This is a genomic window from Mucilaginibacter sp. (assembly GCF_025362475.1).
In the GTDB taxonomy this organism is placed as follows: Bacteria; Bacteroidota; Bacteroidia; order Sphingobacteriales; family Sphingobacteriaceae; genus Mucilaginibacter.
Genome location: NZ_JANYGH010000050.1, coordinates 1 through 84233 on the forward strand (window position 1 = coordinate 1; position 84233 = coordinate 84233).

Consider the following 84233-nt stretch of genomic DNA (forward strand, 5'->3'; position numbering starts at 1 on the left):
ATGGCATGTCGGCGAAACCCCTCCCTGCCATTGCGCGCATTTGCAGCCGCACCCCTCCCGTTGGGAGGGAATAAAAAAACCGTTAACAAATATTCCTTATCCCAGCAGTTTGTGTCCCCACAAATTGCTGCTACCAAATTAATCGTGCGAAGCAGTTTGTGAGGACACAAACAGCAGGAAAAGGGTTAAATCAGGCGTTCAATACCGCTGTAGATGGCATGTCGGCGAAACCCCTCCCTGCCATTGCGCGCATTTGCAGCCGCACCCCTCCCGTTGGGAGGGAATAAAAAAACCGTTAACAAATATTCCTTATCCCCACAGTTTGTGTCCCCACAAACTGCTGCTACCAAATTAATCGTGCAGGCTGTTTGTGAGGACACAAACAGCGGGAAAAGGAATTAAATCAGGCGTTCAAATACAGCTGTAGATAGCATGCCAGCGAAACCTCTCCATGCCATTGCGCGCATTGCAGCTGCCCCCCTGCCGTTGGGAGGGAATAAAAAAAGCCGTTAACAAAAAGGCCCAATCTTATCAGAAAGGGCCTGTAATATTATAAGGTTAATTTGCTTTAAACAGCTGGATCAATTGGTGTTGAATCATCATAACCGGCTACATCAAATGGTGAACGCTCTTTTTTAAATATGGCTGCACCTATAAGCGCTATAACAGCGCCTATAATTGCCGAAATGAAAACAGCGCCTACAGCGCCAAACACCGCGAAATATTTACGCGTGATGTTCATGGCAGAATCTATCTGTTCCTGCGACATGTTTTTTGCTTCCAGTTGAGCCTGTGTAGAGGAGATCATTTTTTCAACCATTTCCGGGCTCAATATGGCGTAGTACACATAGGTAAATATTGCGGTTAATACGCCGGTAAAAACGGAATATAAAAAACCCGATAAAAAGCCTTCTCCAAAGGTTAAATAACCATCCAGTTTGTCCCTATACTCCTTTTGTGTTAAAAACAGAAAGGCTATAAAAGGCAGAAAATTAAGGTATTTAACAGATGAATTAGGATCTACATTAAGAAACTGAAATGCATAAGTTATGATTATTGACGTAACCAGGCTGATTAATGCCCACTTGATTGCGGGTTGTGATGGACTTGCTTTTTTTGCTGTCATGATTTTAGGTTGTTTATTGAACTAAATTAACTAATATTTCATAAATCAGCTATATCACCAGATGTTTATTTATGTAAGCCTGTGAACAATACACACTTAAGCCATCTTTATAAAAAAAACAGGCCTTTTCTTTTCAGAAAAGGCCTGTAAGATCGAGCTGTAAAAGCTTATGTTATACCGATGGACCATCAACCAGCGGACTTTGCGCCTGTCCCTCGTTCTTATAAAAAGCGGCGAAGATGATTGATAACACAAATAAAAATATGATGCTAACAGCAAACGTCTGAATTTGCTGACCAATGGTGATGTTTCTTTCACCTTCAAATGCCTTACGCATCTCGGCTATTTTTAAATCTGCTTCTTTTGCATTTTGCGGGCTGCTTTCCTTTAATTTATTAAGTGCATTAAGCATTGCCGTTTCTGTTTTATGAACCATATTGGGCTCAATAACTTTTGCAAACAACTGGTCTTTTACGATATACACCATGAGGTACGATGCAAAAAACATAATAAAGATACCTGTAGTAGCTTGCCTTAAATTCCAAAAACCACCAACGCGCTTCTTAAGATAATTACAAAATAAAATTGATATCCCAATGGGCAGTACGTATGAAAACAATACCGAACCAATGGTTATGGAAACTGCCGATTTTGCGATCAAAATTATAAAGTAAAAATAAAGGATGCTTGTTACAGATAGTATGCCACCTAATACCAAACCATTAATAAGCCCTTGTCTTTTTATCTTTCTACCAATCTCTTCATTCATGTTACGTTAATTAATGGGTGTAAAGCTTATTGAAAATTAACCAATATCTCTAACACAGCCATATCAAAATCCTTTTCCAAAGCGTTTTCGGCTATGATAGCTTTTGCTTCGGGTGATGGATCAACGTTCTGGAAAAAGCACATCATCGGGTAAAACAGTTCCGCAAGTTCAGAATCCTCGGGTAAGCTGTTTGCTACATTAGCAATTTCTTCAACCGGGCTTTCCATCAGGATCTGGTTAGAGATAACAGGCTCGTAAATGCGGTATTCATCCTGAAACTCGTCTTCATCAACCAATAAAAACTCTTTAAGGTAATCTTCCAACTCGGGCTCAATATCTTCGTCTTCGCACTCATTCAGGTACAATAACAGGTTCAGCAGCTCGGTACCACGGTCAAGCGTTTGCTCTTCAATATCTTCCCACTCCGGGGTATCCAGGTAATCTTCTTCCAGTTTCTTTACATCGGCACTAAAGAAGTTGATCATCAATAAATCAAAAAACACTTCTCTAAGTACCTCAACCTGGGGGTTATTATCAAATACCGCATCCAAAGCATCTACCTTGGTTAAAAAATCTTCGTCTGATGAGAAAACATCACCAAAATCACCGGTTAGTCCTACAGCATCAAAGCTATTATATTTAGAAAAAGCCTCTAAGGCTGCCTGGAAGGCTGTTTCTATTTTTGGATCAATCATTTTTTTCTATTTAAGTAATTGTTGATTATTATAAGTTAACAGCACTTTCCCCTTTAAGTTCTGCCCCATAAAGGGAGAGTTTTTTGATTTTGAAAGGTTGCTTTTGCTATTATATTCCCATGTGGCATCCACATCAAAAAGCACGATGTTGGCTTTTTCTCCTTCGGCGATAACGGCTACCTCTACGCCTAAAATTTCCCGTGGATTGATGGATAGCTTCTCCACCAACAGCTCAACCGGTAATCCCGATTGCAGGGCCAGCGCTAACGTTGTCTGGAAGCCGGTGATACCATACTCGGCCACTTCAAACTCCACATCTTTAAACTCAATTTCGTGCGGGGTGTGCTGCGATACAATGGCATCAATTGTGCCATCTTTTAAGCCTTTTATAAGCGCCTTTACATCATCTTTGGTACGCAGTGGGGGCTTAACCTTATATTGACTATCGAAACCCAGCAGGGCCTCGTCAGTAAGTACCAGGTGGTGGGCGGCAACATCGCAGGTAACTTCCAATCCTTTACGTTTTGCCTCCCGGATAAGCTCGACAGAGCGAACGGTTGATATAGTGCTGAAATGTATTTTTGATACGGTGTATTCGGCCAGGTAAAGATCCCGGGCAATCATCAGTTCTTCGGCCAGCGAAGGAATGCCTTTCATACCCAGCAACGTGCTGATCTCGCCCTCGTTTACCTTTGCTTTTCCCGCAATTGCGGTATCCTCAGGGTACGAGAAAACCAAGGCGTCAAACCCTTGGGCATACAACAGGGCACGTTCCATAAGGCCGGCATCCTGTACAGGCCGGTTACCATCAGTAAATGCCTTGGCGCCGCTTAAGTACATATCATACATTTCGGCAAGATCTTTACCCTCACGTTTGTGCGATATGGTACCCAAAGGATACACATCTACCAGGTTACCCTTTGCGCGGTTAAGCAAGTATTCAATTTCGGCTTTGGAATGTACGGGAGGTACTGTATTCGGCATCATTGCCACACCGGTAAAGCCACCGGCTGCGGCAGCCTGGGTACCTGTACGCATATCCTCCTTGGTTTCCAGCCCTAATTCGCCAATATTGCAATTAAGGTCAAAAAAACCGGGCGATACATATTTACCTTCGGCCTCAACCAGCTCGGCATCGGCTTCTATGTCGTCGCCAATGCGGGTAATAACGCCGTTTTCAATTAAAATATCGGCAACTTGTTGATGAAAGGGTGATCCGGGATCAAGGATAGTGGCAGATTTGATAAGCAAATTCATTAGCACTGCTTTAAGGATTTTTGTTGATTAAACCGGTTGCTTTACAGCCTGCATATCGGGTTTAAAATACCTGATGAGCAAAATTTCGGCAGCCAGAAAAATCAATGCCAAAATTATACAAAGTTTCCATAATTGTGTACCTAAATTTGTTTCGGCAACAATACCTTTTAAAGAAGCATTACCACCTGTAATTAAGGTGGTTGCCTTTGGCACGATTTCTTTTAATACAGATGGGCTGAGGTAACTCATGTCAGATTCGCTCCTGTTATCATTAAAAGCCAGCGTAGCTACTGTGCTATCCTGCTTTTTTAAAGTGTAAATTCCGGGTTGGTGCAACTGGTCTGATACATAGATCAGCGTACTCCCCTCCTGCTGCCGCACATCGGGAATGCTGCTTTGATCGCCTTTGCTTAGTTTGAGTAATTGTTTCCCGGTGATCTGTACAGGCGCTATCTCTAAAGTTTCGTCCTTCCCCAACGTGTAAAACAGCGGCAGATCATCCCCGCTTAATAAAGCGATCCTGAACAATACAGGCACAAAAAGCGCGTGGCGTGGCAGGTTGCTAAAATCTTCATTAAGCGGCACGGCAGATAAGTAAACTTTGCCCCGGCCGCTGTTATAGCCGGCTAAAAAAGGATCACCACCGGCTAAAGTCATCAGGTTATCTGGATTGCCTTGTGCAGTACTTAACTGAAAATATTTCTTAACCGTGGGCAAATCCGGATTTGCGGGAAAGTTCTCGAACACATTTTTAAATACCCGACTTTGGCGGTTAAGGCCGGATACTTTTCCCGGTTCGGTAATAAGTTTCACGGGATATGCAGCATTCATCGCCTGCAGAAACGAGCGATAGTTTGTCAATTGGGCATCGGCCGACGGAAAAACAATCAAAATACCACCTTTGGATACATAGTTTTTTAATTGTTGCGCCAATCCGGAAGATATGGCTTTAATATCGCTTAAAACAATTAATGGGTAGCTGTTTAATGCTGCGTAATCAACATTACCGTCGGGTGTGCGCTGAGCTTTAAAAAACGGATCGGCCGCAAAAACAGCCTTAAGAAATGGATCTGGAGTTCCTCCATCTATCAGCAAAACGGGCATCTGCTGTGCAACGTTAAAACTAAAGTAAAATTTGTTATCAAATGTGATTGGGTTATCCTGCAGTTGCACTTCGCCCTGTTGCCAGCCAGCCTGCAAGCCCATAAAGGATAATGTATCGTTTTGTTTTGATCGTGCCGCAATGGTATAACTGCCTAAAGCTTTTTGTGCGCCGTTGATCAGTACTTTAAGCGGGATTTTCTGCGCCTTTTCATCGGCATAGTTATGCAACTGAATAACCAATTTCTCGCTTTCGCCGGGCCGATGTATGGCGCTTAACAACCAAACAGAATCAACAGCTACATTAGGAAGGTTACCGGCTTTAAGTTGAATTAAACTAAAGGCAATACCACTATCGGTTTTTAATGGCTTATCTGCCATGTTTTTTTGCAGATCGGAGATGATATAGGCCGATCTTGTTGCGCCGGGCTGCATTTTTAATAAACTCTGTTGCCTGCTGATGATCTGTTGAAGCGTCCGGCTTTGAGGGCTGATCTTTACCTGGTCGACGGCATCATTAAATTCATCACGACTTAGCAAGCGTTGGTGCCGCCCTTCAAAATCCTGCGTAAGCAATTGGAAACGATCATTTATATTATAGGCAGATGCTATTTCCCTGGCCTTTTGCTTGGCATCATCAAGTAAGGAGCCCTCCCGGTTGAGGGTTTGCATGGAGTATGAGTTATCTACAAAAACACTCACAGCGTTTTGCCTGCCTGCGTTTACCGAGTTTTGGGCGGGAATAAAAGGCCGGGCGAACGCGAAAACCAAAAAGGCCAATGCCAGTAACCTGGAAGCAAGGATGAGCCGCTCCTTTAAATTTCTGCGGGATGATTGCTGCTCCTGGATCTCTTTTAAAAACTGAACATTGCTGAAATTAACCTTTTGAAACTTACGAAAGTTGAATAAATGAATAATGACAGGAATGGCCAACGTAACTAATGCAAATAAAAAGGCCGGGTAGATGAAATGCATATGTGCGGATTTCAGATGTCAGATGTGCAAATATGCAGATTTCGGGAGCCAAACGTGCAAATTTCACCCATCAGATGTGCAAATTATTATAAAGGTTAAAAAACAATAGCCTCATTTTTTTAAAATGAGGCTATTGTTTTTTAGGTGGTGAGTATTTGACTACTCATGACATCTGCACATCTGTAATTTGCACATCTGCACATCTATTTCGTTTCGTTATAAACACCAAATTCTGTAATGCTTGGCGCATCATTATATGTTTGGATAGACATGCGCACTTTATCTCCCTTTACCTGGTTAAAGCGGTTAACTTTAACACGGCTAAGGTTTTCGCCCTCAAAAATTGTTTTCCAGGTAGTGCCATCAAGGTACTCCAGTTTGTATTTTTTAATGTTGGCTTTACGTTCAAAAATCACCACGGTATTAAATGGCTGCCCTGGTTTTAAGGTAACCTCATACCATGGGCTTTTTACCCTTGGGTTTGATTGCCATGATGATTCAAAATCATCGTCGTTGGCAAAATCCATAATATTTGAGTCATCGCTCCAGCTTGAATTAGCCGGTACACGTTTAGCCAGGTTATGCGATATAATAGGAGGACCTGTTTCGCCCAATTTAGCCACCGGACCTTCATTTTTCCATAACTGGCCTATTTGCTTTAAACCTGCAAGCGCATTATCATCAAATAAGCCATCACTGTTTGGCGCCACATTAAGTATAAAGTTACAGCTGGCATTATTAAGGGGGATCAATACATCATTTACCAGCTTGGTTACATCACGTATTGGGGTTGTAGGGAAATCAGTTTTCCAGAACCAATTGGCTTGAATTGGCAAACAAGCCAATGCCGGCATTTTGTTGGTTTCTTTTGATACCCGCTGACCAGCACCCATTTCATAGGTTTTAATATCTGTATAGTATAAACCTTCTGCCGGGTATTTGGCGCCATTAAGATCCATCAATAAGCAGTTTGGCTGTATTGATTTTACCAGCTTATAAATTTCCTCAAACGGCACATCATCATAAGAAATTCTTGACCATGGGGCATCCCATCCATCAATTATAAGTGCCTCTATCTGACCATAGTTGGTAAGCAACTCTGTAATTTGCTTTTTAACCATGTCAATATGCTTTGGCTGGATCATGTTTGGGCGTAAACGGTGGTGCGTATCCAAAATTGAATAATACAACATCACCTTTAAACCCTGATCCCGGAATGCTTTGGTGTATTCCTTTACCACATCCCTTTTCAGCGGACTATGCATCACGTTATAATCGGTAGTTTTGGTATCCCAGATACAAAAACCGCTATGGTGCTTAGTGGTAAGGCAACCATAAGTCATATTTGCTGACTTTGCAGCTTTTGCCCATTGTACACAATCCAGTTTTGTTGGGTTAAATAAAGATGCAGGTGTTTCCGGGTCAGGCCAATCAGCGTCCTGGTAGGTTGGAATGTTAAAATGGATAAACATTCCAAAGCGCAGGTCTACAAATTTTTGCTGCAATTCTGATAAGGGGAGCGGCGTTTTTGAAACGCTCTGTGCATTTAGGTTGGAGGCACTTAAAATTAAAGCGCACAATAAAAATGAAAGTAGCCTTTGTTTAATTGTATTAATATACATAATTAGTAAAACGTTTTATCGATTTAAATCAATTTGATAAACAGCTAAGTTTATAAAAATTTATCAACCGACATCTATTCATTTTGGCATATTATTCAATGATATTGACAAAGGCCTCCAATCAAATTATACACGTGTTAATTTTACCGGCGCGGTATGGTAGGCATTCCATTGACATACATAAACGTTTTTATCCTCATCAACACAAACATCATGACCATGCTGAAATACCGGGTTTGTAGCCTGCAAGGTGGGCTGTAAAACGCTATTTTTATATACAGGAGCTGATCCGCCGGGATTGGAAACTACTTTGTTATCCTTATCAAGCACGGTTACAAAGCCCGAATAATCAAAACGCTGCCCGGCCGCATTTTTTGACCAGCAAACACCGGCATAAATATTTTGCTCATTCATTACCGCCCGGCAAACATACATTCCCGGCATATCAATGCGTTTGATGAACTTACCATCCATGGTGAACACTTTAAAGCAGTTTTCCTCGCGGGAGGTACAGATCAGTGTGGGGTTATTCTTATCCCGGTTATCTACCGTGATGCCATGCGCGTTAACCAGGTTATGATCTTTATTGGTATTATTATGCCCACCAAAATGACGGATATACTGCCCCTTGCTATCATAATGAATGATATAATCAGATCCGTATCCATCGGCTACATAAATATCACCATTGGGTGCAACAGCCGTTTCGGTGGGTTTAAAAGGCTCATTATCCTTATAAACACCGATGGTACGCGGGTGCCCAATGGCAAAGATCAGCCTGCCATCAATCGTAGTTTTCAATACCTGGCCAGATTGCCCGTAGGAATTACCGGTTTTGTCCTGCGCCCAGCCGCAATCGGTCAGCAGCAGGAAATCTTCGCCACCTTCCTTGCTGATGGTTAAACCATGCCCGCCCGGTAAGGCCGTACCCCAGTAATCCAGCAGCTTGCCCGATTTATCAAACACCAGGATGTTGTTTTGTGTATGATCGCCCAGCATAATCAGGCGGCCCTTACTGTCCTGTACCATCTCATGGCAGTTGGCCAGGGGGTTACTATTTACGCTGATTTTAGCCCATCCCTTATCAACTTTGTAAGTAAAACCACCATGACCTATGGTTTGCACATCGGGTTGCAAATCCTTATGCAGGATTGCAAAACTGTTATTTACCGGCCCGGCAGCTACCAAAGCTGTTGCTATGGCTGATTTTTTTATAAAATCTCTTCTTGAATTTTCCATGGTTTATAATTGTACATACATAATTACAAAGTTTATATGTCTTTTACAAATCTTACAGTAATAAAGCATTTTAAAATGTAACAGATGGCTGTATAAATAATCTATATGTTTATTAAATTCTGTTTAGTGCAAATAAAATATTAGTTTTAAATTGTTTGCTTTACATATATACAAAACATCACAGGTGACACCTAATACTTTATGAGCATTACATTTGAACCACTTATAGCAATTTTAATAGCAACCCAGCTGCGCAAGAAGATAAAGGCCGAAGGCACCAGGCCCGATTTAGCCCAATATATGCTTTATGCCATGTATGCCGCCGTTGCATTGTTATGCCTTGGGTTTACTTTCCATAAAACAACATTAATTCTTTGGCTTGATCACCTCCTGATATTCGGGCTGGTAGCATTACCTTACGCAATAGATGAGTTTAAAAGTAGCCGTAACCTTAGTAATGCTATAATACCCTATGCTATAGCATCTTTTATTTCGGATGTGTTTGAAAAACTTTTCCCTAAGGTTTTTGAAAGCACTGAAGACTTTTTTCAAAGCGCCGTTGCGTTTGCTTTTTTATGGGCCTGTGCTATGTGGTTTATTAATCGTAAGCAAAATAAAGCTCTGGAAGTTGAACGCACCAAACGCCGAAATGAGGAAGAGCAAAACCGCATGATGGCCGCAATGAAAGTAAACCTGGAAAGCCAGGTTAAAGAACGCACGGCCGAGCTTACTCATCAGAAAGAAGAATTGCAGGGCGCCCTGGCCGAACTAAAAAGCACCCAGGCACAACTGGTACAACAGGAAAAGATGGCATCGCTGGGTGAGCTAACTGCCGGTATTGCCCATGAAATTCAAAATCCACTAAACTTTGTAAATAATTTTAGCGAAGTAAGTATTGAGTTACTGGAAGAACTTAAGGACGAAATATTAAGCAAATTGCCCGATGATGTTAAGCAGGAAGCGGACGACATCATGAGCGATATCACCCAAAACCTTACCAAAATAAACCAGCATGGCAAGCGTGCCGATGCCATTGTAAAAGGGATGCTGCAACACTCACGCACTACAACCGGTAAAAAAGAGCCCACGGATGTTAATGCCCTTGCCGACGAATACCTGCGCTTAAGTTACCATGGTCTGCGCGCTAAGGACAAAATGTTTAACGCCGGTATGAAAACCAGTTTCGACGAAAACCTGGGTAAAATAGAGGCTATTCCGCAAGACCTGGGCCGGGTATTGCTCAATCTTTTTAATAACTCCTTTTATTCTGTTGCCGAAAAGAAAAAGCAAAACATACCGGGTTATGAACCTACAGTAAGCGTAGTTACCAAAAAGGTTAAAAACGCGGCAGGCTTAAGCGCCGTTGAGATTACCGTAAGCGACAATGGCACCGGCATCCCTCAAAAAGTGCTGGATAAAATATATCAGCCTTTCTTTACCACCAAACCTACAGGGCAGGGAACAGGGTTAGGCCTATCAATGAGCTATGACATCATTACCAAAGGGCATGGTGGCGAGTTGAAGGTGGAAACAGCCGAAGGGGAGTTTGCCCGGTTTACGATCACCATTCCCGATATAAAAGCCAATTAATAGTATACAATTGGCAAGAATTTCATTTCTTATTAACACCCTATACAATAAACATATAATTTAACTTTGGAATAATATTTACTTATGAAAATACTTGTTGTTGACGATGAGGCCGATGTACAGCCGTTGTTTTTACAACGTTTCCGCAAAGAAATAAAAAGTGGAGAAATTGGGTTTAACTTTGCGCAATCCGGAGAAGAAGCCATGACATTCCTGGCTGTTAACCATTCGGAAGTGGTATTGATCTTATCAGACATCAACATGCCGGGCATGAGCGGTTTAGAGCTTTTGGATAGAATAAGGCATACCTACGAAAAGCCACCGCCGGTGGTGATGATGATAACTGCCTATGGCGATGATGAGAATTACAAACGATCAATGGAATTAGGCGCGAATGATTTTTTGACCAAGCCGCTTGATTTTAATAATTTAAAAGAAAAACTTAAACATATAGAACAATAATGGCCAAGATACTGGTGGTTGATGATGAATCGGATCTGGAATTTTTGATAAAACAAAAATTCAGGAAGAAGATACGCGAAAAGGTTTACGATTTTGTATTTGCCCATAATGGTTTTGAAGCATTAGTTAAACTTGCCGAGGAACCTGATATTGATGTTGTGCTAAGCGACATCAACATGCCCGAAATGGATGGCCTAACCTTGCTCACAAAACTGCCCGAGGCTAACCCTATACTAAAGGCTGTAATGGTATCTGCTTACAGCGATATGGATAATATTCGTACCGCCATGAACCGCGGCGCTTTTGATTTTGTATGTAAACCGGTAAATTTTGATGATTTGGATATCACCATCGAAAAAACCCTGCTACATGTAATTGAGCTCAAAAAAACACTACAGGCCATAAAAGAGAACAACATCCTACGCATGTATGTGGATGAGAATGTTTTAAATTTCATGACCCATAAGGAGTTTGAAGCCAGTCTGCTATCTAACGAATCCATTGATGCCACGGTTATATTTATTGATATATGCGGTTTTACGGCCATATCAGAGCATGTACCCGCCAACACTGTTGTAGGTTTGATAAATAAGCTTTTTGATTTGATGGTGAAAGAAATTATAGCGCAAACCGGCCATATTGATAAGTTTATGGGTGATGCTGTTATGGCGGTTTTCAGAGGCGAGTACCATCTTGACCGCGCTATTGATGCCGCTTTGGCCGTGAGAGAAAAAATGAACGCAGCCGAAGCCGTAATTTATGGCGATAAAACTTTTAAGCCCGAGGTTTCTATTGGTATAAATTCCGGCGAAATGATATCGGGCAATATTGGTTCAGCATCCTTAAAAAGATTGGATTATACTGTAATTGGCGATGCTGTTAACCTGGCCCAACGCCTGCAATCGGTAGCCAAAGCCAACCAGATCATTGTTACCGACGAGGTGTATGAAAAAGCAAAAGAATCGTTCGCTTTCAACAAGATTGGGGAAGTAAACCTGAAAAACAAGTTGAAACCTGTGGAGATTTATGAAGTAGTGAGTTAGTAGCAAGTAGTTAGTATCAAGATAGCTACAGGAAGTGGCCTCTTCATAAAATCTTGATACTTGATACTAACTACTTGATTCCAAAAAATCAATGTTCCCTTACTCGTTTCTTTAAAACTCCGCCGGCTGCTTCTTTAATGCTATTGGTAAATACAAAAGCCTTAGGATCAATACTGTGAACCAGATTTTTTAGTCGGCGTACCTCAAAACGGGTTATTACTGTGAAGATGATATCAACCGGCTGGTGTACATCAAAGCTCCCTTTTAAAAAACCGCGTTCGCCTTTATAAATGGTAATGCCGCGCCCCAGTTCCATTACCAGTTTTTCTTTGATGATCTCGCTTTGGCCGGATATAATGTTTACTGCAGTATATTCCTCTAAACCATCAATAACAAAGCTGATAGTGCGCGAAGCCGTGTAATAAGTTAATATAGAGTACAATGCGGTTGGAAGGCCCAATTCAAAAGCTGCTATTAAAAAGATAATGATATTGATACCTAAAATAATTTCGCTGATGGTAAAGCTGCTACGTTTTAAGGTGTAAAGAGCCAGTATCTCTATACCATCAAGGGCACAGCCACCGCGGATGGAAAGTCCTACTCCTAAGCCCATAAATACGCCGCCAAATATAGATACCAGCAACTTATCGGATGTAATGACAGGGTAAGGCACATATAGCAGGCAAATGCCCAATCCTATAACACAAATAAAGGTTTTAAGCGCGAATGCCCGGTTTACCTGGAACATCCCCATGATGATAAACGGGATATTGGCTGCGATGATGACGAAAGCTATATTAATATGATATAGCTCATGAATAAGCAGGGAAATTCCGGTTACCCCACCATCAAAAAATTGGTTGGGGACCAAAAATCCTTTTAAGGCAAAGCCGCAAAATAAGATCCCAATAACTACGGTAACTACATCCTTAATTATTTCAGGTAAACTATGCTCCGGTTTAGACATGTATATTATTTAAATTTAACGCTTCAATTATTGCTTTCAGGTGCTCTTCCTTGGCAGCCGCCCTTAAATCTACAGCCGTTTTGGTAAAGTAATGATGGCTTCTTAGAAAGCTTACCTGTTGTTTATCCCATTCCTGTTCATTTTGCAGGTGATGTGTTATTACAAGTTCCGAAAATAACCTTTTGCTGAGTATAAAAAAATCATTCCGGCCTAAATAATCCAAATCGGCATCACAAATAATTTCACCCAGTTTATTGCGTGGACTTTGCGGCAGCTTAGTCGCCATAATAATATCACAGATAGTCGCTATTTCATCAGGCGAATAATCAAATTCCGGCAAGTATTCACGCGCAATTTTACAGGAGCTATTTTCATGATCAACATGTCCATACAGAAAACCGGCATCATGAAACAAAGCGGCAGTTAATAACAAAACAGTTTCATTTTCGCTTATCCCCTCACCCAATGCAATTTGTTTTGCCGCTGTGTAAACATCTTCGGCATGTGTAACATTGTGGTAGTAAAAATTGGCAGGGAGTTCCCTTTTTATTTTATCCAGTATAAATTCCCTGGCCTTATCAATCTGCATTTTAATTAAATAGGCCGCTAATATAATAAATTGCCCTGCCAGGAACGGCTGAACGTAGAAAATTTAGGACTAATACAATAATGTATTAATAATTACAATATTAGTATATTTACATACAATAGAGGAATATGGATTTTATAAACAAAAATATTTTAGTAGTTGGCGGCAGTTCAGGTATAGGATTCTCGTTAATTAATTTACTTTCTTTGGCTGGCGCAAAAGTTTATAATGCATCAAGAAATCCAGCAAATAATTGGCCTCAGGGAATAAATCATATAGCACTCGATGTTTTAGGCGACATGAGCATGTTGGCATCTCAACTCCCTGAACAATTGCATGGATTAGTTTACTGTGTTGGCAGCATTACGTTAAAACCATTTTTACGCGTAACTACAGATGATTTTTTAAATGATTACAGGCTTAACGTTATTGGCGCTGCAGGAGTTATTCAGCAAGCGCTTAAATCTCTAAAAGCTGCACCATCATCCATTGTTTTGATAAGTACCGTTGCCGTAAAAACAGGCATGAGCTATCACACCAGTATCACGGCAGCCAAAGGCGGTGTTGAAGGTTTTGCCATATCACTTGCCGCCGAACTTGCACCACAGCTAATCCGTGTTAATGTAATTGCACCATCATTAACTGATACACGCCTTGCACAAAATTTATTAAACACGCCAGAGAAACGGGAAAGTGCAGCCAAAAGACATCCTTTGGGAAAATTTGGCCTACCGGGCGATATTGCATCTGCTATTGCGTTCTTATTATCAGACGAAAGTTCCTGGGTAACCGGACAGGTATTGGGTGTAGATGGCGGTTTGGGTAATTTAAAATAAAATGATCAATAAACTGATAGCCGATAACGCTTTTTTATCGTCGCAACGGCACGTTGGCGATGTGCCTGCCGACGAGTTCATTGCCCGCGTTTTTAATGAAGCCACGCAAAAAAAAGATCTTTACAATTGGCTAAATGAATTAAATAGCAACATGCAATTATCATTACCATCACTTTTTGCGGATGAGCAACTTGTTAAAGATACGTGCCAGCTCCCATTTTGGGCAGATAGTAAATTGATGGCCAAAGGTTCCGCCTTTTTTACCCGCCATGCTACTTTGATCATGAATTTACTTGGGCTACTATCGCTGCCCTATTGCTATGCTGCAGCGGATGGTGCAATGGTATTATATTTATCAGATAAGATACGCAATGATACAGGCAAACGCCTTTATGATACCGCTGAGTTTGTATGGACCGTTATGGCGCCCGGCGCCTTTGAACAAAATGGCAGAGCGTTTGCAGCTATATTAAAAGTAAGGTTGATGCATGCGGCCGCAAGATATTACACCTTAAAATACAATACATGGGATAGTGCGTGGGGCAGTCCAATAAATCAGGAAGATATGGCTGGAACAAATCTTGCCTTTTCATTAATAGTGATGAGGGGACTTCGTAAATTTGGTATTAATATCAGTGAAACCGACAGGCGGGCGTTTTTACACTTGTGGCAAGTTATAGGTTATAAACTGGGTATTAAAACTGAATTATTGCCTGAAAATGGTAAAGAAGCCTATGATCTTGAACAAGCTATAAGGTGGCGGCAATTTAAAGCATCTGAACAGGGTAAGACATTGACAACCTCTTTAACAGATTTTTTTTCCAAACTGAAAAACATCACTCCTCTATCCCATAAAGAAACCATACAACTTATGCGCTATCTACTTGGGGATGACGTTGCTAACCTATTGGATATACCGAAAGGAAACCTACCCGATAGTACTATCCATTTAATGCAGATCACTAATACTTTTAAAGATTTAAAACCGGTTGATAATCTTCATAATACATATCTGGACCTTTATTATCAATTTAAAAAAACAAACTTAACAGGGGCAAAATAATTGCACATTATTAATAAACAAACGTAATTGTATATTTACAAGTTAAAATAACTGCTACTTAAAATAGGCCCAATTATTGGTTTAATATGCTTATTTTAAATACCGGGTAAAATGAAGATATGAAATCGTACGAGCTGGCCCATCAAATGTTGAATTTAATAGAGGAATTTGAAAACCAAAATCCTGGGAAAGATCTTTCGCTACAGAACTTCGCCGGCTTCTTTTTGAACCATGTAACGGAAAGCGTTAAGCCTATAGATTCTTCGGATGTACGATTTGGCGATCAGGAGCCAGAGGCGCAGCAATTGGCTTTTCAAATTGATAATGCCATAGGGCGCTTGGTGGTTTACATGAGCCGGTATGCAAAATTCTACATAAAAAAAGCTTTAGATAAAACACCTTTGCAAACGGCAGAAGACTTTACCTGCCTGGCCATATTACTTACGCACGATAACCTTTTAAAGGGCGAACTCATCAGCCGCAACATTCAGGAAAAAACATCAGGAACAGAAGTAATCAGGCGCTTAATTGCCGCCGAACTGGTGGATCAAACTGATGATGAAAACGATAAACGCAGCAAGCGCATCACTATTACTCAAAAAGGCAGGGAGCTTCTGTACATAGTATTTAACGATATGAATAATGTTGGTAAGATAGTAACAGGCAACCTTAATATGCATGAAAAATTAACATTGCAATTTTTACTGCAAAAACTGGAAGACTTTCATTACGATGTTTATCAAAATAAAAACATCCACTCCAAAACCGACCTGCGAAAATTAGCGGAGGAAAATTCTTAATAGTTCAATACCATTCTAAATTTTATAATTTAATACAATATTGTATATTTGATTAATCGATCAAATATGCTGCATTTACAGGTTAGTATTGATAAAAATTCAGGTTTTTGCTTTGGCGTGATATATGCCATTGATATGGCCGAGCAGATCCTTGCCGAGAAAGATTATTTATATTGTCTTGGCGATATTGTTCATAATGATGAGGAAGTAAAGCGTTTACAGCAATTGGGCCTTATTATTATTGATCATGAAAGATTCAATGAACTACGTAACGAAGAGGTATTGATTAGGGCGCATGGTGAACCTCCTTCAACTTATCAAATCGCACTCAATAACAATTTAAAGTTAATGGATGCCTCTTGCCCGGTGGTACTCAAACTTCAAAATCGTATCAAAAAATCATATGACAGTGGTAAAGAAATATACATTTTTGGCAAAGAACGGCATGCAGAAGTTATTGGTTTGCTTGGACAAACCGGTAACCACGCAATTGTATTTGAAAAATATGACGAACTTAATGCTCATACACTCCCCGCAGAAATAACTTTATATAGCCAAACTACCAAAAGCACTACAGAATTATACCATGTAAAAAATAGGCTTGAATCAAGGGGTATAAAAGTTGATCTCAAAGATACCATCTGCCGCCAGGTTTCTAATCGTGACGAGGAATTGAGAGGTTTTGCCTCGCGTTTTAATGTAGTGCTATTTGTTTCGGGCTCTAAATCATCTAACGGAAAAATGCTGTTCACAGCTTGCAAGGAAGCTAACCCGGCTACTTATTTTGTTTCGAGCCCTGACGATATTGATAATTCATGGTTTAAAGGAAAAGAGCAGGTAGGCATTTGTGGTGCAACATCAACTCCTATGTGGCTTATGGAAAATGTGAGAGACAAATTGCTTAAAATTTAAGTCGCCATACTTTAATGTTTTGCAAACGGCTATATTAGCTACATGAATAGTTGGTTCAAGAGTTACAAGGGCATCATATTTCTTATAGCAGGCATTACGGCGGGAAGTATAGCCGGTTTGTTTTTGGGTGATAAAGTAAACACCATTAAACCCATTGGCGATATTTTTCTCAACCTACTCTTTACAGCGGTTGTTCCGCTGGTTTTCTTTGCTATATCATCTGCTATTGCCGGCCTGGATGCCTCAAATAAACTGGGCAAATTATTGGGCATTACTTCGGTGGTGTTTATATCAACCGTACTTGTAGCCGCTGTTATAACCATTATTGCCATCTGGGTATTCCCGATACATCAACATTTGGTGGCCAGCCCTATCACCGAGGCCATTATTAAAAAGCCAATCGGCGATCAATTAACCAACCTTTTTACCACCAGCGAGTTTTACCAGCTGCTATCCCGTAAAAGCATGCTGGCTATGATCATATTTTCGGTATTGATAGGCTTTGCCACCTTGCGGTCGGGCGAGAAGGGGGCTGCTTTTGGGCGCTTCCTGCATAGTGGCAACGAGGTATTTAAAAATATTTTCATCCTTATTATGAAACTTGGACCAATTGGTTTGGGCGCTTATTTTGCCTACCAGGTTGGCGTATTCGGTCCGCAGTTATTTGGTGGGTATGCCCGTTCCATGGCTTTGTATTATGGCGTGGGAGCATTTTATTTTGTGGTGATATTTAGTCTTTACGCATTTATAGCAGGTGGCGTAGGCGCCGTAAAAAGATACTGGCGCAATAACATCATTCCATCGGCAACAGCGGTTGGTACCTGCAGTAGTATAGCCACCATACCGGCCAACCTTGATGCCGCTAAAAAGATGGGCATATCTGATATTATTGCCAACGTAACCATCCCGCTGGGAGCAACGCTGCATAAAGACGGTTCAAGCATCTCCTCTATTGTAAAAATGGCTGTAGTATTTGCCTTGTTTGGTAAAAGCTTTAACAGCGCCGAAACCATCGGTATTGCCCTGGCCATGACGGTTTTGGTGAGCCTGGTAGAAGGCGGTATCCCCAACGGCGGCTATATTGGAGAATTGCTGTTCATATCGGCCTATGGCTTCCCGCCCGAGGCCCTCCCTCCTGCCATGATCATAGGTACACTGGTTGATCCTATGGCCACATTGCTAAACGCCACAGGTGATACCGTAGCTGCTATGGTGGTTTCCCGCTTTGTAAATGGGAGAAACTGGATGTCATCCATAAGCCCCGGAGAAGAGGAACAATAAATTCGGATTTTGGCCTATGTATCTTGATTAAACCTAATAACTATATTTGTTAAACAAGCCTTAATACTTCACTATGCTGCACATCTTATACATCATAGCCATTATTGCCGAAGCCATGACCGCAGCCCTATCTGCCGGGCGACGGGATATGGATTGGGTAGGCGTTTGTATTATAGCCTGGGTTACCGCATTGGGCGGTGGTACTGTACGTAATATTTTGTTTAACCATTACCCCATGAGTTGGGTGGAGCATCCCGAATACCTGTTGATAACCGCGGGTGCTGCTATACTTGCAGCTGTAATAGCCAGGCTCATGACCAAAATGAAAACACTTTTCCTATATCTTGATGCTTTGGGTCTGGTGGTATTTACCATTATAGGTTGCCAGATAGCGCAGCAAATAAACCTGCCTGCTACCATCATTTTATTAAGCGGCATGATAACAGGTTGTGCCGGCGGTGTACTGCGCGATGTATTGTGTAACGAAGTACCTCTCCTGTTCCGCAAGGAAATTTATGCCAGCGCATCAATTATTACAGGGGCCTTGTATTTGGGTATAGAATATTTGGGCGCACCTACTGGCATTGCTATTGTTATTGCCTGTGCAATTGGCCTTGCATTGCGCTTGCTATCCATCAAATACAATTGGCAAATGCCCAAGTTTGTATATCGCGAGGAATGGCATTAACTAATTTAGTTCCTTTTTATTCCTGTCATTTAAAAAGTTGCCCAGTTTCTCCACTTTATCGGTACCTATTACATCAACACCTAAGCCTATAAAGGCCTGCCATGCGGTTTTATTATCGGGCGTTTCCCAAAAGCGAATCATTTTGCCGGCATTGTGCACGCTATCAATTACGCCAAGCAATTTGGCAGTTTCAACGGTAGAAATCTTGCCTGTGCCCTTCCATTTGCTGTATTTGCGAAAATTATAACTCAACAGGCTAATCCGCTGTAATTGCTGCGTAGTAAAACCAGTTAAATGATCAACATCAAACGTTAGCCAGGTGGGGTAATTAGCTAGCTCAACAGCCGGGGGCACCCCGCCAGTTATTACTACATGCAACCTGCCGGGCAAACCATTAACTGCAGCATAATCCATTAATGGTTCCAGCTCCTTTATAATCAATGGCATCAGGATATGGTAATCCACTTTTAGGTCGATCAGAAGCCTTAACTGCCTTGCGGTATCCACCTTTAATTTTTTTACCAAAGGATCGATATACATATTTTTTAATGTACGCTGTGGTTTGATATCTTTTTCTGCGTGTGCCACCATCAATTTTCCATCAACAGCAAACACGTCTGCTTCTATTGATCCAAAACCTTTATCGTAAGCGCCGTAAAACGGATTTTTATTGGCATAATCATTATGCGCATGGGCATCGGCCACGGTATAGATTTGCTTTTTTTGCGCAGAAACAACACTGGCAACGTTAAGCAACGCCGCCAATGTGATTGTTATTTTTAGTAGTTTGTTCATTAGCCCCCTACCCCCCTAAAGGGGGAATTAATAGTTAATTATTTTATTTATTAAAAGTTAAACCCACCATAGTTCCCCCTTCAGGGGGTTAGGGGGCCTTCTATTTCTCGTTCGATAACGAATATGGAACGTCACTCTCTTTTATCCCTCTTGTTTTATTAGGTTGGGGCGCCATGTTGAAATTAATAGTAGCACCTTTTAATAACTCCTTATGGCTTAACCAGGTCAAATCATAAGGGTTTCCATTAAAATTGATGGTATTGATGTACCTGTTGGCATAGTTGTTATTTGCCGCATTTATGGTTACAGTTTTACCATTTTCCAGCTTAAGCGTAATTTTCTTAAATAATGGTGCTCCTATTACATATTGATCGCTGGCGGGAGTAACCGGGTAAAATCCCATTGCCGAGAAAACATACCATGCAGAAGTTTGCCCGTTATCCTCATCGCCGCAATAACCATCCGGGGTTGCTTTATATAATTTGTTCATTACATCGCGTACGTGCAACTGTGTCTTCCATGGTTCACCGGCGTAATTGTACAGGTAAATCATGTGTTGAATCGGCTGGTTACCATGCGCGTACTGCCCCATGTTCACAATCTGCATTTCGCGGATCTCATGAATAGTTTCTCCGTAATAACTGTCGTCAAAAATTGGCGGCAGGGTAAATACAGAATCCAACTTGGTTATAAATTGCTTTTTACCCCCCATCAGGTTAATCAAGCCCTGGATGTCATGAAAAACACTCCAGCTATAGTGCCAGCTATTACCCTCCGTAAAGGCATCGCCCCATTTAAACGGACTAAACGGTGTTTCAAATGAGCCATCTTTATTTTTACCACGCATTAACCCGGTTGATGGGTCAAAAAGATTGCGGTAGTTCATACTGCGTTTTTTGTAAACATCTGTTTCGGAAGCCGGCTTGCCTAAGGCTTTGCCCAATTTATAAATGGTAAAATCGTCATAAGCATACTCCAAAGTACGGGCTGCATTTTCATTGATCTTTACATCATAAGGTACATAACCCAGTGTGTTATAATATTCAACACCCTCTCTGCCCGTAGCTGCAGGCCCCTTGTTATTGGCGCCATGAACCAGTGCCTCATACAGTTTATTAATATCGTACCCCTTACCGCCTTTTAAATAGGCTTCAGAAACTACCGAGGCGGAGTTATTACCAATCATTACAGCAGAATATCCGGGGCTCGACCACTCAGGCAACCAACCTCCTTCTTTGTAATCATTGATCAACCCTTCCTGCATCTCTTTGTTGATAGAAGGATAAACCAGGTTCAGGAATGGATATAATGCCCTGAAGGTGTCCCAAAAGCCAGTACCCGCAAATTTGTAACCCGGAAACACTTTACCTGTTGATGCACTGTAATGCACAATTTTATTATCGGCATCTATCTCATATAATTTATTAGGGAAGAAAACCATGCGGTAAAGGCAGGAGTAAAAAGTACGCGTTTGATCAATAGTACCACCTTCAACAGTTAAGCGATTAAGCGTTTTGTTCCAAACATCTTTTGCTTTTTGTTTGGTAACATCAAAACTATCATTACCTACTTCTCTTTTTAAGTTTAGTTCGGCTTGTTCTATACTGATAAATGATGATGCCACTCTTAAATGCACCTTTTCGCCATGAGCGGTTTTAAAACCTATCAATGCGCTTGCATGTTCGGCTTTCAATTCAAGACCATCGCTTAATGTAGTATCACTGTAGGTTTGTGCAAGGGTTATGGCCTTATCTACATAAATAACAAAATAGTTTTTGAAGTTTTTTAACGGCCCGCGGGCGTATTTGGTAGAGTAACCTACAATCTTTTTCTCTCCGGGGATGATCTTTACATATGAACCTTTATTCAGTGCATCGATCACTATAAATGAGCTATCGGTTTTAGGATAGGTGAACCTGAACTGGGCTGCTCTTTCTGTGGGTGTAATTTCGGTTGTTACATCATGATCGGCAAGATATACGCTGTAGTAATATGGCTTGGCTATCTCGGCTTTGTGCGAAAACCAGCTTGCACGGCTGTTTTGAGAAACTTTTAGATGTTTGGTAACCGGCATAATTGCAAACTGCCCGTAATCATTCATCCAGGGTGATGGCTGGTGCGTTTGCTTAAAGCCGCGTATTTTATGCGCATCATAAGTATAAGCCCATCCATCGCCCATTACACCGGTTTGCGGGGTCCAAAAGTTCATGCCCCATGGTAAGGCTATCGCCGGGTAAGTATTTCCGTTCGATAAATCGTAATGCGAATCGGTTCCCATCAAGGGGTTAATGTATTCAACAGGATCGGTAACCTTATTTACCTGCTGGGCAAATGAACTTGCAGCGGCAAAAAGGGAGGCAATAAGTACCAGGGCTTTCTTCATGCTTTTAAAATGATCTTTTTGGTAAAACGTTTAACCAGCCGTAAATATAAAAAGACTGGCACGTAAATGCCAGTCTTTTACAATCTTATTCACTAAATTTAATTACCAACCGGTATTTTGGGTTAACTTACTGTTTGTGCTTATTTCGCGCTGCGGAATAGGCCATAAGTAATACTGGGCTTTCATGGTAACATTTTGCTCATTTTTAGTAGCAGTAGCATCACCAAATGTATTATTGATCACATCATAAACCTGGTGTGTACGCTGAATATCAAAATAAGCTTTGTTTTCATAAGCCAGCTCATGATAGCGTTCTTTCCAAACCTCTTTACGGAAGGCATCCTGGGTTAAAGCGCCAATTGGGGCCAACTGTGCACGTGCTCTTATCTTGTTGAGCTGGGCAATAGCGACGGTATTAGGCGCACCTTCTGCTTCGTTGCTAGCTTCGGCGTAAATCAACATAGCTTCGGGCAGGCGTAAAAAAGTCCAGTTTTCATCACTCTGACCGTTACCCGTTGCACTCTCTACGTGAAAATACTTATAAAGGGCGTGTTCGCCAAAGTTTATTATTGAACCATCTTTAAATGAAGGATAGCTTGAAAAATAAAACTGCCTTTCTTTGGTGCGTAAATCTCCGGCCTCGTAGCTGGCTACAAAAGCGTTGGTAGGAATCATTGCCCCAAGGTGATCGCCATATGAGCCAACCAATAGGTTAAATGGTACGGTTAATTGAGGAATTGCATTGGTAGCCACACCCACTAAGTAGTTGGATTGAAATATCAATTCGCCCTGATTTTTGTGTGCATTGTCATGCAGGTAATCGTACTTATCAAACAAAGTGTACGCGGTGCCATTTATAACTGGCAAAATTTCCGCAGCAGCTAAAGCATAATTTGCTGTCTTTTTAAGCGGGAAGCCTGCAGTAGTTAAATAAACGCTGGCTAACAAGGTACGTACAGCACCTAAAGAAACCTTACCTGTATTATCAGACTCTGGCAAGCCAGATACTTCAGCGGCTTTTAGATCGCTGATGATTTGATCATATACAGCAGATGCAGCTGTACGTGCAGGATAAAGATTAGGGCTGCTGAGGGTTACCGGAGTAGTGAGCAATGGCACATCACCGTATAACCTTACCAGGTGATAGTAGAAGAATGCCCTTAAAAAATAGGTCTCGCCCAATAAGGCCTTTTTATCAGCATCAGGCATTGGCGATATGGGAGGGATGTTGGCGAGTGCTAAATTAGCATTTGATATAGCTGCATAGCTATTTTGCCATACATCCTCAAAACCCGGGTTAACCGCATCTGTACGGTTATTGATAACGTTATTGTTGTTAACGCTTTGGCCTAATGACGTAGCGTGGCCTGCAAAAAGCTCGATGGTGATAAACGGGCTTTCGCCATATGCATCACCGTTTTGAAACAGGTAAAGCTTTTGATAAATACCATTAACAAATATACGCGCCTGGTTTGCACTGCTAAAATAATTGCTTTTTACAAAACCACCTTTGTTTTTTTCAACAAGTTCGTTTTTGCAACTGCTAACCAATATAGTGAGAATCAGTAATGAATAACCAATTCGGTATTTTTTTAAGTTAAACTTCATAATTGTATGTTTTAACGTTGAAATTAGAAACTAACATTTAAGCCAAGCAGGAAAGTTCTTGGTTTTGGATAATCATAAAACTGGATGCCTTGATTAAAGTTGCTGTTATTGTTAGGATTCTTAGGATCGTAACCGTAAGTAGAAACTTCAGGATCATAGCCAGTATACTTGGTTATCACAAACAAATTTTGCGCCTGCGCATAAACCCTTAGCCTGCTTAATTTTATTTTAGATATCGTAGCAGTTGGGAAAGTGTAACCAAGTGTCACAGATCTGCCACGGATGAAATTACCGCTTTCTACTTTTGTAGAGTAGATCTCTGTTTGGTAATATACATAAGCTGGCCTGTCTTCGGCGATGCTGGTATTTTGATTGGTTGGTGTCCATGCATTCAAAACTGTGGCATAGCTGTTAGCCTGGCCTGTACGATCCTGACCTGAGTGACGGGTTAGGTTCATGATCTGGTTGCCCCAGTTAAATTGCAAATCGACGCCTAAATCGATGTTTTTATAACGGAAGGTGTTACTTAACGTTCCGTAACCATCTGGTATTGATTTACCAAGGATAACTTTATCATCAGCCGTGATTTTGCCATCATGGTTGGTATCCTGAACTTTCAGGTCACCAGGCAATTTGTTAAATACAGCAGCTTGAGATGCCTCTGCAGTACCCCATGTACCTAACACTTGGTAACCATAAAAGCTACCAGCAGGTAAACCTACACGCATCAGGTTAAATTGTGAAAGGAACGTTGGCGATAGGAATATATCATCGTTTGATGCTCCTAAGCTTAGTATCTTATTCTTTAAAAACGAGATATTGAATGAGGTGTTCCAGCTAAAATCTTTGGTTTTAATGTTCTGTGTATTGATGGTTAACTCCAAACCTTTGTTTTGTAAACGGCCAATGTTTTTGTAAACACTGTTTACACCACTTGTTTCTGGTAATGGTGCATTAAGGAGTAAACTTTGTGTTTTCTTCAAATAAGCATCCGCCTCAATGTTAATGCGGTTATTGAATAATCCTACTGAGAACCCAAGGTCATATTCAGCTGTTTTTTCCCATGATAAATCCTCGTTACCAATTGAACCTAATTGCGTACCAATAGCCTGGGCACCATTAAATACGTAGTTAACTGTACCAATTCTTGCCTGCGACTGGTATTCACCAATTTCGGAGTTACCGGTTAAACCATAGCTCAACCTAAATTTAAGGTCAGATATTGTTTTATTGTCCTTCAGGAAATCTTCTTGTGAAGCGCGCCATGCAAAAGCTGCAGACGGGAAGAAACCATTTTTAACGTTTGCACCAAAACGCGATGAACCATCCCTACGCCCGGTTACTGTTAGCAGATATTTTTCTTCGTAGTTATAATTTAAACGACCAAAGTATGAGCGCATTTGCCATGCATCGTAATTTGATGAAGGAATGCCAGGGATAGAACCGGCGCCTAAGTTATAATACTGATAATAGTTATCAGACAGGTTGCTTGTATAAGCACCTAAGCCAGTCTGCTGGAAATTTTGTTGCTCTGTACCTACTACAACATTAATGTTATGCACCTTGTTAAAGGTTTTAGTGTAAGTAACGTGATTTTCCCATTGCCAAAATGTATTGTTTTGCTCTTCAATTGAAGCCGAACTATTGGTTTGGCTTGCAACAGAACCTCCTACTAAACCGCTTTGAAAGTGAGGGTTGTAATTGGCAGATGTTGTTACGCCTAAAGTACTGCGGAAAACCAAGCCAGGTATAATGTTTATGTCAACATAGCCATTACCGCTGAAAATACGTTTTTTATAAAGCGCCTCAACCTCATTTGCCTGGGCCACGGGATTATCACCACCTTCTAAATTAGGGTAATCTGTACGTTTACCGTAAGTTCCATCAGGATATTTAATAGGAATAAAAGGTACCATTTCAATTAACATACGCGGAATGTTGTTACCTCCTGTACCATCATCGGCAGTACGCTGATCCTGGGTGTTGTAATTTAAGGTAGCACCAACTTTTAACCACGATTTTATCTGGTTATCAAAAGTCATGCGGGCGTTGTACCGTTTTAAATAGCTATTTAAAATAATACCCTGATCGTTAGCATAGTTTAAAAAGAAACCATAGGTTAATTTATCTGTACCACCTGTAAATGTTAAGTTGTGGTTTTGGCTTACCGCGTTGCGGGTTGTAGCTTTTTGCCAATCCACATCGTAAAGCGGCTGCAGGTTTTGGTCAAATAATTTACCAATAAGCGCAGTACGTTGCAGTTTTGGATCTCTTGAAGCATAGTTTCCAGCTGCCCAACCTACCGGGTCATATTTTTTAATGTTTGCATATGATAGATCTTCAACTTCCATAAACTGTTTAGAGTTTAATACTGGAAGTTCTTTGGCCATATGCCCTACACTTACATAGGCATCGTAACTAACCGTACCTTCTCCCCTTTTTCCACGTTTGGTGGTTACCAGGATAACACCGTTTGCACCACGGGTACCATAAATAGCTGTTGATGACGCGTCTTTCAATACGTCAACCGATTCGATATCATTTGGATTGATCGCATTACCACCTTCTGTCCAGATAACACCGTCAACTACGTACAATGGATCTGATTTGGTATTGATAGAACTAAATCCACGGATCCTGATCTTGGTGTTACCGCCTGGCGCGCCAGAGTTTGTTGAAACATTAACACCGGCAATTTTACCAGATAATTCCTGCTCAAGGTTAGTTTGTGGTCTTTCCTGTAATTGTTTTGCAGCTACGCTACCAACCGAACCTGTTAAATCAACACGTTTTTGGGTACCATAACCTACAACAACCACTTCGCTCAGGGCTTTAGGTGCTTCAACCAACAAAACATTCAGCGTTGTTTTGCCGGCAACAGCTACTTCTTGTGTAGTGTAACCAATAAAGCTAAATATTAGTGCTGCATTTTCGGGTGCATTTAAAGTGTATTTACCACTTGCATCCGTTTGAACACCAACGTCAGTTCCCTTAATTTTAACGGTTACGCCAGGCAAAGGACCTTTTTCGTCAGATACCGTACCAGATACCTTTATATCCGCAACTGCAGCTACAACAATATCTTTCTTTTTAACCACAATGGTTTCCTGGAAAATTTTGTAGGTTAAAGGCTGATCTTTAAAACATTGGTCAAGAGCTTGCTCCAAAGGAACGCCTGCTACTTCAATATTAATAGTACTGGCTTTTGACACATCCTGCTTATCATACATAAAATGATAACCGGTTTGCTTTTCAATTGATCTGAGTATCTTTTCAACTGAGGCATTTTTTTGATGCAAGGTAACCACCTGGCTATAGGTTTTGGCACTTACATTAGTAAGTACCGCTACCATGATAATAACTGTTAGCTTCATAGCTAAAATTATTTTGGATAATTGGGGCCATACCAAAAGCGTGGCCTTAGAATTAAAATTCATAAGTTTGTAGAGTTTGGGTTAAACATTTACGTTCAATTCGTGGATTGTAATTTTGGGGACCCAGATATTTAGCCGGGAAAGTACTGCGAATACTTCCCGGTATTTTTTTGGCTAATTTCTATATCATACATGATACGTTTCCACATATATGATAAACCGTTTTACCAATAGAGTCCCGCCCTGGATTAACTTATTTTTTGTATTTCTTCCATCATATGGTTGTTTAATGTGAACAATTGGTTGTTTATTGGTAGATTGTATTTGGGGTTATTTATGTTACGGCAACACCGTAATGTGTTTATCTTCTATTTTATAATTAATACCCATGTATTTAAGCATGCCCATTAATTCTGATGCTTTTACATTGCGCGATATTCTTCCTGTAAATTCTTTTACCGGCATCTTACCTGCAAAACTTACCTGTACATCGTACCAGCGGGCTGCCTGCCTCATAATTGTTTCAATTCCGGCATCCCTGAACTGAAAGATCCCATCTTTCCAGGCAACGGCGTCATCTGCATCCGGGTTATCAATTACTTTTATAAGTCCATTTTGATTAAGCTGAGCCTGCTGACCGGGCTTTAGCATACTGAAATTCTGGCTATTGCTTATTTTTACCGAGCCTTCTAACAAGGTGGTTTTCATTACCGCTTCATCATTGTAAGCCATAATATTAAAATGGGTTCCTAAAACCTCCACCACTGTATTATTCACCTTAACCCTAAATGGCATCTTGGCATTTTTGGCAACCTCAAAATAAGCTTCGCCAGTGATTTCAACCTCCCTTGTTTTGCCTTTGAATACCGCCGGAAAGCTTAATGATGATGCGGAGTTTAACCATACCTTACTTCCATCATCCAGCACCAGCTGATACTGGCCTCCTCTTGGCGTAGATACAGTGTTCATAGGAGCAGCCGAGTTATCACCATTCTTGTCTGTTTCGTAAACCAACTGACCGTCCCGGGTTTTATGAATACGCGCGGAGCCCTCGTTAACTAACAGTCCATTTTTTGCACTATCAAGTGTTATGGTTTTGCCATTGGCTAAGGTCAAAATTGCCTTATTACCACCTGGTAAAACATCATGCGCATGTTTTGCTTTGGCTATGTTTTTTTTTGCAATTACATTCTTATCCTGCCTCAATAATACATAGGCTCCAAAGCCAACAAAAACCATCATGGCAGCCGCAACCCCTAATTTTAGCCACAGCTGTTTTTTATTCGGCGGACGTATTGGATGAATATTATCATGGTCAGATTTACCCTGAAGAATGCTGTTTAAGATATCAATGCTTTTTGTACGATCAAAAAGAGGTCCATCAATTTCGAGGTTATCCCAGGCCTCATGAATAAGCGCAGTTACTTCCACATCGTTTGCAGATGAGTGAATGATCTCCATGAGTTCATCCTGCTCCTCTTGCGTAGCGGTTTGATGGTAATAACTATTAAAAAGGTAAGTAAGCCTCGCATTAACTGCACTCATACAGGTAGATGTTAGTTCATAATTTAAAATTGGCAAATGGAGTTGGGGTAAAACTCACATACAAGACAACAAAAGGGGTAAAAAAGGGGGTATTAGCTTTTAAAAAAAAATAAAAAAGTTTTTATTGTTATTAAAATAGCTGTAAAAACCTCCAGGTGGGTGCGCACATAATCGGTTATAGATGTAGTAGCTATCTGCAAATATTTCTTTACCGTTTCGCGGGAGAGTTTAAGCTGATCGGCAATTTCGGCATATTTGAGGCGGTTATGCCTGCTCAGTAAATAAACCTTCTGCTGCTGAGGAGGCAGGTGATCAATTGCCTCATCCAATAAATTATAATACATGCCGGGATCTTGCTCAACATTTAGCAGGTTAATACTGCTTTGTTCCAGCTTCTTTATCTGTATCCGTTCTTTGGCAAGTTTTTTTAGGCAATTAAGCGCATAGTTTTTGGATATAACAAACAGGTATGCTTTAAAATCTTCAATATTACCGAGGGTTTCGCGGGTCATCCATATTTTTAAAAACACATCCTGTACAACTTCTTCAGCCAGTTCGGCAGAGTTAGTAATGCGATAAATATGAGTACCCAACTGTTGGTGATACGCTGTAAACAATAAGCGAAAGGCATGCTCATCCCCTGCCGCTACCTTTAGAAGCAATTCGTTTTCATGATGAAGCTTCTTTGCTTTGGAAAGCAATTCGGGCTCATGGTCATAAGCAATATCCAACATAGGTAATGTATAGTAGTGTCAAATAACGATTAAAATTTAAACTTGCAACGCAAAATAATTCAGGCAAAACACTACTATAACTACGAAGTTGCGAAATAGTTTATACTTTTTTAACAACAAAGCATCTATAAATGGCATTATTTCTGAAATTGAGGCAATTATAATTTATCTGTTGCATTAGTTTTCAGCGTCCGGATGATTGAGTTCCTTCTCAATTCTCCTATCGGGAATAAACCATATGCCGGCAACAACCACATATAACGTAAAGGCGGCTATGGTATTTATCAAGCTTACACCAACAGCAATTGCATAAATGCAGACCGATATTTTCCCCTTCCAATCTTCACCAAAAGCCTGGGCAATCAAAGAATGCTCACCATGGTGGCGGATAAGCTTTTTCACCAAAATAAGATAAGCGAAACTATTCATTATAAGCACAAATCCGTAACACGCTACCGGCCATTTGGCAAAATGATTTTCGCCCATCCAACTTGTAACAAACGGTATTAATGATAACCAGAAAAGCAAGTACAGGTTGGCCCACAAAATCCCCCCGTTAACAGAGCGAACGGCCTGTAACATATGATGATGATTATTCCAGTAAATACCAACATATATAAAGCTCAAAACATAACTCATAAAAACTGGAATGAGCGGTTTTAATGATTCAATGCTTTCGCCGTGCGGCACCTTCATTTCCAACACCATTATGGTGATAATAATAGCGATAACGCCATCGCTAAAAGCCTCTAATCTTCCCTTGCCTAATGCCATAGTTTTAGTTTAGCTGCTAATTTATTTTTTTTTATCGAATGCCTGGTATCTTTTCATAGCCTCAATGAAATAATAGTCGGCATAAGATAGCGGCACATCAATTTCTGTTCCTGCTGGGAAATGGCCTACGCTGTGTTGCAAAATAAAACCACCATTGGTACCGGCAGCAGCTTTGTAACGCGGTGCAGAAAGTGTTTTTAATATTATTTGAGCTACGTTAAAATACTCCTGCCCCTTTTTTGCATCGCTGTACCTGCAAAGTTCCAACAATGCCGAAGCCATAACAGCGGCTGCCGAAGCGTCTTTAAGTGCATTAGGGATGTTAGTGGCATTATAATCCCAATATGGAATTTTATCGGCAGGCAGGTTTGGGTTAGTCAAAATAAAATGAGCTATATTCTGAGCCTGATCAAGGTATTTTTTATCATGTGTTTCGCGGTACAATACGGTGTATCCGTAAAGCCCCCATGACTGCCCCCTGGCCCATGCCGATTCATTGGCAAATCCCTGGGCGGTTTTCTTTTCTTTTACCGCACCGGTTTGGGCATCATAATTAATCACGTGGTATGAGCTATAATCGGGCCTATAATGGTTTTTCATAGTAGTGTTGGCATGAGTAACCGCTATTTTATAATAGCTGGAATCGCCGGTTTCACGGGTAGCCCAAAACAGCAATTCCAGGTTCATCAAATTGTCAATAATCACCAAATAATCACCCGGTTTTGAATCCCATGATTTTATACACCCCACCGCAGGATTAAACCTTGTTGATAAAGATTTGGCGCTGTTAACCAATATTTGCCTGTACTCCGGTTTTGGCCCAATTTTATTGGCATTGCCAAAGCTGCAATACATCATAAAACCCAAATCGTGGGTATGTGTATTAAACTGCTCCTTAGCCAGCACCCCCATAATGCGGTTGGCTTCGGTTAACAATTGCTGATCTTTATTCTCCTGGTACAAATACAACAAACTGCCCGGATAAAAGCCGCTACACCACCAGCCCGAATTGCTGTTTTCCTGCTTGTTTACATCGGGATGATAGGTCTTAGGAAACTCATCCGGCCCTATCTGCTTTGCCAGCACTTTATATTGAGCATCTGCATCAGTAAAGTTTTTTTTAATAGTAAATAAAAGCTCCTTTTGGGGTTTAAAGTTGGCTTGGGCTAAGCTTAAAAAGCTTATCATGGTAAAGCATAAAGTACACAACAATGCTGGCAAGATCTTGAATTTCATTAGGTATAGATTTGGCTGGTGCTAAAGTTGCACATTTTGGTTGAGATTTTAAACAGAATTTAATATCAACCTAAAAACAAGATCTGCTTCAATAGCCACTAAAATATTTCGTCAGCCAGAGCCAGGTACCCCACCCAACAACGCATATATGATATGCTATTTAAGCGCCTTCACTACCAAATTTCTATAGGCCCCTAATGATGAGTTACCATGCCAGTAACCAACAGAGCCGTTTTTTAAGGATGCATCGAGCGGGGTATATACCATTGATGGTTTGGCTGCATGATTCACATACACTTCCATTTTACTGCCCATAACCACCACTTTTACATGAAACCAGCCATTGTGCGGCAGCACAGCTTTAGCCTGGTATTTTGCAGCTTCATAATCCCACCAGTTAAATTCGGATTTCTTTTCGGGCATGTATTGTATGGCGTTGATGGTGCCTGATGATAAAGGCCGGAAATAAACAGTTTCGTAGTGATGGGCATCTTTGATTCTGAAGGCAAGGCCTATGTAACCATTCCCTTTGCCACCGAATGCGAGGTCGAACTCAATGATACCATCTTTAAAGTTTAAGTTTTTAGGATAAGCCAGGCTACCTGATTTATAGTTGTCGATCTTTCTTTTTATCAACAATGCTTTTTGGCCCTGATACGCGCCAAATTCATAATCAAGCGTGTCATTTTTGGGGATGATCCACTCTTTGGGCTTGATAACAGAAAGATCATACACCTGGTATTTTTGTTGGGCAGATACCTTAATGGATACAAGCAGAATAAATAGCAGTAATAGCTTTTTCATGATGATAAATCTTAATGAGGTTTGTATTGATTTTTATTTAATCACAAGATTGGCAAAGTCGCCTGTTAATCCGTCTGCCCATAAGCCGATGAGGCCATCCTGCCTGTTGTTTAGTTTTTTAACCGTAAGGGAGGGGCTGGCAGAATGATCCACATAAACAAAAATTCCATCAGCCTTTACTACAATACGCGCATGAAACCAGGCGGTTGCAAGCGGGAATGGGTTTACTGCATTTTCATATACCAGGGGATGTTCCTTTCTCAGCCTGTCCCAGGGATAATCGGGCATACTCATATATTGAACAGTATGCTTTCGCCTCAATGTATCCGGCGACTGGAAATTAAATGGCCTGAAATAAATGACATCGTAAGTAGTGGTGTCAATACCGTGAAAAGCAATTCCCAAAAAACTTTGCTGGAAAACATCCTTGCCTCTTAGATCAACATCAATTGTCCCGGTTTTAAAGCTGACCTCCTTAAGCCATACAATACCATTACAGGATAAGCCCTGCTTGGTGCCGTCGGTAAGTTCGGTTACACTTTGACGGGGAGTTATCACCAGTTTATGCTGCTTTAATAAGCTGTTAAGATCTTTGGTGCCATTTTGCTGTGCATAAACAGCTTTGTTAAAAAGAAAGGAGAGTAAAAAGAGCGTAAACAAAATATTGTTCTTCATAAGTTTAGATTTTAACTTTAGTCAAAAATTGCAAATTGTGCTCAAAATAAAGCTTCATAAGCTTTTCAATTCTGTTCAAATTTGTTCAAACCTTTTTTGCATTTTTAGATACCGAACCATCACCCAAAAAATCAATGGAAAAAGAAAAACAATTGCTTTTATTATGCTGCCAGCTGATTGAGCAAACATTGAACTGGGGCGAGAGCAGTATTTGGAGCAATCACGATTTTGAACAACTGAGCAAGCTGATATTTGAAAAAACAAGGGTGCAGCTAAGCATATCAACCCTTAAAAGGATATGGGGAAAGGTACGTTATGAAAGCTTCCCTACCTCGGCTACCCTCAACGCGCTCGCCTGCTTTTTGGATTATACCAGTTGGCGCGATTTTAGGCAACATCACCAGGTTAACGGCGTAATTGAGCAGGTAGCAATACCCCCGGAAGAGGAGGCCAAACCAGTCATAAAACCTTTAAAGAAACGCTATAAATATCCCTGGCTCATTGGCGGTTTACTGATTGCCCTACTATGCTTATATTTTATCGGCACAAAAAAGAAAACAATAGTCGATGCATCAACAGTAAAATTCAGCAGCAGGTATGCCTCCGATGGTTTGCCAAACTCGGTAGTATTTCAATACGATGCGTCAGCCTTTCATTCTGATAGTGTTTATATCCAGCAATCATGGGATCCGGAACGACGCGAGCGGGTGCCCGGAAATGGTAAACAATATACATCTATCTATTACCATCCCGGTTATTTTTTAGCAAAGCTGATAGTGGATAAGCAGATTAAAAAAGAGACTACCGTATTCATCAAAACTAAAGGCTGGATAGGCATCGTTGATCATTTACCCGTGCCTGTATACCTATCGCCCGGCGAAATAACCGGGCATGGTTATATGGGTATTTCCGGAGATGTTATGCAGCAGAAGCTCGGCACTGGTGTTTTTAATAACACCTGGGTGAAATTCTCAAACGTGCGCGAATTTCCCGGCATTAAGGCCGGGGATTTTACACTTGAATGTACTTTGCGTAACACCTCAACCGCAGGGCAGTCCGTTTGCAGTAAAGCTAACCTGACCATTTTAGGAGTTGGAGCAGCCATTGTAATCCCCATAGTAAACAAGGGCTGCATTGCCGATATTGGTGTTTTGACCGGCGAAAACTGGATAGGCGGAAAAGATCATGATCTGAGCGCTTTTGGCTGCGATTTTGCCCAATTTCAAAACCTTAAATGCAGCGTTAAAGATCATCGCCTAAAAATTTATCTCAATAACAAACAAATAATGGATGTTGAGCAAAAACACAGCATAGGCCGCGTTGTCGGTATCAGGTTTGAGTTTGAAGGCCCGGGCCAGGTAAAACAATTTAAGCTGGAAACACCAGGAGCACCGGCTTATGAGGAGAGCTTTTAAGGGCGGTCAGGATGATAATTCAACCTTTTGGCTAAAATCCTCATAGCTTAATTTTCCTTTTCTTAACTGACTGATATATTTAAATACACTCAACTTATCCAGTTCTTCCTGGTAACGTCCCCGTTCTATATCGGTTGCGGGGTTATTCTGCAATTTTAAACGAATAGATGTCCGGGATATATCCTCCTCTAATTTATCCAGGGGACAATTACGAAGATCATCAAAATTGCTGCGGGGAAACGGTATGCGGGGCATTAGTTTTTTACTTCCCTAAATTTACCGGGAAAGCATAAACATGAATTTAACTGCACATTATGTTTTTGTTATTTGATTAAGTTCAAAATAGCAACAGACGTTAACAAACGCCATCCCCATATCTCACCTGCCCCCCTCCGGAATATTATATCACGATATTAGTTAAAACATTGGATTTAAACAGCTACTACTCACCCAATCCAAAACACACATACTGATCTCCGGATTTACTGCCTATTTTACCTCCACCACAAGCTATAACTACATATTGTTTACCATCTATGGCGTAAGTTGCCGGTGTGGCATAGCCCGCCGCAGGTAATTTAGCCTCCCATACTACTTTACCTGTTTTTTTATCAAATGCCCTGATTTTTTCGTCCTTAGTTGCAGCTATAAATACCAACCCACCTTTGGTAACAAGCGGACCACCATACAATTCTGTTCCGGTAACCGGGATGCCTTTTTTGGTCAATTCAGGATATTCACCTACGGGCACTTTCCAAAGCAGCTTACCGGTGGTGAGATCAACGGCATTAAGAGTGCCCCATGGCGGTTTAATGCCGGGGTATCCATCCTTATCCAAAAACCGGTTGTAACCGGTCATGGTGTAGGGAATGTCGTCAACCACTTTCTTTTCGGTTTTGGTACTGGCAGTACGGTCAGTTGTTGGTTCTTTGGCTAATGTTTTGGATGCTTTTGCATCAGGCAGTTTCAGTAGGAAAGCCAGCAACGCTTTTTTATCCTGTGACGCAAGCTGTTTAAATGATGGCATCATATTACGGCCGCTGGCAATGATCTGGCTTAATTGGTCCTCCTTAAATTTGGCACCAATATTTACCAGCGACGGGTACGATGTACCGTTTCCCTTTAACTCCGGTCCGTGGCAGCCTATACAGTTTTTATTATAAACTACCTGCCCCATCCCTTTAAGCGAATTATCATTCGTTGCCTTTGGCACATTGATCATTACCTGCGCCCAGGGCATTTCGGAGCAGCTGATATACATGATCTTAGTTTCATTGTCAACTGCTGCACCGCCCCACTCGCCACCTCCGTCAAAACCGGGGAAGATCCATCCACCTTCTTTAGCCGGCGGAGTAAACATGATGCGGTTTTTAACCTGGTTATATTTATCCAGCATCTCTTTATGTACCTCGGGTGTGCGGTCGGTCACGTCCTCGGGATTAAATATTTGTCGTGCAAAAGGCTGCGGCAAGGTAGGTATTGGCTGTGTAGGCCACGGCGCCTCGCCGGGCAAGGCTTTAGTAGGCACAGGTGTTTCCACTATCGGGAATACGGGCTTACCATTCGTCCTGTCGAACATAAAAATATAACCATGCTTGGTGATCTGAGCCACTGCATCAATCTTTTTGCCATCGTGGGTAATAGTTACCAGGTTTGGATTGGCCGGCAGATCACGGTCCCACAGATCATGATGCACCACCTGGAAATGCCATTTTAGCTTACCCGTAGCAGCATCAAGTGCCAGTAGTGAATTGGCAAACAGATTTTGCCCCTTACGGAAACCACCGTAAAAATCGCCGCCTATGGATCCGGTCGGGATGTAAATAACGCCTCGTTTTTCATCTAATGACATCCCGGCCCAATTGTTGGCTCCCCCAAATTTCTTGTAAGCAGCGGTATCCTGCCATGTTTCGTAACCCTTTTCACCGGGATGCGGAATAGTATGGAAGATCCATTTTAATTTCCCCGTAAGTACATCATATGCTCTGATATGTCCGGGGGCTGCATCTGCAGATTCGGCTACGCGGGTACCTACTATCAGCAGGTTTTTGTAAACTACACCGGGAGTGGTGCCTGCTACAAATGATTTGGTATCACGGTCGAGGTTTTTAGTGAGATCTAAATATCCATTTTTGCCAAAAGACATTATGGGCGTACCTGTTTCGGCATCAATAGCGAAGGTTTTAGCGCCTACACTGTAAAACAGGCGTTTCTGTCCGCCATCCTTATTTTGCCAGTAGATCACTCCCCTGCTCACTTTATAATAAGCCATCGGATCGCCGCTATTAGTAGTATCGGCCTTTGCCGGATCAAAAAGCCATTTTTGCTCGCCTGTGGCTGCATCCAGCGCAAATAATTTCAATTTTGGACTGGTGCCATATAATACACCATCAACCATGATGGGGTTACACTGATTTTGACTACGGTTCGCCGAGTCCTTATCATTGGTGCTATAAGTCCACGCTACTTTTAACTTGCTAACGTTGCTTAGATTGATCTCCTGATCTGATGAATAACGATTACCCTCCTTTGAACCGGCGTAAGTGCCCCAGTTGCTGTAAGTTGACCGCCCCTGGTGAGTTTTTGGATTTTTACACGACGCATAAATGCCTGCCGCCAAAAAAATGGCGGTTACAAATCTGTTCTTTATCATCATTGATTTATACTATTTTACAGTAAAAAGGTTCATCCGGTTCCAGAAATCCTGCTCCATAGCTTTAGCATCAATATTTTTATATACGGACACTTCACGCTGCTCGTTTTCGGGCGGACCAGTTGCTTGTATTTTTTCGGCTTTTGAAGGATCAAGGTAGGCCATTACGAGGGCCAGATCCCACATTACCCAAGTGTCTTTAGCCTCTACAAAATCCCAGCGGTTATATAACAGTTCGCCCAATTTACCCTTATCTTTTAGGTTAGTACGGCAAACGGTGCGGTTAAATCTTAAAGCAATAGCGGTATTGATGGGCATAACGGTAAGATCCAAACCTTTACAATTAAGCAACAGGTCAAAGGCATTCAAATCGTTACGCACATTAAACTCGCTTTTATCCCAAACCTTGCGGTCGCTGAAATAACGCGCGGCCAGTACATACACCCTTATTTTAGGAATGATAGTAGTATCCAGCTGAATAGCCGAGGCGATATTTGATGCCGCCCCGATGCACAGCACATCGAGTTTTTCGCCATCCTTAAGTTGGTGTACCGCCGCTATGATTCCTTTTTCGGCAGCGGAAATAACAGGATTTTTACCTCCCCATGAATGCCCGATAGTTCCCCTGCTACCCAAAGGATGAGGCACATCTGTTCTGGAATTAAGTTGTAGCAATTGTTCATTCAAGTCCTGACTTAGTTGTACCGTATTGATATTTTTTGTGGGGTAATAATGCCATTTATCACCAACCAGCATATCGGCATTATTGAAATGTGCCGAACTTAGGCCAACAACATTTACCTGCGGATCTTTAAGCAGGTAAGTGATGGCATACAGATCATCCATTTCATTACCCGTATCTGAATCAAGCCAGACAGCCTTTTTTTGAGCATAGCAGGTACACGTTATTAATATAGCTATTAAACTAACAGGGATGACTTTTTTGAACATGGCGGTTTATTTTTTGAGCAACTCTTCGGTGGTTACCTCATTGCTCAGCAATCTACCAAAAAGTTCCCATCGTTTTATAGGGTCTTTGGGCGTACCGCCATTTTTTTCTATATAGTTTTTTACCATATCCAAACCGTAGTTATAATTGATTACGTAACTGCGGTATTTTTTAATAAAACTAATGGATTTGGCAGCCGTTTCATCATTCATCAAACAATATTTGGTAAGATAAGTGGTTGCTTTATCGCGCGACATCGTGTTGTTAATCAATCCCCTCGCGGCCTCGTTACGGGCATAATTTAGCGTACCTTTTATGGCAAGGGCCTTAAAATAAAGGTTGATGCCGGCTGTATCCAAACCAGCTAACGGCAACAATACGTTTTTAGCAAACTTTACTTTTTCGTCGCCCGGGAAAGCTACTTCAATACCGTAGTTAGCGCTCCCCTCGGCAACTAAACTTTGCGGACTAAAAAGCGGGTACATGGATACTTCTACCCAACCCTTATCGTGGTACAGATTTTTCTCCAGCAACATATTATACACATGGTGACCAGGGTAGCTTTCATGGCTGCCCACATCAATTGCCCTGTCAATAAAAATTTTCAGATCGGTATTAATCTGTACGGTGCTTTTATAATTGCCTTTGTACCAGTTATAACCACTCCATGGTTTATTAGTTACATACTCCAGCGTAAAAGCCTCACCCGCGGGTAAAGTGTAGTGGGCCATAGTGCGTTTGCGGGCTTCGGCAATGGCAGCTTTAATCACCGGGTCGAGTTTATCTTTCGGGATGATGAATTTATTAGCCAGTTTTTGAAAACGGTCGTTCACCCGGCCTTTACCCGGCAAAATACTATCAAGCAAATTTACCTGGGATTTAAAATAATCTTCTGTGTAAACAGGTGCAACTACACCAAAAAGTTCCTTTGATTCTTCATCAAAGGGCCTTTCCTCGCCAGAAAAGCTCCTGATGCGCCTGCTAAATGCTACCAGCTGATCCATAAGCCAGTTCGCCCTTATTTTATTGGTATCTACTGCTGAGTTAGTGGAAATAATTTTCAACTCATTCATTAAAACATTGGTATTGGCCAGCAAACTATCCTTCGGAAACTCCTTTGCAGGTGCTTGCTTCGGCTTCAAAGAATCCGGACCATAGTAGGCGTCTACAAAATCAGTATCATATTGACCGATGGCAAGCCCCAACCTAACATACTCAACTGCAAGGCTATTAAGCTTCTTATTTTCCTGTTGCTGAGCCGGATCATGCCCGCATGACAACATAAAAAGTATGGGTATAAATAGCAATATTTTCTTCATGATAAATTGTCCTGTTCAGCGTAAATGTGGAACAAGATAATGATTACATTGTTTACGGAGGGAATTGAGTTCTGTATTTATGTGAATCAGAAACAATAAAGCACTGATAATTTGAACGATAAAAGGTGAAAAGTGAAAGGTGAAAGGTGAAAGGTGAAAGGTGAAAGGTGAAAGGTGAAAGGTGAAAGGTGAAAGGTGAAAAGATTTACGAAGTTTTAAAAACTTCGTAAATCTGGGATTCTACAGTCTGGCTTTGAACGCGGGCAACCGACTCACCCCGGCTATGCTACGCTGGCCGACCCTCTCTTCACCTGCGGTGGAAAGAGGGTTAAGAAGTTTTTTTAAGCCCCCTCTATGCGCAAAGCGGAGAGAGGGAAGACGAGCGAAGCGATGTCGGGGTGAGTCGACTCGACGCCGTGTCTTGCAATTAAGCTAAGAACACTCTACGCCCAGTTAAACTCAACTAACTTACCATTCAGTTTCCATTTTTCGGGCAGCATGGTGTCCATCCAATCCAGTGGTTCGCCTAAGGGTTGTACTTTAGCGGCAGCGGCGAATGCTTTTTTTACAGCGGCCTTTTGTTCGGCGCCCATGGCCTCGGGTTGCCCCGAGACGAATAGTGGTGCACCACTTTCTGCCAATAGTTGAAGCCATTGTTTATTTCTCGCCCATTCAATTTTGGTGGTAAGGCCAACGCAATCCCCATCAACAGCGTAAAATTTATTGTGCTGCGGTAAGCGGAAAGCCAATGTATTTACGCCCATTTTACGCGTTCTGCCCCATTCATTCCCGCTGGTATCATCCCCTATCCTGCACATTTCAAATATGCCCGCACTTAAATGACTCATGGTGTTACAACCAATCACATAAATGCCATCACCCGCTGCCTCACGGATGGAACGATATAGGTGGAGGATGATCTCGGCTGTGGTCTTACTTCTGTCGTTAAAATTCCAGCCGGGCGACGTAATGCTATCCTTCATATCAAAACCCCAGCGGCCAGTAATATCATAGGTGCTAAAATCATGCTTCACCATCTCATAGCCCCACTCCTTGTAAAAATCAAAGTTGCGTTTAACGCGTTCGATATTTTCAGGGATGGTTGGATCGAGGGTTGGATTTTTAGGATCGTCTCTGCCGGGGATCTTTGGAGCCAGTAAACTTGCTTTTTCATCATGACGGGCACAAAGCGGACGCATCCACAAACCTGGGCGCATACCCAGCTTTTTGATCTCATCGCCCAACAGGTGCATATCCTTAAATTTATCATTGGGTTTAGAAAAATCATCATTCCAGCCGCCGTCGCCGGGTAATAAGGGCGAGTAGTTAGCCCAGCCGGCATCAATTACAGAAAACGGCTTGTTATTGGTATCGGTAACCAGCTCGCTCATCATGGCAGTGGTTTGCTTTATCAGGTCGAAATTATTGTTACCATAAGCAAAGTACCAGTCATTAATACCATAAATTGGCTGTTTGGGCAAACGTGGCTTTTCGCACATGATACCACAAAAACGATGATCGGTACGGAAAGGTGTTTCGCCGGGCAGGCCATGTGAAGTGACAATATCCGCAGCATGCAACGTACGATTGCCCAGCAATACACCGTTACCGCCAGAATGTGTATCTAAATTAAGATCGAGACTATCAGCACCTAAACCCCACCAACAAATACTATTAGCGCCCGTTTTTACACCGAAACACGCTGTTTGTTTAGTATCGTGGATAATTACATACCATGGACTTTTACCGCCATTAAAACCGGTTTTCCATTGCAGGTCGCCATAAGAGCGCTCCCAATGATCACCAAGATACTTTGCTGAAGAAGGTGTATTGTGCTTCCATTTTAAACGCACCGAATTAAGTTGCTGGGTTGGCGATTGTATATATACCCCTTTTGCATTTCCATTGGCTTTAACCGTAACCTCGATATCCTTATAACTAAATTTGCTGCCGTTGGTGCTCTTTAGCTTAAACCATTCGGCGCCGGATTGGGCCCAAACCTCATCGGGCAGATTGATGGCTGTTGTTTGGGTTGATGTTGCATAAGGTAATCGACTAAATAGTATAGCCGCGCCGGTAGTTGCTGTAAGTTTAATAAAATGTCGCCTTTGCATAGTAGATGTTTGAATTGGATATACAACATTACTAAAAGGATTTAGGGATTTAAAATGATTGTATTAAAATTGGTTGAAAAGGATAAAAAAATCATACAATAAGCCTTAAGGTTTACATGGCTTTCTTCCGGCTGGCTACTATCCGCTCGCGGTGCTGTATGCCCCATTTCATTAACTCCTCTATCACACTTTTTAATGACCGGCTATATTCTGCAAGCTGATAGGTAACGGTTACAGGCCTGGTTGATTCAACTTTGCGGGTTAAAAACTCATTCAGTTCAAGCTCCCGCAATTCCTTCGACAAAATTTTAGGGGTGATATCGCCCAATGCCCGCTGAATATCATTAAACCGCAGGGGGCCATTTTGCAGGGCGACTATTAATGGCAGTTTCCATTTTCCATTCAGCACATATAGGGTATCACGCACAGCGTTTATACTGGCGTTACAGGCTTCGGGGGTATGAATGTGGTTATCTGTAAGTGTTTCCATATTGATGAACTATCCTAAAGGATACCGCTATCCTTTGGGATAGTAGTATCTTATTGATAGCAAAGATACATAAGTTTGTATAACAAAATACAAACATGAAAGCTACTAAAATTACTTACTGGGTTACTACTTCTATTATTTCATTAATGATGACCTACTCGGCCTTTGCCTACCTCACCAAGCCAGAAATGACACAGGCATTTAAGCACCTCGGTTTTCCCGATTATTTCAGAATTGAACTGGCCATTGCCAAAGTGATAGCCGCCTTATTACTTCTTGTTCCGGTTTTATCCAAAATAAAAGAATGGGCCTATGCCGGATTATTCATCGTATTTATATCCGCCTTTATCGCGCACTCAGCCTCGGGCGATCCTGTTGCTATGCGGGTGGCCCCACTTATATTTTTGGCAATATTGGTGGTTTCTTATGTGAGTTGGGGGAAGAAGAATAAGGTTGCAGCGACAAAATAGTAATTGTCATCGCTGAGAATCCCCCAGGGATAAACCTAAAAAAATGGTGATGACCTATGGCAGGCGAGGCTTTTCGTATAGACGCATATTTGCGTCTCCAGCTATACAGAGCGGATTTACATCGCCGATTTTCACGCGGGAGACGCAAATATGCGTCTCTACAAAACAACACTAACAATCAACTACTTACATAATCGTCATTACCAGCGCAGCACGGCAACCTCGAAACATTACAGGGCGAATATGCACAGTTCGCAATTGCTTGCAATGACATATTTGCAAAAAAACCTTTTGTCATCCTGAACGCAGTGAAGGATCTATTCGCAGACTTTACAGGGCGAAGAAGCATGGCGAATAATAGATCCTCCACTGCGTTTCAGGATGACAAATCTTTTTAAACATTAATTCATCCGTTGCTGTCCCAGCATTTTATTCCTCGTGACATAACTTATTTAACTAATTAAACCACATCACAAACTCCGTTTGCTTCTCCGCAACAGTTTTTAAACTGAACTCAAAACCGTGATTCAGCAGGATTTCCCTTGTTAGGGTAAGCCCTATCCCCTGCCCATCTTTTTTGGTGCTGAAGAATGGTGAAAAAAGATTAGTGCTTTGCTCGGCGGTTATGCCCTTGCCGGTATCAGTGATGATGAGTTTTCTTTCACTGGGGATAAGCGTGAATTTCACCAAACCATCACCATCAATAGATTCAATGGCGTTTTTTACAATATTGATCAAAGCCTGCTCTAGCTGCTGTTCATCGGCCCGTATGTTTACGGCATCATCGGGCAGGTTAAATTCAAACCTAATTCCCTTTTCTTTGGCTTTAATGTCCATTAAGGTGGCGACAGACTGGATAAGCTTCTGAAGTACCATTGGTTGTTTATTGGCAGGCGGCAGCTTCACCAAATCGGCAAAGTTGCGCATAAATAAGTTGAGGTTTTGGTTACGGTCCATAGCTACCTGCAATGCATCTTTCAGTACATCAAACTCATGACCCTCCCAAAGCTGGTGGGTTTTCATAGCCGATTGCATGATGGAATTAACAGGACCAATGGTGTTATTTACCTCGTGCGCCATCATCCTGATCACCTTGCCATAAACCTTTTTCTCGGCCGCCAGAATCTCGGCGGTCAAATCCTCTATCATAATAAAATGGCGAGAAAACCCTCTGTCTACAAAATGCGATTTCTGCAGTTTAAATGAACTTACGCCATCCAGCTTTACTACCACGGTCTCGCCCGATTTTAATGCCCGCATTTGCTCAAATAAGGGGTGCTCCAATTCATGTATAGAGGTACCATGCAGTTGATCCTCAGCAATTGCCAATAACTGCAAGGCCTTGGGGTTTATCTGCTGTATACGATCATCAAAATCCAATATAATGATGCCCGTTGGCGAAGTATAGATCAGTTTTTCTAAAAAGAAATGCTGTTGCTCCTGCCTTGTGCGTTCTGTTCTCAGCTCGTCCATCATCTGGTTATAAACATCAATCAGCGCATCTACCTCGTGTTTGCCGGTTGATAAAAATTTAACATTGAAATCCTTGTCCTTTATAGCTTCTACTCCCTGCATCAATAGTTTTAAAGGGTTTATCAACTGCCGATAAAGCTGTACAGCCACCACAACCGAAATAAGTACAAACGCCTCTGAAGCAATAAAAAAGATCTTGTTTTGGTTAAAAATAAAGTAGGTGAGCACAAGGATTAGCAGGTGCAGTATTACAACAAATAAAACATATTTAGTCCTCAGCTTCATCGTATGGTATCTGGTATTTGTCCAGCCGGCGGTATAGGGCACTTCGCGTAAGTCCCAGGGCCGCCGCGGCTCTGCTTATTTTATTTTTATGGTGATCCATGGCACGCTTTATCATCTCTACCTCTACCTCCTCCAAAGTTAAAGTGCCTACACCCGGCAACTGCATGTTCCCTTTTTTTACCGGCGATAGTTCCAGTTGCGAGCGAAAATCGTCAATACCAAGTTCGTCTTTTTTACTTACCAGTATAGAACGTTCCACCAGGTTTTTCAACTGCCTTATGTTGCCCGGTAAAGGTAAAGTTTGCAGCCACTTCATAGCCGATGGCGCTACAGATAATTTTGGCCTGTTATAGATCTCTTTTAAATTATTAATAAAAAAATCAACCAGTAAAGTAATATCCTTTGGCCGCTCGCGCAAGGCAGGCAGATAAACGGTAATCAGATTTATACGATACAACAAATCTTCCCTGAAAGTACCGCGCGATACCATTTCATTAAGGTTTTTGTTGGTGGCACAAACCACCCGGGTATCCAGCGTTTTGGTACGGCTGCTACCCAGCATTTCGTAGGTCCTATCCTGCAACACCCGCAGCAGTTTCACCTGGCTGCTGGCATCAAGGTCGCCTATCTCATCTAAAAATATAGTCCCCTTATTTGCCATTTCAAAACGGCCCACCCTGTCAAACCGGGCATCTGTAAAAGCTCCCCGGATATGGCCGAACATCTCGCTCTCAAACAAAGATGTGGAAATGCCGCCCAGGTTCACCTTTATAAATGGCTTATTGCGGCGCAAGCTATTCTGGTGAATAGCCTCCGCTATTAATTCTTTACCAGTGCCGCTTTCGCCCATGATGAGGATAGATGCATCTGTGGTGGCTACCCGGCCAATAGTTTCCAGGATATCCAGCATTTTGGAGTCTTCGCCTATAATGTGCTGAAAGTTGTACGTTTTATCCAATTGCTTGCGGGTACGATGCTCCGTTTTTTTATCCTGCAGATCAAGCAGGGTTTTAACCGACTGTAAAAGGTGCTCGTTGTTCCATGGCTTATTAATAAAATCATTGGCACCCAGCTTCATTCCTTTTACAGCCAGTTCGATACTTCCCCAGCCGGTTATCAGCACCACCGGAATAGCGCTGTTAACCTGTTTTATCTTTTCAAGCAAATCCATCCCCTCCCGGCCCGAAGTATCGATAGAGAAATTCAGGTCGAGAATGATCAGTTCAGGACTTTTTTTCTTTATGATCTTAATGGCCTCAGCGGGCTCTTCGGTACTTAACACATCATAACCCTCGCTTTTTAGCAGCAACAAAAGCGAGGTACGTACAGCAATATCATCATCAATAACCAATATCATAATTGCAGGTTAATATCGTAATTATTCTTCGTGTAAAGCAACTGCCGGGTAAATTGCCGCCGCCTGCCTGCCGGGGTACAATGAGCAAACCAGTACCAGCAGGTAAACGAATATGATAGACAGTAACATACCTATAATATAAATATGCGCCGATAGATCAAACACGTTCAGCAACGGAAACTGTATGGCAAAAAACGATCCGATAATGAGCGAAAGCGTAGCCAATATCATAGATTCCATGACCAGTTGCGATGATACCGAGTTACCTGTTGCACCTATCGCCCTGCGTAAACCTATCTCACCTTTACGTTTATTGATGTTGTACCAAAGCACCCCAAACAAACCAAGGGCGACATTGATGATCAGGAAACAGCTTACTATGGATAATACGATCATTGGGATCACCGCGAAGTAATTGGTATCCTTTAATTTATTGGTTAAATGTTCAATTTCAATATTAGAGTTTTTCATGTAACCAGCCATGGTTTTGTAAAGCTTACCTTCAAAAGCAGCATCGGCACCGGGACTAACTTTAACGAGTATTTTACTTAACCACCTGAATGAGCCTGTATCGGCGCGAAAATAAAGGCCAGGACCAGCTTTCACATAGTCGCCGTTTCGTTTTATAGTTTGGATCACTCCTATCACCTTCATTTTCTTTTTATCGTCATCATTACCCAAAAGCTTACCTACGGCCTGTTCTTTTCCAAAAGTGGCTTCCTTTAAATCGGCATCAATCACTACAAGTTTATATTTTGATACGGCGTCTGATTTGTTATACCAGCGGCCTTCCAAAACATCCAAATCCATTGTCTCTTTATAACTGTCTTCTGCTGTAAAATTATTTAGATGATCAATGTGTTTACCTTTAAAAGTTAAACCACCCTGGTTAATCTGGTTCGAAAACGGAACATTGCCGCTCACAAAACTCAAATCTTTTACTTGGGGCAAGGATTTGATGATTTTTCTTAATGTTTCGTAATACAGATCGAGTGAATCTGTATTTTTTGTTTGGTACGAGTTATTAATATTGATAACCCAAACATCCTGGTATTTGAAACCCATAGGCTTTTTGTAGTTATCATAGTAATAAACCATCAGCGTAAACACCGCGAAGAGCACCATAAAGGATACCAGCATCTCGGTCATGAGCAAAAAGTTTTGTTTCTTTTTGTTCCAGATGAGTTTAAATAAATGCTTAAACATAATATTTTGAATTTAATGATGAAAAATTATTGAGCCTTAAGCGCGGTAACCACATTGAGTTTCGACATGCGCCAGGCCGGATACACGCCCGATAGAAAGCCAAAAATAAGGCATGCCAATAGAGCGATGAACAATACCGTAAAGTTGATGCTTAACTGCAGGTTGGCTATCAGATCGGCATTATTAATGGCCCAAAGTGCAATTACAGATAACAAGGTGCCGATGATACCACCCAACAAGGTAAGGATCAGGTTTTCGACTATAAACTGGTAAACCAGCGTTTTTGACGACGCTCCAAAAGCTTTACGCACGCCAATCTCTGACGACCGCTCCATAATGCGGGTAATATTGATATTTACCAGGTTAAGCGTTGGCAACAGCATAAATATGAATACAAATATGCTGATAGCTGTAACCACGATGAATACACCAGAGGAAGCCTCATTACCGGTATCAACATAACTTCTGAAAAAACTGTTGGCATGGCTGTATAAATGTTGATAGTCTTTACTTTCAACCGGTACGCGTTTCATCAGGTTTTCGTATTCGGCCTGCATTTTGGGCACGTCATCTTTCGAGGCCGCCAATAGCACGCCCATGTAGCCGCCGCCATAGCTTTTACTCTTATAATCGGCTTTTGATACCGTATATGGCAGGTAGATATCGCTAAAAAACATATAACTGGTTACGGGCACATTTTTAACCACGCCCAACACCCGGTAATTCACGTTATCCGCCTCGATGTATTTGCCCACAACCGGGCCAACATCGCCAAAATACTGTCGCTTCATATCTTCAGATATGATGGCTACATGATCGGCATTGTCTACCTCTTGTTTGTTAAATGGCTTACCTTCTGTAAAATCGTAATCCATTACATCCCAAAATTCGGCATTGGTATATTTATAGCTTACAGCTATCTTTTTATTATTTACATAGGTATTGGTACCGTTAAAGCCCGATGATATGGCCACTTTAACCGGCGTTTTCATCATACCGGTATAATGACTCAGGAAATAGTAGGATAAGGTGCCCGAGGTCATGTTATCCTTGCCCTTCTGCTCAATGCGGTTGACGTACAATAACCTGTCCCTTTTTTTATCGGGGTAGTTATCGCCAATAACCTTATCTATAAATGCAGTTAACACCATGAGTATGGTAAGCGTAAAGCTGATACCAAACAGGCTGATAAAGGTGAAGAACTTTCTTCGGCGCAATACCGCTATGGCTATTTTAAAATAATTTTTAAGCATAACTTAATTTTTAAGCGGTTAATTATTGAACTTGCGAACCATCAAACAGGCGCACCAAACGGTGTGTTTTTTGAGCCATATTCTCATCGTGTGTAACCATTACAATGGTGGTACCTTCATTACGGTTCAGGTTAATCAGGATCTCCATGATCTCGTTACCCATGGCGCTATCCAGGTTACCGGTTGGCTCATCGGCCAAGATAATGTCCGGCCTGCCCACAATGGCTCTCGCTATAGCTACACGCTGCCTTTGACCACCCGATAACTGGGTAGGGAAATGTTTAACACGGTTAGCTAATCCTACTTTTTCCAGCGCCTCTGTTGCCAGCCTTTTGCGTTCTTTAGCCGTGGTATCGCGGTATAGCAGCGGTAACTCCACGTTATCCAATACCTGCAGATCATTGATGAGGTGATAACTCTGGAAGATAAAGCCCAGTGTTTTATTCCTGAACTGAGCCAGCTGCTTATCATTTAAATTTTCGGTTGATTTATCGGCAATCTTGATCATCCCTTTTGACGGTGCATCCAGCAGACCCATAATATTCAGCAGGGTACTTTTACCGCAACCGGAGGGCCCCATGATGGATAAAAATTCGCCTTTGGCAATATCAAGGCTTATGCTGTTAAGGGCCAGGGTTTCTATAGTGTCTGTGCGGTACACTTTTTCAATGTTTTGTAAACGGATCATATCTTTTTAATTAGTGATTTGTTGAGTTAATGAATTAGTAATTAGGCTGGTTAATTATGATTGACTCTATCAGTGATTTATTGAATTTAAATTATCTATTGGTATGTGATTTTTTTGTTGGTTTCAAAATCGTAAAGCGACAGGTAGCGCAACTGATAGTAGGCTCCCCAAAAATCGCGGAGCGAAGCTACATAATCCCGTTTGGCCTGGTCGTTCTCGCGGAAGGCTATACCGAGGTCGGTGATGCTCAGATCGCCTAAAACATAGCGTTCACGTGCTATCTGGTATTTTTCGGATGCAATACTGTCAGCCTCGGCGGTGTATACCAGCTGCTCTTTCATCACGTTAAAAAGCGATACCTGGGTTACTATCTGCTGTTTAAAAGTTTGCTTATCCTGCTCAACGGCATATTCGGTAAATTGCTGATTAGCTAATGCTGTTTTGGCGCGCGATTTTGAACGGCCCCAATCCAATATCGGCACGGCTAACTGTACCTGCAACACCTGCTGGTTTTGTGAATTTTTATAAACGCCGGGAATACTGGTTGCCGTGTTTGAATAACCCAGGTTGGCATTCAGTGTAGCTGTTAAACCATTTTGGCCCTTTGCCTTGGCCACATCCCTTTTAGCTTCAGCAACACGCCTTAAAAAGGCTATCGCATCCGAGCGATTAGAAAATGCTTCTGCCAAAACTTTATCTGATGATACCTGCATCTGGCTGATGTTCTCGGGCACAGCCAGCACTATCTTCTCCTCTCCCTCCAGCCCGGTATAACTACGTAAATTTAGGGTGGCAATTTCCATATCACGTTTAGCAGTACCTACCGCCTTTTTTGCGTTGATCTGTTCCAGCTGCAATTGCAATATCTCGTTTTTTGATACCTTGCCCAACTCAAATTTAGTATTGGCAATGTTCATGATCTTTTGCGTATTCACATAGTTGGTTTCGGCAATTTTTAAATTAACCTGGGCCAGTAGCAAGTCAAAAAAGAAACCTTCAACATCTATAGCAATCTTTTCCTGCGCCTCAATATAGGCCTGTTTGCTTTCATTATATTTTAAGGGCTCTATTTTTTTGTCCCACTTAAGGCTGTTAAACTGGAAGAGTGGCTGGGTATAACCGATACCGTAAGGGATGCCATTGTACAGAATATTATGCCTGTCGAAATCATCAAACCGTTGCAGTTGGGTGGTACCATAAATAGTACCTCCTGTAGCAGTAATGCTCTGGCTAAAGTTAAGTGCCAACGATGAGTTATCGTTATGAATAGGCTGAAACCTGATGGTACCATCGGGCTGTTGCACCTGCGTAAAGGATTTAGTATAGCCAGGCAGGATACCGCTTAACGACAGCTGCGGCTGGTAATTTGATTTATAGGTACGATATTCCCAATACTTGGTTTCGCGCACGGTGGCAGCTTGCTTGGCAGCTATAGAATTAGCCTTCGCCATTTCAACCACTTGCTGTAAAGTTAAGCGCAGCGTGTCGTTGCTGCCGCCGGCAAATAACTTTGTGCTAATGGTTAGCAATAATATGGAGTATAAAAGTTTCATTTGGCTTTCCTATATTTTTCAATCGTCATTGCGAGGTACGAAGCAATCCCCGAAACACAGAGTAATCCTGCAAATCCGCCCTGCACAGTTGGGGATTGCTTCGTACCTCGCAATGACGTTTATTTTAACTTAATTAGTAATCGTTACTTCTTTTGAGTTTTTATATTCGCTCATGTCTGTTGTAATCACCACATCGCCGGGCTTAACACCATCCTGTATTTCCACATAATCAAAATTAGTGAGGCCGATGTGCACCGTGCGCTTCTCTGCTTTGCCGTTGTTTACCACAAAAATATCCTGAACAGCTGGCCCCTTGAACGCCGGTCCGTTAGCCACCCGCATGATTTTATTATGCGTTGCTGTCACCAAAAAAACATCCACTTTCATGTTTGGGCGAAGCAGTTTGTTAGCCCGGTCATCTAACTGGATATCGAAAGAAATGATGCTATTTTGTATAGATGGGGATACATTGGTTACGTGGCCGCGCAGCTGATTGTCGTTAATACGGATAATAACCGGAATACCACTATGTAACTGATCCATAGAATTATCTGATATACTGCCCGATACTTTGAAACTGCCCAGATCGGCAATACGGGCAAGCGTTTCGCCTTCATGCACATTTGCTCCAATATTTTTATTTACATAGGTGATAACACCTGCACGGGTGGCAACTACATTAGCCAGGTTTAATTTGCGCTGCAATGCGTTGATATCATTTACCTGAATATCGGCCGCTATCTGAGCTTCTTTAATCTCGATCTGCATGGTTTGCTGCTTATTCCTGATCTCGTTTTCCAGTTGTTTTTTCTCTAACTGAGCAACTTTCAGATTAAGCTCGGCCTGTTCAATCCCTTCCCGGGTGCCTCCGCCAGCTTTAAACAACCGTTTGGCATTTTCAACAGCATCAGCCAGGTTGCTGATCCGCAGTTGTTTGATATCGTTATTTGATTGGATATCATAAAAGCTCTTACCGAGATCGAGCTTTAACTTGCTAATCTCGTTGCGCTTAGATTCCAGCGTAAAATTCAGCTTATCAAATTCTGTTTGCGTAGCCGATTTATCAAGTGTGAGTATCGATTGGCCAGGCTTAATTTTATTACCGGCATCCATCAGCGCGCTTTTTATTGATGCATTTATAGGGCTGGTAATGATCTCTTCAAATTCCGGCAAAACCTCGCCTGTAGCGTTAAGCGTATTTTCTATATTGCCTACCTCAACAGTAGCCATAGTTATCTCAGATCTTTTTACCGATGATTTGATGAATCCGCGAAGTACAACTATCAACAGTACCAACACGGTGATGCTTATGACTGTTATCAACGCTCCTTTTTTTCTTTTTTGCGATGATACCTCGAGCGTAATTTCCTTATCCATTGTGATATAATTTGCATAAGGTTTTGCAAGAGCCATACCAATTGTAATAATCTAATTATAAGATACTTATAAATTAAAAGCTTTAAAAAAGTGATCGATATCGGACAGATTTTGTGATAATGAACAGGAGGCGTTTAATTCACTCCAAACGGGCTACGGTGTGTACGCAAGTGAAAAGAGCAGCATGCACCATTAGGTGCTACCTATTTGTAGAAAAGATATACCATTAACTTTTGCCTCGGAGAGGCTACCCTCTTTCACTTTGTTAATCTTTTACCTTGTCAATAGGGGGTTGCACCTATGGAGCAAGCTTGTCGTTTTTTCAAAATTACTACAAACAGGTTGCTCCTAACGGAGCATACTTACTTGTGTACACACGGTAGCCAAACGGGAGGGGTGCGGCTGGAATGCGCGCTATAGCAGGGAGGAGCTTCGCCCGACAACCATCTGCAACGGTGCTTGAACGCCTGATTTAATCCCTACCTCCTCCTTCCCCGAGGAAGGAATTGCACATTACCTCTTCCTTTTTTAGGTCTTCAGAAGACCTATAGCTCTAAGATGAACTATACAGGTCCTGTTTTCAAAGACAAGAATTAAATAACTTGTTGTGTTGGAATGTGAGAAATTCCCTTTAAAATAAAAAGACGCGACTATATAGTAGCCCAGGGGGATGAGCTTTTAACATTTTATACTAATCTGCTAATCAAATTTTACAGCAACCGCCTTATTTTCCCCAACAGATCATCAATTTCAAAAGGCTTGGCAAGAAAGTCATCAGCACCGGCTTCGTAAGCAGAGCGCTCAATATCCCGGCTGGCTGATATCATAATAATGGGAATAGCTTTGGTATCGGCTCGTTGTTTTAATTCGCGACAAATATCGCGTCCGTCTGATCCGGACATCCAGATATCAAGCAAAAGCAAGTCAGGAAACTCCGTTTTCATATCTAAAACAGTAGCTCCATTTACCGTCGACAACACCTCATAACCTTCAAAATCCAAGATGATCTCTACCGCATCCACAATTCCCGGATCATCATCCGCAATCATTATCTTCTTTGTAATTCCCACAAGAAAATCACAGCAAAAATCAGGCCTTTAATATTAATTTTTCATCAAAATTTCACCTTTAAAAATGTAGCATTAGATTCAATAACTTTTACACGGACTGTGCAGAGAAAAAAATAGTATTTCATCAACTTCTCTATCGGCTGATAAATTCCAGCACATAAAATATAAAACACTGAAAATCTGCAACTTTAAATTTTAAAATGGCAATACCCATCAAAGCATCCTGTCAATTCAGGTTGAAAAAGACAGCATAAAAATGCTGGATACTTACAATTCCATCTTTCTTTTCTAAAACTGATAAAAAATGTTCTGGTTGCATTCGGCAAACATTTTATAGCGTTTGCGAGGAAACCTAACTGGACACAGGTGTTATTTCTTTCTCAGCATACAGTTGTCCTGTTTGCTGCATATAAATAAATAGTGAACTCTATTTAAAGAATGTTAATAGTCTGAATAATCTGCCGGGTAAAGAAAGGTGATATCAACATGAGATACATTGTTCTGAAATTCAGCTTTTGCAGATAAGGTTTTCCAATATGCATCTTTGCCAAATGCATCCCAATGCTTATCCCTATCATCCTTATTATTAAAAGTGGTCATGTACATCAAATTCGGCATATGGGCGCCCGATACAACCTCTGAGTAAAACACCGCGTTAAAGCCAAGCCTTTTAAAAAGGCCTATTTCATCACCATCATTAAACATGCGCACTTTGTTGAAGTTATATTTCTCGGTAGCGCTTTCATAACTCCGCAATTCATATATCCTATCGGCTTTGTTTCCGGTAAGTAGCGGTACCGCCGGGGCAGGCATACCAGGGAACGCGTGCAATATCATTATTTCAATACGGGTGTATGGTGCATCCTTATAATCCGCGTTCATATAGTCTTCTCCATCGGTAAAATACTTGGTATCTGCCTGTAGTTTTTTATCAATACCGGTAAGCTTATCCAACGAAGTAAATGGAGTATAAACATAAATACGCCTATCGGCGGTATCCTGTTTTACCGGCTTAAATACACCAACATTAGCAATCCCAGCCCTGTGCAAAGCAGGCAAATAAGCATCTTTTAAATAATGTTCTATTCTATTTTCCTGTTCAAAGGTTTTGAAATGATAAACTTTGAGCTCGTAATAATATCTTTTGGGGGAGGCAGAAACATTCGAAGCAAAAAACAGGAAGCTTAAAAGCAAAGTGATTAAGCGAATAGATATTTTTTTCATGTGGGTTTAAAATTTCGTAAATATAATAGGAAATAGCGTCAGGAGATAAGAATCATGATAAAAGACAATGCACAAAGAATGTAACAATATTAAGCTTTCCGAGACAATCTATTTCGGCATAACAATTTGTCTTTTGTAACATTAAAAAAGCCCGCCAACTAACGCTGGCAGGCTTCTTAAATATCAAAAGAACTTATTTTACAATTCTCTAACCCAAATATTACGGAAACTAAGCGGTTCGCTTTTGTCACCATGGGCTTGTAATTTAATAGGTGCTGCACCATGCTTCTTACCTTCGTAAGATGGTTTACCTATGTATTGGGTTGGACCAAGCAGCTCAAAGTTGTTTTCAACCAATACGCCATTGAAAAATACAGTTGCTCTTGCAGCTGATTTTAGTGTACCATCCTCATTAAATACAGGAGCGGTCCAAACTACATCATAAACATTCCACTCACCTGGTTTGCGACCTGGATTTGCCAACGGAATAACTTGTTTGTACAAACTACCGGCCATACCATTAACATAAGTTTTGTTGTTGTATGAATCTAAAACCTGTAGCTCATAACCAGCATCACCTTTACCTAATGAGGCTAAGAAGATACCACTATTACCGCGGGCCTGGCCTGTACCTGTAATACTTGCAGGTACGCGCCACTCAATATGCAACTGATAATTGGCAAATTTCTTTTTTGTTTCAATATTGCCTGTGCTTTTGTTCACAGTAAGGATACCTCCTTTAACAAGCCATTTTGCCGGGGTCTGATCTTCAACAGATACCCATTCGTCAAGGTTTTTACCGTCAAACAAAATAACAGCGTCTGATGGGGCATCTCCTAATACTTTAGCCGGAGCAACAACTTTTGGAATTGGCTCCCAGGTTTCGGTATCTTCCGGTTTAGCGTTTTGTGCATTAGCCATAAAAAAACTTCCGGCTAAAATGGTGGTTAATATTATTGAATATCTCATTTTATAATTGGTTTTATTAAATATGAAGCGTGTTTTTTAAGTATGCAGCACTTTGAGTAATACTTACGTAAGGATCAATATTGGTGTAGTTTTCCTGCTCAACAATAAAGTGTTTTACACCGCCAAGTTTAGCTTTGCCCAATATTGCTTTAAAGTCAATATCACCGGTGCCAATCTCTGTGTTCAGGTTAGGGTTGGTTTTATCCCTGTCTTTAATATGCACAAAGGTAAAACGGCCAGGGTGCTTTTCAAAAATTGCTAAAGGATCTTGTCCTGCACGTACTACCCAGTAAAGATCCATCTCCATGTTTACCAGTTTAGGATCAGTATTGTTAAGTATAACATCGTAAAAAGTTGTATCACCAACCGGCGCCCACTCAAAGTTGTGGTTGTGGTAGCCCAATTTTAAACCGGCTGCCTTGCAAATTTCGGCGGCTTTGTTCATTTTTTCGGCAACGCCTTTACAGTCGTCAACCGTTTTAATAAAGTTATGGTTTAATGATGGTACAATAATATAAGTTTGCCCAATGGTGTTAGCTACATCCATGTACATTTTAAGGTCGTCAGTTTTACCTTCGCCAAAATACGAATCCAAACCATAGTGACCGCTTGGGCTGCTCAATCCATTATCTTTCAATAGCTGTCCAAAATCTTTGCTTGGCAAACTCCAGTAGCCTGTATTTTTATTATAGCCAAAGGTTTCAACTTCTTTATAGCCTGCTTTGGCCACTTTACCTATTACGCCTTTAACATCTTTAGGTAACTGATCGCGCAGACTGTATAATTGCAGACCTGCTCCGTTTTTTTCTTTTGCCGATAATAAAGACGGCGCCAACATCACACCCGCCGAAAGTAGACCGGCCTGTGCTAAAAATGTTCTTCTGGTTGTCATGTATTTCTGTTTGGTTTATGCTTTGTTTGAGTGTATTCTGACCGGAAGGTTTAAACGTCGCAAATATGTACTGCTTTACGGAGTGATGCAACCTTATCTTTTTGCTTGGGAATAAATTCCTGAGCAACAAAACCTTTATGCCCTGTTTCTACAATAGCTTTCATAATAGCCGGATAATAAAGCTCTTGTGATTCATCAATCTCATTACGGCCGGGAACCCCACCAGTATGATAATGATTAATGTAGGGATGATACTGACGAATGTTGCGGATCACATCACCCTCATCTATTTGCATATGATAAATATCAAACAGGAGTTTAAAGTGCTCTGAACCTAACCGTTTGGCTAACTCCGCACCCCATTCTACCCTATCGCATTGGTAATCTTTGTGATCAATTTTGCTGTTCAGCAATTCCATTACCAAAACAACATTATGTTTTTCGGCAAGCTCAACCATAGGTTTTAATCCTTCCACACAGTTGTTCCAACCGGTTTCGTTATCCTTACCACGGCGACTTCCGCTAAAACAGATGAGGTTTTTATAACCTGCAGCCGCAACTTTAGGAATCATCTCGCTATAGTTTTTGTGCAACTGGGCATGAAACTCTTTATCACTAAAACCATCGGTCAGGTTAATTTCGGCACCATTACACATAGACGAGAACAAGCCGTATTTTTGAAGCGTAGGCCAATCTGCCGGGCCAACCAAATCAATACCTTTTATACCGATATCTTTAGCTGCGGCACAAAGCTGCTCTACAGACATATCGCCATAACACCAACGACATACGGCATGATTAATATTACCTTTTAAAGCAGTATCAACAATCATTTCTTTTTCTCCAGATTTAAATGACGATAACATGCCTGCCGTGGTAATTGCGGCAGTACCCGTAACTATACTTTTTATAGCCGATCGTCTGTTTTGATTTGAGGTCATAATTTATAAGTGGTTTATATCTCGGTTTGCGCAGATGGTTCCTGGATATCTAAACCAGGTTTGGTAGCTATATCGTTAGTATCCTTAAATAACAAAAGGAAAAATATCAACACAACAGCAGCAATACCGGCAGGAATAAGCCATATAGTTTGCCAGTTGTGTGAGGTAGCGGACGTTTGCCAATGATCTACTATCGGCCCAGAAATATAGGAGCCGATAAGCATCCCCACGCCATAAGTTGCCAGGGTTATAAATCCCTGTGCTGCACTTTTAAAGCGCTCGCCAGCTAAATTATCAGTATAAATTTGGCCGGTTACAAAGAAGAAATCATAACAGATACCATGCATCACAATCCCGGCAATCAGCATCCAGTAATTGGCGCCTATATCGCCATAAGCAAACAATAAATAACGCAGCACCCAGGCTAACATACCCACGGCAAGCATTTTTTTAACTCCCAGCCTTACAAAAAATAAAGGCATTAAAGCCATAAACAAAAGCTCAGAGGCTTGCCCCATGGTTTGTTTACCAGCAGCGGCTGTTACGCCTACTTCATTTAAGAAAGGATTGGTAAAATTGTAGTAAAATGCCAGCGGAATACAGATTGCCACAGATGCCAGGAAAAATGTAAGGTATGACTTGTTTTTAAGCAGACCTATAGAATCCAAGCCGATGATATCGCCAAAAGATGTTTTTTGACCTTTTTTTACAGGAGGGGTATCAGGCAATGTAAAACTCAACAAGCCCAATATTAAAGAAGCTCCTGCTGCCATTTTAAATGTAAGCACCAGGGAGCCCGATTTTTCCCATCCAAGATAACCAATAACTAAACCGGCAACTATCCATCCCGCAGTACCAAATACCCGTATAGGAGGAAACTCCTTACTTGGATTTTGCATTTGCTTAAATGAAACCGAGTTAACCAATGCCAGTGTTGGCATGTATATGATCATGTAAAATAATATATTAGGATAAAACTTGTCAAAACTGGCAATGGTGGTTGCATAAAAAAGTGAGGCAGCACCAAGCAAGTGTAAAACACCTAATATTTTTTGCGCCGAAAAGTATTTATCAGCAATAAGCCCAATAACAAAAGGAGCAATAATGGCTCCTAATGATTGTGTTGCATAAGCTCCGGCATTTTGTGTACCTGTGGCTTTTAACGTAACTGTTAAATAGGTGCCCATAGTTACAAACCATGCCCCCCAGATAAAAAACTCCAGGAACATCATTGTAGAAAGCTTTGCCCTTATTCCAGCGGTCATAATTTTGGGGTTAGATGAATCTGATTAAGATTATTTTTTTAATGATAGAATGTATTTTACTAATTCTTTTGCATCGCTTTCGGCAAGCGCTGCGTGTGGAGTCATGGCCATAGTACCCCAGTTACCGCTTCCGCCTGTTATTACTTTTTTGGCAAGCATATCGATGTTAGCTTCTGACGCTTCATATTTTTTGGCGATATCCTGGAAAGCGGGGCCAATAACCTTAGTATCTACCTTATGGCAGGTACCGCAATCATTTGCCGCTAATAACTTTTCGCCTGCCGAAGCTGTAGAAGTACCAGCAGCATCGGTAGCTGTTTTGGCTACAACTGTATCTGCATCAGCGGTTGTTGCTTTTGTTGAAGCAGTGCTGTCGCCGCCAGCTTTACTTGATGAATTGCCACCGCAAGCAGTAACTACCGCACTGATGCAGAGAATAAAAAATACCTTTTTCATTGAATTAATTTTTTAAAGTTATCGAAGCCAAAACTTCAATAAATAGTTAGTTGGTTAATTGGTATAACCCGCCAAAAGTCCACCTGTTTTGATGCGTATTTTGAGGGATTATACTGTTTTTTAGTTGTGTTGTTAATTATCGTGAAAAATACAATTTTATTCTAAAAAAATCGACTGTTATACTACTACTGTGGCTAAAGGTGCTGTTTTTTTCTTTGCACGCATATAAAATACAAGTCCTGTAAAGGCTACTATTAACACCAAAGGTATAGCGAGTGTAAAATGCAGTACATCCGGTCCGGCAAGGCTTTTGGCACTTTCCAGCGCTTTAGCCATATCAGTTCCGGGAGCTGCCGTTAAATATTTAGCAGGATCAGAACCGGCAGGCAGCTTTGAAATCACAATGCTATCATAGTATTTACCCATAATAATTGTCCATATAGATACCGCGAACATACCAGCTCCTCCCATCAGGTTTAAACCCAATGCGCCGGATTTGGGGATATTTTCAGAAACAAAACCCAACATAGTAGGCCAAAAGAAACAAACCCCCATACCAAATATGATAGCCGCTAGAAAAATGATATCACCTGTCATGGTACTAAGCATAAAAAGCCCTATGGAAGCCACAATGGTTGACATTAAAATTACTACCTGGGGAGAAAATAATTTAAGTATAGGTTTCGCGAAAGCACGGCCCAATACCATAACACCTGTTTCTAAAGTGAGCAAAAGCAAGGCGTTATTAGTTACATTCTTTAGCAAAACATCAATCCATTGCCCGGTAAATAACTCTGTTATAGCAGTACCAAACATGCAAACAAACATAAAAATGAACAATGGCGAAGCAACTGCCTTATACATTCCGGCTGTTGATACACCTGCTGCAACACGTTCGGTTACAGGAAAATCAAGCCTCGAGAACAAATAACCATATATAGCGGTTGGTACCAGCATCACTCCTACCTGAACTTGCCAGTTAAGACCAATTAGTTTAAACAGTGTAACAATCAATGTACCTATTACGATACCTCCGGGAAACCATAAATGGAAATGGCTAAGCTTTGTTGTTTTGTTTTCGGTATATAATGAGGTTACTAATGGGTTACATGCGGCTTCAACTGTACCATTTGCTATGCCGATAACCAGGGTTGAGAAAAATAAGGTCCAATATCCGGTAGCAAAAATGGTAAGCAAAATCCCCACCAGGTGAAAAATAAATGCCATTAAAAGCAAACGTTTCATCCCAATAATATCTACAATAATACCTCCTATTACAACAGCCAGCGGAAAACCCCAGAAAGCAGTTGCTGTAATTGTTCCTAATTGTGATGCGTTAAGTTCAAATTTTGTCCCCAGGTCGCCAAGTATTCCGGCCCGGATGCCGAATGACAAGGAAGTTACCAACAGGGATAAACAACTGGCTCTGAAAAGCTGTGTACGGTTAATAGTTTGCATTTAAATTATTTTAGGTTTTGATAATTGGTTAATTGGCAATGTTAAATCACTTGTCATGCAGGGTATTTTTCCCATCTTTTATCTTGCACGTAGTAATCAGCGTTACGAAGTTTTAAAACTTCGTAACGCTGATTGTCATGTTGAACTTGTTTCATCCCACCTGTGTAGGTTAATACCTGCATATCGCAGGCCTGTCCTGTGGGATCCCGAAACAAGTTTGGGATGACTTCATTATAATGTTGACTTCATTATAATATTATATTCCCAGCGTTTTCCGGTTTAGCGCGTCATCAGCACCTGATGCGGCAAAATCGTCAAAAGCACGTTCGGTAACCCGGATGATATGGTTCTTGATAAATTCAGCTCCTTCGCGGGCGCCGTCTTCAGGATGTTTAAGTGCACACTCCCACTCCAACACAGCCCATCCAGGGAAATCATATTGCGTTAGCTTACTAAATATTCCTTTAAAATCAACCTGGCCATCGCCTAACGAGCGGAAACGCCCGGCACGGTCAACCCAGTTTTGGTAACCACCATAAACACCTTGTCTCCCGGTAGGATTAAACTCGGCATCCTTCACATGGAACATTTTTATGCGCTCATGATACAGATCAATATATTCTAAGTAATCCAAACATTGCAGAATAAAGTGCGATGGATCATACAGCAGGTTTGCACGTTTATGTCCTTTTACTTTATCTAAAAACATTTCAAAAGTGATACCATCATGCAAATCTTCGCCGGCATGAACTTCGTAACAAAGATCGATACCATTGTCCTCGTAAACATCAAGGATAGGCACCCAGCGTTTAGCCAATTCTTCAAAAGCCGTATCAACTATACCGGCAGGGCGTTGCGGCCATGGGTATAGCATTGGCCAAAGCAGCGCACCACTAAAGGTAACTGATGCCGCCAAACCTAAATTTTTTGAGGCGATTGCAGCGTACTTTAACTGCTGAACAGCCCATTTTTGCCTCTCGGCCGGGTTGCCACGTAATGCTTCCGGCGCAAAGCCATCAAATAAAGTATCATATACCGGGTTTACCGCTACTAACTGACCCTGTAAATGGGTTGATAGCTCGGTGATCTCTAACCCGTGGCTATTAACTATACCTTTTACTTCATCAGCATAAGTTTTGCTTTCGGCAGCTTTTTGCAAATCAATAAAACGTGCATCCAGTGTTGGCAGTTGAACGCCTTTGTAGCCCAAGCCTGCAGCCCATTCGCAAATGGAATCAAGGCTGTTAAATGGTGCAGTGTCACCAATAAATTGTGCTATAAATATTGCAGGTCCTTTTATGGTAGTCATAATTTTTATTTAGATAGAAAATTCAGTCCACTTTTTATCTGATTTACCCGATGCTATTACATTTTCAATAAATGCCATGCCACGTACCCCTTCCTGGATACCGGGGTAATCTTTTTCTTCGGGGGTAGCTTCCCGCCCATCTAAACCAGCTTTAATAGTTAAAGCAAAGTTGCGGTACAGGTTAGCAAATGCCTCCAGATATCCCTCGGGGTGACCCGCCGGTGTGCGGGCGTTATGCTGCGCGAAAGAACTGGTGTAACCACCGCCTGTACGCCATACTTCCATAGGTTTATCAGTATACATCAGGGTTAATGAATTGGCATCGCTTTGGTGCCATTCAAGACCGCCCTTTTCGCCATAAACCCTTATTTTAACATTATTTTCTTCGCCGGCAGCAATTTGTGTAGCAGTAAGCACACCACTTGCACCGTTGTTGAATTTCAATAATGCAGCGCCGTCATCGTCAAGTTTACGACCCGGAACAACTACATTAATATCGGCACAAATTTGTGTTACTTCCAGACCGGTAACATACTCAGCCAAATTAAAGGCATGAGTACCTATATCGCCCATGGCACCTGCAATCCCGCTTTTACCAGGATCAGTACGCCATGAGGCTTGCTTGTTATCATCACCTTCTAAAAAGCTGCTTAACCATCCTTGCGGATACTCCACATAAACCTTACGGATGGTGCCCAGCTTACCTGCTTTTATCAATTGTTTGGCTTCCTTCACCATTGGATAGCCGGTATAAGTATGCGTTAAGCAAAACAGCCTGTCGCTTGCTTTTACCACTTTATCCAACTCTTTGGCTTCGGCCAAAGAAAAGGTCATTGGTTTATCCAAAACTACATGGAAGCCATTTTCCAAAGCGGCTTTGGCAGGATCAAAGTGTACGTGATTTGGTGTAACAATACTAATTACCTGTACACGCTCATCTTCTGGCAGTTGTTTTTCTTTTTCTATAAGTTCGGTATATGAACTGTATACACGGTTGGCTTGTAAACCCAGCAGCACACCGCTTGCTTTTGATTTTTCGGCATTACTGCTAAAAGCGCCACAAACCAATTCATATTCACCATCTATGCGGGCGGCGATACGATGTACGGCACCAATAAACGCGCCCTGCCCGCCGCCAATCATTCCTAATCTTAATTTCATTGTTTTTTGAGTGAGTGGTTGATTGGGTTGATTAAGTGAATGGTTAAAAATCCCAAAAACCAATTTATAAAGTGAATGGTTGATTACGCTGATTAGGTGAGTGGTTAATCAGGTAAAAAATTACCCGATACAACAACCACTCACCTAATCAACCTAATCAACCAAAAACCAATTCTTTAGGTTGCCCAGGCTTTATCGCCTTTTTTGTATGGCAAATTACCATCATATTTTCCGGGTACTGCAATATAGCGCAGGGCTTGTGTTGCACCGGGTTTTGAGGTGAAGAAACCCAACAGGGTTAATTCCTTCATCATCCTGAAATAATGGTTAGGATCCTCTGGCTTTTTGGTTTTAGTATAGGCTTTTTGTTCAATGTCAAGCGCTGTAAGTAATTCGGTACGCTGATTTGCATCAGCCTCCATGAACTTCTTGCCAAACTTCTTTTTACTGGCTTCATCCAAATCAGAAATACCTTTTATAAAGATCTTCTGATCTGCCGGCGTATAACAATCCTGAACCATTACAGTCATAAAATTGCCTACATCGGCCGCTTTTGCACCCGGTGAAGAAGTAGCTGGCAAAATAGTTTCGCCAACCTCGTTCAGAAAAGCAACGTTGTCTTTATCAAACAGTTCGTTTACTTTTTTTGAAGTTGATTTACATCCTGAAATGAAAAACTCGGCGCCTATCACCGTGCCTCCCAGTATCAAACCAACCCTGGTAATTGCATCTCTTCTATTCATTTTTCTAATTATTGGTTTAGTGAATTAGCGATTTAGTGATTTTTTATTTGTTGATTTTGTGAGTTATTGAGTTTATGATTTCTGATTTATTGAGATTTTCATTCTTCAACCACCAATTCACTAACTCACTAATCCACTAATAATTAATTATGCTTTCAGTTCAAATCCCTGACGGTACTCGCGTTTGATGTATTGGTTAACATCCTCAAAATTGGTAACCTTCATTAATGAATTATCCCATACCAATTTTATACGTCCACCTTTAAGTTCATGACCACGTACTGCAAGGTTTGCCATTAGCAAAGCTTCAGTAAGCGGACCAGCCTTATCAAACGATGAGCTAAGTTCTGTTTTACCGTAACCGGCTAAACAACCTTCAACCCATTGCGCGTAGTGACCATTTGCACCGCCTTGTACACGCGCCCATTTCTGAGGCGCTTTGGCATCCTTAGTACGCTCTGTTGGTAACAGTGTTGGAGCATCAGAATAAGTACTTGCGTACATTTTTCCTTTTGTGCCAACAAACAGTGTTCCGTTACCTTCTTCGCCGCCAAATTTTTCACTTGGTAAAAGCTCTATCGGTCTTTCGGGTTGGATACCGCCGTCCATCCAGTGCAGGGTAACATCTCCCTTAGTTTTTTCAGTTTTAGGGAAGGTTAATGTAATGTGGCTTGATGGAGGGCAGCTCTCTGGGAAATGACCTTCTTTAAACTCATCAACATAAACACTACCAACACTTGCCTGTACATCCTTAGCGTATTGTATACCCAATACTCTAAAAGGCGCTTCCACAAGGTGGCATCCCATATCGCCCAGGGCGCCGGTACCGTAATCCCACCATCCGCGCCAGTTAAACGGCACTAATTTATCAACGTAATCTTTTTTAGGCGCAGTACCCAACCACAGATCCCAATCTAATTCTTTTGGAATATTTGGTTGTGGTGCAGGCCATTGTATACCTTGCGGCCATACCGGCCTGTTTGTCCAGCAATAAACTGTGTGTACATCACCAATCAGATCGGCATCATACCATTCAGATAGTAAACGGGTACCATCATTTGATGATCCCTGGTTACCCATCTGTGTAACCACTTTATATTTTTTTGCTGCTTCTGTTAATAAGCGGGCTTCCCAAATATCATGTGTCATTGGTTTTTGCACATAAACGTGCTTGCCCAACTGCATGGCGCGATAAGTTATAATCGCGTGGTTATGATCTGGGGTAGAAATAGATACGGCATCAAAATGTTTGTGTTCTTTATCATACATCTCGCGCCAATCTTTATAGTACTTTGCCTTAGGGAAATCAGCACGTGATTTGGCAGCCCTTCTATCATCAACATCACATAAAAAACCAATTTCGGCTTTACCGCTTTTATAAAAGTTAGCAATATCGCTTTGGCCTTTACCACCGGCTCCAACACCAGCAATAACGAGGCGATCGCTTGGAGCTGTATAACCTTTACCGCCCAAAACAAAGCGCGGAACAATCATGAAACTTGCAGCGGCTATTGTACTGCTTTTAATAAAATCCCGCCTTGATGGTTGGGGTGTAGTTTGATCTTTTTCTTCAGACATAGGTATTTGCAATTATTAGAATTAGATTTCGTTTTTCTTTAAAGCTTTAACAGCATAGTCGGCCGCACGTGCGGTTAATGCCATATAGGTAAGCGATGGGTTTTGGCAAGCAGCTGATGTCATACATGAACCATCAGTAACAAACACGTTTTTAGCATCCCAAACCTGGTTCCACTCATTAAGTACCGATGTTTTAGGATCGCGGCCCATACGTGCTGTACCCATTTCATGAATACCACGGCCTAAGTATGGATTGCTGCTGTGTGTTTGTACATCTTTAGCGCCGGCTGCCTCCAATATCTCTCTGGCATCCTTTTCTATAGCAATACGCATCTTCAACTCATTTTCCTTCAATTCGGCATCAATAGCTACAACAGGCAGTCCCCATTTATCTTTCCTGGTTTTATCAAGCGTAACTTTATTATCATGGTAAGGCAATGTTTCGCCAAAGCCGCCCATACCTAATTGCCATGAACCCGGTTCGGTTAACGCGTCTTTAAACTGCCCGCCTATATTTAGTTCGGCAATATCCCTGCTCCATCCTTCGCGGCTTGCACCGCCCTGGTAACCAAAGCCACGAATAAAATCGCGCTTATCGTTGCCAAGGTTAGCAAAACGTGGAATGTAAAAACCATTTGCACGCCTGCCGAAATAGTATTTATCCTCATAACCTTCCATACGGCCAGATGCACCAACACCCAGGTGATGATCCATCAGGTTATGGCCAAGCTCGCCGCTGCTACTACCTAAACCGCCATCCCAAACATCAGTTGCCGAGTTCATTAAAACCCAGGCCGAGTTAATAGTTGAAGCGTTAAGGAATACAACTTTAGCAAAATACTCATAGGTTTGGTTAGTTTCGGCATCCAATACCTCCACTCCTTTTGCTTTTTTAGTGTCTTTATCGTACAATATTTTAGTTACGATGGACCATGGGCGAACGGTTAAATTACCTGTAGCCATAGCTGCCGGTAATGTAGCCGACTGCGTACTAAAATATGCGCCGAAAGGACAACCCAACCAACATTTATTACGATACTGGCAGTTTGTACGATCATTATGTGGTACCGTGATATTGGCGGTACGGCCAATGATCATAGGGCGTAAATCTTTATAATATTCTTTTAAGCGCTTGGCAACGTCTTTTTCAACAACGTTCATATCCATTGGCGGCATAAAATCGCCATCGGGCAATATGGCAAGGCCATCTTTATTACCAGATATACCTGCAAATTTCTCTGCATAGCTATACCATGGCGCAACATCCTTATAACGGATAGGCCAATCAACAGCGATACCATCTTTTAAGTTGGCTTCAAAATCGACATCGGCCCAACGGTATGATTGCCTGCCCCACATTAATGAACGCCCGCCTACGTGGTAACCGCGAAACCAGTCAAATCTTTTTGTTTCGGTATAAGGACTATCCTTATCGCTTGCCCAATAATCAAGATTAACTTCATTCAGCGGATAATCGCGTTTTAAAACAGGATAATCCTCAATCATTTTTTGCGTACGCCCGCCCCTGTGAGGAAATTCCCAGGGATCTTTATTAGCGTTTACATAGTCTTTTATATGCTTGATATCGCGGCCGCGTTCCAGCATGATGGTTTTCAAACCTTTTTGTGTTAGTTCCTTGGCAGCCCACCCGCCTGAAATTCCTGAGCCAATGACTATAGCGTCATAAGTGTTTGCAGACATACGAATATATTGATTAGTTGTTTTGTTTATTAATTGGTTACTCCGCTAAATGTATGAATAAAAATTATTTTACAAATACTTCATTGTGTTTTTTTTACACCATGTCTTCAGTTGACAGTTTTCAGTTCGCTGTTAGCAGTTCTTATAAGTTAGCTTAAAATGACCTCCCGGTTTAGCCAGGTATTATTTTGCTAACTGCCAACTATTCTACTTCCAATTGCAAACTACCCACTGCAAACTGTCAACTATATATTCCCCTTTTTCATTTCGCTTACAGCATAGTCAACCGCCCGGGCGGTGAAGGCCATATAAGTAAGCGATGGGTTTTGGCATGAGGTTGAGGTCATGCAAGCGCCATCTGTTACAAACACATTTTTAACGGCATGCATCTGGTTCCATTTATTAAGCACCGATGTTTTAGGATCATTACCCATACGGGCACCGCCCATTTCATGAATATCCAATCCCGGCGCCCGGTTGTCTGTACTGGCTTTTATATTGGTAAAACCTGCTGTGGTGAACATCTCTGTTAATTGCTCCACATAATCCTTCTTCATCTTCTCGTCGTTATCATCATACTCAACAGAGATTTTTAACTGCGGGATACCCCACTGATCTTTCAATGTTTTATCAAGAGCTACATAGTTGCTGTCTTTAGGAATAGTTTCGCCCATCATATGCGATCCTACTTTCCAGCCGCTCAGGTCATCTTTTACCAAATTATCCTTCAGGCTGCTGCCAACTCCATCCCATGAGCGTTGTTGATAGCGGTATGCGCTAAAGCCGGATGCATAGCCCCGTAAAAAGTTGGTTTCCTGTTTATATACGTTACGGAATCGCGGAATGTAACCACCTCCCGCAGGATTACGGCCATCAGTTGTCCATTCTTTGAAACCATCATACTCGGCACCAATATGTGCCGAATAATTATGAAAAGCAACATACTTGCCTAATACCCCGCTATCATTACCTAATCCGTTGGGGAAGCGGTTTGAGGTAGAATTAAGGAGCACTAAATTGGTATTTAAAGCCGCCGCATTTACAAATATAATTTGGGCGTAATATTCAATTGTTTCTTTCGTGTTTGTATCAACGATACGCACTCCCGTTGCTTTACCCAGTTTTTCATCGTAAATAATAGATTCAACCACCGAAAACGGGCGCAATGTACAATGACCGGATTTAAGCGCCCATGGTATTGTTGAGGCGTTGGCGCTAAAATATCCACCAAAAGGGCAACCACGCTGGCAAAGGGTGCGTTCCTGGCATTGCACACGTCCCTGATCCAAATGAATTTGGTTGGGTTTTGACAAATGCGCGCAACGCGCACTGATCACATGGCGGTTACTATATTTACTTTTTACGTGCTGACTAAAATAAGTCTCGACACTATTTAGCGGGAAAGCGGGTAAAAACTCGCCATCGGGAAGTTCTGCCAACCCATCTTTATTACCAGAGATGCCGGCAAATTTTTCAACATAGCTGTACCATGGAGCAATATCTTTATAACGGATAGGCCAATCAACCGCGAAACCATCACGGGCAGGGCCTTCAAAATCAAATTCGCTCCAGCGTTGGGTTTGGCGGGCCCAAAGAAGCGACTTACCCCCTACCTGGTATCCACGGATCCAATCAAACGGTTTTTCCTGAACATAGGGGTGCTCCTTATCTTTTACAAAAAAATGAGCGGCGTCTTCGCCAAAGGCATAGCAGCGGTTCACTATAGGGTTGGCTTCCTGAACAGCCATAGGCATTTCGCCGCGGTGTTCAAACTCCCAGGGGTACATATTGGTTGTAGGGTAATCCTTAATATGTTTTACATCGCGGCCCCGCTCCAATATCAGGATTTTAAGGCCCTTATCTGTAAACTCCTTAGCAGCCCAGCCACCACTCATACCCGAACCTATAACAATGGCATCAAATGTTCTGTCTTTAACGCTATCTATATTTAAATTGGCCATTATTTATACTGCTTGCTTTTGTTTATATGGAAAATGCGCATTATACCGACCAGGCACCAGTTCATAAATTACCCGCTTGGTCATAAAATATCGTGAATTGGTGTAGCCATTTACGGTTTGCCCCTTTACTATACCATAAAACGTTTTTAATTCTGCAGATATAGAAATACTTTTAGGGTCTTTATCTTTTTCAATACTCAAAAGCATTTCTTCGCGCTGCTTAACACTCAGCCCGGCAAATGAGTTATCGTATTTCTTTTTAACAGCATCTGTAAACTGCGCCATACCGCTTATAAACGCTTGCTGATCAGCTTTTTTATAACAATCATCAAGCATCTTCAGTACAAATAAATGCAGGTTTAAATCTTTTGCACCGGGCGTGTTTGTTTTAGGGATAATGGTTTCGGCCATATCACCTATCAGCTTTTCCTGATCCGCACTGATTTCAACATTTTTAAGGGCGATGGATGCTTTACCTTTTTCCTGCATACAGGCAGGTAATAAAGCAGCACCCCCAATAATTAAAGCCAGATTTTTGATGACGGTACGCCTGTGCATATTTAGTAAATTGTTTTAGCAACACTAATTAAATTACCTGTGGTGTTTACAGATTAATTTAACTCATCAGTTTGCTTGGGTTTATAAACGATTGTCAAACTTAATAATTTTCATTTTAAAAGTAACGGAGGCAAAAATTAAATCTTTGGTTAATTTACTTCTTTACTATTAATAACCCCATTTTTTCATGATTTGTAAATCAATTTTTACACAATCAACCGGATCTTTGCCCTGGTATGCTTCCTGCTCAATGATAAAAAGTGAAGTTCCGCCCTTTTTACTGGCTGCTTTTACTATTTCTTTAACAGGTAATATCCCTGCACCTAAAATGGTGCTTTCGGTATCGTCCCCATCATGCACGGGAACCTTTATCTCGTCTTTCACGTGCATTGATTCAAAACGACCGGGGTATTTATTAATAAAATCGAGCGCATGACCACCGGTGCTCAGCATGTTACCAATATCTATTTGCTGGGCTACCAAAGCGGGGTCAGTATTCTGGATGATATAATCATAAAGGGTAATATCGCCAACTTTGGTGCTGATCTCGAAGTTATGGTTATGGTAACCAAATTTCATTGAAGATTTTTGACATAATTCGCCGCACTTATTAAACTGCTCCATGGCACGTTTCAGGGCATCAGTATCGGTCCTTACCTTTTCATCAAGCCATGGGCTGATCACAAATTTCTGTCCCATGGTGGCAGCATCTTCCACAGTATATTTCCATGCATCGGTAAAGTCCTTTTTTGAATCATCCCAATGCTGGGCTGTCATTACAGTATGACCACTGGGCATTTTAAGCGCCAGGTCTTCCAGTATCTTTTTAAATTCCTTTGCAGTATAGCCATAAAACTTACGATCGATATAGTTGGCATGCTCTACGTGGTAGTAGCCTGCATCGGCAATTTTTTTGAGCGTCCCCTTCGGATCAACTTTCATCGCATCGCGCACGCTGTATAGCTGCACACCTACCCTTTGAAGTTTCTTTTCTGCGGCAAATAGGCTATCAGGTAATAAGGCCGCGCCCGCAACTGCTAAAGCGCCGGTTTTTAAAAATGATCTGCGTGTGGTTTGCATATTGATTTATTTTGGTTCGTGATTCGTGTTGCGTGATTTGTGTTGCGTGTTGTGAGGTTCGTGATTTGGTTTCAATTGCGCGAACCTCGTAACCCGCAACCCGAACCTAATATACATCTTACTTTTCTATCGGGAATACCGGGAACAACAGGTTTGAGTTACTCACAAAAGCAATATGCTTACTATCAGGCGACCATGAGGGCGTATTGATAGTACCCTGCCCGCCATATAAATAGGCTACCACTTTTGAGGGGCCGCCATCTATCGGCATCAATCTAAGAAATACGTGTTTATAAAAAGGATGATCGCTTGGTGCAACTTCATTTTTAAAGAAAGTTATATAAACTATCCATTTACCATCTGGCGATACATGCGGAAACCAGTTGTTATAATCATCATTAGTTATCTGTGTTTGCTCACTGCCGTCGGCTTTCATACGCCAAACCTGCATTAAGCCACTACGTACCGAGTTAAAGTAGATGTATTTGCCATCGGGGGTATACTCCGGACCATCATCTAAACCTGTAGTTGTTGTCAGCCTTTCTTCGGGGCCACCGCCGGAAGGTACGCGGTATACATCAAACTCTTTATTACGCTCGCCGCAAAATACAAGATACTTACCATCGGGCGACCAGCCATGCATATAGCTTGCACCAAGGCCCAATGCAGTCACTCTTTTAGCGGTTCCTCCTGATGATGAAGGCACTGTATATCCTATCGATGGGCCGCCATCGCCACTGCTAATAACTAACATTTTGCCATCAAAAGAAAGCACATGATCGTTATTGTTATTTTTTGCAGGGTTGGTATTTAAAACGGCAGGCTTGTTAGTTTTAAGATCATATTTATATAGCGAACCCTCGCTGTTATAGATAAGCGATTTACCATCTTTCATCCAATTGGGCGCCTGTAGTGAGCGTGGCGATTGATAAATAACGGTGCTGTTTTGAGTAGCGATATTAAGTATTTCGATACTGCTGCCAAGATATTGTTTATAGGGCACCAATGATGCCGGCGCCGGCGTAACTATCCGTACATTACTGAAAGTGGCTTTTTCAGTAACATCCGCATTGTGCGAGCAAATGAAGATACCAACATAAACATCATCGCCCAGATCAAGGTCGCTTACCTCTTCGGTAACAAACAGATCACCTTTGCGCGCTACCGACATGGTATAAACATTTCCTTTACGTTCCAGCTGGATAACATCGGCGGCGGTAATACTTGCTTTTTTTTCTTCGGTAATACCACTAATGGTTTTACGGTATTGCAGCGAGGTTAACCCATCGCCATGTACCACAGCGTTGATATGTTTTGAATTAGAATCGAGCGATGTACGGATCATCAAACCAACCTTGCGGTGTAACTCCACCCCTTTACCTATAAACGCGGCATTGGTGCGAAGTATAAAATCGCCTTTTATGCGTTTCCATACAAAATGAAAATCATCGCGGGTAGCCCATATATTTGATCCTGAACCGCTCAGCTCATATTGCTGCAATTTGGCATCATATTGGGCGCCGCCCTTGTGTTTAATTGTACCCACATCGGTTTGGCTATCAAAGATACCTAAACCCTGTGCTTTTACTCTTTTATTAAAAAGCACAAAGCACAACAAGCAAACTGATAAACAGAATATTTTAATACGCATTGGTTTTTGGTGTTTAAGTTACACTATAATTGGGTTTACTAAGATATAAATTCGGTTTGTAATTAAAATAATACTATTTTAACATTTATGCCCTTATGGAACAAAAAAGGAGCAACCTTTTAAGTGTCGCTCCTTTTCTATTCATCCAATTTTTATGTTGAACTTTCATCAATCCTCATCAGCAGAGTGTTATTGTTTGCAAACTATCAGAATAGCTAACAAGTAACCTGCATGATGTCTTTTTTACTTCGCTCTCACCATCACGGGCTTTACTTCGGCATACTTAACCGCCGTTATTTGCACAACGGGCGTTTTAGGAAAATAGGTTAATAAAAATTCTTTTTTTGAGTCACGGTATGAACTTACAGCACCCAACATACTCATTAACTTGATATAACACCAGGCCAGATCAAACTGATGAGGTTTGAAGCCGGAGCGGGCGCTTTTTGGATAAAGGTGGTGGTTATTGTGCCATTCGCCGGCAACGTAGCCAGGCCACAATTGGTTTATTGACATATCCTCCCGGTTATGGTCAACACCATCCCTGCGTTTATCTTCTCCTTTACCATGACCTTCATAATTAAATGTACGTACACCAACAGCCCACACACCAGCCGAACCAAATACGGCACAAGCCAGCGGGAAACCGCCCAACAGGTAAAATGCCCCGAACCAGAATCCCCAATTAAGAATGATACCTGCTATGGTACGGTACGGATTGGCAATGGTACCCCACTTTTGATATTGTTTGTAGGTATTTGGTGTAACACCAACGTGCTTCATTAAATTAACGCATTTTTTGTAGCTGGCCTCGTTCATGTTGCGCGCTATGGGCTGGTGATTTACATCGGCCAAAAAGCAATATAGAAAACCACCCTGTGCATTGTACGGGTCGCCCGGCTGATCAGATAAAGCATGATGCACGTGGTGCGATACTGCATAGATCTCCTCAGGAATAATTTTAAGCGTAAGATTTTGCGTAAAAAAACGCCAAAAATTATTGCGGAATGTATAAGCACTGTGCGTACAATACCTGTGGTGCCATATGGTACCATGGGTACCCATAATGATCATGCTGTAAACAAAAGCTACAATAAGCCCTGTTATACTAAAATATTTAAAAATGAATAAAAACAGGATTGGCGCCAGGCAAAGCACCAGGAACCAGCTTAAAAATGAAAGCCAGTTTTTTTTATCAGCAAATACATTAAGCCTGGAAAAAAATTCTTTTACGATTGTAGCATTCGTAGGTTTTGAAAGGTTACCATCCTTATCAGTCCAACCATACGAAGGTGGTTCGAGCACAGTGTTTAAGAAAGCCATTAAAAAAAAGGGGAGTTTAGTTTAAATTGATCGGGCGTTAATTAGATTGTCACAAGATAGTAAAAAACTACTATTCTCATCATTTTATAAAGATATAGATGAGTTTGCCAAATCCACCAATAAACTTAAAACGTTTTCGGAATAATTAAATTACTTATCAGCAAGTATATATTTTAGTTTTTATACGTATTACTTACTATTTAAGATACAATAACATGTTAATTAGATAATAAAAAAAGGAATAATTTTTGTTTAGCCAGCCAACGGAAGGCTAAAACTAAAGGTGCTTCCTTTATTTACCTCTGATGTTACCCATAGCCGACCGCCATTAAACTCAACCAATTCCTTACATAAAAACAGGCCAATACCTGTACCTACTTCTCCCATGGTACCGTTCTCGGTAAAGTGCGAATTAAAACCAAATAATTTGAGCTGCTGTTCATGGGCAATACCCTTGCCTGTATCGTTTATATTGATAATAAGTTCATTTTTATCAATACGGCTGCTTAAGCTAACAGTGCCATTATCATCTGTAAACTTTATAGCATTGCTTATAAGGTTCCCAATTACCACCTTAATATGCTTTTCATCGGCCTTTACAAAATTGCCTGTGATAGCCACGTTTTGAAACTCGATATTTTTTTGAAGCAGCTGGTAACTATAAATTTGCGCCATCTCCTGGCCTATCGCATAAATATTAATAGCTGATGGGCTTATATTGATGCCCCTGATCTGGCTGCCGGCCCATTCCAATAAATTGGATAAGGTGAGCTCGGCCCCTTTTATTACAGGTTCCATTTTCTTCATCAAACCATGCATGTCTTCCAGGTTTAAATCATCATCTTCAAATAGACCCATTATATTACGCAGGTTGGCAAAAGGTGTGCGCAGATCATGCCCTATAACTGCCAGTAGCTTATCTTTTAGTTTATTTACGGCAGCCAAGTTTAGGGCTTGCTCTTCTATCAGGTTTTTCTGAATTATGAGGGCCTCCTGCTGCCTGCACAGCGATTTGCTCAGTAACTTCTTTTGATTATAACTGTAGTAAGTGATATATAAAGCAATAAGCACTACCAATAGCGAAATTGCCAGTGTTATGATGATGATAGTTTGAAAATGAATTTTTTCTTTTGCCTCCTTACCCTTTCGTTCAATAGCGGCTATCTCGTTCAGTCTGGCATTAAACGTAAAGTAGTTTTGTATGAGCTCGGTATTATGTCTTTTATTGTACACATTTAAGCTATCCAATGCCGCGCTGTATTTCTTTTGATAAGTCAGCGCATTTAAAAGATCATGCTTTTGCTCAAAACTAACCACCATTGCTTTGTAAGCTGATGATATGCCCTCCATCAAACCCAAACTATCAGATAACCTTGCTCCTTTTTGTGCATACCCTATAGCTTTATCGTATTGTTTAAGCTCATTATAAAGCACAGCAAATTCAATGGAGGTTTTTGCACGCAGGCGCTTATTGCCGGTTTTAAAACTCATCCTAACAGCGGTATCCGCGTAAGCAATGGCTTTGGGGTAGTTTTTTTTATAGTGATGGATGGAACCAAGACGGGTATAAACAATGCTGATATTACCATCATCTTTAGCCTGCTTAAAATAGGTTAATGCCTGCATACTGGCAGGTATTGCATTATTGTAATCCTGCATCCTGATCAGAATCAGTGCTTGTTCGCTATAAAACTCACCTAGCATTAGCGCATCCTTACCAGCATATTTTGCCGAGATATCGACATTGCTTTTAGCTTCTTTATAATTTTTAAGTTCGAGGTAAGTGCGGCCCAGAGAATTGTAGCATTCGGCCAATATGAGTGGCTTATCCTGCGGAATATATGTCAAGGCAGATTTTAAGTAGAATAAACTTATAGGATAATAAGACTGTGCCCAATAAACGTGCCCCAGGTTTAAAAACCCATACCCTATACCATAATTGTATTTTATTTTTTCAGAGCGGAGCAGCGCCTTTTCGGCCATGCGGCGTGCAGAATCAGGATTACTTACATAAAGTTCATCTGCTGCTATATTTAACTTATCAATACCAGCTCTTTCTGCCGCGGCATTAACAGGTTGTACCTTAGAAACTTTGTTTTGGGCATAAGTTACGCCGCCTGGTAACAGTAACAATAATAATAACTGGCCAATAATTTGCCTCATTTATACAGGAGTTGGGAAACCTTAGTTCTTAATTTATTAATATGGCGTTACCCAAAACTTGCTGCAAATTAGCGGATAACTTAAAGACGTTACCCAGCCACTAAGCATCTTTCGCCCACAAGCAGCTGAATGCAATGCTCATAATTATCAGGCATTTGTATTTGCTCAACTTCTTTCATATAACTCTGCTTGATTTCTTTACGGCGGCGTGCCTCTATAAATCGCCTTACCTGCTCGCGATGTTCCAATATCAATCCCGGAACTTTGGCCGGCTTGTTAGCATCATCCTTAGCTACCATGGTAAAATAGCTGGTATTTGTATGCTTTACAGAGTTGTTCTTGATGTTTTCTGATATAACCCTGATCCCCACTACCAACGATGTGTTACCAACGTAGTTAACCGAAGCCATTAATGATACCAGCTCGCCCACCTCAACAGGGTGCAAAAAATCAACCGTATCAATAGATGCTGTTACACAATAATTACCCGCATGTTTAGCAGCGCAAACATAGGCCACTTTATCCATCAGCGACAGCAGAATACCCCCGTGGATTTTTCCGCCAAAATTAGAATAAGAGGGGATCATCAGTTCCGTGATGGTAGTTTCAGAAAAGCTTACCGTTTTATAATCGGATTGATCTGTAAGAGCTGTCATGTGATAAAAATTGTGCTTACAAGTTTAAGCATCCCATGCTATTAATGCAACATTAGTATTACATAGTTAAAACAGATTAAACTTTAGCAAACTTAAATAGTCAATAACCAAACCCAATTATCTTCAAATGGTTGATATTAATGGCAACCTGTTTTATATTTACCCAAAATCAATATCACAATTGAAAACTATTATCCTGTTAATTGTCTCCCTATTTTGTATAAACAGCGCCTACTCACAGGAAACTGTTGAGCGGAGCCATAAAATTAACGATCATATTACAGAAAAACTGCATGTGCTAAAAAGCGACAAAAGTACAAGGCAGGGTTTGTACCAGGCCGTGTATAACAAATCAATCGCTATAGCGAGCGGTCAGTTTGATAAAGATATAAAAACTGGTGTGTGGCATTTTTATGACCCAAACGGCCATTTGCTGCAAAATTACGATTACACTAAAAAGGATCTCTTGTACGAGGCCCCGGAAGACACTACTTCAAACCTTCGTTATTTTGTAGATAAACAACTTACCGATACCGACCGCACCACTAAACCCATTAAACCAGGCGGAAGATACTATGGATACCTCCCTTATTTAAAACTATTTAAATTACCGGCAAACCTAATGGATATTAATAGGGATGTTTCCATTGCCGTGGTTGAATTGCTGGTTAGCCCGGGCGGTCGGCTGGCTTATTTTAAGGTAAGCATATACAGTGGCAACTATTCCAAAACTTTTAATGTAAACATTGATGCCCTGAATGATGAGGATAGAACATTTATCCCCGCAACCTTAAACAACGAACCTATTGGCTGCAGAATATTAATCAAATGCTTTATTGATAATGATGGCACTTTGATTTTTTAGCAAAAAAAACACTTTCTGGTGTTTCATGCAGGCTGATGATTAGCAGCTTGCTCTTTGATCATTTTTCCGCTATCCACTTAACAGCTTCGTCCAGCTCATCTATAGAATAGCCTTTATATTTACCTGGTAATATATACTTAAACAGGTGGCTAAACTCCCGCACGCCGCGCTGATCTGTCACGATTGCCAACTTGTTCCACTTGGTAAAGTACTTAAGGCCAATACTTATATTGCCGCACCATGCCCCTGCATCAAAATTTTTTATATGAGTTTCCAATACCAATAGAAAATTTATTTTACCATTTTCTTTAATATGATCATGGATCAAAGGTTTCAACGCATCTTCATAATCGGTATTTGTGATTTCTCCAACAGCGTGTAAACCTAAGATATGTTTTGGCAGGAAATTTAAGTGCTTAAGCATTTACATACGGTATATTTTATCAATAGTTACAAAAACCACACCATTAATTAACAAAAACGTCATTTTAACACTTATATTATCATTTTAAGTTGAAATCCCCTGAGAACACGTCTATTTTTTGACTTTCAATTTATAGTATCTTTGTGGCAGATATGCAAAACAGAACGCTATATAGCCAGTTGATTAAAGACGAAGCCCAAAAGCTTGGTTTTTTGTTTTGCGGTATATCCAAAGCAGAGTTTCTTGAAGAAGAAGCCCCCCGGTTAGAATCATGGTTAAAAAAAAACATGCATGGCGAAATGCAATACATGGAAAATCATTTCGACAAACGCCTTGATCCGCGGCTGTTGGTGGATGGTGCAAAATCTGTGATCTCATTGGGTATTAACTATTACACAGATAACAAACAAACCGATCCGTTAGCGCCCAAAATATCAAAATATGCCTATGGCATAGATTACCATACTGTTATAAAAGACAAACTGAGACAATTATTACAGCTCATTAACGAGAAGATTGGCGAAGTTGGAGGCCGGGTATTTGTCGATTCGGCACCGGTATTGGATAAGGCCTGGGCCAAACGGGCTGGCATGGGCTGGATAGGCAAAAACTCCAACCTGCTAAACAAAAAGGCCGGTTCTTTCTTTTTTTTGGCAGAATTGATCATCGATCTGGAACTGGAATATGATATTGCTCCCACTATGGATCATTGTGGTACTTGTACCAATTGCATTGATGCCTGCCCAACAGATGCCATTGTAGGCCCTTATGTAGTTGATGGCAGCAGATGTATCTCTTACCTCACCATCGAACTTAAAAACGAGATTCCACCGGAGTTTAAAGGTAAAATGGATAACTGGATGTTTGGTTGTGATGTTTGCCAGGATGTATGCCCCTGGAACCGTTTCTCCGTATTAAACACTGAACCGGAATTTACCCCCCACCCCGACTTGCTTAATTTAAAAGCCACCGACTGGCAGGACATGACCCAGGATGTTTTTCAAAAGGTATTTAAAAACTCGGCAGTAAAGCGTACCAAATTTGGCGGATTAAAGCGGAATATTGATTTTTTGAAGGAGATATGAGACTTTTTAGGAAAGTACAATTTCATTAATGCAAAAAGCCCCTGATGGGGCTTTTTGCATATCTCAAATCTAAATTAAACACTACCCTTTTTTAAATTTCAATGCCAGCTGGGCCAGCATATCATCATTTACAGGCTGAGCAGGTTCATCCTTCTTTTTAAATGGCTTGGGTGGATATTGAGTTTTGGTATGATCGGGCTTGTGAAACTCTTTTTTAGGATAATCCGTTTTGGGAGCTTCCGCCTTTGGAGCCTGGGTTTGCTCGGCAGGCTTTGGCTGTTGAGCAGCATTTTTTGCCTGGCGTTCTGCATTTCTTTTAGCATTCCAACGGGCGTGAATTTCTTCCAGCTTGCGTTTGGTATATAAAGGAAAATCGCCCTGCATCATCCATGAATAATAGCTTGGCTCGGCAGTTAATACATCTTCTACTCTTTTGCCTTTGTGCTTGCCAAAGTTGATGGTTTCTTCGCCCTGCTCATTATAAACCATGCGGCCGGCAAAATCAACCGGCTTACTTAAGTTAGTAAATTTATGCAAAGCCTCTACATCGCCCACAACCGGAACGGTGATATTGCCTTTTTTATCTTCCCATTGCATATTTTCATAGCGCTCAATCTGCGCCAGCAATACTTCCATGGTGGCGCGGGTATCAACCTCGGCCGAGTGTGCGTTCTCTATTTTTTTATCGCAATAAAACTGGTAAGCGGCTTTAAGTGTGCGCTGCTCCATCTGGTGAAATATATTTTGCACATCCACAAAATGGCGATTATCCAAAGTAAATGCAACGTTAGCACGCAAAAACTCTTCCATCAGCATAGGAATATCAAACTTGTTGGAATTGTAGCCGGCAAGGTCGCTATCGCCAATAAATTCGGCAATGGCCTGGCCCAGGGCGCCAAATTGCTGCTCGTTCTGTATATGCTCGTCATAAATGCCATGCACTAATGATGATTCCAACGGAATAGGCATACCAGGATTAACGCGCCACGTTTTAACTTCTTCGCTACCATCAGGCTGCAGCTTAATAACAGATATCTCAACTATGCGGTCGGCCCCTATATTGGTGCCCGTAGTTTCAAGATCGAAAAAGGCAAGCGGACGTTTTAATTTTAGTTTCATGGTAAAAAATCAGTAATACTGTAAAGGTCGCAAATGTCTTAAAAAGAATCAGCAGAATAAATTTTTTAATTTAAATAATATTCGGTTTTATGTATTAAATTAAAACCATCCTAATTATCGCAATTATTGTATGAAAAAAATACTCCTTATTACTATTTTATTTATTGGTATTCAACACTTTGCAATCGCTCAGGATTTTGAAGAAAGTGTAACCACCGAAGACCTTAGCCTAAAAAAATACGCAAAAGATACATCGGCCCATGCCTTATTTTTAAATGAGTTTGGTAAAAGCAGAATTGATATTACCGGGGACGACCATGTAAGACTAATTTTCAATTATCATGCCCGGATCAAAATCTTTGATAAAAAAGGACTTGAAAGTGGCACCATAGAGATACCTATTCAACATAGCGGTAATAATGAAACTACAGAAGAAGTTGAAGAAATAGTTGGCACTACTTATTACCAGGATGATGATGGCCTTATGCGCAGTGCACCATTTGATGCAAAAAAAGTATATACTGTAAAGGATCATAAGTACCGAAGTACTGTGAAGTTTGCTTTACCAGCTTTGCGGCCAGGTTGTGTAATTGATTTCAGGTATAAACTTATATCACCTTACCTTGACGAATTCAGAAATTGGGATTTTCAGGATTTTATACCCAAGGCGCGGTCAAAGTACGAGGTACATATCCCCGCATTCTGGACGTTTAATGCCATATTGCGCGGAAGTTTAAAACTTTCAAACAATACATCGGAGATTGAACGGGAATGCTTTTCATCTCACGGCGCCAAATGCGATTGTTCGTTAATAGTGTACGAAATGAAAGATATCCCTGCTTTTGTAATTGAGGACCATATGACCTCGCCCAAGAACTTTTTGGCAGCTATATATTTTGATGAGGTTGAATGGACCAACCCCTACACCAGTGCAAAAACTGTTGTTTCAAAAACATGGAAAGATATTGAATATCAGCTTAAAACCAATGAGTACTTCGGATCCCAGTTTAAGCGTAAGGAGCTAATGAAAGATAGGATTGCCGCTGTAATAGCTGGAAAAACAGATGACCTGGAAAAAGCCAAAGCCATTTACGCCTACCTTCAAAAATGGTTTAAATGGAATGATCTTACCACCATTTATAGTCCCGACGGTATAAAAAAGGCATATGAAGCACATACCGGTACCATTGGCGATATTAACCTGGCCCTTGCCGCTGCCCTAAGAGCGGCAGATATAAACACCGAAGTAGTAGTTTTATCAACCCGTAATAATGGCAATATCAATATGCTTTACCCGGTAATTAATGATTTTAATTACGTAATAGCTAAAGTTAATATTGGCGATAAAAGTTACCTGCTTGATGCCACCGATCCCTTACTATCATTTGGATTACTACCGCTCAAATGCCTAAATGATAAAGGCAGGGTGATCAGTTTAGATAAACCATCGTACTGGATTGAATTAAGCGGACTGCAGAAGGAGTCAACAACACAATCACTGGACCTTACTTTGCTTGATAATGGTAAGCTTAAAGGCACCATATCCAACTATTATTCTGGTTATGATGGCTACTTAAAACGCAAGGCCATTAAAAAGTTCAATTCGATTGATGAATATGTTGAAAATCAGGACGAAAAATTACCCAAACTCAAGATCCTTAAATCAAGTATATCAAACCTTGATAGCCTTGATATGCCGCTTGGAGAAACCTTTGAAGTTGAAATTGACGCGTTTGATAACATGAACCATAACCGGTTGGTATTTAATCCTTTTTTATGGGATAAAATTACTACCAATCCATTTAAGCTTGCCGAAAGAGATTACCCCGTTGATTGGGGGATGGCCTCAGATAACCGGTTAATACTAAATATGCACCTGCCCGATGCTTATACTGTTGAAACCCCGCCACAGTCAATAGCTTTTAAAATGCCGGGCAATGGAGGCATGTATGCAAGCAGCTTTGAAAGTATGGGCAATACATTTACGTTCTCGAACATCACTAAGTTTACCAAACCTATTTACACATCCGAGGAGTACCCTTACTTAAAAGAGCTTTATAATAAGATCATCCTTACCCAAAAAGCCGATATGGTTTTCAAGAAAAAATAATGAAAGTATTTGTAACGCTGTTATCATTCCTGGCATTAAACATAAGCGCCGGCGCACAGGAAAATTATGATGTATCACTGATACCAAAGGATTTGTTACCCTATGCCAGCGCAGTTGTGCGTAATGAGGAACTTAATATTGAGGTGAAAGATCTTGATAATACTTTTTATCATATAAAACAGGCTATAACCATATTAAACAAAAATGGAGCTGACGAAGCCGAAATAGTTGTGTTTCATGACAAAGCCAATATTATAAAAGGCATAAAAGGAATAGTATACAACCAGTTTGGTAAGCCCACAGGTAAATTTTCTGAAAGCGACTTTGAGGATGTTGACGCGGTAAGCCGGTCAACACTTTTTGATGATACCAAGGTTAAACATTTTAACCCGGCAGTATCCGATTATCCCTACACTGTGGTCTATGAATATGATATAAAATCAAAGCAATCACTCAATTTCAGTGATTGGGTACCTAATTCATCAACCGGAGTAGCCGTTCAAAAAAGCACCTATACTTTCAGCTGTAAACCCGATTTCAAGATCAGGTATAAAGAGTTAAATGTACCTGTTGGTGTAGTTACAGGTACCAACAAGCTGGGAGAAAATACCTATACATGGCAGTTAACCAATTTAAAAGCCATAAAGGAAGAGCCATACAGCCCCAATCATGATAAATATTTGAGTAGGGTAAAAGTAGCTCCCGAAAAATTTGAATACCTGGGTGTACCCGGGTCATTTAATGATTGGAATGGGATGGGTAAATGGATATATGATAAATTGCTGGCCAGCCGCACAACGCTCCCGATGTCAACAAACGAGAGGATGAAGGAGATCACTAACGGTATTACCGATCCTAAATTGAAAGCCAAAAAGATTTACGAATACATGCAGGGCAAAACACACTACATAAGTGTACAGGTTGGCATTGGCGGTTATCAGCCGTTTTTGGCAAGCGATGTAGACCAGCAAAATTACGGCGACTGTAAAGCACTGGTGAACTATACCCAGGCATTGCTTAAGGCCGTTAATATTGACTCCTATTATTGCATTGTAAAATCGGGTTCACGTAAGCAGGGTCCATTAAAAGATTTTGCCAGTATGAACCAGTTTGACCATGTTATACTATGCCTGCCATTTAAAAACGATACCACTTTTCTGGAATGCACAAGCCAGCAAATTCCCTTTGGTTTTTTAAGTGATTTTACCGACGACCGATATGTATTAGCCTGCACACCCGAAGGCGGTAAACTGCTGCACACACCTAAATACACAGCCCAGGATAACGTACAACATTGCAAAGCCAGCTTCATCATCGATGCAGATGGTATGTTAACAGGGAATATGCTTACTACTTTTAAAGGCACACAGTATGATAACCGCGAATATATCATCCAGGAAGCGCCAAAAGACCAGGTGAAAAGCCTTCAAAAAGAATATCCGATAAACAACCTCGAGATTGAAAAATTTGAATTTAAACAGGATAAAAGTATTAACCCTGTAGCCACAGAAATTATAAAGCTAAGTGCGCCTGATTATGGATCTGCAAGTAACGGTAAGATAGATTTTTTAGCTAATGCCATTAACCGTACAGACGGAGCGCCGCGGGAAGTACATAACAGGCATAACGCTTTTTATATTAACAGGGGCTATACTGATGAAGATGAAATTAGTTACACCCTGCCTAAAGGTTACCATGTTGACATGCGACCGGCAAGTGTAACCATTGATAAGCCCTTTGGAAAATTCTCTGTATCGGCCGTTGTAATTGGCGATCAGCTGATATATAAACGTAAGCTGCAGGTAATTGATGGCACTTACAATAAAGATATGTACCAGGAGTTTGTGGATTTTTACCAGGCCATCAGCGAAACGGATAATAGCAATGTTACGTTGATTAAAAATAACTAAATATGACGATGCCGAGTATGATACCTATAATCATAACCAGGTAGAGCAAAATTTCGTTCCCTGCAAACTTTTTATACTTTGACCAGAATGAGTATTCTTCTTTTTGATTTGACATAACGATGCAAAAATATTCATTTTTAATGTAGTTTGTAATTACCACATTCTTATTGCTATCTAAAAATAAAAAAACAGACCGTCACGAGTTTGAAAATTCAAAAAACTCTAAAGGTGGAAATGACAAGCGGCGAAAGACTTACGAAGTTTTAAAAACTTCGTAAGTCTGGGATTCAACAACTTGTCATGGGAAGTTTTACTATCCGGCGGACACTGAAAGGAAAATGACGTTTGAAAAGTTTGTCATCCTGAGGAACGAAGGATCTATTTGCAGACTGTGCATGGCGAATAACAGATCCTTCACTGCGTTCAGGATGACAAAAAGTTTCTTCGCGAACACGTCATAGATATGCACAAAGCAATCGCAGGCTTTATACAGGGCGAATCAGCGCAGTTGGCGATTGCCGCGCTACGCTTGCAATGACATGGTGTTGTTGCCTTTCAGACAGCTTCTGAGTATTATAGATATTATTTGCGGTGTTATTAAAATCCGGTTTCACTACCGGTCGCTCTGTTTTCTTGACAGTTCCGCATGCCGAAATAAACATAATTACAGCAAGCACATAAAGTGTTAGATACCACCTATGCGAACCAAATAACCATAATTTAAAAGTTGGCATGACAAGTTAAGTTAGTTCATATAAACTTACAAATACTGATCCATAACCAAAAGACGCACTGAAAATAAATTAGTTACATCAAAAGAGTAAAGACTGGAAGATTGAGGAGCAAAGACCAGAAGATTAAGGAGCAAAGACGAAAGATTAAGGACAAAAAGCTAAATTGCCTCCCCAATTTATTTCACCTTTCACCTTTCACCTTTCACCTTTCACCTTTCACCTTTCACCTTTCACCTTTCACCTTTCACCTTTCACCTTTCACCTTTCACCTTTCACCTTTCA

Annotated in this window: 69 protein-coding genes; 15 read left to right on the top strand and 54 right to left on the bottom strand. The window is 41.2% G+C overall.

Translation table 11 applies throughout. From position 1 onward, the window contains the following. Positions 1-568 precede the first annotated feature (568 nt). The 7 genes from Q0R88_RS16290 to Q0R88_RS16320 form a co-directional block, all read right to left on the bottom strand. A complete protein-coding gene (locus Q0R88_RS16290) occupies positions 569-1126 on the bottom strand; it encodes a DUF4199 domain-containing protein (RefSeq protein WP_295718014.1) in 558 nt (185 codons plus the stop codon). 172 nt (positions 1127-1298) lie between these two features. Further along, positions 1299-1895: a DUF4199 domain-containing protein gene (locus Q0R88_RS16295; protein WP_295718015.1), complete on the bottom strand. Its 597-nt coding sequence runs from the start codon at positions 1893-1895 to the stop codon at positions 1299-1301. 26 nt (positions 1896-1921) lie between these two features. Next, entirely contained in the window at positions 1922-2590 is a 669-nt protein-coding gene (locus Q0R88_RS16300) for a hypothetical protein (RefSeq protein WP_295718016.1), read from the bottom strand. 6 nt (positions 2591-2596) lie between these two features. Continuing rightward, on the bottom strand, positions 2597-3847 hold the full coding sequence (locus tag Q0R88_RS16305; RefSeq protein ID WP_295718018.1) for a dihydroorotase: 1251 nt from the start codon (positions 3845-3847) through the stop codon (positions 2597-2599). Positions 3848-3874: 27 nt separating this feature from the next. Beyond that, positions 3875-5923: a BatA domain-containing protein gene (locus Q0R88_RS16310; RefSeq protein WP_295718019.1), complete on the bottom strand. Its 2049-nt coding sequence runs from the start codon at positions 5921-5923 to the stop codon at positions 3875-3877. Between the two features lie 203 nt (positions 5924-6126). Beyond that, positions 6127-7545, bottom strand: coding sequence for an alpha-L-fucosidase (locus tag Q0R88_RS16315; protein ID WP_295718023.1), 1419 nt, complete (start codon positions 7543-7545; stop codon positions 6127-6129). A gap of 126 nt (positions 7546-7671) precedes the next feature. After that, a complete protein-coding gene (locus tag Q0R88_RS16320) occupies positions 7672-8784 on the bottom strand; it encodes a twin-arginine translocation signal domain-containing protein (RefSeq protein ID WP_295718025.1) in 1113 nt (370 codons plus the stop codon). Between the two features lie 201 nt (positions 8785-8985). Here Q0R88_RS16320 and Q0R88_RS16325 point away from each other — a divergent pair, with 201 nt between their 5' ends. The 3 genes from Q0R88_RS16325 (at position 8986) to Q0R88_RS16335 (ending at position 11879) form a co-directional block, all read left to right on the top strand. After that, positions 8986-10374 carry an ATP-binding protein gene (locus tag Q0R88_RS16325; RefSeq protein WP_295718028.1) on the top strand — a complete coding sequence of 463 codons (1389 nt, stop codon included), beginning with the start codon at positions 8986-8988 and terminating at the stop codon, positions 10372-10374. Between the two features lie 84 nt (positions 10375-10458). Next, complete coding sequence (locus Q0R88_RS16330; RefSeq protein ID WP_295718029.1) at positions 10459-10836, top strand: response regulator; 378 nt, start codon at positions 10459-10461, stop codon at positions 10834-10836. Continuing rightward, the gene (locus Q0R88_RS16335) at positions 10836-11879 is read left to right on the top strand and encodes an adenylate/guanylate cyclase domain-containing response regulator (protein ID WP_295718031.1); all 1044 of its coding nucleotides are present in this window, start codon (positions 10836-10838) and stop codon (positions 11877-11879) included. The genes Q0R88_RS16330 and Q0R88_RS16335 overlap by 1 nt, the downstream gene beginning before the upstream one ends. Before the next feature lie 88 nt (positions 11880-11967). On the opposite strand, the gene Q0R88_RS16340 is transcribed toward Q0R88_RS16335, so the two are convergent. Beyond that, positions 11968-12846 (bottom strand): YitT family protein, encoded by an 879-nt coding sequence (locus tag Q0R88_RS16340; protein ID WP_295718033.1) that lies wholly within the window; start codon positions 12844-12846, stop codon positions 11968-11970. Then, on the bottom strand, positions 12839-13435 hold the full coding sequence (locus tag Q0R88_RS16345; RefSeq protein WP_295718036.1) for an HD domain-containing protein: 597 nt from the start codon (positions 13433-13435) through the stop codon (positions 12839-12841). Before Q0R88_RS16345 ends, Q0R88_RS16340 begins: the two co-directional genes overlap by 8 nt. 128 nt (positions 13436-13563) lie before the next feature. Here Q0R88_RS16345 and Q0R88_RS16350 point away from each other — a divergent pair, with 128 nt between their 5' ends. The 6 genes from Q0R88_RS16350 to Q0R88_RS16375 all read left to right on the top strand — a co-directional run bounded on the left by Q0R88_RS16350 (position 13564) and on the right by Q0R88_RS16375 (position 19015). Next, positions 13564-14271 carry an SDR family oxidoreductase gene (locus Q0R88_RS16350; RefSeq protein ID WP_295718037.1) on the top strand — a complete coding sequence of 236 codons (708 nt, stop codon included), beginning with the start codon at positions 13564-13566 and terminating at the stop codon, positions 14269-14271. A 1-nt stretch (position 14272) separates the two neighbouring features. After that, the gene (locus tag Q0R88_RS16355) at positions 14273-15334 is read left to right on the top strand and encodes an oxygenase MpaB family protein (protein ID WP_295718038.1); all 1062 of its coding nucleotides are present in this window, start codon (positions 14273-14275) and stop codon (positions 15332-15334) included. A gap of 119 nt (positions 15335-15453) precedes the next feature. Continuing rightward, a complete protein-coding gene (locus tag Q0R88_RS16360; RefSeq protein WP_295718040.1) occupies positions 15454-16134 on the top strand; it encodes a winged helix DNA-binding protein in 681 nt (226 codons plus the stop codon). Positions 16135-16200: 66 nt separating this feature from the next. Continuing rightward, the gene (locus Q0R88_RS16365; RefSeq protein WP_295718042.1) at positions 16201-17046 is read left to right on the top strand and encodes a 4-hydroxy-3-methylbut-2-enyl diphosphate reductase; all 846 of its coding nucleotides are present in this window, start codon (positions 16201-16203) and stop codon (positions 17044-17046) included. 42 nt (positions 17047-17088) lie between these two features. After that, entirely contained in the window at positions 17089-18327 is a 1239-nt protein-coding gene (locus tag Q0R88_RS16370) for a dicarboxylate/amino acid:cation symporter (protein ID WP_295718043.1), read from the top strand. A 73-nt stretch (positions 18328-18400) separates the two neighbouring features. Beyond that, positions 18401-19015, top strand: a complete 615-nt coding sequence (locus Q0R88_RS16375; protein ID WP_295718045.1) for a trimeric intracellular cation channel family protein — start codon at positions 18401-18403, stop codon at positions 19013-19015. Here Q0R88_RS16375 and Q0R88_RS16380 read toward each other — a convergent pair whose 3' ends face one another. The 10 genes from Q0R88_RS16380 to Q0R88_RS16425 all read right to left on the bottom strand — a co-directional run bounded on the left by Q0R88_RS16380 (position 19016) and on the right by Q0R88_RS16425 (position 32943). Then, the gene (locus Q0R88_RS16380) at positions 19016-19810 is read right to left on the bottom strand and encodes a hypothetical protein (RefSeq protein WP_295718047.1); all 795 of its coding nucleotides are present in this window, start codon (positions 19808-19810) and stop codon (positions 19016-19018) included. Between the two features lie 100 nt (positions 19811-19910). After that, a complete protein-coding gene (locus tag Q0R88_RS16385; protein ID WP_295718049.1) occupies positions 19911-22193 on the bottom strand; it encodes a GH92 family glycosyl hydrolase in 2283 nt (760 codons plus the stop codon). Between the two features lie 102 nt (positions 22194-22295). After that, positions 22296-23801, bottom strand: coding sequence for a RagB/SusD family nutrient uptake outer membrane protein (locus Q0R88_RS16390; RefSeq protein ID WP_295718050.1), 1506 nt, complete (start codon positions 23799-23801; stop codon positions 22296-22298). Between the two features lie 23 nt (positions 23802-23824). Beyond that, positions 23825-27175 carry a TonB-dependent receptor gene (locus Q0R88_RS16395; RefSeq protein ID WP_295718051.1) on the bottom strand — a complete coding sequence of 1117 codons (3351 nt, stop codon included), beginning with the start codon at positions 27173-27175 and terminating at the stop codon, positions 23825-23827. Between the two features lie 339 nt (positions 27176-27514). Continuing rightward, entirely contained in the window at positions 27515-28720 is a 1206-nt protein-coding gene (locus Q0R88_RS16400; RefSeq protein WP_295718053.1) for a FecR family protein, read from the bottom strand. 92 nt (positions 28721-28812) lie between these two features. Beyond that, positions 28813-29454: a sigma-70 family RNA polymerase sigma factor gene (locus tag Q0R88_RS16405; RefSeq protein ID WP_295718055.1), complete on the bottom strand. Its 642-nt coding sequence runs from the start codon at positions 29452-29454 to the stop codon at positions 28813-28815. Between the two features lie 177 nt (positions 29455-29631). Next, positions 29632-30228: a TMEM175 family protein gene (locus Q0R88_RS16410; RefSeq protein WP_295718057.1), complete on the bottom strand. Its 597-nt coding sequence runs from the start codon at positions 30226-30228 to the stop codon at positions 29632-29634. A 21-nt stretch (positions 30229-30249) separates the two neighbouring features. Next, positions 30250-31464, bottom strand: coding sequence for a glycoside hydrolase family 88 protein (locus tag Q0R88_RS16415; RefSeq protein ID WP_295718060.1), 1215 nt, complete (start codon positions 31462-31464; stop codon positions 30250-30252). 156 nt (positions 31465-31620) lie between these two features. Then, on the bottom strand, positions 31621-32268 hold the full coding sequence (locus tag Q0R88_RS16420; protein ID WP_295718063.1) for a hypothetical protein: 648 nt from the start codon (positions 32266-32268) through the stop codon (positions 31621-31623). Positions 32269-32301: 33 nt separating this feature from the next. After that, on the bottom strand, positions 32302-32943 hold the full coding sequence (locus tag Q0R88_RS16425; RefSeq protein WP_295718066.1) for a hypothetical protein: 642 nt from the start codon (positions 32941-32943) through the stop codon (positions 32302-32304). A gap of 134 nt (positions 32944-33077) precedes the next feature. Here Q0R88_RS16425 and Q0R88_RS16430 point away from each other — a divergent pair, with 134 nt between their 5' ends. Beyond that, positions 33078-34358: a hypothetical protein gene (locus Q0R88_RS16430; protein ID WP_295718067.1), complete on the top strand. Its 1281-nt coding sequence runs from the start codon at positions 33078-33080 to the stop codon at positions 34356-34358. Positions 34359-34364: 6 nt separating this feature from the next. Here Q0R88_RS16430 and Q0R88_RS16435 read toward each other — a convergent pair whose 3' ends face one another. The 6 genes from Q0R88_RS16435 to Q0R88_RS16460 form a co-directional block, all read right to left on the bottom strand. After that, positions 34365-34613 (bottom strand): hypothetical protein, encoded by a 249-nt coding sequence (locus Q0R88_RS16435; RefSeq protein WP_295718069.1) that lies wholly within the window; start codon positions 34611-34613, stop codon positions 34365-34367. 187 nt (positions 34614-34800) lie between these two features. Further along, positions 34801-37014 (bottom strand): PQQ-binding-like beta-propeller repeat protein, encoded by a 2214-nt coding sequence (locus tag Q0R88_RS16440; protein WP_295718070.1) that lies wholly within the window; start codon positions 37012-37014, stop codon positions 34801-34803. A gap of 9 nt (positions 37015-37023) precedes the next feature. Then, entirely contained in the window at positions 37024-37962 is a 939-nt protein-coding gene (locus Q0R88_RS16445) for a nucleoside hydrolase (protein ID WP_295718071.1), read from the bottom strand. 6 nt (positions 37963-37968) lie between these two features. Beyond that, positions 37969-39279 carry a hypothetical protein gene (locus tag Q0R88_RS16450; RefSeq protein ID WP_295718072.1) on the bottom strand — a complete coding sequence of 437 codons (1311 nt, stop codon included), beginning with the start codon at positions 39277-39279 and terminating at the stop codon, positions 37969-37971. A 443-nt stretch (positions 39280-39722) separates the two neighbouring features. After that, positions 39723-41393 (bottom strand): hypothetical protein, encoded by a 1671-nt coding sequence (locus tag Q0R88_RS16455; RefSeq protein ID WP_295718074.1) that lies wholly within the window; start codon positions 41391-41393, stop codon positions 39723-39725. A 112-nt stretch (positions 41394-41505) separates the two neighbouring features. Next, positions 41506-41883 (bottom strand): helix-turn-helix domain-containing protein, encoded by a 378-nt coding sequence (locus tag Q0R88_RS16460; RefSeq protein WP_295718076.1) that lies wholly within the window; start codon positions 41881-41883, stop codon positions 41506-41508. Positions 41884-41978: 95 nt separating this feature from the next. Here Q0R88_RS16460 and Q0R88_RS16465 point away from each other — a divergent pair, with 95 nt between their 5' ends. Further along, complete coding sequence (locus tag Q0R88_RS16465) at positions 41979-42353, top strand: DoxX family protein (protein WP_295718077.1); 375 nt, start codon at positions 41979-41981, stop codon at positions 42351-42353. A 456-nt stretch (positions 42354-42809) separates the two neighbouring features. Here the strand turns inward: Q0R88_RS16465 and Q0R88_RS16470 are convergent, their stop codons facing one another. The 27 genes from Q0R88_RS16470 to Q0R88_RS16600 all read right to left on the bottom strand — a co-directional run bounded on the left by Q0R88_RS16470 (position 42810) and on the right by Q0R88_RS16600 (position 75704). After that, a complete protein-coding gene (locus Q0R88_RS16470; RefSeq protein ID WP_295718079.1) occupies positions 42810-44111 on the bottom strand; it encodes an ATP-binding protein in 1302 nt (433 codons plus the stop codon). Then, complete coding sequence (locus Q0R88_RS16475; protein WP_295718081.1) at positions 44095-45468, bottom strand: sigma-54 dependent transcriptional regulator; 1374 nt, start codon at positions 45466-45468, stop codon at positions 44095-44097. Before Q0R88_RS16475 ends, Q0R88_RS16470 begins: the two co-directional genes overlap by 17 nt. A gap of 21 nt (positions 45469-45489) precedes the next feature. After that, positions 45490-46674 carry an FtsX-like permease family protein gene (locus tag Q0R88_RS16480; protein ID WP_295718084.1) on the bottom strand — a complete coding sequence of 395 codons (1185 nt, stop codon included), beginning with the start codon at positions 46672-46674 and terminating at the stop codon, positions 45490-45492. 26 nt (positions 46675-46700) lie between these two features. After that, positions 46701-47927, bottom strand: a complete 1227-nt coding sequence (locus tag Q0R88_RS16485; RefSeq protein WP_295718086.1) for an ABC transporter permease — start codon at positions 47925-47927, stop codon at positions 46701-46703. A gap of 22 nt (positions 47928-47949) precedes the next feature. Next, positions 47950-48615, bottom strand: a complete 666-nt coding sequence (locus tag Q0R88_RS16490; RefSeq protein WP_295718088.1) for an ABC transporter ATP-binding protein — start codon at positions 48613-48615, stop codon at positions 47950-47952. Between the two features lie 95 nt (positions 48616-48710). Next, positions 48711-50168 carry a TolC family protein gene (locus Q0R88_RS16495; RefSeq protein WP_295718091.1) on the bottom strand — a complete coding sequence of 486 codons (1458 nt, stop codon included), beginning with the start codon at positions 50166-50168 and terminating at the stop codon, positions 48711-48713. Positions 50169-50297: 129 nt separating this feature from the next. Continuing rightward, positions 50298-51545, bottom strand: coding sequence for an HlyD family efflux transporter periplasmic adaptor subunit (locus Q0R88_RS16500; RefSeq protein ID WP_295718092.1), 1248 nt, complete (start codon positions 51543-51545; stop codon positions 50298-50300). A gap of 710 nt (positions 51546-52255) precedes the next feature. Continuing rightward, positions 52256-52594 (bottom strand): response regulator, encoded by a 339-nt coding sequence (locus Q0R88_RS16505; protein WP_295718094.1) that lies wholly within the window; start codon positions 52592-52594, stop codon positions 52256-52258. Positions 52595-53056: 462 nt separating this feature from the next. Continuing rightward, entirely contained in the window at positions 53057-53839 is a 783-nt protein-coding gene (locus Q0R88_RS16510; protein WP_295718097.1) for an NIPSNAP family protein, read from the bottom strand. Positions 53840-54037: 198 nt separating this feature from the next. Further along, complete coding sequence (locus Q0R88_RS16515) at positions 54038-54808, bottom strand: DUF1080 domain-containing protein (RefSeq protein WP_295718099.1); 771 nt, start codon at positions 54806-54808, stop codon at positions 54038-54040. Between the two features lie 16 nt (positions 54809-54824). Continuing rightward, positions 54825-55700 (bottom strand): sugar phosphate isomerase/epimerase, encoded by an 876-nt coding sequence (locus Q0R88_RS16520; RefSeq protein WP_295718102.1) that lies wholly within the window; start codon positions 55698-55700, stop codon positions 54825-54827. Positions 55701-55750: 50 nt separating this feature from the next. Next, a complete protein-coding gene (locus Q0R88_RS16525) occupies positions 55751-56641 on the bottom strand; it encodes a TIM barrel protein (RefSeq protein WP_295718104.1) in 891 nt (296 codons plus the stop codon). A 14-nt stretch (positions 56642-56655) separates the two neighbouring features. Next, the gene (locus Q0R88_RS16530; protein ID WP_295718106.1) at positions 56656-57906 is read right to left on the bottom strand and encodes a nucleoside permease; all 1251 of its coding nucleotides are present in this window, start codon (positions 57904-57906) and stop codon (positions 56656-56658) included. Positions 57907-57936: 30 nt separating this feature from the next. Beyond that, entirely contained in the window at positions 57937-58362 is a 426-nt protein-coding gene (locus tag Q0R88_RS16535; RefSeq protein WP_295718108.1) for a c-type cytochrome, read from the bottom strand. Between the two features lie 177 nt (positions 58363-58539). Next, on the bottom strand, positions 58540-59820 hold the full coding sequence (locus tag Q0R88_RS16540; RefSeq protein WP_295718111.1) for an MFS transporter: 1281 nt from the start codon (positions 59818-59820) through the stop codon (positions 58540-58542). Between the two features lie 256 nt (positions 59821-60076). Then, the gene (locus Q0R88_RS16545; protein WP_295718113.1) at positions 60077-61129 is read right to left on the bottom strand and encodes a sugar phosphate isomerase/epimerase; all 1053 of its coding nucleotides are present in this window, start codon (positions 61127-61129) and stop codon (positions 60077-60079) included. 9 nt (positions 61130-61138) lie between these two features. Next, positions 61139-62290, bottom strand: coding sequence for a Gfo/Idh/MocA family oxidoreductase (locus Q0R88_RS16550; protein ID WP_295718114.1), 1152 nt, complete (start codon positions 62288-62290; stop codon positions 61139-61141). Between the two features lie 176 nt (positions 62291-62466). Next, positions 62467-63033 (bottom strand): gluconate 2-dehydrogenase subunit 3 family protein, encoded by a 567-nt coding sequence (locus Q0R88_RS16555; RefSeq protein WP_295718117.1) that lies wholly within the window; start codon positions 63031-63033, stop codon positions 62467-62469. A gap of 147 nt (positions 63034-63180) precedes the next feature. Next, complete coding sequence (locus tag Q0R88_RS16560) at positions 63181-64611, bottom strand: Gfo/Idh/MocA family oxidoreductase (RefSeq protein ID WP_295718118.1); 1431 nt, start codon at positions 64609-64611, stop codon at positions 63181-63183. 21 nt (positions 64612-64632) lie between these two features. After that, positions 64633-66312 (bottom strand): GMC family oxidoreductase, encoded by a 1680-nt coding sequence (locus Q0R88_RS16565; RefSeq protein ID WP_295718120.1) that lies wholly within the window; start codon positions 66310-66312, stop codon positions 64633-64635. A 245-nt stretch (positions 66313-66557) separates the two neighbouring features. Then, on the bottom strand, positions 66558-68273 hold the full coding sequence (locus tag Q0R88_RS16570; protein WP_295718121.1) for a GMC family oxidoreductase: 1716 nt from the start codon (positions 68271-68273) through the stop codon (positions 66558-66560). Between the two features lie 3 nt (positions 68274-68276). Further along, on the bottom strand, positions 68277-68831 hold the full coding sequence (locus Q0R88_RS16575) for a gluconate 2-dehydrogenase subunit 3 family protein (RefSeq protein WP_295718125.1): 555 nt from the start codon (positions 68829-68831) through the stop codon (positions 68277-68279). A 168-nt stretch (positions 68832-68999) separates the two neighbouring features. Beyond that, positions 69000-69911 carry a sugar phosphate isomerase/epimerase gene (locus Q0R88_RS16580; RefSeq protein WP_295718128.1) on the bottom strand — a complete coding sequence of 304 codons (912 nt, stop codon included), beginning with the start codon at positions 69909-69911 and terminating at the stop codon, positions 69000-69002. A 118-nt stretch (positions 69912-70029) separates the two neighbouring features. After that, a complete protein-coding gene (locus tag Q0R88_RS16585) occupies positions 70030-71562 on the bottom strand; it encodes a hypothetical protein (RefSeq protein WP_295718130.1) in 1533 nt (510 codons plus the stop codon). Between the two features lie 243 nt (positions 71563-71805). After that, positions 71806-72885, bottom strand: a complete 1080-nt coding sequence (locus tag Q0R88_RS16590) for a fatty acid desaturase (protein WP_295718132.1) — start codon at positions 72883-72885, stop codon at positions 71806-71808. 252 nt (positions 72886-73137) lie between these two features. Beyond that, complete coding sequence (locus Q0R88_RS16595; RefSeq protein ID WP_295718135.1) at positions 73138-75048, bottom strand: tetratricopeptide repeat-containing sensor histidine kinase; 1911 nt, start codon at positions 75046-75048, stop codon at positions 73138-73140. A gap of 89 nt (positions 75049-75137) precedes the next feature. Then, positions 75138-75704, bottom strand: coding sequence for an acyl-CoA thioesterase (locus Q0R88_RS16600; RefSeq protein ID WP_295718137.1), 567 nt, complete (start codon positions 75702-75704; stop codon positions 75138-75140). Positions 75705-75831: 127 nt separating this feature from the next. Here Q0R88_RS16600 and Q0R88_RS16605 point away from each other — a divergent pair, with 127 nt between their 5' ends. Then, entirely contained in the window at positions 75832-76569 is a 738-nt protein-coding gene (locus Q0R88_RS16605; protein WP_295718139.1) for a hypothetical protein, read from the top strand. 58 nt (positions 76570-76627) lie between these two features. On the opposite strand, the gene Q0R88_RS16610 is transcribed toward Q0R88_RS16605, so the two are convergent. Next, positions 76628-76993 carry an STAS/SEC14 domain-containing protein gene (locus Q0R88_RS16610; RefSeq protein ID WP_295718140.1) on the bottom strand — a complete coding sequence of 122 codons (366 nt, stop codon included), beginning with the start codon at positions 76991-76993 and terminating at the stop codon, positions 76628-76630. 152 nt (positions 76994-77145) lie between these two features. Between Q0R88_RS16610 and queG the strand changes: the two genes are divergently transcribed. After that, complete coding sequence (gene queG, locus Q0R88_RS16615; protein WP_295718141.1) at positions 77146-78078, top strand: tRNA epoxyqueuosine(34) reductase QueG; 933 nt, start codon at positions 77146-77148, stop codon at positions 78076-78078. Between the two features lie 81 nt (positions 78079-78159). On the opposite strand, the gene Q0R88_RS16620 is transcribed toward queG, so the two are convergent. Continuing rightward, on the bottom strand, positions 78160-79197 hold the full coding sequence (locus Q0R88_RS16620; protein ID WP_295718143.1) for an exonuclease domain-containing protein: 1038 nt from the start codon (positions 79195-79197) through the stop codon (positions 78160-78162). Between the two features lie 130 nt (positions 79198-79327). On the opposite strand from Q0R88_RS16620, the gene Q0R88_RS16625 reads away from it, so the two are divergent. Next, a complete protein-coding gene (locus tag Q0R88_RS16625) occupies positions 79328-81307 on the top strand; it encodes a transglutaminase domain-containing protein (RefSeq protein ID WP_295718144.1) in 1980 nt (659 codons plus the stop codon). Then, positions 81307-83217 carry a DUF3857 domain-containing protein gene (locus Q0R88_RS16630; RefSeq protein WP_295718148.1) on the top strand — a complete coding sequence of 637 codons (1911 nt, stop codon included), beginning with the start codon at positions 81307-81309 and terminating at the stop codon, positions 83215-83217. Before Q0R88_RS16625 ends, Q0R88_RS16630 begins: the two co-directional genes overlap by 1 nt. The last annotated feature ends 1016 nt before the right edge of the window (positions 83218-84233 follow it).

Coding starts and splice junctions, on each gene's coding strand:
- Q0R88_RS16565 (WP_295718120.1), bottom strand. CDS start 66,312: ATGTCTGCAAACACTTATGACGCTATAGTCATTGGCTCAGGAATTTCA.
- Q0R88_RS16405 (WP_295718055.1), bottom strand. CDS start 29,454: ATGTTGGATATTGCTTATGACCATGAGCCCGAATTGCTTTCCAAAGCA.
- Q0R88_RS16475 (WP_295718081.1), bottom strand. CDS start 45,468: ATGATATTGGTTATTGATGATGATATTGCTGTACGTACCTCGCTTTTG.
- Q0R88_RS16435 (WP_295718069.1), bottom strand. CDS start 34,613: ATGCCCCGCATACCGTTTCCCCGCAGCAATTTTGATGATCTTCGTAAT.
- Q0R88_RS16450 (WP_295718072.1), bottom strand. CDS start 39,279: ATGAAGAAAATATTGCTATTTATACCCATACTTTTTATGTTGTCATGC.
- Q0R88_RS16510 (WP_295718097.1), bottom strand. CDS start 53,839: ATGAAAAAAATATCTATTCGCTTAATCACTTTGCTTTTAAGCTTCCTG.
- Q0R88_RS16460 (WP_295718076.1), bottom strand. CDS start 41,883: ATGGAAACACTTACAGATAACCACATTCATACCCCCGAAGCCTGTAAC.
- Q0R88_RS16520 (WP_295718102.1), bottom strand. CDS start 55,700: ATGACAACCAGAAGAACATTTTTAGCACAGGCCGGTCTACTTTCGGCG.
- Q0R88_RS16360 (WP_295718040.1), top strand. CDS start 15,454: ATGAAATCGTACGAGCTGGCCCATCAAATGTTGAATTTAATAGAGGAA.
- Q0R88_RS16560 (WP_295718118.1), bottom strand. CDS start 64,611: ATGTCTGAAGAAAAAGATCAAACTACACCCCAACCATCAAGGCGGGAT.
- Q0R88_RS16330 (WP_295718029.1), top strand. CDS start 10,459: ATGAAAATACTTGTTGTTGACGATGAGGCCGATGTACAGCCGTTGTTT.
- Q0R88_RS16540 (WP_295718111.1), bottom strand. CDS start 59,820: ATGCAAACTATTAACCGTACACAGCTTTTCAGAGCCAGTTGTTTATCC.
- queG (WP_295718141.1), top strand. CDS start 77,146: ATGCAAAACAGAACGCTATATAGCCAGTTGATTAAAGACGAAGCCCAA.
- Q0R88_RS16365 (WP_295718042.1), top strand. CDS start 16,201: ATGCTGCATTTACAGGTTAGTATTGATAAAAATTCAGGTTTTTGCTTT.
- Q0R88_RS16580 (WP_295718128.1), bottom strand. CDS start 69,911: ATGCAAACCACACGCAGATCATTTTTAAAAACCGGCGCTTTAGCAGTT.
- Q0R88_RS16550 (WP_295718114.1), bottom strand. CDS start 62,290: ATGAAATTAAGATTAGGAATGATTGGCGGCGGGCAGGGCGCGTTTATT.
- Q0R88_RS16505 (WP_295718094.1), bottom strand. CDS start 52,594: ATGATTGCGGATGATGATCCGGGAATTGTGGATGCGGTAGAGATCATC.
- Q0R88_RS16490 (WP_295718088.1), bottom strand. CDS start 48,615: ATGATCCGTTTACAAAACATTGAAAAAGTGTACCGCACAGACACTATA.
- Q0R88_RS16300 (WP_295718016.1), bottom strand. CDS start 2,590: ATGATTGATCCAAAAATAGAAACAGCCTTCCAGGCAGCCTTAGAGGCT.
- Q0R88_RS16340 (WP_295718033.1), bottom strand. CDS start 12,846: ATGTCTAAACCGGAGCATAGTTTACCTGAAATAATTAAGGATGTAGTT.
- Q0R88_RS16375 (WP_295718045.1), top strand. CDS start 18,401: ATGCTGCACATCTTATACATCATAGCCATTATTGCCGAAGCCATGACC.
- Q0R88_RS16370 (WP_295718043.1), top strand. CDS start 17,089: ATGAATAGTTGGTTCAAGAGTTACAAGGGCATCATATTTCTTATAGCA.
- Q0R88_RS16545 (WP_295718113.1), bottom strand. CDS start 61,129: ATGACTACCATAAAAGGACCTGCAATATTTATAGCACAATTTATTGGT.
- Q0R88_RS16610 (WP_295718140.1), bottom strand. CDS start 76,993: ATGCTTAAGCACTTAAATTTCCTGCCAAAACATATCTTAGGTTTACAC.
- Q0R88_RS16570 (WP_295718121.1), bottom strand. CDS start 68,273: ATGGCCAATTTAAATATAGATAGCGTTAAAGACAGAACATTTGATGCC.
- Q0R88_RS16385 (WP_295718049.1), bottom strand. CDS start 22,193: ATGAAGAAAGCCCTGGTACTTATTGCCTCCCTTTTTGCCGCTGCAAGT.
- Q0R88_RS16350 (WP_295718037.1), top strand. CDS start 13,564: ATGGATTTTATAAACAAAAATATTTTAGTAGTTGGCGGCAGTTCAGGT.
- Q0R88_RS16290 (WP_295718014.1), bottom strand. CDS start 1,126: ATGACAGCAAAAAAAGCAAGTCCATCACAACCCGCAATCAAGTGGGCA.
- Q0R88_RS16415 (WP_295718060.1), bottom strand. CDS start 31,464: ATGAAATTCAAGATCTTGCCAGCATTGTTGTGTACTTTATGCTTTACC.
- Q0R88_RS16440 (WP_295718070.1), bottom strand. CDS start 37,014: ATGATGATAAAGAACAGATTTGTAACCGCCATTTTTTTGGCGGCAGGC.
- Q0R88_RS16590 (WP_295718132.1), bottom strand. CDS start 72,885: ATGGCTTTCTTAAACACTGTGCTCGAACCACCTTCGTATGGTTGGACT.
- Q0R88_RS16305 (WP_295718018.1), bottom strand. CDS start 3,847: ATGAATTTGCTTATCAAATCTGCCACTATCCTTGATCCCGGATCACCC.
- Q0R88_RS16575 (WP_295718125.1), bottom strand. CDS start 68,831: ATGCACAGGCGTACCGTCATCAAAAATCTGGCTTTAATTATTGGGGGT.
- Q0R88_RS16455 (WP_295718074.1), bottom strand. CDS start 41,393: ATGCAAAGGCGACATTTTATTAAACTTACAGCAACTACCGGCGCGGCT.
- Q0R88_RS16380 (WP_295718047.1), bottom strand. CDS start 19,810: ATGAACAAACTACTAAAAATAACAATCACATTGGCGGCGTTGCTTAAC.
- Q0R88_RS16400 (WP_295718053.1), bottom strand. CDS start 28,720: ATGAGTGCAGTTAATGCGAGGCTTACTTACCTTTTTAATAGTTATTAC.
- Q0R88_RS16495 (WP_295718091.1), bottom strand. CDS start 50,168: ATGAAACTTTTATACTCCATATTATTGCTAACCATTAGCACAAAGTTA.
- Q0R88_RS16390 (WP_295718050.1), bottom strand. CDS start 23,801: ATGAAGTTTAACTTAAAAAAATACCGAATTGGTTATTCATTACTGATT.
- Q0R88_RS16315 (WP_295718023.1), bottom strand. CDS start 7,545: ATGTATATTAATACAATTAAACAAAGGCTACTTTCATTTTTATTGTGC.
- Q0R88_RS16515 (WP_295718099.1), bottom strand. CDS start 54,808: ATGAGATATTCAATAATATTAACCACCATTTTAGCCGGAAGTTTTTTT.
- Q0R88_RS16335 (WP_295718031.1), top strand. CDS start 10,836: ATGGCCAAGATACTGGTGGTTGATGATGAATCGGATCTGGAATTTTTG.
- Q0R88_RS16395 (WP_295718051.1), bottom strand. CDS start 27,175: ATGAAGCTAACAGTTATTATCATGGTAGCGGTACTTACTAATGTAAGT.
- Q0R88_RS16605 (WP_295718139.1), top strand. CDS start 75,832: ATGGTTGATATTAATGGCAACCTGTTTTATATTTACCCAAAATCAATA.
- Q0R88_RS16500 (WP_295718092.1), bottom strand. CDS start 51,545: ATGGATAAGGAAATTACGCTCGAGGTATCATCGCAAAAAAGAAAAAAA.
- Q0R88_RS16480 (WP_295718084.1), bottom strand. CDS start 46,674: ATGTTTAAGCATTTATTTAAACTCATCTGGAACAAAAAGAAACAAAAC.
- Q0R88_RS16410 (WP_295718057.1), bottom strand. CDS start 30,228: ATGGCATTAGGCAAGGGAAGATTAGAGGCTTTTAGCGATGGCGTTATC.
- Q0R88_RS16630 (WP_295718148.1), top strand. CDS start 81,307: ATGAAAGTATTTGTAACGCTGTTATCATTCCTGGCATTAAACATAAGC.
- Q0R88_RS16345 (WP_295718036.1), bottom strand. CDS start 13,435: ATGCAGATTGATAAGGCCAGGGAATTTATACTGGATAAAATAAAAAGG.
- Q0R88_RS16625 (WP_295718144.1), top strand. CDS start 79,328: ATGAAAAAAATACTCCTTATTACTATTTTATTTATTGGTATTCAACAC.
- Q0R88_RS16295 (WP_295718015.1), bottom strand. CDS start 1,895: ATGAATGAAGAGATTGGTAGAAAGATAAAAAGACAAGGGCTTATTAAT.
- Q0R88_RS16325 (WP_295718028.1), top strand. CDS start 8,986: ATGAGCATTACATTTGAACCACTTATAGCAATTTTAATAGCAACCCAG.
- Q0R88_RS16465 (WP_295718077.1), top strand. CDS start 41,979: ATGAAAGCTACTAAAATTACTTACTGGGTTACTACTTCTATTATTTCA.
- Q0R88_RS16445 (WP_295718071.1), bottom strand. CDS start 37,962: ATGTTCAAAAAAGTCATCCCTGTTAGTTTAATAGCTATATTAATAACG.
- Q0R88_RS16320 (WP_295718025.1), bottom strand. CDS start 8,784: ATGGAAAATTCAAGAAGAGATTTTATAAAAAAATCAGCCATAGCAACA.
- Q0R88_RS16535 (WP_295718108.1), bottom strand. CDS start 58,362: ATGAAAAAGGTATTTTTTATTCTCTGCATCAGTGCGGTAGTTACTGCT.
- Q0R88_RS16525 (WP_295718104.1), bottom strand. CDS start 56,641: ATGACCTCAAATCAAAACAGACGATCGGCTATAAAAAGTATAGTTACG.
- Q0R88_RS16470 (WP_295718079.1), bottom strand. CDS start 44,111: ATGAAGCTGAGGACTAAATATGTTTTATTTGTTGTAATACTGCACCTG.
- Q0R88_RS16595 (WP_295718135.1), bottom strand. CDS start 75,048: ATGAGGCAAATTATTGGCCAGTTATTATTATTGTTACTGTTACCAGGC.
- Q0R88_RS16620 (WP_295718143.1), bottom strand. CDS start 79,197: ATGAAACTAAAATTAAAACGTCCGCTTGCCTTTTTCGATCTTGAAACT.
- Q0R88_RS16485 (WP_295718086.1), bottom strand. CDS start 47,927: ATGCTTAAAAATTATTTTAAAATAGCCATAGCGGTATTGCGCCGAAGA.
- Q0R88_RS16585 (WP_295718130.1), bottom strand. CDS start 71,562: ATGCGTATTAAAATATTCTGTTTATCAGTTTGCTTGTTGTGCTTTGTG.
- Q0R88_RS16600 (WP_295718137.1), bottom strand. CDS start 75,704: ATGACAGCTCTTACAGATCAATCCGATTATAAAACGGTAAGCTTTTCT.
- Q0R88_RS16430 (WP_295718067.1), top strand. CDS start 33,078: ATGGAAAAAGAAAAACAATTGCTTTTATTATGCTGCCAGCTGATTGAG.
- Q0R88_RS16420 (WP_295718063.1), bottom strand. CDS start 32,268: ATGAAAAAGCTATTACTGCTATTTATTCTGCTTGTATCCATTAAGGTA.
- Q0R88_RS16530 (WP_295718106.1), bottom strand. CDS start 57,906: ATGACCGCTGGAATAAGGGCAAAGCTTTCTACAATGATGTTCCTGGAG.
- Q0R88_RS16355 (WP_295718038.1), top strand. CDS start 14,273: ATGATCAATAAACTGATAGCCGATAACGCTTTTTTATCGTCGCAACGG.
- Q0R88_RS16555 (WP_295718117.1), bottom strand. CDS start 63,033: ATGAATAGAAGAGATGCAATTACCAGGGTTGGTTTGATACTGGGAGGC.
- Q0R88_RS16425 (WP_295718066.1), bottom strand. CDS start 32,943: ATGAAGAACAATATTTTGTTTACGCTCTTTTTACTCTCCTTTCTTTTT.
- Q0R88_RS16310 (WP_295718019.1), bottom strand. CDS start 5,923: ATGCATTTCATCTACCCGGCCTTTTTATTTGCATTAGTTACGTTGGCC.